This window comes from Pseudonocardia tropica, from assembly GCF_040105315.1.
Lineage (GTDB): Bacteria > Actinomycetota > Actinomycetes > Mycobacteriales > Pseudonocardiaceae > Pseudonocardia > Pseudonocardia alni.
Genome location: NZ_JBEDNP010000013.1, coordinates 1 through 115,343 on the forward strand (window position 1 = coordinate 1; position 115,343 = coordinate 115,343).

A 115,343-nucleotide genomic window follows, 5' to 3' on the forward strand; every position below is an offset into this window, starting at 1 on the left:
GGCGTTCGACGATGTTCGGTGTAGGAACCTTCATCATCAACTTCTCGGGGCCCGCCTCACCGCAGCGACACGACCCCACCCGCGCGGTCGATCACGCCCTCACCTGCACTCCATTTCCGGAAGAGCCGCTAATGTGGGCTACCGACACATCGTAGCCAGGCACCGAGTGGACTTCGAAAAGTTGGCGGCCGGGACATATATGAACTGGCGAGATGTCGCTGATCTTGCGATGGAGTCGATCGCGCGAGACCCTGATGTTGCTCGGCCGGCAGGAGATGGAAAGGGGTGCTTGAACCGAGTGATCTACCTCAAGAATCTTCGTACGAACCAAGTTGTCCGCCAGCAGAACTTTCGAATGTTCGTGGTCCTCTCCACTGGAGACGTCATTACTGCGTATCCTGATGTAAGGAACTGTCCTTGATGGTTGACGGGATCAGTGGGGTGGTAATTGCTGGACTGGAGTCCGATGGATTCGAGGTGGAGGCCGAGGGTGACGCTGGAGTCTTCAGCGTTATAGGGCGAGACGATCTCGCGTATCGTCGACCCGTGCAGCTCATTGTCCACGAGTCCGACATCTCGGAGTACTGCAGCTGCATGGTGCGGGATGGCTCGTATCCGTCCTCAGTGGAGGAGGCGGCGGGGTTGGCGGCACTGCACGTCCAGGAGATGTTGGGTGCGGGCCATGACAGAAACCGCAATACAGTGCGTCGCACGGGGTTCCGGCGGACTGGAGGCACCGTTGAATTGTTTGTCGATTCGGAGCCTGTGGAAATCGAATCGAATCAGTCTCTAGGTGTCAATACATGGGTGGCTGAACGCCCTGAGCGTACTTGAGTAGAAGCAGACTGAGCCTTTGCCAACCTGATCACGCGCTGGCGATCATGAGGGTCTGAACTGCGGCGATGAGCTTGTCCGCCGTGTTCGGGCTGGACCGGATCTTGCGTAGGACCCGCCAGTTCTTGAGCTCGGCGTTGGCCCGCTCACCAGGCCCGCGGCGGCGGGCGTGTGCCTCGTTCACGTCCTTCTGGAAGCGGGAGAGCTTGCGGAACTTCCCGGTTTCGGGGTCCTTGCGGCGGCGACGCTGCGGGACCGCGACGGTGGGCCCGGCGCCTTGGTAGGCGGTGTCGGCCGCGGCAGGGATCTCGTGGGCGGCGAGGGCATCGATGATGCCGTGGTCGCGGGCGGCGCCCATGTCGTGCCGGGCGCCGGGCAGCGGTGGGGAGATCCACACCAGGCGGCCGACGGGGTCGGCGATGACCTGCACGTTCAGGCCGTGGGTCTTGTGTTTCCCGGAGTAGAACGCCCGGTCGTACCCCGAGGCCATGCCGACCCGGTCGATGCGCAGCAGGGTGCCGTCGAGGATGACGAATGCCTTGCGCTTCGCGACCTCGATCGCCTGTTCCAGCGTCGGCGCCTTGGCCGAGAGCAGGTCGAGGGCCTCACGGATGTAGCGGTAGGCCGTCGAGGTGCTGACGCCGAACCCGCAGGCCAGCTCGGCGTAGGTGTCGTTCTTACGCAGGTGCGCCACTACGAGCAGGGCCTGGCGGCCGGCGGGGAGCTTGCGCCAGCGGGTACCGCGGTCGGTGCGGCGCCCACGCAGAAGGTCGGCGAGCAGGTTGAGCGCGCGATTGGACACGGTCATCCCGGACGGGTAGGACAGCACCTTGAAGCTCCTGGTTGGACGTTCTGGTCTCAGCAACCGCTCGTCTACCAGGAGCTTCACCCATCCGTGGCCACGCCACGCCGCACTGGCCCTGACCTGCCCGTCCACCAGGTTGGCAAAGGCTCACTGTCTCGCCACTGTGGGAGATCAGGATGAATGTCACGAGCCTGCACCGCTACCCGGTCAAGTCGATGCTGGGGGAGGACCTCGCCGCGCTCGACCTGGACACCCACGGCGTCGTCGGCGACCGGGCGCTCGCGCTCACCGACCCCGACTCCGGTCTGGTGGCCACTGCCAAGCAGCCCCGGCACTGGCGGGCCCTGCTGCGCTGCGCCTCGTCCGGCGTCGGCGACGACGTCCGGGTCACCCTCCCCGACGGCCGCACCGTGGCCGCCGGGGCCGCCGCCGGGCCGCTGGCCGAGCTGCTCGGCCGCCCGGTCGTCGTCGCGCAGCAGCGGGCCGACGGCGCCGTCGTCGAACGGCCGGACCCGGAGGACGTGCTCGCGCACGGCCTCGACGCCGAGGTCGACGCGCCGACCCTGGAGATCGCCCAGGGCACACCCGGCGGCCGGTTCGTCGACCACTCACCGGTGCACCTGATCACCACGGCGACGCTCGACGCGCTCGGCGTCGAGGCGCTGCGCTACCGGCCCAACGTCGTGGTCGCGACGCCGCCGGGCACCGAGCCGTTCGTGGAGAACACCTGGCTCGGGCGACGGCTGACCCTCGGCGACGTCGTGCTGGTCGCGACGCTGCCGACCCCGCGCTGCTCGGTGCCGACGCTGGAGCACGGCGACCTGCCGCGCGCCCCGCACGCCCTGCGCGGCCCGGCCGACCGCAACCGCGTCGAGGTCGAGGGCTTCGGTGTCCTGCCCTGCGCGGGGCTCTACGCCCGCGTCGAGCACACCGGCACCCTGCGCACCGGGGACCGGCTCGAGATCTCCTGACCGCCCGGCCCCGTCCCACCCGTTCGTGAGGAGGGACGGGGCCGTGAGGCGGGGGGTCAGGTCAGGCGGCCGTAGACGTCGGTGACCAGCAGGACCGCGAACAGGACCGACGAGATCCCCAGGATCGCGTTCGACAGCCACCGCGAGCGCGCCTCGGGCGCCACCATGCGGGTGTTGAGCAGCAGGAGCAGCGTGACCGCCAGGAACGGCATGAAGAACGAGCCCAGCACGCCGTAGACCAGGGTCAGCGCGAACGGCCGCCCGATGAGCAGCAGCGCCATCGGCGGGAACGTCAGCCACAGCAGGTACCCGCGGAAGGGCAGCGAGCGCTCGGCGCGGGCCGCCTCGTAGGCCCCGGGCCGCCCGGGCCCGTCGCCGCGCTCGGGTCCCTCTCCGTCGCCGCGCCCGGGCGTCGCGACGGCGGCGTCCTCCTCCCCGGTGACGACGGCGTTCGTCACCTCCGGCCCGATCGCGGCCTTCTTCCCGTGCGGCAGCCGGATCGCCCGCACCCAGTCGGTGAACAGCAGTGACACGCCGTTCCACACGCCGAGCAGCGAGGTGAAGGTGACCGAGAGGAAGCCGACCAGGAACAGGATCCGCACCGGCTCGCCGTAGAGGGCGCCGAGCCGGTCGGCGAGGGTGAGCAGCCCGCTGTCGGACTCGGTGAGGTTCTCCCCGAACAGGATCGTGGACCCGACGACGAGCATCGAGACCACGAAGATGCCGGTCATGATGTAGCCGGTCGCGTTGTCCAGGCGCATCATCGACAGCCACTTCGGGCCCTTCCAGCCCTTCGCGAACAGCCAGTAGCCGTAGGCGGCCATGGTGATCGTCCCGCCGACGCCGCCGATCAGGCCGAGCACGTAGACCGTGGACCCCTCGGGCAGCCGCGGGACGAGCCCGTTCGCCAGCGCGGGCAGGTCCGGGCCGACCAGGATCGCGACGAACACGACCGTCGCGAACTTGATCAGCACGAGCACGGTCATGAACTTCTCGAACGCGTGGTAGCGCTGCACCCACACCAGCGCGAGCCCGACGACGCCCGCGATCGCCGCCCACCCGCCGACCGGCAGCCCGCCGAACAGCGCGTTCAGCGGCAGCCCGACCGCCGACATCGCGGTGGCGCCGTAGACGAAGCCCCACACCACGATGTAGACGCCGAAGAAGCCGGTCGCCCAGTAGCCCAGCCGCCGCCAGCCGTCGAGCATGGTCGCGCCGGAGCCGAGGTGCCAGCGGCCGACGGCCTCGCCGAGCGCGAGCTTGACCAGCGTGCCGACGACGGCGGCCCACAGCAGCACCGTCCCGAACGACGCCCCCGCCACCATCGTCGCGACGAGGTCGCCCGCGCCGACGCCGGTGGCCGCCGCGAGCAGGCCCGGCCCGATCGAGCGGATCCGCGCCGCGCCGGTGGGGGGTTCCAGGAAGTCCGTCTGCGGTCCGGGGGAGGCCATCGTCACAGTCTCCGATCACGGCGTCGTGGGAGGGATCGCGCGGGTTCGCCGAGCACGCTAGGCGAGCGGGGCGGTGCATTCCAGCGCGGAAGGGTCACGAACGGACGTATCGGACCCCCCGATCGCGGCGACGGGCTACGACGCATGGCGCACCCGCCGTTGCAGGCGGTGCACCCCCGGCGCACCATGAACGGGTACCGGGACCGGCCGATAGATTGACCGCGGCGTCGGCCGGGTCACGGTCGCCGCACGCGCACGCACGGAGGGTGGGCATGGCGAACATCGACGAGATCCGGGCCGGGATCGGGCGGGCCAACCAGCAGGCCACCGAGAGCCTCGGCGCGCTGCGGCACGCCCGCCAGGCCATCGAGGAGGCCGGCGCCGCGTTCTCGCAGAACATCTACGGCACCGCCCAGAACGACGCCGACGACGCCCGCGCCCGCTTCGCCGCCGCGTCGGAGAAGATCGACGAGGTCGAGCAGGCCCTGCACATCGCCATGCAGTCCGCCGACGACGTCGCCTCGCGGCTCTGACCGCGCCCGCCCGCCCCTGATGGCACGTCGTCCGAACCGTCGCGAGCGGATCCGGTCCGCCTTCGACGGGTTCCACCGGGCGGCGTCGCGGGCCCTGGGTGCGGCGGAGGGCCGCCGCGACCGGGCTGCGGCCCGGCACGCCGAGGTCATGGCGGAGCTGTGGCTGCGCGAGACCGGGCACGACGCCGCGCGCCGCGACCCGGGGCTGGCCCGGGTGCTCGGCAACCCGCGGCTCGCGGGCGTCCTCGCCCGGGTCGCCGAGGACCGGGCGCACGTGTTCGACCGCTGGCAGGGCGACTCGCCGCAGACACTGTCGGAGATCGTCGCCGACGCCACCCCCGGCGCCGCCGGGGACGCCCCGGCGGACTGGAGGCCGGTCGCGGGCGCCGTCGAGCCGACCGGCCCGGTCCCGGAGATGTGGGTGCTGGGCACCGGCTCGGTGGAGGGCGGTGCCCCGTTCCGGGTCGCGGTCCCGCTGCTCGACGGCGCGCACCTGCAGGTGGTGTCGACGCCACGCTCCCGCGACCGGGCCGAGGCGATGGTCGAGCAGCTGGTCCTGCGCACCGTGCGGTACTTCCGGCCCGGCGCGGTGAACGTGCACGTCTGGGACGTCGGCCAGCTCGCAGGCGCCCTGCCGGGGCTGTACCCGCTGACCCGCACCGGGCTGCTGACCGTGCACGACCCGACCCGGCTGGGCCGGCTGCTGGACCAGCTCGCGGACCGGATCCGCCGGGTGCAGACCCGGGTGCTCGCCGACGGCGCCACCTCGCTGCGCGAGCTCGCCGACCGCACGGGGGAGCGGCCCGAGGCGTGGCTGGTGGCGGTGCTCGTCGGCAACGGCCGCGAGCTGCCCGAGGCCGAGCTGCGCCAGCTGCAGCGGGTGGCGCGCGGCGGTGTCGCGGCCGGGGTGCAGCTGGTGCTGCTCGACGTGCCGGCGGCCCTGCCGCGTCCGGTGGAGACCGTCGACTTCGGGGACCCGCCGGGCGTCGACCCGGCCGACGACTGGTCGCCGGTCCCGGTGCGGACCTCGGTGACCGGGCCGCACGTGCTCGTCGAGCCGGACCCGCCGGTACCGGCCGACGACGTCACCGCGGTGTGCGAGGCGATCGCCGCCGGGCACGAGCAGTGGCGCGGACGGCTGGGCGCGTTCAAGGACATGCTGCCCCGGCGGCGCGGCGAGGGCCGCTCGCACGACGGGCTGAAGGTCGTCGTCGGGCACGAGGACGGCATCCCCGCCGAGCTGAGCCTCGACGACCACTCCCCGCACGCGCTCGTCGGCGGGCCCAGCGGGTCGGGCAAGACGAACCTGCTGCTGGCCTGGATCGCCGGTCTCGCCGCGCACTACGGCCCGGACGAGGTCGAGCTGTACCTGCTCGACTTCAAGGAGGGGGTGTCGTTCACCCCGTTCGCCCCGGACCCGGAGGGCCACCGCGCCGACCGGCTCCCGCAGGCCCGGCTGATCGGCGTCAACATCAACACCGACCGGGAGTTCGGGCTGGCGCTGCTGCGCCACCTGTCCGAGGTCATGCGCAGCCGCGCCGAGGCCGCCCGCCGGCACGGCGCGACCAAGCTCGCCGAGCTCCGGGTGGAGCGCCCGGACCTGCGGCTCCCACGGATCGTCGCGGTCATCGACGAGTTCCAGTTCCTGTTCACCGGCCGCGACGCGGTCAGCGCCGAGGCGACCGCACTGCTGGAGGACGTCGCCCGGCGCGGCCGCTCGCAGGGTGTGCACCTGGTCCTGGCCAGCCAGGACGTCTCCGGCATCGACGCGCTGTGGGGCCGCTCGGCGATCTTCGAGCAGTTCGTCCTGCGGATCGCGCTGCCCCGCGCGCGGCGGATCCTCGCCCAGGACAACGAGGCGGCGCTGGCACTCCCGCGCTGGCACGCGATCGTCAACCACGACTCGGGCGTCGCGCACGGCAACCACGTGGTCCGGCTGCCCGAGGCGGGCGGCCCGGTGGTCCGCGACGTCCAGGTCACCGCGTTCACCGACTTCCCCGACACCCCGGAGCCGGTCGTCTTCGACGGCGCCCGCGCCCCCTCCCACGACGCGCTGGCCGCCCGGCTGCCCGCCGACGGCGTGCCCCGCGCGCTGGTCGGGCAGTTCGTCGACGTGCACGGCAGCCCCGCGGCCGCCGAGCTGTCCGACGGCCCCGGCCGCAACCTCGGGGTGATCGGGCCCGAGGCCCGCGTCGCGGTCCCGCTGCTGTGCTCGGCCGTCCGCTCGGTGGCGGCGTCGCTGCCCGACCCGGCCGGCGCGCAGGTCGTGCTCGTGCCGCTGGCCCCGGACGCGGCGGCCGCCGCGGGCGCGCTCGCCCCGGATCTGCCCGGCACGGTGGAGAAGGTGTCCGCCGACGGGTTCGCCGCCCGCGTCGCCGAGCTGGCGGCGACGGTCCGCGCCCGGTCCGCGTCGGGCGGCGGTGGGGGGCACGCGTCGCTGCTGGTGGTGGTGTTCGGCGCCGACGCGGCGGAGTCGATGCTGGACCGCACCGGGACCGAGGACCTTCGGGCGCTGCTGCGCCACGGGCCCGGGGTCGGGGTGCACGTGCTGGGCTGGTGGCAGGGCGCGCAGCGGCTGAAGACGCTGCTGGCCCCGCCGGGTGCGGCGATCGACGACCTGGGCGCCTGGGTGGCGACCGGCGTGCAGGGCACCGACCTGGTGGCGCTGCTGGGCGGACAGCCGCTGGACTGGACGCCGACGCCGGGGCGCGCGCTGTTCCTCGACCGCTCCCGGCACGGCCGCCCGCAGCTGGTCATCCTGACCGACGCGGGCGGCGGCGGGCCGGACACCGTCGCCGGAGGTGGGATGTGAGTGCCGTGGAGCGCTACCGCGCGGTCGTGGCCGAGCTGGCCGGCGCCGTCGTCGACCTGCGGGAACGCGACGCCCGGCGGGCCGAGGAGCTGCGCCGCGAGCTGCGCGGCACCGAGCGGGAGCTGCGCGCCGCCGCGGACCGGCTCACCCTGGCCCGTGGCATGTTCGAGCTGCGCTGGGAGGCGGCGTTGGGGCTGATGTGGTCGGCCGAGGAGCCGGGGCGTCCCCGGCCGCGACCCGACCTGCGGGCCGACCCCGACGAGCACGCCGCGCTGGAGGAGGCCGCCGACGAGGCCCTGCGCGAGCTGCGCTCCTCGGGCGACCGGCGGCTGTTCCGTCTGCGCCGCGACGACGACTGACCCCGCCCCGCCGGTGGCGCCGGGGGTCCGGGGCCGGCGGTCGCCGCCCGCCCCTCCCCGGCGTAGCGCGTGCGCGGCACCGATCGTGGGCGGGCGGTCAGCCCAGCGGGACGACGCCCAGCAGCAGCGCGACCCCGAGCATCACCAGCGAGCAGACCGCGGCCCGCCAGATCACCCTGCGGTGGTGGTCGGCCAGGTTGACCTTCGCGAGCGAGACGAGCAGCAGCAGCGCCGGGACCAGCGGGCTGGTCATGTGCACCGGCTGGCCGATGATCGAGGCGCGGGCCATCTCCACCGGCGCGATGCCGTAGTGGCCCGCGGCCTCGGTGAGGATCGGCAGGATGCCGAAGTAGAACGCGTCGTTGGTGAGGAAGAACGTCAGCGGCATGCTCAGCACACCGGTGATCACCGCGAACCAGGAGCCGACCGACGGCGGCACGGCCGAGACGATCCCGTTCGCCATCGCCGTCACCATGCCGGTACCCGACAGCACCCCGACCAGGACCGCGGCGGCGAACACCATGGACACGACGCCGACGATCGAGGTGGCGTGCGAGGTCACCGCCCGGAGCTGGTCCTCGGGCTTCGGGAAGTTCACGACCAGGGCGATCGCGGCGGCCGCGACGAACACCAGTGACAGCGGCAGGACGTCCATGCCCAGCAGCACCAGCAGCGCGACGGTGAGCGCGAGGTTGAACCAGATCAGCTTCGGCCGCAGCGTCGGACGGTTCGGGTCCAGCGTGCCCTGGAGAGCGTGGTCGCCCGCGTCGGCCGGGCCTCCGGCGGAGCCGGACGCCGGGCGGTCGGTGCCGTGCGTACCGTCGGTGCCCCCGCCGACCAGGGCGGGCTCGCGCACCGCCACCATCTCGTCGGCGACGACCGACAGCGTGCGGCCCGAGGCGAGCAGCCGCCTGCGCTCGGAACGGCCGAGCTGCCAGGCCAGCAGCAGCACGGTGGCGATGCCGGCCACCATGCCCGGGACCATCGGGTTGAACAGCTCCGAGGGCGACACGTTCAGCACCGTCGCGGCGCGGATCGTGGGGCCGCCCCAGGGCAGGATGTTGAGCACGCCGTTCGCGAGGTTGGCGACGACGGTCAGCACCACCGGGCTCAGCCCGAGCCGCAGGTAGATCGGCAGCAGCGCGGACACCGTGATGATGAAGGTGGTCGAGCCGTCGCCGTCGAGGGAGACGACACCGGCCAGCACCGCGGTCAGCACCACCAGGCGCACCGGGTCGTTGTCCACCGTGCGCAGCACGAAGCGGATCAGCGGGTCGAACAGCCCGACGTCGATCATCGTGCCGAAGAAGATGATCGCGAAGAACAGCAGCACGGCCGTCGGCGCGAAGTCGGAGAACGCGGACGAGATCGAGTCGACGACGCCGTCCTCACCCGGTTCGGACAGGCCGGTGCCGGTCGCCACGAGTGCGAAGGTCAGTGGGACGAGTACCAGCGCCAGCGTCGGCGCGAGCCGCTTCGACAGGATCAGGTACATGAAGACCGCGATCATCGCGGACCCGAGAACGATGAGCATCGGTGCTCCTCCTCGACGGATGTGTCGAGGAGCGACGCTAGGTCCGGACCCCGGCCCCGGTCCCGCTTGCGGACACAGCCCACGTAGTGGTCGCTGCGTGCCCTGTGGTCGTTGTGGTCACGGGGCTACTCGTCGTCGGCGTCGTCACGCGCGAGGAAGCTCGACAGCCGCTCGACGGCCGTCTCGAACTGCGGGTTCGCGTCGACGAAGGCGCGGAGCCGGTCGGCGAGCCACTCGACGCTGACCTGCTCGTCGCCGCGCCGGTCGACGAGCTCCTCGATGCCGCGGTCGGTGAAGTACATGCCGGCGAGGATACGGCGGCCGCCGCTTGACCCGGACGCGACGGCATCGTTTCCGATGGGTCTCCCCACCACCTCGTGAGGAGATCCCATGCCCACCGCGCCGCCCGCCGCGACCGTCGCCCCGACCCCGGTGAGCGACCGGGCGCTCGCCCCCGACCTCGCCCGGGGCGCGATGCTGCTGCTGATCGCACTGGCCCATGCGCCCTGGTTCGCCTACACCTCCGAGCTGGGGGCCACGCTGCTGCACGCCGCCGACGGCGGCCCCGCCGACCGGATCGCCCAGGTCGTGACGATCACCGCCGTCGACGGCCGCGCCTGGACGCTGTTCGGGTTCCTGTTCGCCTACGGCATCGGGCAGCTGTACGCCCGCCGGATCGCCGGCGGCGGCACCGACGCGCAGGCGCGGCGGCTGCTGTGCACCCGGCACCGGTGGCTGCTCGCCCTCGGCCTGCTGCACGCGGCCCTGCTGTGGCAGGGCGACATCCTCGGCACCTACGGCGTCCTGGGCCTGGTGCTGGTGCCGCTGTTCCTGCACCGCAGCGACCGCACCCTGCGGGTCGGGGCCGGAGTCCTGGTCGGTCTCGCCGTGGCCGTCCCCGCGGCGACGGGCGTGCTGGCACAGCTCACCGGTGGCACGACGCCGACGTCCGCCGCGCAGCAGCTCGCCCTCGCCACCCCGGACTGGCTCGCGACGCTGCCGCTGCGGCTCGCGCTGTGGGTGTCGGCGATCCCCGGGGCGTTCGTGACGCTGGTGATGCCCGCCGCGGTGCTGCTCGGGCTGCTCGCCGCGCGGCACCGCGTGCTGGAGGAGCCGGGCGCCCACCTGCCCCTGCTGCGCCGCACCGCCGTCGTCGGCGTCGCCGTCGGCTGGTCGGCCGGGCTGGCCCAGGCGCTCGTGCACGTCGGCGTCGTCGTGCTGGCGGACCCGGGTGCGTTCGCCGGCCTGCACATCGCCACCGGGATCTTCGCCGCGCTCGGCTACGCGGCGGTGTTCGGCCTCGTCGCGCACCGGCTCGGCACCCGTCCGACGACGCCGCTGCCGGTCCGGGCCCTGGTCGCGCTCGGCCGCCGCTCGCTGAGCGGCTACCTGGCGCAGTCGCTGCTGTTCGTGCCGCTGCTCACCGCCTGGGGGCTCGGGCTGGGCGCGCACCTGTCCGGCTGGTCCGCGTCGCTGGTCGCGGTCGGGGTGTGGCTGCTGACCGTCGTCGTCGCGTACCGGCTCGACCTGGCCGGGGTGCGGGGGCCCGCCGAGACGCTGCTGCGTCGCCTGACCTACGGGCCGTCGCCGCGGCGCGCTCGGTAGCGTCGACGGACCGCCGCGTCCGCGGCCCCGCCGTCCCCCCGATCCGGAGTTCTCATGGCACTCACCCCTCCCGTGGCCCGCACCCTGCACGACGTCGGCCTGGCCGCCTGGTTCGGCGGCTCGCTGATGGGCGTCACCGGCCTCAACGGCGCACTGGACGCGGTCGGCGACCCGGCCGAGCGCGAACGGCTCGCCGGCGCGGGCTGGGGCGGGTGGGGCCGGATCGGCACCGCCGCGACGGCGGCGCACCTGCTGGGCGGGGCGGGCCTGCTGGCGCGCGACGCGGTCCGCCGGCGCGAGCCGGGCGTCGCGGCCGCGGCGGCGACCCGGACCGCGTTGACCGGTGCCGCGCTCGCCGCGAGCGCCTGGGCCGGGGCGCTGGGCCGCCGCGCCGCGACGCCCGACGGCCCGGACGCCGCGCTGCGCCGCCGGATCCGGGTGGCGGAGTGGGCCGTGCCGGTCGCGACCGGTGCCGCGGTCGTCGCCGGGGCGCTGCGCCGCACCTGACCCGGACCTCCGCGCCGGGGTCCGCGTGCGGAGCCCGTTTCCGGGGTGGCGACGCGGGTAGCCGCGTCGTCGCCGCCGTACGGCGGTACCACGCGAACAGAGGGATCCCCATGGCACGTACCAACACCGTCGTCCGCACCCTGCACGACGCCGGTCTGGCCGCCTGGTTCGGCGGGACGCTGATGGGCGCGGTCGGGGTGAACGGCGCCGCCGACGACGTCCACGACTCGACCGAGCGGCTGCGCGTCGCCAACGCCGGCTGGGCCCGCTGGGCACCCGTGAACGCGGTCGCGATCGGGGCCCACCTCGTCGGCGGGATCGGGCTGCTGCGCGCGAACGCCGACCGGGCCCGCACCGAGCCGGGGGTGAAGGCGGCGAGCATCGTGAAGTCCGTGGTCACCGGCGCGGCCGTGGCCGCCACCGCCTACGCGGGCGTGCTCGGCACGCAGACCGCGAAGGGCGAGGGCCACCCGGCCCGCGGCGGGGTGACCCCGGCCGCGGGCACACCGTCGGCCGCGGCCGACGCGCAGCGCAAGCTGAAGGTCGTCCAGTGGGTCATCCCGGCGCTGACCGGTGTGCTGGTCGTGCTGTCCGCCCAGCAGGGTGAGCAGCAGCGGCCCGTCGGGCAGGTCGAGGCCTGGGTGAACCGGCTGGCGAACTGACCCCGGACGCGACGACGGCCGGGCGGGGAGTCCCCGCCCGGCCGTCGTCGTGTGGTCCTACCCGGCGAACGCCTTCTCGATCAGCTCGGCCTGCTCGACCTCGTGCACCTTCGACGAGCCGGCGGCCGGGGCCGCCATCCGCCGCCGGGACACCCGGGTCAAGCTGCCCTGCAGCTGGGGCAGCTTCTGCGGCAGCTCCAGGCCGTAGTACGGCCACGAGCCCTGGTTGGCGGGCTCCTCCTGGACCCAGCGGACGTCACCGGCGGCCTCGGGGTAGCGCTCGAGGACGGCGGCGATCTCCTCGGCCGGCATCGGGTAGAGCCGCTCGACGCGGACCAGCGCGGCCTCGTCCACACCTGTGTCGCCGTTCTTGCGGCGCTTGTCGCGGGCCGCGGCCAGCTCCCAGTAGATCTTGCCGGAGCAGAACAGCACCCGCTTCACACCGGAGACGGTGTCGCCCTTGCCGGCGTGCTCCGGGTCGTCGATGACCGGGCGGAACCGGCCCTCGGTGAAGTCGGACAGCGGGCTGACGACCTGCTTGGCACGCAGCATCCACTTCGGCGTGAACACCACCAGCGGCCGGCGCACCCCGTCGAGGGTGTGCTGGCGCAGCAGGTGGAAGTAGTTCGCCGGGTCCGACGGCAGCGCGACGGTCATCGAGCCCTCGGCGCACAGCTGCAGGAAGCGCTCGATGCGCCCGGAGCTGTGGTCGGGGCCCTGGCCCTCCAGGCCGTGCGGCAGCAGTAGCGCGACGTCGGAGAGCTGGCCCCATTTGGCCTCACCGGAGGAGATGAACTCGTCGATGATCGACTGGGCGCCGTTGACGAAGTCGCCGAACTGGCCCTCCCACATGACGAGCGCGTCGGAGTTGGCGACCGAGTAGCCGTACTCGAAGCCGACCGCGGCGAACTCCGAGAGCGCCGAGTCGTAGGGCAGGAACCGGCCCTGCCCCTCGGCCAGGTTGCGCAGCGGGAAGTACTCCGCACCGGTGTGCCGGTCGATCAGGACCGAGTGCCGCTGCACGAAGGTGCCGCGACGCGAGTCCTGACCGGAGAGCCGGACCAGCCGGCCGTCCATCGCCAACGAGCCGATGGCGAGCAGCTCGGCGAAGGCCCAGTCGACGTCGCCCTCGCGGGACATCTTCTCGCGCTTGCGCAGCACGGGCTCGACCCGCTTGTGCACGGCGAACCCCTCGGGGAGGTTGGCGTGCACGTCGCCGATCCGGTGGACGACCTCGAGCGGGACCGAGGTGTCGAGGTCGGACGGGACGAGCTGCTCGGACTCGATCGACGGCGAGATCACCGGCGGGGTCTTCTCGAGTTCGCGCACCTCGTTGAAGACGTGCTCGAGCTGGTTGGAGAAGTCCTTGAGCGCCTGCTCGGCCTCCTCCATGGTGATGTCACCACGGCCGATCAGCGACTCGGTGTAGATCTTCCGGACGCTGCGCTTGGCGTCGATGATGTCGTACATCGACGGCTGGGTCATCGAGGGGTCGTCGCCCTCGTTGTGGCCCCGGCGCCGGTAGCAGATCATGTCGATCACGACGTCGTTGTTCCAGCGCTGGCGGTACTCGACGGCCAGCTTGGCGACCCAGACGCAGGCCTCCGGGTCGTCGCCGTTCACGTGGAAGACGGGCGCGCCGATCATCTTCGCGACGTCGGTGCAGTACTGCGAGGAGCGCGAGTGCTCCGGCGCGGTGGTGAACCCGACCTGGTTGTTGACGACGACGTGCACGGTGCCGCCGGTGCGGTACCCGCGCAGCAGCGCGAGGTTCAGCGTCTCGGCGACGACACCCTGGCCGGCGAACGCCGCGTCGCCGTGCATGAGCACGGGCAGCACGGTGAAGCCGCCGTCGCCCTTGTCGAGCAGGTCCTGCTTGGCGCGGACGATGCCCTCGAGCACCGGGTCCACGGCCTCCAGGTGCGACGGGTTCGCGGTCAGCGAGACCGCGGTCTCGCCGTCGCCGAACATCCGGAAGTACTTGCCCTCGGCGCCGAGGTGGTACTTCACGTCGCCGGAGCCGTGCGCCTGGCCCGGGTCGAGGTTGCCCTCGAACTCGCGGAAGATCTGGCTGATCGGCTTGCCGACGATGTTGGCGAGCACGTTGAGCCGGCCACGGTGCGGCATGCCGATGACGACCTCGTCGAGCTCGCGCTCGGCGGCCTTGTCCAGCACGGCGTCGAGCAGCGGGATGACGGTCTCGCCGCCCTCCAGCGAGAACCGCTTCTGCCCGACGTACTTGGTCTGCAGGAAGGTCTCGAAGGCCTCGGCCGCGTTCAGCCGGGACAGGATGTACTTCTGCTCCGAGGAGTCCGGCTTGACGTGTGAGACCTCGATGCGCTCCTCGAGCCACTTGCGCTGCTCGGGGTCGGCGATGTGCATGTACTCCGTGCCGATGGTGCGACAGTAGGAGTTGCGCAGCAGGCCGAGCACGTCGCGCAGCTTCATGTGGCTCTGGCCGCCGAACCCGCCGACCGCGAAGTCGCGGTCGAGGTCCCACAGGGTCAGGCCGTGGCTGAGGACGTCGAGGTCCGGGTGCCGGCGCTGGCGGTAGTTCAGCGGGTCCGTGTCGGCCATCAGGTGGCCGCGGGTCCGGTAGGACTCGATCAGCTCCAGCACGCGGGCGGTCTTGTCGACCTCGCCCTCGGGGAAGTCCTGCACCCAGCGGACCGGCTCGTACGGCACCCGCAGCGAGGCGAAGACGTCGTCGTAGAAGCCGTCCTCGCCGAGGAGCAGCTGGTGGATCCGGCGCAGGAAGTCACCGGACTCGGCGCCCTGGATGATCCGGTGGTCGTAGGTCGAGGTCAGCGTGATGATCTTGGAGATGCCGAGTTCGACGAGGCGCTCCTCGGAGGCGCCCTGGAACGCGGCCGGGTACTCCATGGCGCCGACGCCGACGATCGCGCCCTGGCCCACGGTCAGCCGCGGCACCGAGTGGTTGGTGCCGAGCGTGCCCGGGTTGGTGAGGCTGATCGTGGTGCCGGAGAAGTCCTCGGCGGTCAGCTTGCCGTCGCGGGCCTTGCGGACCATGCCCTCGTAGGACTGCCAGAACTGGGCGAACGACAGGTTCTCGCAGCCCTTGATCGACACGACGATCAGCGTGCGGCTGCCGTCCTTGCCCGCCATGTCCATGGCCAGGCCGAGGTTCACGTGCGCCGGCGTCGCGACCGTGGCCTTGCCGTCGGTCTCGACGAAGTGCCGGTTCAGGTTCGGGAAGTCGGCCAGGGCCCGGACCAGCGCGTAGCCGATCAGGTGCGTGAACGACAGCTTTCCGCCGCGGGTCCGCTTGAGGTGGTTGTTGATGACGATGCGGTTGTCGCCCAGCAGCTTGGCCGGGACCGCACGTACGCTGGTCGCGGTCGGCAGTGTGAGGGACGACGTCATGTTCTTGGCGATGGCGTTCGCGGCACCGCGCAGCGGGACGGTGGTCACGCCACCCCCGTCCTGCGCAGGCTTCGCGGCCTTGGAGCCGCTGCCCGCGGCGGGCTTGGCCGGCGTCCCGTTCGACGACGACGCCGGGGCCGGGGCGCTCGCGGTGCGCAGGCGCTCCTCGGCGGGTGGCGGCTCGGCCCTCGGGGTGACCGGCGGCGGGACGTCGCGGGAGGTGGCGGTGCCCTTGCCCCCGGCCTTCCCCTCCTTCGTCACGGCCTTCTGGGCCGGGGCGTCGCCGGAGCCGGCCGCGCCGGTCCCCGTGCCGCTCCCGCTGCCCTGGTCGTCCTCGGTGCCCGCGCCGCGGGTGACCCCACCCGAGGAGGCCGCCGGGGCGGTCCCGTTGCCGGAGGTGTCGACCGACTCCTCGGTCCCGACGGACGACGAGGAGGCCTTCTCACCGTCCTTGCCGTAGTCGGCGAAGAACTCGTGCCAGGCCGGGTCCACGGCCGACGGGTCCTCCTGGAAGCGCTGGTACATCTCCTCGACGAGCCACTCGTTCGGACCGAAGTCGCTCGCCTGATGGGAGGTACTGCTCGATGACACTCTGCGTCAACCGCCTTGATAGCTGCTCGATTTGTCGCGACCGGGTATCAGGTTAGTCCCCCGGGCGCGAGACGGGGCAGTGTGCCGGGTCCCACTTCGTGATCGTTTCGTGATCGACCGTGCGCGGACGGCGAGCGACACGATTCAGAAGCCGGGTGGGGAACCGAGGACGTCGACCACCGCGGTCTGCGTCGTCGTCTCGGCGACGACCGTCCCGACCGGCGGGCCGACGCGGGCCGGGCGGCGGACGGTGTCGCGCTCGCCGGCGTACTGCCCGTCGACGGGGGAGATCAGCAGCTCGGTGCGGACCGGTCCGTCGTCGTGGACGAGGGCGGGGTGCCGCTCGCCGTCGAGGTTGTCGGTCTCGCCGAGGGAGACGGCCGGCATCCGGCGCAGCGCGGCGTAGAGCACCGCGCGCAGCTCGGCGGGGACCCGGCAGGTCCGCAGCGCGTCGACCGCGCTGGGGAACGGACCGGTGTAGCCGCGGCCGGGCGGGCTGTCGGCGATCAGCCGGTCCAGCATCGCGGCCGGGTCGCGCGGCAGACCCGCGAGGAACGCCCCGGTCGGGTGCGCCCACGAGCCGACCTTCGCGGCGGGCCGGTGGCCGTGGAGCGCGGCGTAGAAGTCGCCGTGCGGGGCGCGGAAGCGGCCGGTGGGCCACTGGTCGGCGATGTCGAAGCCGTCCTCGATCGCGGCTGCGCCGTCACCGCTGAGCCAGTGCACGCGGCCGGTCAGCTCGCGGTCGAGCAGCCAGTCCTGGGCCGGGTCGAGCGGGGTCCACTGCTGGAGCAGGTGCTCGCTGTAGTGGACGCAGAGCTCGTCGCGGGCGAAGCAGGTCCCCATCCACCAGGCGTGCGTCGCCGTGTGCCGGTACTGACCGGGGGAGATCGGCTCGTCGGAGGTCCGGATGGCGAGCTCCAGCAAGTCGGGCTCCTCGTCCTGTCGCGAGTCCTGTCGCGGGTGCCCCGGCGGGGGTTGCCCGGGGCGCCGTGAACCGTGGATGACGTCACACATTCTCTACACCCCGCCTACGAGCCGTGACGCGACCCCCCGGTACTGGGCCGAACGGTGCAATGTCACAGGTCCCCTCGTCGGGGGGTGGCATGGTGCTCACGCGGCCGCTCTGCGGCCGGACAGCCGGGACCCGCGGTAACCGTCGGCGGCGACGTCGGCGCAGGTCGCGGCGTGGCGGGCGAACCCGCCGGCGTGGGGCGCGAACGGTCGATCCACCTGTGGACCGTGGCCCGGGGACGCCGAGCTGCTCGGCGGGCCGGCCGGCCGGGAACCGTCGCACGATCAGGCGGGGGCGTTGACGGTGGTGCGGGCACGACGGTGTGCCGCCGAGGACCTCCGGTGTCTCGAGGTGAGTGCGTCGGACACACCCACGTCGCCCGGAGGTCCTCCCTCCGATCGACCCGACACGCCCCGTGCGTCGTCGACGGCGTCCCCGGTCACCACACCTAGGACATCCAGGTCTTGAGCTTCTCGAACGTGCCGTTCACGTCGTCGGTCATCGGGTTCACGTGCAGGTGGGTGATGCCGTTCTCCTGCAGCGCCGCGATCCGCTCGCGGACGTGGCCCTCGGAGCCGATCAGGGTGACCTTGTCGATGAAGTCGGCCGGGAGGGCGGCCATGGCCTCCTCCTTCTTCCCGTCCAGGTAGAGGTCCTGCACGGTCTTCGCCGCGTCGGCGTAGCCCTGTTTGGCGAAGACGGTGTTGTAGAAGTTCCTGCCGCGCGCGCCCATGCCGCCGATGTAGAGCGCGTAGAGGCCGCGGGCGGCCTGGCGGGCGGGCTCGAAGAACTCCTCCTCCAGCGCGACGATCCCGCCGCCGGTGATCTGCAGCGGGCCCAGCTCGGGGGCGCGCTTGGCGTAGCCGGCCTCCAGCGCGGGCCCGAAGACCTCCTGGATCTTCTCCGGCAGCACGACGTGCGGCAGCCAGCCGTTCGCGAGCTCGGCGGTCATCTGCAGGTTCTTCTCGCCCAGCGCGGCCACCCAGATCGGGATGTCGGCGCGCTTCGGGTGGTTGATGATCTTCAGCGGCTTGCCGAGGCCGGTGCCGCCGGGCAGCGGGATCGGGTAGAGCCCGTCGTTGGTGAGCTTCTCCTCCCGCTTCCAGACCGTGCGGCAGATCTCGATGATCTCCCGGGTGCGCCCGATCGGCTTGTCGTAGGCGACGCCGTGGAAGCCCTCGATGACCTGCGGACCGGACGCGCCGAGACCGAGGCTGAACCGACCGTCGGACAGGGCGTCGAGGCCGGCCGCGGTCATCGCGGTGAGGGTCGGGGTGCGCGAGTAGATCGGCAGGATCGCCGAGCCGATCTCGAGCCGCTCGGTGCGCGCGGCGAGGTAGCCGAGCAGGGAGACGGCGTCGAAGGAGTAGGCCTCGGCGGCCCAGACGACGTCGAGGCCGGCGCGTTCCATGTCGGTGACGGCGTCCGCGTTGCGGATCGGGTCGTCGCCGTAGGGGAGGACGGTGGAGAGCTTCACTCCCCGTTCAGTACTCACAAGTTACTCGCCGGTCAAGTCCGGGGCCGGAGCGGAACCCGAATCGCAACAGGGGGGTTAGCCGCACTGCCCGGTGGGTGGCGCCGCCGGGACAGTGGAGCCATGACGCTCGAGGCCGCACCACCCCGCAGCACCTCCGCGAAGCGGACCCCCGCGCCGATCGTGGACGGGCAGCGCCCGCCCGGTGCGATGTTCCTGGTCGGACTGTTCGTCGTCCTCCCGACGCTCGCGCTGTTCGCCGCCGTCCCGTTCGCGTGGGGCTGGGGCCTCGGGTGGGTCGACGTCGCGCTGTTCGTCGTGTTCTACCTGGTCAGCGGCCTGGGTGTGACGGTCGGTTTCCACCGCTACTTCACCCACGGCTCGTTCAAGGCGAACCGTCCGCTGCGGATCGCGCTGGCGGTCGCCGGCAGCATCTCGCTGCAGGGCAGTGTGCTCGACTGGGTCGGCGACCACCGCCGACACCACGCGTTCTCCGACAAGGAGGGCGACCCGCACTCGCCGTGGCTCTACGGCACCGGCGCGACGGCACTGGTCAAGGGCTTCTGGCACTCGCACATGGGCTGGATCTTCAACCGCGACCTCACGAACATGAAGCGGTTCGCCCCCGACCTGCTCACCGACCGCGACATGATGCGCGTGGAGAAGGCGTTCCCGCTGATCGTCGTGTTCAGCCTGGCGGGCCCGGCGCTCGTCGGCGGCCTGGTCACCATGTCCTGGTGGGGCGCGTTCACCGCGTTCTTCTGGGCCGGCCTGGTCCGCGTCGCGGTGCTGCACCACGTCACCTGGTCGATCAACTCGATCTGCCACATCTGGGGCGAGCGCCCCTTCGCCTCCCGTGACAAGTCCGCCAACGTCTGGTGGCTGGCGGTCCTGTCCTTCGGCGAGTCCTGGCACAACCTGCACCACGCCGACCCGACCTGCGCCCGGCACGGCGTGAAGAAGGGCCAGATCGACATCTCGGCCGTCGTCATCCGCGGCTTCGAGAAGCTCGGCTGGGCGACCGCGGTCCGCTGGCCCACCACGCGCCGCCTCGAGAAGCTCTCGAAGAAGCCGGCCGCCGCCGCGGCCTGACCCCTCCGCGTCATACGTCCGACGCCCCCGGTGCCCCGTGCACCGGGGGCGTCGTCGTGTCCGGGGTCCTAGCGGCGACGCCGGGCCGGTCGCCGCTTCCCCGCCGTCGACGGGGTGCGCGGTGCCGGCGCGGCCGGGGGCTCGCTGCGGCGGGTCCGGGTGCTGTGCGCCGAGCGGCCGCGCACGATCCCGATGAACTCCTCCATCAGGTCGCTGTTCTCCGCGTCCGGCCAGGTCAGTGCGACGCCGGAGCCCGGGGCGTCGACCAGCGGCCGGTAGGTGAGGTCCCGGCGGTGGTGCAGCCGGGCCAGCGACTGCGGGACGACCAGCACCCCGACCCCCGCGGCGACGATCTCGACCGCCTCGGCCGTCGTCGGCGGGGCGTACTCCGCGGCCCGGCCGGGCGGCCCGTCGGGCCAGTCGAGCGTGTCGTCGCCGGTGCGCAGGACGATCTCGTCGGCCAGGTCGGCGGCGGTCACCTCGTCGGCCGCGGTCACCACGTGCTCCTTCGGGACCACCACCACGGTCGTCTCGGTGTAGAGCGGGATCGCGTGCAGCCCGGTCCGGTCGATCGGCAGCCGGGCGACGGCGGCGTCCACCGTGCCCGCGCGGACCAGGTCCGCGGCCTCGGCGGCGGTCACCGTGTGCAGCTCCAGGGGGACCCCGGGGCGGCGCTCGGCCCACATCCGGGTCCACTTGCCGGGCGTGACGCCCGGGACGTAGCCGAGGTGGAAGGACGTGGCGGTCACCGGTCGAGGCTAGCCGCATAGCCTGGTGACATGACGCGCCAGAGGTCCGCCCAGACGATGAAGCCCGCGACCGCGGCGAAGAAGCTCGGCGTGCTCCTCGACGCCACCCCGGCCGACTTCCGCGAGGGGGTCGTCTCGCGCGACGAGCTCGACGCCCTGCAGGCCGACCCGCCGGAGTGGCTGCGCGAGCTGCGCACCACCGGGCCGCACCCGCGCCCGGTCGTCGCGGACCGGCTCGGGGTGTCGATCTCGGGCCTGGCCCGCGCCGGGATCACCGAGCCGCTGACCACCGCACAGATCGCCGCGATCAAGTCCGAGGAGCCCGAGTGGCTCGCGCGCGAGCGCGCCACCCGCGCCGAGAGCCAGCGCGAGGCCGCTCGGTTGAAGGCGGAGCAGCAGCAGAAGAAGTAGGACGAGGACCGGAACCGTCCTCGTCCGCCGCGAGGCTCGGGGTATGACGAGCTACCTCCTGGTCCCGGGGTTCTGGATCGACGCGACGGCGTGGGGTGCGGTCGCGGACCACCTGCGCGCCCGCGGACACGATGTGGCCGCGCTCGATCTCGGCCACGAGCCCGCCGCGACCGCGGAGACCCGCGTCGACGACGTGCTCGCCGCCCTCGGGGACGCGGGCGACCCGGTCGTCCTGGTCGCCCACAGCGGCGCGGGCCCGGTCTGCGCCGCGGTGGCCGAGCGCGCCCGGGGCCGGCTCGCGCACCTCGTGTTCGTCGACACCGGCCCGCTGCCCGACGGCGTCGCGCAGATCGACTTCACCCCGCCGGACGCGCAGGCCGCGACCCGGGCGACCCTCGCCGAGCACGGCGCGCTGCCGATGCCGACCCGCGCCGAGCTCGACGCCGCCGGCAGCAGCACCGCCGGCGTCCCCGACGCGGTGTTCGACGACGTCCGCGCACGCTCGGTGGCCGAGCCGCCCGGGGTGGTGCTCACCGGCGCGCGCCGCGGGACGCCCGACCCCTCGCTGCCCAAGACCGTCGTGGCCTGCAGCTTCGCGCCCGACGACGTCCGCGAGCCGATCGACGCGGGCGTCCCCGGCTTCGCGGAGCTGGGCGGTCCGGAGTGGACGATCGTCGGGCTCCCGACGGGGCACTGGCCGATGCTGTCCGAGCCCACGGGGCTCGCGGGGGTGCTCGACGGGCTGGGGTGACCCCGTCGCCTCCGCGTGTGCCGCCGGCGCTCTGCCGGGGGTGTCAGGCCGCGGGCCGATCGCCGAGATGCGGCTCAGCGGGAGTAGTGGATCTTCCCGGCCCGCTGAGCTGCATCTCGGCGTCCGGAATGCGTCGAGATGCCGATCGGGGTCGTGCGCGGGCGTGCGCCGCCCGGACACGACGACGCCCGGACCGGTGACCCGGCCCGGGCGTCGTGACGTGCTGCTACGCGACGATCAGACGTCGTAGCGGTCGGCCATCATGACCTTGTCCCACGCGGCGACGAAGTCGCGGACGAACTTCTCCTTCGCGTCGTCGGAGGCGTAGACCTCGGCGACGGCGCGCAGCTCGGAGTTCGACCCGAAGACCAGGTCGGCGCGGGTGCCGGTCCACTTGACGTTCCCGGAGGCGTCGACGGCCTCGAAGGAGTCGTCGTCGCCGGCGACCGAACGCCACCGGACGTCGGGGCCCAGCAGGGTGGTGAAGAAGTCGTTGGTCAGCGTGCCGACCTCGTCGGTGAACACGCCGGCCGTCGACCCGCCGGTGTTGGCGCCCAGCACGCGCAGGCCGCCGACCAGCACGGTCATCTCCGGTGCGGTGACGCCGAGCAGGTTCGCGCGGTCGACGAGCAGGAACTCGCCGGGCAGGGTGTGGCCCTTGCCGCGGTAGTTGCGGAAGCCGTCGGCGGTGGGCTCCAGGTAGGAGAACGACTCGACGTCGGTCTTCTCCTGGGTGGCGTCGGTCCGGCCCGGGACGAACGGGACGGTGACGGTGTGCCCGGCGTCGGAGGCGGCCTTCTCCACCGCGGCGGCACCGGCCAGCACGACCAGGTCGGCGAAGGAGATCTGCTTCCCGCCGGTGAGCGAGCCGTTGACGTCGGACCGGATCGACTCCAGCGTCGAGATCACGGTGCGCAGCGTGTCGGGGTCGTTGACCTCCCACTGCAGCTGCGGCTCGAGGCGGATGCGGCCGCCGTTGGCGCCACCGCGCTTGTCGGACTGGCGGAACGACGAGGCCGCGGCCCAGGCGGTCTTGACCAGGTCGCTGACCGACAGGCCGGACTCCAGCACCTTCGCCTTGATCGACGCGACGTCGTCGGCGGTGACGAGCTCGTGGTCCACGGCCGGGACCGGGTCCTGCCAGAGCAGCTCCTCGGTCGGGACCCAGGCGCCGAGGTAGCGCTCCTTCGGGCCCATGTCGCGGTGGGTCAGCTTGTACCAGGCGCGACGGTAGGTGTCCTCGAACTCGGACGGGTTGTCCAGCCAGCGGCGGGTGATCTCGCCGTAGACCGGGTCGACCCGCATCGAGACGTCGGTGACCAGCATCCGCGGCTTGCGGTTCGGGTAGCCCGGCTCCGGGTCCGGGATGATCTCCGGGCCGTCCTTGGCGACGAACTGGTTCGCCCCGGCCGGGGACTGCTCCAGCTCCCACTCGTAGGCGTAGAGGTGCTTGAGGTAGTCGTGGCTCCACCGGTTCGGGGTGCGGGTCCAGATCACCTCGAGGCCGGAGGTGATGGCGTCGCGGCCCTTGCCCGAGCGGAAGTTCTGCTTCCAGCCGAGGCCCTGCTCGGTGATGTCGGCGGCCTCCGGCTCGGGGCCGACGTTGCCGTTCTCGTCCGGGTTGGCGGCGCCGTGGGTCTTGCCCAGGGAGTGCCCGCCGACGATCAGCGCGGCGGTCTCCTCGTCGTTCATCGCCATCCGGCCGAAGGTCTCGCGGATGTCGCGGGCCGCGGCGATCGGGTCACCGCTGGCGTCCGGGCCCTCCGGGTTGACGTAGATCAGACCCATGTGCGACGCGCCGAGCGGCTTCTCCAGCTCGCGGTGCGCGATGTCCTTGTTGCCGCCGTAGCGCGCCTCGTTGCCCAGCCAGACGTTCTCCGAGCCCCAGTAGACGTCCTCGTCCGGCTCCCACACGTCGGCGCGGCCGCCGGCGAAGCCGAACATCGGGAAGCCCGAGATCTCGTGGGCGCGGTTGCCCGCGAAGACGATCAGGTCGGCCCAGGAGACCGTGCGGCCCCACTTCTGCTTGACCGGCCAGAGCAGCCGGCGGGCCTTGTCCAGGTTGCCGTTGTCCGGCCAGCTGTTCAGCGGGGCGAAGCGCTGCATGCCGGCGCCGGCGCCACCGCGGCCGTCGTAGGTCCGGTAGGTGCCGGCCGAGTGCCAGGCCATCCGGATGAAGAACCCGGCGTAGCTGCCGTGGTCGGCGGGCCACCAGTCCTGCGAGGTGGTGATGACGGCGTCGACGTCGCGGGCGAGTTCGTCGAGATCGACGGTCGCGAACGCCGCGGCGTAGTCGAAGCCGTCGTCCATCGGGTCCGACGCGGGGGCGTGCTTGCGCAGGATCTTCAGGTTGAGCTGGTTGGGCCACCAGCTCTGGTTGCCGCCACCCTCGGTGGGGTGCGCGATGCGGCCGGCGGCGACGGGGCAACCGCCGTCCTGCTCGCGGTTCATCTCGCTCTCGACGGTGGGGTGCTCGTCAGACACGGGACATCCTCTCGGGATCAGTGGATGAGCAGTCGGGGCACCGGCCCCAGTAGACGACCTCGGCCTCGTCGATCACGAAGCCGCTGTCGTCGGAGGCGGTGAGACAGGGTGCGGAGCCGACGGCGCAGTCGACGTCGGCGATGGCGCCACAGGACCGGCACACCACGTGGTGGTGGTTGTCGCCGACCCGCGCCTCGTACCGCGCGACGGAACCGGTGGGCTGGATCCTGCGGACCAGCCCGGAGGAGTGCAGCGCACGCAGGACGTCGTAGACGGCCTGGTGCGACACCTCCCCGAGGTCCTCCCGCACGACACGGATGATCGACTCCGTGTCCGCGTGCTGGTGGGAGTGCACCGCCTGCAACACGGCCAGGCGAGGACGCGTCACGCGCAGCGACGCCCCGCGCAACATGCCCTCGTAGTCCGATGCGTTCGACACGGCGGCGAGACTGCCCGCTTTTCTTGAATCGGTCAAGTTTCGGCGTGTCTCAGTATGAGACCGGCACCACGTCAGACGGTGCTGCGCTCCCGGCCCGCCCAGAACGGTGCCCGGAGGTCCTTCTTGAGGATCTTGCCGGTCGGGTTGCGGGGGAGCTCCGACAGGACGTCGACGGTCTTCGGACATTTGAACGACGCCAGGTGGGCGCGCGCGTGGACGAGCAGCTCCTCGGGGTCGACGGTGGCCCCCGGTGCGGCCACCACGCAGGCCTTCGGGACCTCGCCCCAGCGGTCGTCGGGCACCCCGATGACGGCGACGTCGCCGACGCTCGGGTGCTCGGCCAGCACCCGCTCGATCTCGGCCGGGTACACGTTCTCCCCACCCGAGACGATCATGTCCTTGATCCGGTCGGTGACGTAGACGTAGCCGTCGGCGTCGATGTGGCCGCCGTCGCCGGACCGCAGCCACCCGTCCGGGGTGATCGCCGCCGCCGTCGCCTCCGGCTTGTCCCAGTAGCCGCTCATCAGCTGGTCGGTCCGCACCCAGATCTCCCCGGGCTCGTCCGTGCCGAGCCGCTCGCCCGTCGCCGGGTCGCGCACCTCGATCGTGCAGCCGGTGATCGGTGTGCCCGCCGACACCAGCCGGTGCTCGACGGCCGGGTCCCCGTGGTCCTCCGGGCCCAGCGAGCTGACCACGCCGCAGGCCTCGGTCATCCCGTAGACCTGGTGCAGCTTCGGGCCGAACAGCGCCAGCGACGCCCGCATCACCGGCAGCGGCATCGGCGAGGCGCCGTAGGAGATCGCCCGCATCGACGAGTAGTCCCGCTCCGCGGCGCCGGGGACCTGAGTCATCGCGCCCATCAGCGCGGGGGCCCAGAACGTGTGCGTGATGCCCTCCGCGGCGACCATGTCGAGCAGGGCCGCGGGATCGGGCATCCGGGCCATCACGATCCGCGCGCCCTGGGCGAGCGCGAGGAAGGCGTAGCTGGTCCCGCCGACGTGGAACAGCGGCATCGCGACCTGCACGACGTCGGTCGGGGTCAGCTCGAAGTCCGCGGCGACGTGCGCGGCGTGCGCCAGCATCGCGCCGTGGGTGAGCATCGCGCCCTTCGGGAACCCGGTGGTGCCCGAGGTGTAGAGCTGCACGAAGCAGTCGCCGGGGCCGGCGTCGTAGGGGTCGGTGTCCGGCTCGTGCGCGGCGAGGAACGCCTCGTACTCGTCGGTGCCGATACCCGTTCCGCCTGCGCTCCTCCCGGCCTCCCCACCCACGTGCAGCACCCGCTCCACCGCGCCGAGCTCGTCCCGCATCTGCCCGACCGCCCCGGCGAACTCCGGGCCGACCAGCAGCAGCCGCGCCCGGGCGTCGCCGATCACGTAGACGATCTCCGGCGGGGCGAGCCGGAAGTTCACGACCGCGTTCGCCGCGCCGATCCACGCGCACGCCAGCGACAGCTCCAGGCACGACGGGTGGTTGAGGTCCAGCACCGCGACCCGGTCACCCGGGCCGATGCCCTCCGCGCGCAGGGCCGCCGCGAGCCTGCGCACCCGGACGTCCAGCTCGGACCAGGTGCGGCGGACGTCGCCGAAGCGCAGGGCCTCGTCGTCCGGGCGCTCGGTGGCGTGCGTGCGAAGCAGTGAGGACACGGTGCTGGTCGGGTCGATCACGGGGTGGCTCCTCGGGGCTCGTCGCTGAGCGTGTGACGCACGCCATTCAAGTCCGTTTCGTCGGGCTCGCGCCAGTGCCGACCGGATCGGTGCGGGGCCCGCCTCCCGTCGTGTCCCCGCGCTGGGCGAGGATTGCCGGGCAGGCGATGCCCCGGTGCGAACCCGGGGTGCGACGCGAGACGGACGGAGGCCGGAGTGCAGGAGACCGCGTCCACCGACCCGGCGACGGCGGCCGGGAGCGGGCGGATCGTCGTCGAGGGGCTCGGCAAGAGGTTCGGCCCGGTCGAGGCCGTGCACGACCTGTCGTTCACCGTCGAGCCCGGCTCGGTGACCGGGTTCCTCGGTCCCAACGGCTCGGGCAAGACGACGACGCTGCGGATGATCCTCGGCCTGGTCGTGCCCAGCACCGGGCGCGCCCTCGTCGACGGGGTCCCCTTCTCCGCGCTGGCCTCGCCCGGCCGCGTCGTCGGCGCGGTGCTGGAGGTGCAGGGCGTGCACCCGCGGCGCACCGCCCGCGCGCACCTGCGCGCCGCGGCCGCCGCGATCGGCGTCCCCGACTCCCGGGTCGACGAGGTGCTCACCCTGGTGGGCCTGGCCGCCGCCGCGGACCGCTCGGCGGGCGGGTTCTCGCTCGGCATGAACCAGCGCCTGGCGCTGGCCGTGGCGCTGCTCGGCGACCCGCGCATCCTCGTGCTCGACGAGCCGGGCAACGGCCTGGACCCCGACGGCATCGCCTGGCTGCGCTCGTTCCTGCAGGCCTTCGCCGCGTCCGGGCGCAGCGTGCTCGTCTCCTCCCACCAGCTGGCCGAGATGGAGCTGACCGCGCAGCGGCTGGTCGTCATCGACCGCGGTGCCTGCCGCTTCGACGGCACCGTCGCCGAGCTGCGCGCCGGCCACGGCTCGCGGGTGCTCGTGCGCGCCGCGGACCCGGCCCGGCTGGCCGAGGCGCTCGCCACGGACGGGATCACCGAGATCGACCGCGTCGACGACGGCGTGCTGGCCGTCGGCGGGGCCGACGCGGTCCGCGTCGGGGACCTGGCACTCGCCGCGGGCGTCGCCGTGTACGGGATGAGCGAGGAGCGGGCCGGGCTGGAACAGATGTTCCTGCGCCTGCTCGCCGGTGAGGAGCAGCGCTGATGGCGACCGTGAGCCTCGACCGCTTCCGCGCGGTCCTGACCGCCGAGGTCCGCAAGACCCTGTCCACCCGGGTGTGGTGGCTGCTGTTCCTGCCGGTGCTGCTGCTCGCGCTGGCCCAGAGCCTGCTCGGCAGCATCCTGCAGCTGCTCGTGCCGCAGGCCACCGACACGTCGTCGATCCTGATGCTCGCCGGGCTGGCGTCGGCGCTGACCATGACCGCGATCGTCGGCGCCGCCTTCGGGACGCTGCTGGGCACCGGCGACTTCCGGCACCGCACGGTCACGCTGGCCTACCTGACCGGGTCCCGCGGCCAGGTGCTCGCGGCCAAGGCGCTGATCGCGGCCGTCGTCGCCGGGATGTACGCGCTGTTCCTGGTCGTGGTCGGCCCGCTGCTCGGCGGCGCCGCGCTCGGCGGCCAGCAGCTGCCCGACGTGGGCCGGCTCGCCGGGCTGGGCGCGGTCGGTGTCCTGGTGTGCGCGCTGTGGGGGGTGCTCGGCGTCGCCGTCGGGACCCTGGTGACCAACCAGGCCGGGGCGATCGCGCTCACCGTCGGCTACCTGCTGATCGGGGAGAACCTGATCGCCGGGGCGCTGCGTGCGGGCGACGGGTCCTCGCTCGGCGACCCGTCGGTGTTCGCCCGGCTCACTCCGTTCCTGCCCGGCAACGCCGGTGACCTCGCGATCTGGGAGCCGGTGGTGAGCTCGGCCGGGCTGGGCGCGCAGGCGCAGTTCGTCCTGGAGTTCCTCGCCGGGGTCAGCGCCCCGCCGCCCGGCTGGGTCGGGCTGCTGGTCCTGGCGGTCTGGACGGCCGCGGGGATCGCGCTGGCCGCCGTCGTCGGGGCGCGGCGGGACATCACCTGAGACGAGCCGACGGGCCGCGGGTCCGACGCCCCTCGGTCCGACACCGCTCGGTCCGGCGCCGCACGCTCCGGAGCCGCCGTGCGTACGGGACGCCGGTCCTGCGCCCGCCTCCCGCGGGGAGCACCGCTGCAGGCGTCGTCGATCAGTACCTGAGCGTCGTCCACCCACGTCCTGGCAGTGCTCATGTACTGATCGACGGGTGGAGCGGCGGGTCCGGGGCGGCGGCCGGCAGCCCGGCCCACCTCGCACGGGTTCGCTCCACCTCGCAGCCTCCGCACGGTCTGCGACGTCGCCGGAACCCGTGCGAGGTGGGCGGTGCGGGGGAGGGGCCACCGTCGACGGCGGGTACCCGGCGGCCCGTGCCGGGCGGCGTCGCCGGGCCGGTTGTCGGGGGGCGGGCATAGCCTGGCGACGTGCCCTCTCCCCACCCCTCCGCACGCCCCGGCTGGATCCGCAGACTGGCCACGGCCTGCATGCGGCACCGCCGCGTCACGGTCGGCGCGCTCGTCGCGTCGATGCTCGGCGTCGGGCTGGAGGCGATCGGTCCGCTGCTGATCCGCGAGGGCGTGAACGGCGCGATCGGCGGGGACACCGGCGTGCTCGCGCCCGTCGTCGGCGGGCTCCTCGTGCTGGGCGTGCTGAAGTTCGTCGGGGCGTTCGTGCGCCGCTACCTCGGCGGCACGATGGCGCTGAACGTGCAGCACGACCTTCGGCGCGCGGTGTTCGCCGCGGTGCAGCGCATGGACGGCGTCCGCCAGGACCGGCTGCGCACCGGCCAGGTCGCCTCGCGGGCCATCTCCGACCTGCAGCTGGTGCAGGGCTTCCTGTCGATGGTGCCGCTGACGGCGGGCACCGTCGTGCTCGTGGTCGTCGCGATCGTCGCGATGCTCTACCTGTCGCCGCTGCTCACCGTGGTCGCGCTGGTCATGCTTCCGCTGGCGTTCCTGGCCACCAACAGCATCCGGCGCAGGCTGTTCCCGGCCACGTGGTCCGCGCAGCAGCGGGCCGCCGAGATCGCCCAGCAGGTCGAGGAGACCGTCACCGGCGTGCGCGTGGTGAAGGGCTTCGGACAGGAGACCCGCGAGACCGCGACGCTGGAGGGCCGGGCCCGCCGGCTCTACGGCGAGCGGCTGCGGGCCGCCGGGCTGACCGCGCGGCTCAACCCGATGCTGCTGGCGCTGCCCGGGCTGGGGCAGGTCGCGGTGATCGGCGTCGGTGGGTGGATGGCCGCCCGCGGCACGATCGACCTCGGCACGTTCCTGGCGTTCACCACCTACGTCGGGATGCTCGTCGGGCCCGCCCGGCTGATCGGCGCGCTCGTGGTCACCGCGCAGCTGACCCGGGCCGGGGCCGAGCGTGTCTTCGAGATCGTCGACGCCGCACCGGGGATCGTCGACCCGGAGCGTCCGGCCGTGCTGCCCGAGGGTCCGCTGACCGTCGAGCTGGACGACGTCCGGTTCGGCTACGAGCCCGCGGGCTCCGGCCCGGACGGCGACGCCGCCCCCGACCCGGTCCTGGACGGCCTCTCCCTGCGGGTCGAACCCGGCGAGACCCTCGCCCTGGTCGGCCCACCCGGCTCGGGCAAGTCGACGGTGGCGCTGCTGCTGCCCCGCTTCTACGACCCGCAGGCCGGGCGCCTCGCGATCGGCGGGGTGGACCTGCGCGACCTGCGGCTGCACGACCTGCGCGCCGAGCTGGGGGTGGTGTTCGAGGAGGCGTTCCTGTTCTCCGACACCATCCGCAACAACATCGCCTACGGCCGCCCCGACGCCGGCGAGGACGAGATCCGCGCCGCCGCCGAGGCCGCGCAGGTCGCGTCGTTCGTCGAGGACCTGCCCGACGGCTACGACACCGAGGTCGGCGAGCGCGGCCTGACCCTGTCCGGTGGCCAGCGGCAGCGGATCGCGCTGGCCCGGGCGATGCTGACCCGGCCGCGGGTGCTGGTGCTCGACGACGCGACCTCCGCGGTCGACACCGCCACCGAGGCCGCGATCCACGAGACCCTGCACGAGCTGACGGCCGAGCGGACCACGCTGCTGGTCGCGCACCGGCGTTCCACCCTGGCGCTGGCCGACCGGATCGCGGTGCTGGACAAGGGCCGGGTCGTCGACACCGGCACCGAGGACGAGCTGCGCGGCCGGTGCGCGCTGTTCCGGGAGCTGCTCGCCACCGGCCCCGCCGACGAGCTGGGCGGCGGTACACGCGGGCCCGCGGACGACGGCTCCGGCGGCCCCCGCGGGGCCGTACCCGCCGTCGGCGAGGGGCTTCCGGGTGTGGACACCCGCGGGTCGGTACCCGCACCCGGCGACGACCTGCCCGACCGCGCCGCGGCCGGGTCCGGCACCGGCACCGGCAACCGCACCGGCGTCCTCGTCGGTGCATCGGCGGGCACGGCGGTCACCCCGGAGCTCTGGCCGCGGGTCAGGATCGAGGAGGACCCGGACCGGGCCCTGACCCGCGACGGCGGAGGCGGCGCGGCCGGCTGGGCGGGCGGCGTCAGCGCGACCCCCGAGCTGCTCGAGTCCGTCGCGAAGCTGCCCCCGGCGACCGAGACCCCCCGGTTGCGCGGCGACGACGACCCCACCGCCCCCGATCCCGCGTTCCGGCTGTCCTCGCTGCTGCGCCCCGTGCGCCGGCTGCTGGTGCTCGGCGTCGCGCTGATGACCGCGGACGCGCTGGCGACCCTGGCCCTGCCCAGCATCGCCCGGATCGCCGTCGACGACGGCATCACCGACGGCGCCACGCGGGTCCTGCTGCTGGCGGCGCTGGCCGGGCTGCTGATCGTCGTGCTGGACGCGGTGGTCGTCGGGTTCCAGACGCTGGTCACCGCCCGGGCCGGGGAGAGCCTGCTCTACCTGCTGCGGCTGCGCAGCTACGCACATCTGCAGCGGCTCGGCCTCGACTTCTACGAGCGCGAGCTGTCCGGCCGGATCATGACCCGGATGACCACCGACGTGGACGCGCTGTCCACGTTCCTGCAGACCGGGCTGGCGCAGGCCGTCGTCAGCCTCCTGACGATCGGCGGGGTCGCGACCGCGCTGGTGCTCACCGACCCGCAGCTCGCGCTGTACGCGCTGGGCTGGCTGCTGCCGCTGCTCGCGGTCGGCACCGTGGTGTTCCGCCGGTTCTCCTCCCGCGCCTACGCCGAGGCCCGCGAGCGGGTCAGCGTGGTCAACTCCGACCTGCAGGAGAACGTGTCCGGGGTGCGCATCGCGCAGGCCTACGTCCGCGAGGAGCTGAGCTACGACCGCTTCGGCGAGCGCTCCGACGCCTACCGCCGGTCGCGGCTGCGCGCGCAGCGCTACATCGCCACCTACTTCCCGTTCGTGGCGTTCCTGTCCGACATCGCCACGGCGGTCGTGCTGTTCGTCGGCGGGACCCGCATCGTCGGCGGTGACATCACCCCGGGCGTACTCACGGCGTTCCTGCTGTACCTCACCCTGTTCTTCGGCCCGGTGCAGCAGCTGTCGCAGGTCTTCGACGGCTATCAGCAGGCCCGGGTCGGTCTGAACCGGATCTCGGAGCTGCTGCGTACGCCCACCTCGGTCCCCGACGAGCCCGAGCGGCCGGCGTCGGTGCCGTCGCGGCTGCGGGGTGAGGTCGAGCTGGACCACGTGACGTTCCGCTACCCGGGGGTGGACGCCCCCGCCCTCGACGACGTGTCACTGCGCGTCGGGGCGGGCGAGACCGTCGCGCTCGTGGGTGCGACCGGTGCCGGCAAGTCGACGCTGATCAAGCTGATCGCCCGGTTCTACGACACCGGCGACGGCCAGGTCCGCGTCGACGGCGTCGACGTGCGCCGCTTCCCGCTGGCCGGGTACCGCTCGCGGCTCGGGGTGGTCCCGCAGGAGGCGCACCTGTTCACCGGTGACGTCGCCTCCAACATCGCCTACGGCCGCCCGGACGCCCCGCCGGAGCGGATCGAGGCCGCGGCACGCGCGGTCGGGGCGCTGGGCCTGGTGCGGTCGCTCCCCCGGGGGTTCCGCACCCCGGTCGGCGAGCGCGGGCAGGGCCTGTCGGCGGGGCAGCGGCAGCTCGTCGCGCTGGCGAGGGCCGAGCTGGTCGACCCGGACGTGCTGATCTTCGACGAGGCGACCGCGGCGCTGGACCCGGCCACCGAGGCCACCGTGCTGGCGGCGGGGGAGCGGGTGGCGTCGCGGCGGACCGCGTTCGTCGTCGCCCACCGGCTGCAGACCGCGCGGCGGGCGGACCGGATCGTGGTGCTGTCCGGCGGCCGGATCGCCGAGGAGGGCACGCACGACGAGCTGGTCCGTGCGGGCGGTCGCTACGCGGCCCTGTGGCGCGCGGGGGAGCTGGAGCCGGAGCCGGACAGCCCGCTGGCCGCACAGACCTGAGTCCGACCCGCCGCGCGGATCAGCACCCGCGACGCGAGCCGGCCACGCCGGTCCGGCCCGGCGGTCAGTCCCGCAGGTGCTCGGCCCGTGCGGCGACGGCGGCGCGGCGCGGGTCGTCCCGGTCGAGCAGGTCCAGCAGCAGCTCGTGCGCCTCCAGGTCGTCGGTGCCCAGCGGGTGTACGACGAAGCGGTGCAGGAGCGCGACGTCGTCCGAGGCGAGCACGGCGTGGCGCAGCCCGACCACGAGCTCGTCGCGCAGCTCGCGCACGGCGGGCGCGTTGGAGCGGGGCAGCAGCTCGCCGTGGCAGGAGTCGAGCGCGTCGGACACCCGGCCGTCGCGCAGCGCCGCGCGGACCCGCAGGAAGTCGGCCTCGGGCCCGGCCGCCAGCCGGTAGGGGCGGGTGAGCAGCAGCTCCGCGCCCAGCGACGACCGCAGCCGGTGGATCTCGCCGCGGACGGTGGTCGGGTTGCCGTCCTCGCCGTAGAGCATCAGGGTCAGCTGCTCGCCGGAGAGCCCGTCGGGGTGTAGCGCCAGCGCGGTGAGGATCTCCGCCGGGCGCAGGGTGGCCGCGAACTCCTCGCCGTCGAGGGTGACGCGCGGACCGCCCCCGCCGGTGAAGCGCAGCTCCAGCGGGCGGGGCGCCGCGGTCGGCACCGTCGGGACGACGCGCCCGCGCCGTCGCGACGGCGGCACCAGCAGGTAGCCCTCGGCGAGCTTCTCGACGGCCATCTCCCGGCCGTCGCCGAGCTGCACCCGGTCGACGCCGTCGTCGAGCCGGATCCGCTCGGGGAACAGTCCGTAGGGCTCGCTGGCGATGACCCGGCCGCTCGCGGACAACAGGGCGCCCTCGGAGCCGCGCAGCGCCGCGAGGTGCGGCATGTTCCTGACCCGCAGCCGCTCGTCCGCGATCGCCAGCCGCACCCGCAGCTGGTTCTCCGCGAGGTGGGCGGTCGCCGTCACCAGCTGCACCAGCGCGGGGTGCACGGTGTGCAGCGGCCCGGAGATGTCGATCGCGCCGATGGTGTCGCCGGTGTCGGGGTCGTGCACGGGGGCCGCGACGCAGGTCCAGTCGTGGTAGGCCCGGACGAGGTGCTCGGCGGAGTGGATCCGGACCGGCTCGTCGACGGCCAGCGCCGTCCCCATCGCGTTGGTGCCGATCGTCTCCTCGGCCCAGCGGGTGCCCTCGACGAGCCCGACGTCGTCGGCGGAGTGCAGCAGGCCGTGGGCGCCGTCGCGCCACAGGACGGTGCCGTCGGCGTCGGTCACGAGCATCACGTGCATCGCCTCGTCGGCGATGCTCACCAGGGTGGAACGGAGCAGCGGCATCACCGTGTGCAGCGGGTGGCCGGTCCGGACCTCCTTCAGCTCGTCGGCGAGGTAGATGAGCGGGGGGAGCCTGCCCTCCGGGTCGACGTGCGCTGCCAGGCTGCGCTGCCACGAGTCCGAGACGACGGGGCGGGGGGCGCCCGCCGAACCACCGGCGCCGAGCCCGTCGTCGTAGATGCGCCGCAGGCGATGTGCGTCGGCGACGATCTCCTCGGAGGACGTCCCGCCCTCGGCTCTGCTCACGTCGCCTCCCGTCACGGCCGGGGGCACGATGTGCCCCGCTCCCACGTGATGTCCCGCGCCGGCGCGGGACCGCCCGGGATCGGTTGTCCGTCCCGGGGCCGCGAGCATACCGCTGCCCGAGGGGCTCGACCCCCCGCGACCGGGCCGGGATGCGACATCGCTCGATCGCGCGCAACGTACGGGCAACGTGGCGCTCGTTACGGTTTGCCGCATCGGGACGCCGGGTGGCGGACCAGCGATGACGCAACAGATCCACCGGAGGACAGCGATGACGCTCGAAGCCGTTCGTGAGGCCACCGATCTGCGTGCCGGCCGTGGGGCCGACGGCGCGGATGTGATCCGCCGCGCGGCCCGGGTACTCGTCGTCGACTCCGAGCCGGTCGTCCGGCACGGGCTGCGCGCCCTGCTGACCGCCGAGCCCGACCTGGCCCCGGCCGGCGAGGCCGCCTCCCCGCGCGACGCCCTGATGGCCGCGGAGCGGGCCCGCCCCGACGCGATCATCGTCGACATCGAGTTCGCCCGCGACGAGCGGCCCGGTCTCGACCTGGTGCGCGCGCTGCTGGAGCGCTGCCGCGGGGTGAAGATCCTCGTGCTGACGGGCTGCCGCGACCGCGACTCGATGATGCGCACCGTGCGCCTGGGTGTGCACGGCTACCTGCGCAAGGGCGCCGACACCACCGAGATCGTGCGGGCGCTGCGCACGGTCCTGCGCGGCGAGGGCGTCTTCGACCCGGGCACCGCGAGCGCCGGCCCGCTGCAGGTGCTGCGCGACACCGACCCGGCGCCGTCGCCCGCGCCGGACCTCTGCAAGACCTCGCTGCTGACCGGCCGCGAGAACCAGGTGCTGCGGCTGCTGGCCGTCGGCCTGTCCAACCGCGAGATCGGGACCCGGCTCCGGATCTCGGAGGCCACCGTGAAGTTCCACGTGCGGAACCTGCGCGACAAGCTCGAGGTGCGTCGCCGCACCGAGATCGTCTACACCGCCGCCCGCCAGGGCATCGTCTGATCCCGCCGGGCCGGGGCGAGGTACTCGCCCGCCCCGGTCCGTGCCCTTGCTCCACCGCACGACACGACCGGCGCGGTCACCCATCGGGTGACCGCGCCGGTCGCGTCGCGTGGTCGACACCACCCCTTCCGGGGATGCGTTCACCCGGCGGCCACCTTCTCCTCACCCCACGGGAGAACGGGGGTGTTGGGATGCGGAGGAAACGGACGGTTCCGAACGGACCGGACCGGACCGCGTCATCCCACCACGACTCCAGGAGGACGACCGTGGCCCACAGCTGCCCCGGCGACGCCCCCCAGGCCGGCCCCCGCCGTGCCCTCCCGCTCCTCGACCGCGTGCGGCACGGACGTCAGGGCCTCACCTGCCGCTACCGGTGCGGCGACGCCTGCTCCCGGCCCGAGCCCAACCCGTCGTCGAACGCCTACTTCGGTGACGTCATGCAGGCCGTGCTCGACCGGCGCGGGATGCTCCGCGCCGGCGCGGTGCTCGGCCTGGGCGCCGGGGCCGGTGTGGCCCTGGCCGGCACCGCAGGCGCGGCCGAGCCCGCCCCGGCCGCGCCGGCCCATCCGCTCGGTGCCGACGTGGCCGCGCCGGCGCAGGCCCGGCTCCCGCGCGGGCTGCAGTACGAGACGGTCGCGCCGAACCTCGACGACGCGATCCGCGTGCCGGTCGACTACGCGAGCAACGTCGTGATCCGCTGGGGCGACCCGATGTTCCCGGACGCGCCGGAGTTCGACTTCGAGAACCAGACCGCCGCGGCGCAGGCCCGTCAGTTCGGCTACAACAACGACTTCTGCGGGATCCTGCCGATCGACGGCCCCGGCCGCCGCTACGTCATGTTCTCCAACCACGAGTACACGCTCGAGCCGCTGATGTTCCGCGGCTACGACGAGGACGCCCCCACCCCCGAGCAGATCCGGATCGGCATGGCCGCGCACGGCGGCGGCGTCGTCGAGGTGACCCGCGACCTGCGCACCGGTGAGCTGCGCTACGACCGCGACGGGAAGCTCAACCGGCGGATCACCGCCGACACCGAGACGGTGCTCGACGGCCCGGCCGCCGGTGCCGAGGTGCTGCGCACGAAGGCCGACCCGACCGGGCGCAGCGTGAAGGGCATGATCGGCAACTGCGCCGGCGGTACCACCCCGTGGGGCACCTTCCTGTCCGGCGAGGAGAACTTCGACGGCTACTTCGCCTCCGGCCCGGTCACCGACGAGCGCGCGAAGCGCTACGGCCTCGGAGAGGGTGCCTCGGAGCGCAGGTGGGAGCGCGTCGACCCGCGGTGGGACCTCGCACAGGAGCCCAACGAGGCCAACCGGTTCGGCTACATCGTCGAGATCGACCCGCACGACCCGCGCTCGAAGCCGGTCAAGCACACCGCGCTCGGCCGCTTCAAGCACGAGGGCGCCACCGTCGCGCTCACCCGTGACGGGCGCCCCGTCGTCTACATGGGCGACGACGAGCGGTTCGACTACGTCTACAAGTTCGTGTCGGACAAGCGGATGCGCCGCGGCCACAGTCGGGCCGCCCGCGAGCACAACGCCACCCTGCTGTCGTCGGGCACGCTCTACGTCGCGACGTTCACCGGGGACAGCCCGGCCGCGGAGATCACCGGCACCGGGGCGCTGCCGCGCGACGGCCGCTTCGACGGCTCCGGGCGGTGGACGCCGCTGGCGTCGACCACGAAGTCCTACGTGGACGGCATGAGCGTCGCCGACGTCTTCGTCTTCACCCGGCTCGCCGCGGACAAGGTCGGCGCGACGAAGATGGACCGCCCGGAGGACGTGGAGCCCAACCCGCGCACCGGGAAGGTCTACATCGCCTGCACCAACAACTCCGACCGCGGCAAGGCGGGCGCCAAGGCCGGTCCGGACGAGGCGAACCCGCGCAACGCCAACCAGCACGGCCACGTCATCGAGCTGACCGAGACGCGCGACGACCCGGCGGCGACGACGTTCGCCTGGAACATCCTGCTGGTCTGCGGGAACCCCGACGACCCGTCGACCTACTTCGGCGGGTTCGACAAGTCCCAGGTCAGCCCGATCACCTCGCCGGACAACGTGGCGTTCGACCCCTACGGCAACCTGTGGGTCTCGACCGACTCCAGCCAGGCACTGGAGATCAACGACGGCCTCTACGGCGTCGTGCTGGAGGGGCCGCGGCGCGGCTCGACCCGGCTGTTCGCCAGCGTCCCGGTCGGCTCGGAGTGCTGCGGGCCGGTCGTCACCGAGAACTTCGTGCTGGTCTCGGTGCAGCACCCGGGCGACGTCGACGACGCCTCCCCGGAGAAGCCCGCGTCGCACTGGCCCGACGGCGGCGCAGCGCAGCCGCGGCCGGCCGTCGCCGCGATCCGGCACCTGGAGGACGGACGCCCGGCGAAGATCGGCGTCTGATCTGCGAGCGGCACTCATGGAGCTTTGGTCCGGTGGCGCCGGACCAAAGCTCCATGAGTGCGCAGACGGTGGGCCTGGAGCGGGTGCGGAATCCGATCAGGCGCAGCGGCCGAGGTCCGGGTCGCCGGACCCGGCGCGCTTGTCGAACGAGATGTGCACGTGGTCGTAGTGGTTCGCGGTGTCGCCGCCGCGGTCCTCCATCGTCGACCACCCGGAGCCGTCGTTCATGCGCTGCTCCCAGATCACGTACGTCACGCCGAGCTCGTCGGCGTTGGCCAGTGCGCAGTCGGCGATGCGGTCGCCCTTCTGCCCGCGCACCATGATGTCCAGGGCGTGCCCGGTCGGGTGGTCGGAGGCGTTCGCCCGGTTCGCGACGCCGATCAGGTCGGTCTCGCCGTAGGCGCAGCCGAGGAACTCCGCGGCGTCGGACACCCAGGCCTTCACCCGGCCCAGGTCGTCGAGGTCGAGTCCGCACGACGGGTCGTTCAGCCCGCGGGCGGCGAGCTCGGCGGCGGCCCTGGCCTGCTCGGCGGCCTCCTGCGCCAGGCCCTGGGCCTTGCGGGCCGCGGCGAGGCTCGCGTCCGCGGCGGGGTCGAGCAGGCCCGCGTCGCGGACGATCTCGGCGCCGAACACGGGCGCGGAGCGGGGAGCGTCCGCGGCGGCCGCGGCCTCGGCGAACGGGGTACCGAGGTCGCCCTCGGACACGTCCTGTGCGGCCAGGCGCAGGTCGGCCTCGGCCGGCCCGAAGCCGAGCCCGGTCACGGGCGTGACGAAGGCGAGCGTGCCGCTCGCGACGGCGGCCGCGGTGGCGACGTTGCGCAGGCCGGGCCGCGGCCCGGCCTGCGCCCGATGTCGGTGTCGGGGCACGACGGTCTCTCCTCCGGCACGCGGACCGGCCGGGCTGCGGGGGAGCGTCGGGATCGGGGGATCCCGGCCCGTCGGGGGGTACCGGACCGCGTGTTCAGTGACCGGACGGTAGCGAATGTCCCGCGATGTCCGATCTCGGCGGAGGGTTCGTGGCGACGACCGCACCCGGCCGTGCGACGAGTGGCGCGGACCGGCCACCCCGGACGTCTTTACCCGACCGGACGTTCGGTGCAAAGGTGGCGCGGTCCGGGACACCGCCGTCCCGGGTCAGGGAGGACGCATGACCGAGCAGCAGGCCGGGCCCGGCGCGGGCCCGACGAGTGCCGCCGACACGACCGGCTCCGCGCCCGCGCAGGTGCGCCGGGTCGCCGCGACGAGCGCGATCGGCACGACGATCGAGTGGTACGACTTCTTCATCTACGCCACGGCCGCGGCCCTGGTGTTCAACAGCCAGTTCTTCACCACGATGTCCGCGGCCTCGGGCACCCTGGCCGCGTTCGCGACCCTCGGGGTCGGCCTGGTGGCGCGTCCGCTCGGGGGCATCGTGTGGGGGCACTTCGGCGACCGCCTCGGCCGCAAGAAGATGCTGGTCCTCTCGCTGCTGCTCATGGGGGTGGCCACCGTCGGCGTCGGGCTGCTGCCCACCTACGGCCAGATCGGCGTCGCCGCGCCGGTGCTGCTCGTCGTGCTGCGCCTGCTGCAGGGCCTCTCGGCGGGTGGTGAGTGGGGCGGCGCCGCGCTGATGGCGGTCGAGCACGCCCCGCCCGGCAGGCGCGGGCGCTACGGCTCGTTCCCGCAGATCGGGGTGCCCGCCGGGCTGATCCTGGCCCAGCTGGTCTTCCTCGTCGTGTCCAACCTGACCACCCCCGAGCAGTTCGCCGCGTGGGGCTGGCGGATCCCGTTCCTGCTGTCGATCCTGCTGGTCGTCGTCGGGCTCGTGATCCGGCTGCGGGTCGAGGAGAGCCCGGTGTTCGCGATGCTGCGGCAGAGCCGCGGCCGCAGCCGCGCCCCGATCCTGGAGGTGTTCCGGCACCGCCCACGCGAGCTGGTGCTGGCTTCGGTCAGCTTCGTCGCGAACAACGCGATCGGCTACATCTTCCTGGCCTACCTGCTCTCCTACGGCACCCAGGTGCTCGAGGTCCCGCGGAACACCATGATCGTCGTCGTGATCGTCGGCTCGCTGAGCTGGTTGGTCAGCATCGTCGCCGGCGCGGTCTGGTCCGACCGGGTCGGCCGCAAGCGCGCCTACCTGGTGGGTTCGGTGCTGCTCGTGGTGTGGCCGGTGCCGTTCTTCCTGCTGCTCGACACCGCGGGGTTCGCCGCGATGGTGGCCGCGGTCGTGGTCCTCACGGTGGGGCTGGGCCTGTCCTACGGCCCGCAGTCCGCGCTGTTCGCGGAGATGTTCGAGTCCCGGTTCCGCTACAGCGGCGCCTCGTTCTCCTACGCCGTCGGGGCCGTGCTGGGCGGCGGGTTCGCTCCGCTGATCGCGGCCGCGCTCCAGCAGGGCTACGGCACGTCGATGGCGGTTGCGGCGTACATGGTGGTCGTCGCGGTGATCTCGCTGGTCGCGATCCTGTTCATCCGCGAGACGCACCGCCCGGACGCGCCCGCGCGGCTGTCCTGAGACGCACGGCGCCCCGGACCCGCGGGTCCGGGGCCGCCGGGAGAGGTCTACAGCGAGCGGTGCCGCCCGTTGCCGCCCGGGACCGAAAGGTCGCGGGCCCGGCGGCGCCCGGCGACGGTGCCCTCGCCGGCCCGCTCACCCGCCGTGCCGGGGTCCGACGACATCGAGCGGGCCTGCTCGGCCAGCTCCCGGGTCACGCAGGGCCAGGTGGCACTGACCCCCGTCGCGTCCCGGCACTCACGGCAGCAGCCCTGCGCATCGGGGGTGTGTTCCGCCAGGGTCCGCTCCAGCAGATCCGGCATCTCGGACAGGATGTTCGCGAGTGCCACGACTCACCTCCAGGTCGAATGCGGGCGACAGTAGTGGTCGGGTTCACCCGCCCCCGGCGGGGCGGGGGGCCCGCCGGGGGCGTCCGCCGGTCCACTGAGGACCCGGTGTTCCCGCTGCTCGCGAGGGGTGTCCGGGATCGCGCCGGGGCCCTCGGGGGGTTCGGCCGCCCGGTGTGACGCCGCCCCGTCGACACAGGGCGGGCCCGCCCGCTCGGTGAACCGTGTCGCCGATCGGCGACCGGTGCCGACGACACGACGACACGCACCACTGCTGCGCCGGACGTGTGATCGGATCACCCGTCGTCGCCGCCGTCCGGACCAGTGGGCCACCCCCGTCCGGACCCTGCGCACTGCGGCGTCCGCGCCCCGGTGCGGTCGGGACGCCGAGCGCGACCGGCTGAGCGCCCACCGGCCGAACCGCCCTCAGCCGGCCGGGACCTCCCGCTCGATCTCGTCCAGCCAGATCGTCGCCGACAGGTCCGAGGGTGCCCGCCAGTCCCCGCGGGGCGACAGCGCGCCGCCCGCGGACACCTTCGGCCCGTTCGGCAGTGCGGAGCGCTTGAACTGCGCGAACTGGAAGAACCGCCGCGCGAAGACCTGCAGCCAGCGCCGGATCTCGGCGGGGGAGTAGGCGGGCCGCTCGTCGTCGGGGAACCCGGGCGGCCACCGGCCCGCGGCGGACTCGGACCAGGCGTGCCCGGCCAGGAACGCGATCTTCGACGGCCGGAAGCCGTGCCGCAGCGTGTACCAGAGCGTGAAGTCCTGCAGCGCGTACGGACCGACGGTGGCCTGGCTGGACTGCACCTCGGTCGTCCCGTCCGAGGGCACCAGCTCCGGGGTGATCTCGGTGTCGAGCACCGAGCGCAGCACCGCCGACACCCCGGGCGGGAACTGCTCGGAGGAGACCACCCAGCGGATGAGGTGCTGCATCAGCGTCTTCGGGACGCCGCCGTTGACGTTGTAGTGCGACATCTGGTCGCCGACGCCGTAGGTGGACCAGCCGAGCGCGATCTCCGACAGGTCCCCGGTGCCGAGCACGATCCCGCCGCGCTGGTTCGCCAGCCGGAACAGGTAGTCGGTGCGCAGCCCGGCCTGGACGTTCTCGAAGGTGACGTCGTAGACGGGCTCGCCCCGGCCGAAGGGGTGGTCGATCTCCGCCAGCATCGTCCGCGCGGTGCCGGTGATGTCGATCGTGGCGAAGGTGACGCCGAGGGCTTCGGACAGCGCGACGGCGTTGTTGCGGGTGTGGTCGGAGGTGGCGAAGCCGGGCATGGTGAAGGCGAGGATGTCGGTGCGCGGGCGGCCGAGCCGGTCCATCGCCCGCGCCGCGACGATCAGGGCGTGGGTGGAGTCGAGCCCGCCGGACACGCCGATCACGACCTTCGGCTGGCCGATCGCCCGCAGTCGCTGCTCCAGCCCGGCGACCTGGATCGAGTAGGCCTCGAAGCAGTCCTGCTCCAGCCGCGCCGGGTCGGCGGGCACGAACGGGAAACGCTCCACGGTGCGGCGCAGGCCGATGTCGTGGCCGGGCGGGTCGAGCCGGAACGCCACCGTGCGGAAGGCGTCGGTGCGGGCGGCGTGGGTGCGGCGGTTGTCGTCGAAGGTGCCCTGGCGGCGGCGCTCGCCGGCGATCAGGTCCAGGTCGACGTCGGCGACCGCGTGCCGCGCGCCCTGCGGGAAGCGCTCGGACTCCGCGAGCAGCACACCGTTCTCGTAGATCATGGTCTGGCCGTCCCACGAGACGTCCGTGGTCGACTCGCCCTCACCCGCGGCGGCGTAGACGTAGGCGGCCAGGCAGCGCGCCGACGCCGAGCGCGACAGCAGGTGCCGGGTGTCGGCCCGGCCGACCGTGATCGGTGAGCCGGACAGGTTCGCCAGCACCGTCGCCCCGGCCAGCGCCGCCTCCGCCGACGGCGGGATCGGCACCCAGTAGTCCTCGCAGACCTCGGCGTGGAGCACGAAGCCGGGCAGGTCCTCGGCGGCGAAGAGCAGGTCCGTACCGAAGGGGACGTCGGTGGCGCCGAGCCGGATCGAGGCGCCGCGGACGTCGTCCCCGGGGGCGGTCTGGCGACGCTCGTAGAACTCGCGGTAGGTCGGCAGGTAGGACTTCGGGGCGACGCCCAGGATCCGGCCCCGGTGGATCACGATCGCGCAGTTGTAGAGGCGGTGGCGGTACCGCAGCGGTGCCCCGACCACGAGGACCGGCAGCAGGTCCGCGGTCGCCTCGACGAGGGAGAGCAGTCCGGTCTCGACGGTCTCCAGCAGCGTGTCCTGCATCAGGACGTCCTCGATGGAGTAGCCCGAGAGCGTCAGCTCGGGGAACACCACCAGCCCGACGCCGTCGTCGGCGCAGGTCCGGGCGGTCTCCAGCACGGCGGCGACGTTCGCGGCCGGGTCGGCCATCATGGTGTGCAGGGTCGCCGCGGCGGTGCGCAGGAAGTGGTGGCGGTAGACGGAGCGGAAGTCCACGCCGTCATTCTGACCGGTGGGTGCTCAGCTCCGCCGACCCGCCAGCATCCGCGCCGCCGCGCAGGCGACCCCGGTGGCGACGAGCAGCCCGAGCAGCACCGCCCAGCCCGCCCCGACCGACCCGCCGGCCAGCACGACCCCGAGCGAGCCCAGCCACGCCAGCGGCACCAGCAGCCACAGCGCCAGGCCGTGCAGCACCTTCGGGATCTCCCCGACGCCGGCCGCGATCACGATCCACACCACCCCGGCGAGCAGCCCGCCGACGAGCAGCAGGGTGCCGACTCCCTCCCAGACCACGTGTGTCTCCTTCCTAGGGGTCGGGCACCGGCAGCACGCGCTGCGGCACACCGGGCCCGTCGTCGATCGTGACACCCGCCGGCGTCGCGGGCGGGACCAGCGGCCCCAGCAGGTGCGCACCCAGCCAGTCCACCAGGTCCGGCAGCTGCGCGCGGACGGCGTTCTGGTTGTGTCCGCCACCCGGGTAGAGCCGGGTGTCGACGGTCACCGGTGGCGCGGCGGCCGCGCGGATCCGGTCCGCGGCGGCCCGCTCCTCGGGCTCGTCGGAGCCCGCGGTGACCAGCATCGCCAGGGGCGCGGGCCGCTCGCCCAGCAGCGCGACGACGTCGTTGGCCGCGGCGAGGTCGGGCCGCCCGGCGAACAGATCCCCAGTGACGACGTCGTCGGGGGTGCGGTCGTAGCCGCTCTGGCTGACCGCGAGCGCGTAGGTGCGCGGGTGGCGCAGCGCCAGGTTCATCGCGCAGTAGCCGCCCGAGGACCAGCCGGCCAGCGCCCAGGCGCCGCGGTCGGGCCGCACCCGCAGGTGCCGGGTCGTCCAGTCGACGAGGTCGGTGGTCAGGTAGGTGTCGTCGGCCGCGCCGTGCTGGGCGTCGACGCACTCCTGGTCGTGGCCGAACCGGGGTTCGCCGTTGATGTCGGGGACCACCAGCACGACCGGCGGGATGCGGTGCGCCGCGATCGCGGCGTCGAGCACGTCGGGCACCGTGAACAGCGCGGCCACCTCGCGGGGCTCTCCGGGGAACCCGGGCAGCCACTCGACGACCGGGAAGCGGGCCCGCGGGTGCTCGGTGTAGCCGGGCGGGAGGTAGACGTCGGCGTCGCGGTCGATGCCGGACACGGCCCCGTGCAGGGTCATGTGCAGCGTGGAGCCCAGCCCCTGCGCCGAGCGGGCGGCGACCAGCGGCATCGCCGCGTCGAGGCCCGCACCGTCCGGGCCGATGTCGGCGACCGAGCCCTCGCCGGGGTCGGGAGAGGACCCGATCAGCGAGCCGACGGTGGGGAAGAAGCCGCCGAGCAGGTTCGCCCCGGCCCCGGCGGCCGCGAGCACGGCCACGGCCGAGACGGCCACGAGCAGCGTCCGGGCCACCCGGCGCAGCCGGTGCCACACCCCACCGGTGAGGGCGAGCAGCAGCACCGCCGCCACCGTCGGCACGACCACCGCGGCGACGACGTCGAGGCGCAGCTCAGAGGCGTGGATCACGGCGCCGCCCCCGCGCGGACCCGGCTCACCGGCGCAGCAGCCGCAGCAGCGCCGGCGGGCGGCCGCCGAAGCCCTCGGCCTCGAGTACGACGAACAGCACCCGCGGCAGGTCGCGGACGGCGGGGAACAGCACGTAGCGCGGGTACCAGCTCGGGCGGAACTTCGCGTTGAACCGGTAGAGCGAGTCGATCTGCCACCAACGCGACGCGATCCGCAGTACCCGGGCCCAGCCGCGGGCGACCGGTCCGGCGCCGATCCGCTCGCCGCGCTCCAGGGCGGAGCGGAACATCGCGAAGTTCAGCGACACCCGCTTCACACCATGGTCCTTCGCGGCCGCCATCAGCTCGGCGATCATCAGCTCGTTGACGCCGTTGTCGGCGTCGGCGTCGCGGACCATGAGGTCCAGCGAGAGACCGTCGCGGCCCCAGGGGACCAGCTGCAGCATCCCGGACGGCTCGCCGTCCCGGAGCGCGGTGACGATCACCGCGTCCGGGTCGGAGGGGTCCGCGACCCGCGAGGACGCCATCGAGAATCCGCGCTCGTCCTCGGCGCCGCGCCAGCGGTGCGCGCGCTCGGCGACCCGCATCCGTGCGGTCTCGTCGAGGTCCCGCAGCCGCGTCACCTCGACGGTGTGCCCGCTGCGCTGCATCCGGTTGACGGTCTGGCGGACCCCGCGCATGGGGCGTCCGTCCAGGCTGAACGACGCCGTCTCCAGTACCGCCTCGTCGCCGAGCTCGAGGGCGTCGAGACCGGCCTTGGACCAGGCGGTCGCGCCGCGCTCGGAGCAGCCCAGCACCGCGGGCGACCAGCCGTAGCGGGTGCAGATGCCGAGGAAGGCCTCGATCGCGCCGGGCCAGGCGCCGACGTCGCCGACGGGGTCGCCCGAGGCCAGTGCGACCCCGGCGAGCACCCGGTAGGACACCGCGGACTTGCCGCCGTGGGCGAACACCGCGGCCTTGTCCCGGCGCAGGGCGAAGTAGCCCAGCGAGTCGCCGTCGCGCTGGTCGAGCAGGGCGCGCAGGCGCTGCTCGTCGTCGGGGTCGAGCGACGGGCGCGGCTCCGGCGAGCGCAGGAGGTGGTACCCGGCGACGACGAGCGCGACCACCCCGAAGGTCAGCCCGATCGCCGAGGTCAGGTCGTCGAGCCACACGGCGCGCTGCTGGAACTCGACCGGTCCGATCACCCCGATCAGCGACAGCGCCGCGTGCGCGGCCTGCGCGGCGATCGACGGGTCGCCGACGAGCCGGCGCGGGTTGAGCGCGAGCAGCACCCAGACGATGAGGAAGCCGGACAGCCCGAACTGCAGCAGCGACCGGACCGACCGGCCGAGCCCTCCCGGGTCCTGCCGGGCGACGAAGTAGCGGCGCGTCGCGATCAGCGCCGCCAGCAGCGCGACGACCAGCACCGCGGGCCCGATGCCGCGCCGCTGGTCCAGCACGTGCAGCAGGTTGACCACGACGAGGAACGTCGTCGTCGCTGTCGCCACCCACCAGGCGCGCTGCTTGCGCCGGCGCAGCCCGGTGGCCAGCAGCAGCAGACCGACCCCGGCGAGCGCGGTCACGACCAGCGACGCCAGCCCCAGCCCCGCGGGCAGGCCCAGGGTGCTGCGCAGCTCGCTGCCGATGACCCGGCGGGGCGCGGGCAGCACCGCCGCGACGACGGTCAGCGCACCGACGATCCGGGCCGCCCACACCACGGCGCGGACGACGGCGGCCTCGGACAACCGTCGTCTGCGGGCCTCCGGGTCCGGCGCCGGGGCCGCTCCGCGCGTGCGGACGTCCCCGTGCTCGTCCCGGTGCTCGTCCCCGGCGGTCCCGGGCGGGCCGGAGCCCTCAGAGCCCGTCACGCGTTCCTCCTGTCGATCCCGTCGCCGGTGGCGGACCACCGGCGACGCCCGAGCGGGCCACCGGACCCGGCAGCCGCGCGCCGAGCGCGTCCAGCTCCGCGGCGACGACGTCGGCCGCCGGTGTCCCGGGCGCCGCGGTCACCGACCCCGACGCTAGCGCCGGGCCCGGCGGTGGCGCGCCCGGCACCGGGTCATCCTGCGTCGCCGCGGTGCGCACGACGACCAGGTCCAACGGATCGGGCGAACCGGACGGAGGGGCGGGGCAGCCGTCGCCGCCGGGCGGCCCGGCCGCCGTCGCGACGTCGGCGCGCTCGGCGAGCGCCCGGCCCAGCGGGCACCCGGGGCCCTCGGGCGGACCGGCGAGGGCCCACGCGGCCCGGTCGGTCCGCAGCACCGGCGAGCCGGCCGCGACGGCGGCGACGCGCAGCCGGGACACCGGCACCCGGTCGGTCCACAGCACCACCACGGCCGGCATCCGGCCCGCGGTGACCGCGGCGTCGACCGCGGCCGATCCGTCCCCGGACCCGGTCCACACCAGGACGGGGTGGGCGAGGTGCTCGTCGTAGCCGGGCGGCAGGTGCGCGGGCACGTCGACGCCGTCGACGGTCAGCACGGTGTCCCTGCCGGGACCGGTGACCGGCGGGGCGGGTGGCGCGGGCAGCCCGCCGCGGTCCGGCCCGGCGGCCAGCGAGGCGGGCGTCGGGTAGAAGCCGAACCAGGCGTTCGTCCCCACCGCGAGGGCGAGCACGACGAGCGCGACCACGGCCGGCAGCGCGGCCGCCCGCACCGCGGGCCGCCGGCGGGACCAGCCGCGCACGAGCAGTACGAGGGTGAGCGCGGCCGTGCCCGCGACGGCGGTGACGGTGACGGCCGACCCGAGCGGGAGCAGTGCGGTCCCGGCGAGCACGTCACCACGATTCCACGCCGGTTCCGGGGACCCGGCGGCGGGATGATCCGTCCCCGTCGTCGGGAACGTCCGAGGTCAAGTCCAGAACAGACCGTCCCAAACATGCCGTCCGGGGTCGCCCGCGACGGGAACGCGCTACACCCAGCGTTGTCGCACAAGCGATCCCGTGGGGCGGGTGGATGACGACGGTCACACGGACGACGGGGAACGGGGCGTCCGCCGCATGCCGGGGCGGTTCCGGGTCGACCCCACCGGTGTTCGACAGCATTCGCACCGAGCCACGGAGGACAGCAGCATGATCACGGAGGACATGACCCGGGAGCTCATCGGTCGTCAGGTCGTCGACAACCACGGCGAGAAGGTCGGCAAGATCGGCCAGATCTACCTGGACGAGCGCAGCGGTGACCCGACCTGGGCCACGGTCAACACCGGGCTGTTCGGTACCAAGGAGAGCTTCGTGCCGCTGCAGAACGCCGACGTGCACGACCGCGACGTCGCGCTGGGGTGGAGAAGAAGGCAGTCAAGGACTGCCCGCACGTGGGCCGCTCCGACGAGCGCCTGACCGGGTCGGAGGAGGACGAGCTCTACCGCCACTACGGCATCGGGCACGGTAACGGCAACGGCCGCACCGACGCCCGCCACGCCACCGGTGAGCGCACCGACCGCGACCGCACCGACCGCACCGACCGCACCGGCGACGACGCGATGGTCCGCCACGAGGAGAACCTGCGCGTCGGCACCGAGACCGAGGAGACCGGCCGCGTCGCGCTGCGCAAGTACGTCGTGACCGAGGACCAGACCGTCACCGTCCCGGTGTCGCACGAGGAGGTCCGCCTCGAGCGCGAGCCGATCGACGGCACCGAGGCGACGGCCCGCCCGGGCGCCATGGGCGAGGCCGAGCACGAGGTGACCCTGCACCGCGAGCGCCCGGTCGTCGACAAGACCACCGAGGCCGTCGAGAAGGTGCGCCTCGGCACCCGCACCGTCACCGAGGACGAGAAGGTCTCCGACACCGTGCGCAAGGAGCGCATCGAGGTCGACGACCCGCAGCACGCCCTGCCCCGCGACGAGCGCCGCAGCTGAGCGACGCACCGCGCCACCGGCGCGTCACCGGCGCCCGTACCTCGGGCCCGGTGACGCGCCGGGCGCATGTGCGGGCCGGCTCAGGTCGCGCCGAGCAGCGCGAACGCGGTCCGCAGCGCGCCCGCCGCCTCGGCGACGGCCTGCCGGAGCCGCACCCCGATCCCGAGCGAGTCGCGACACCGTGCACGAGGTCGGGGTGGCGGCGCAGGGTCGCCGGGACGCCCGCCTCCCGCATGCCTGAGCGAGGTGACGGCCTACGGCACCGCGGTCACCGTCGGACTCCCCGACCCCCCGCACCACTGAGATCGTCGAGCGTCGCGAACCGGTGGTCGGCGCGCCCGTGTCGCGGCATCCGCTCGCGGTGCCGGCCGTTCCCCGGCGGGCACGTGCTCGTTCAGCCCAGTGGAGATCATCTGCGGAGGGGGACGGGCATGAGGACGAGACTGCGTGCGACGGTCGTGGCGGGGGTGGTGGCGGTGGTCGCAGCGGTGGTCGCTGTGCCGCAGGCACTGGCCTCGCCGGAAGGACCGGGGGCCGACGGTGCGCCGGGTGACGTCGTGTCCGCGGAGCGGGTCCTCACCCCGACGGTGCCCGCCGCGACGGCGACCCGCCTCCTCTACCGCAGCCTCGACACCGACGACCGCCCGGTCACGGTGAGCGGGATCGTCCTCACCCCGCTCGTCCCCGCGCCCGGGCCGACCCGGGTCGTCGGCTTCGCCGCGGGGACCCAGGGGCTCGCCGACCGCTGCGCGCCGTCGCGGCAGCTGCAGGCCGGCACCGAGTACGAGGCCCCGGCGATCGGCGCGCTGCTGACCAGCGGCTACACCGTGGCCGTCACCGACTACGAGGGCCTGGGCACGCCCGGCGAGCACACCTACGTCAACCGGGCCGCGCAGGCGCACGCCCTGCTCGACGTGGCGCGCGCCGCCCAGCGGGCCGGCGTCGGCGTGCCGGAGGACGCCCCGACCGCGCTCTACGGCTACTCCCAGGGCGGTGGCGCGTCGGCCGCGGCGGTCGAGCTGGCCCCGGAGTACGCCCCCGAGCTGAACCTCGTCGGCGCCTACGCGGGGGCGCCCCCCGCCGACCTGCGCGCCACCGGCCGCGCCCTCGACGGCGGCCCGTACGTCGCGCTGCTCGGCTACGCCGTCTCCGGGTTCGACGCCGCCTACCCCGACCTCGGGGTGCAGGACCTGCTCGACGACCGCGGCCGGCAGGTGGTCGCCGAGCTGCGCGAGCAGTGCACCCAGGACTCCGCGCTGCGCTACCCGGGGCTGCGCTCGGAGACGCTGTCCGTCGACGGACGCCCGATCTCGGCGTTCCTCGACGAGGAGCCCTTCGCGAGCCGGGTCGACGAGCAGCTGATCGGGCGTCGCACACCCGGGGCGCCGGTGCTGATCGTGCACAGCGTCGCCGACGACATCGTGCCGTTCGACCAGGGCAGGGAGCTCGCCGAGCGCTGGTGCGCCCACGGCGCCGACGTCGAGTTCCGGCCGTCGCCCGTCCCCGGTCACCTCGGCGGGTACCCCGACGGGCAGGCCCGCGCGCTGGCGTTCCTGCAGGCCCGCTTCGCCGACCTGCCGACGACGCCCACCTGCGACTGACGACGGGCGGGAGACCCTCCCGCCATGGTCAACATATAACGCACCGGGGGACTTGCGGCAAGACCCGGGGATCACGCCAGACTCTGCGCCCGGCGCCGTGACCTGCGGCGTCGTGGTGACTCGGGGGTGGGCGTGCACGGGGTGCTGTTGCAGTTGGGCGAGGTCGGTGGGGACCGGCTCGCCGTCGTCGGCGGGAAGGCCGCGCACCTGGGGGAGCTGACCCGGACGGCGGGGGTCGCGGTCCCGGGCGGCTGGTGCGTGACCACCGGCGCCTACCGGGCGGTCGTGGGGGCTGCGCCCGGGTTCGACGCGTTGCTGGACCGCCTGGCCGGTCTGCCCGACGACGACGCCGACGGGCTCGCCGCGGTCGCCGCCGAGGTCCGCGGGCTGGTGGCGTCCCGGCCGGTCCCCGACGACGTCGCGGCGGCGGTCACCGCGGCGGTCGGCCGGGCCCCGGCCGGGACGGCGTGGGCGGTGCGCTCCAGCGCGACCGCCGAGGACCTGCCGACGGCGTCGTTCGCCGGACAGCAGGACTCGTACCTGAACGTGGTGGGCGCCGACGCGGTGCTCGACCGGGTGCGGGACTGCTGGGCGTCGCTGTTCACCGACCGCGCCGTGGCCTACCGCCGGCGCCTCGGCCTGGACCACCGCGCCGTCGCGATGGCGGTGGTGGTGCAGGAGATGGTCGTCCCGGACGTGTCCGGGGTGCTGTTCACCGCCGACCCGGTGACCTCCGACCGGACCGTGACCGTCGTCGAGGCGGTGCCCGGACTGGGCGAGGCGCTGGTGTCCGGCCTGGTAGCGGCGGACGCGTGGACGGTCCGCGACACCGGCGGGACCGCCGCGGTCGCGGACGCGCGGACCGCGCCGCGCACGGTCGCGGTGCGGCCCGCCCCGGGCGGCGGGATCCGCACCGAACGGGTCGACCCCGACGGCGCGCCCCTGCTCACCGACGACCAGGTGCTGGAGCTGACCCGGCTCGGCCGGACGATCGAGGCCGGGCTGGGGAGCCCGCAGGACGTCGAGTGGTGCCTGTCCGACGGCCGGTTCCAGGTCGTCCAGAGCCGTCCGATCACCACGCTGTTCCCGGTCCCCGACACCGACGACGACCGCCTCCACGTCTACCTGTCGGTCGGCTACCAGCAGATGATGACCGACGCGATGCGCCCGCTCGGGCTGTCGTTCTGGCAGATGACGACGCCACGCCCGATGGCCGAGGCGGGCGGGCGGCTGTTCGTCGACGTCACCGCCGCGCTGGGCACCCCCTCCGGTCGCGACGGCCTGCTCGCGGTGATGGGCCGGTCGGACCCGCTGATGACCGACGCGCTGCGCACCGTGCTCGACCGCGGCGCGGTCCCGCTCGGCGAGGACCCGGCGACGCCCGCCCCGGTGCACGGTGCGCCGACCACCGAGCCGCTGGACCCGGACCCCGCGCTGGTCGCCGAGCTGGTCGCCGAGGTCCGGGCGTCGGTGGCGGACGCGGCCCGCAGGATCTCCGGCCGCGTCGGGCCGGAGCTGTTCGCCGCCGTCCGCGAGGACATCCCCGAGCTGCGGGCGCGGCTGAACAACCCGCGCAGCACCCGGGTGTTCATGACGGCGATGGACGCGGCGTACTGGATCGACGAGCACGTCGGCGAGTGGCTGGGGGAGCGGCCGTCGGACGTGCTGACCCGGTCGGTGCCCGACAACGTGACCTCGCAGATGGGGCTCGCGCTGCTCGACGTCGCCGACGCGGTCCGCCCGTACCCGGCGGCGGTGGCGCTGCTGCGCGACGCCGGGGACGACGTCCTCGACGCGCTGGGGTCGGTCGAGGGCGGCACGGTGGCCCGCGACGCGATCCTCGGCTGGCTCGACGCCTACGGGGCCCGCTGCGTCGGTGAGATCGACATCAGCCGGCCGCGGTGGCACGAGCGTCCGGCCGCGCTCGTGCCGCTGATCCTCGGTCACGTCGACGGCGAGGAGCCCGGTGCCGGTCGCCGCCGGTTCGAGCAGGGCCGCCGCGAGGCCGAGGCCACCCGCGACGACCTGCTGGCCCGGCTGCGGGCCGGGACCGACGGCGAGGCACGGGCCGCGCGGACGGCGCTGATGATCGACCGGCTGCGGACCTTCATCGGCTACCGCGAGTTCCCCAAGTTCGGCATGGTCTCCCGCTACGCGGTCTACCGGGCCGCGCTGCTCGCCGAGGCCGACCGGCTCGTCGCCGCCGGGGTGCTCGACGACCGCACCGACGCCTACTACCTGCGGTTCGACGAGCTGGAGCAGGTCTCGCGCACCGGGCGCGCCGATCTCGCCCTGGTGCGCGCCCGGCGGGCGGAGTTCGCCGCGTACGAGGCGCTGACCCCGCCGCGGGTGCTGACCTCGGACGGCGAGTGCCTGCAGGGCTCCTACCACCGCGACGACGTGCCGCCCGGAGCGCTCGCCGGGCTCGCCGTGTCGGCCGGGACGGTCGAGGGCCGCGCCCGCGTCGTCGCCGACCTGTCCGGCGCCGCACTCGAACCCGGGGACGTACTGGTCACCGCCTACACCGACCCCAGCTGGACGCCGGCGTTCGTCACGATCGCCGGGCTGGTCACCGAGGTCGGCGGACGGATGACCCACGGCGCCGTCGTCGCCCGCGAGTACGGCCTGCCCGCCGTGGTCGGGGTGGAGGACGCGACCCGGCTGATCCGGGACGGGCAGCTGGTCCGGGTGGACGGCGGGAGCGGGCTGGTCGAGATCCTCGGCTGAGACGTGTCGAGAACAGGGGACCGGCTCCGTCCCCGGAGCACGGACACCACGAACGGGAGGACAACCATGACGGTCCTGCGGATGGACAACGTCGGCGTCGTCGTCGACGACCTCGATGCTGCGGTCGCGTTCTTCGCGGCCCTCGGTCTGGAGACGGAGGGCCGGGCGAGGGTGGAGGGCCCGGACGTCGACCGGCTCGTCGGGCTCGACGGCGTGCGGTGCGACATGGCCGTCGTGCGGACGCCGGACGGGCACGGCCGGCTGGAGCTCATGCGGTTCGTGTCGCCGTCGTCGCCGGCGGGGGACCCGGGCGCCGCGGTGAACGTGCTCGGCATCCGGCGGATCATGTTCGCGGTCACCGACGTGGAGGGGACCCTGGCGCGGCTGCAGGAGCTCGGCGCCGACGCGGTCGGGGACGTGGTGCCCTTCGGCGGGCGGCACGTGCTCGCCTATGTCCGCGGGCCCGGCGGCGTCCTGGTCGCGCTGGCCCAGGAGGAGGGCTGACCCCGCTGTGGACACACGCCGAGGTTCGTCGTGACGGGTACCGCCGGAACGGTGCCGATGGCGACGTCGTCATGACCCCGTCCCGGCGTCCCCGGATGCCGGTGCCGTGTGCGTCGCGTCCTGCCGGCCGCCGTCCCGAGTGCAGCCGAGCACCGTGCATCGCGCCGGGAGACATCATCGAGCTGTGGTTCCTGTCGAACGGGTTCGCGGGCGATCGTCGGAGCGGGGCCGGCGGAGCAGGCGTCGTGCGAGCGGCAGGAGCAGGGTGATCCCGATGAGGGACAGGCTGACCACGGATGCGTACCGGTCGATCAGCAGTACCAGGTCGACCGCGTGCTGGCCGGCGGTGTAGCCGACACCGACGACGAGGACGGTCGTCAGCGTCGCGCCGAGGAGGTCGAGCAGGAGGAAGGTGGTCAGCTTCATGCCCGTCCAGCCGGCGAGCACGAAGACCGCGGCGGTCGGTACGCCGGGCAGCATCGCGAGCGCCACCGCGCCACCGATCAGCCGCGGGTTCGCATCCGACGCCCACGACGACCACCGGCGGGCCTGTGACGTGGTGGTGAGCATCCCCAGGATCCGCTCGCCCCAACGCCGGCCGATCCACCAGGTGAGCCAGTCGAACTTGATCATGCCGAACGCGCCGGCGGCCACGGCGAGCCAGAGCGGCACCTCGCCGATCCGGGCGAACGCGGCCGTGGCGCCGACAGCGACGAGGTCCCCGGTGAGAAACGCGAGAGCCACGGGGTGGGAGGCGATCAGGAACGGCTGGAGCGGCCTCACCACCATCCCCAGTGTGATCACGGCGACGATGGCGACCATCAGGCCGACGTCCACACGCGAGGGGCGGCCGTCCCACGGCACCCATCGATTCGCAGGTCGGGGCGCCTCGTGATGATCCGGCCCCGGGTCCGGAGCGGTGATCGGGCCCTTGCTCATCCCTGAGCCTCCCTCGGTCCGACAGCGTCAGGTGCGATCGTGCGGCGGTCACGTGCCCGAGGCGCGTGTCTCGCGCGGCTCGGCGACGAGCGCCAGGGCGGCGACGAGGGCGACGGCTGCGGCGAACCAGTAGCCGGCGGCGAAGGCCGCGAACGACGGGGTGAGCAGCGCCGTCGCCGCCGCGCTCGACACCGCGGAGACCCCGGCGGCCGCCCCGAACTCGTGGAAGGTGCTCAGTACGCCGGAGCCGACGCCGGCCTCCTGCGGCCGCACGGCGGAGAACAGGCTGCCGGCGGCGGCGACGAACACGGCCCCGACGCCGAAGCCGGCGAGGCTGGTGGCGATGATCAGCACGGTCATCGAGAAGATCGCGGCCGCTGCGGCGAGCCCGGCCGCGGCGATCAGGAGCCCCGTCGCCGACACGACGCGTACGCCCCGGCGTGGAACGACCCGCCCGGCGAGGGTCGAGCCGAGCACAGTGCCGAGGGCGACCGGCAGGAACGACAGCCCGGTCTCCAGGGCGGTGAACCTGTGCAGTTGCTGCATCGCGAAGGAGCCCAGGAAGAACACCGAGATCATCAGTGCGGTGGCGACGAAGATCAGACCCAGCCCGCGCAGCACGGGTCGTCGCCGGAGCAGTCCCGGATCGACCAGCGGGTTGCGGGCCCTCCGGATCCACCGACCGAACAGCAGGTAGCCGGCGATCCCCGCGCCGGCGGCGATCGCCGTGGGCAGGCCGAGCCAACCACGGTCGCCCGCGGCGACCAACCCGTACACCAGGGCCCCGGTGGAGACGGTCACCAGTGTCGCACCGACCGTGTCGACCCGGCCGCCGGAACCGGGAAGCGGCCGGACGGAGCGCAGCAGGCCGATGAGCAGCACGACCCCGACGGGGACGTTGACGAAGAAGACCCATGGCCAGCCGGGGCCGGCCGTGAGGACACCGCCGAGGAGGACGCCGAGCGCTGCGCCTGCTCCGCCCAGCGCCGACCACACGCCCAGCGCCCTGGTCAGCTCGGCGCCGGTGAACGTCCGCACGATGACCGAGAGCGCCGCCGGGGACATCACCGCCGCGCCGACACCCTGCAGGGCTCGGGCCGGCAACAGCACCTCGCCGGTGGACGAGAACCCGGCCCACAGCGATGCCGCGACGAACAGCGTCAGACCGGTGAGTACGACGCGACGCGGGCCGAACACGTCGGCGGCCTTGCCGCCGAGCAGTATCAGGCCGCCGAACAGCAGTGCGTAGATGCTCGCCACCCAGGCGACCGCGGCTCTGTCCAGTCCCAGGTCCACCTGGATGTCCGGAAGTGCGATCGCGACCACCGTGACGTCGACGATCAACATCGACTGCGCCACACCGAGCAGGCCCAGAGTTCGCCAGCGGCGCGGGTCGGGAGGCGCTGCCTCGTCGTGGCGGGTCGCGCCGGTTCTGCGTTCCCCCGCCGCGCCTTCCGGAGCTCGCATGGGACCTCCTCGATAAACTGAACGCTGATGTACGAGTACGCTAACTCGAACACGGGTGTCTGACAAGAGGGTGCGGCGCGTCACCACACGCACTGCGACGATCACGAACCGGGTGGCTCGTCGAGCAGGATTCCGGCGTCAGTGCGACCGGTGGGGGGACGCCGGTGCGGAGATGTCGACCCTGGCCGACGATGACTGTGGCGACCCGGGGCCGGACGATGTCGACGTCGCCGGTGCCGAGGGAGGAGGCAGCGAGGCGCGCGCTGCCGTGGATCCGTCGCATGCCCGGACTGCACCGGCTAACGTGAACAGGACTGTACGCACTAGGGGGGTCCGATGGCTGCGACCGGGACGAGCGCCGACCGCACGAAGCGCGCCGATGCCGTCCGCAACATCGAAGCGATCATCGATGCCGCCACCCGGACGCTCGCCGTCAACCCGGACGCGAGCGTCAACGAGATCGCCAGGGCGGCGGACGTCGGCAGGGTGACGCTCTACGGCCACTTCGACTCTCGGGCCACGCTCATCCGCGAGGTCGTCGACCGTGCCATCGCCCAGACCGACGAGGCGTTGGCGCGACTGGACTTCGACGGCGACCCGCGCGACGCGCTCGGCCGACTGCTCGAGGCCACCTGGCACCTCACCCACCGCTTCGGCGCGATCGTGGTCGCCGCCTCCCAGGTGCTGCCGGCCGAGCAGATGCGTCGTGCCCACGACGGGCCCGCGGCCCGCGTGCGTCGCCTTCTCGAACGTGGTCGCACGACAGGTCGGTTCCGGGACGACGTTCCGATCGACTGGCAGATCAGCCTGATCCAGGCGATCGTGCACGGTGCCTCGAGCGCTGCGCACCGAGGCGAGATCACTGCTGACGTGGCGCCGGTGCTGGTCCGAGATGCGGTGCTCGCGGCCATCTCGACGTAGCCTTCGAGTCGGCCTCCGGCCGGCCGCCGACGCGGCCGTCGACGACGCCGACACCGGCTCGTCGCGCACCGCCCTCGACCCGGCCTGCGTGCAGCATGTCCGAGTCGAGGGACCACCGCTGTACCCGATCGGGCGCTGATCGACGGGTGCATGAACCTCACGAACGAGGGTTGGTGCACCGCCTGGACCGGCCTGCCAGGTGATCATGAAGAATGCGCAGGTCCGCCCCCTCGGAAGGGTTCAGGTGGTGCCCCCGGCAGGATTCGAACCTGCGCTCCCGCCTCCGGAGGGCGGTGCTCTATCCCCTGAGCTACGGGGGCCGTGCGATGGGAGAACAGTAGCGCACCCTGCGCGACCCCCCGACACGGGGGCCCGCGCGTGATCAGTTCGGCGACAGCGGGGCCGCGCCGCGCTCGGCGAGCAGCCCACGCATCAGGTCCGCCTCGGAGTTCTGCGAGAAGAGCATCTGCCCGGCGAGATTGCGGACCTCGCCGGTGTCGGCGTGGTCGCGGGCGTACTCCAGCATCGACACGCCGCCCTGGTGGTGGCGCAGCATGAGCTGGAGGAACTCGACGTCCAGCGCGGTGCCGGGCGGGGTGGCCCGCAGCCGGGCGAGGTCGGCGGTGCTCGCCATGCCCGGCATGGTCCCGGCGCCGCCGGACATCCCGGACATGCCGGCGTGCGCGGGGTCGTCCATCCAGGCCATGTGGCCGCCGCTGGGCAGGCTCGGCGCGTCCCACAGGCCGAGCCAGCCCTGCATCCGGCCGACCTGCTGGTTCTGGGTGGTCTCGATGTCGAACGCCAGCTGCCGCACCCGAGGGTCGGTGGCGCGGTCGCGCTCCCAGGACGCCATCTCGACGGCCTGGCGGTGGTGCACGGTCATGTCCTGGGCGAACCCGACGTCGACCGAGCCCGGCTCCGGCACGAACGGGCCGAACGCGCCGCGTACCGCGAACCCGGCCACGAGCACCGCGACCAGCGCGATCACGCCGAGCGCGATCGTGATCGGGTTCCGCCGGAGCGGGGCCTCGTCGGCCGGGGTCGTCATCGGAACGTCACTGCCCGGGGGCCGGGGCGGGCGCCGGGGCCGGCTGCCCGGGGACGGCGGGATCGGGTGCGGGGGCACCGCCGGGGGTCGCGCCCTGGTTCTCGGGCAGGACGGTCTGCCCGTCGACGGCGGACTGCGGCGGGATCGGCTCGAACGGCGGCGGGTTGTCCTGGTCGAAGCCCTGCGCTCCGAGGGCGTCGCAGGAGGCACCGACCTCGGGGTGGGTGAAGCGGTTGAGCCGCAGCGCGCGGATGAACTGGTCGATCCGCTCGTCGTCGGCGGTCCGGACCTTCAGCTGGTTGCCCCAGGACTGCAGCGAGATCGGCGCGTCGAGACCCGGGTAGGGCGACATCACCGTGTACGGCTGGCCCTCGACCCGCTGGGCCAGCGCGGCCCGCCCGGCCTCGTCGAGGGTGTCGGGGTTGTAGGCGATCCACACCGCGCCGTGCTCCAGGGAGTGCACGAGGTTCTCCGAGCGGACCGGGTTCGGGTAGACCACGCCGTTGCAGGCGGCCCAGAAGCCGTCGTGCGCGCCGCCGAAGGGCGGGCTGTGGGTGTAGGCGACCCGCTGGAAGCCGAGCACGTGCTGCAGGCCCGGGTAGTCCTGGCTGACGATGCCGGGGATCGCGAGCGCCGGGTTGCGGTTGTCCTCGGTGGGCTCCCAGGCCCGGTTCTGGTTGCGCTGCACCAGCGGGTAGACGATGAACGCCCCCGCGAGCAGCACCAGCACGGTGATCGCGGCGACCATGCCCCAGGGGAACTGGCGCCGGCCGACCGCGCTCGGCATCGACGGTCGCTTCTTGCCGGACTTGCCGCTGGCCATGGGGGAGTCCTGTTCGTGGTCGGCGGGCGGGTTCACCCGAGTCTAGGAAGGCCCCGTCAGCGGCTCGCCCACCACCCGTAGGAGCGGTAGTCGGGGTAGGGCGCGAGCAGCGGCGCGACGGGACGGGTGGTCACCGTGACGCGGTCACCGGTCACGAGCGCCCCGGGCACCGTGAACGACGCCTGCGCCCACGGCTGCGCGTCCGGCAGCGTCCACTCCCCGGCGTACCGGCCGTCGACGTCGACGGCGACGACCCGGGTGCGCTCGCCGGGCAGCGCGGGACCGGCGCCGATCCGCCCGGTCAGGGTGACCGGCCGTCCGGGGACGGTGCCGCCGAGGGTGAAGGTCTCCCCGCCGACGACGTGCCGGCCGCTGTCGGCGACGAGCCGTCCCGGTGCGACGGCGGCCCGGTCCAGCACCGAGTCCGGCTGCACGCCGAGCACCGGCGGGTCGGTCGTCCAGCCGTGCGCGGCCTCGTCGGCGGTGTCCCCGACGTTCAGGTGGTCCACGATCCGGCCGGGCACGGGTGCGTCCGGTGCCCGCGCGGAGTCCGCGGCGGACCAGTCCGCACGCCAGACGCTCACCCGGTCGCAGCTGCGGTCGATCTGGCAGGTCTGCGGTGCGGACGCCGAGATCGGCCGGGCGGGCCCGGCGAGCCCGAAGGTGACGACCGGCTCGGAGCCGAGCAGCCCGGCGCGGCCGAGGTCGGCGACCGGGACCCCGCCCCACCGGTCGAACACCGCGAACCACCGCGGCCGCTCGTCCGCCGGCAGCGCGCGCAGCGCCTCGTAGAGCGTCCCCGGCCCGTTCAGCGACGGCGCGGCCATCCCGTTCGTCGTCAGGCCGACCAGGTCGACGGTGCGGTGACCGCCGAACCAGGCCGCGGCGCCGACGTCGTTGACGGCGACGGCGTCGCCCGGCGGCACGTTGCCGGCGATCCACTGCGCGACGCTCACCGGCCCCTCGCGCATCGCCGAGGCCTGCTGGCCCAGCCGTAGCGCCCAGGCGGGCGTCGCGGCGACGGTGAACAGCAGGACGACCGCGAGCAGCCCACCGCGCACCGCCCGGTGCGGCACGAGGCCGGCGCCCAGCACCACGAGCAGGAGCAGCAGCGGCAGGAACGGCTGCAGGTAGCGCAGGTCCTGCCACATCGCGGTGGTCAGGGTGGCGACGGCGAGCAGGACCAGCACCAGGCCGCCGCCGAGCGCGACCGCGAGGGTCCGCTCCCGCTGCGCGACCAGCGCCGCCAGCCCCAGCACCGCGACGACGAGCGCGAGCGGCGGCAGCACGTCCTGCCCGGACAGCCCCGCCAGCGACGCGAGCAGCGCCGCGACGTTGCGCTGCACGTGGTCGGCGATCTCCAGCGGCTGGCGCAGGAACCCGGTGTGCAGCCACGACTTGGCCAGCACCCCGTTCGCCTGGGAGGTCCCGGTGAGCACCCGGAACAGCAGCATCTGCCCGGCGAACACCACCACCGGCAGCACGACGGGTGCGCCCCGCCACCACGGCGCCGCGGCGGGGGAGGACCGGTGCCGGAACAGCGTCCACAGCATCGCGGCGACGAACGCGGCGGCGACCAGGAAGCCCTCGGGACGGGTGAGGGCCAGCAGCGCCGCGACCACCGGCGTCCACCGGAAGCGGGGACGTTCGCGCAGGTAGGACAGCAGGGTGCCGGTGAGCAGGGCCGCGAGCAGACCCACCTCCATGCCGCTGGCCCCGCCCCACAGCAGCGGCCCGCACAGCGCGGTGAGCAGCCCCGCCCACACCCCGGCGGCGCGCCCGCCCAGCCGGGTCGCGGCGGCCGAGGTGAACGCCGCGGCGAGGGCGACGCCGACGACCCCGCCCGCGACGGCGACGGCAAGCAGCCACCGGCCGTCGAACCCGACCGCGTGCGCGGCGCCGAGCAGGACCATCCAGAGCAGGCTCGACGCGCCCGTCGTGATCTCCGCACCCGGCTGGTAGCGCAGCGGCTCGCCGTCGCCGAACTGCCGGGCGTACTGCAGGTGGATGTAGACGTCGTCGAGCGGCGGGACCAGGCTCCCGCGGTTGTAGGCCAGCGACACCGCGACGAACCCCGCCCCGAGCAGCAGCGCCACCGCCCCGGAGACGACGGGCGCGCGGGTACTCCGGTCGGTGGAGGGGGGCGTCACGCCCCGCATCGTCGCCGGTCGGGGTGCGGATACCTGCATGAGGGTGCCGGGGGTCCCTCCGTAGAATCCGGGTGGTGAATCCCGACGTGCTCGCCGACCTGGTCCGTGACGTCGCGCGGGACGTGCTGCTCCGACGCGACCTGGACGTCTCCGCGCTGCCGGCCGATGCGGGTGTCGAGCGTCCCCGCAACCCCGACCACGGCGACTACGCGACCAACATCGCGCTGCGCACCGCCAAGAAGGCCGGCGTGAACCCGCGCGAGCTCGCGACCTGGCTGGCCGAGGAGCTCGCGACCCGTGACGGCGTCGCCAGCGCCGAGATCGCCGGGCCCGGCTTCATCAACCTGCGCCTGGCCGCCGACGCCCAGGGCGCGATCGTCGGGGAGGTCCTCGCCGCGGGCGCGGGCTACGGCACCGGCGACGAGCTGGCCGGGCGCAACGTGAACCTCGAGTTCGTCTCCGCCAACCCGACCGGCCCGCTGCACCTGGGCGGCACCCGGTGGGCCGCGGTCGGCGACGCGCTGGGCCGGGTGCTGTCCGCGCGTGGCGCGAAGGTCACCCGCGAGTACTACTTCAACGACGCCGGCGCCCAGATCGACCGGTTCGTCGGCTCCCTGGTCGCGGCCGCGCAGGGCGAGCCCGCCCCGGAGAACGGCTACGGCGGGGACTACATCGCCGAGATCGCCCAGCGGGTCGTCGCGGCCGAGCCCGGCGTGCTGGACCTGTCCGACGCCGAGCGGGACGAGGTGTTCCGCCGGGTCGGTGTCGGCTTCATGTTCACCGAGATCAAGCAGAAGCTGGGGGAGTTCCGCGTCGAGTTCGACGTGTGGTTCCACGAGCAGTCGCTGCACGACTCGGGTGCGGTGGAGACCGCCGTCGCCGCGCTCAAGGAGAAGGGCTCGCTCTACGAGTCCGACGGCGCCTGGTGGCTGCGCTCGACCGACCACGGCGACGACAAGGACCGCGTCGTCATCAAGTCCGACGGTCGCCCCGCCTACATCGCCGGCGACATCGCCTACCTGCGCGACAAGCGGGCCCGCGGCTTCGACCTGTGCATCTACATGCTCGGGGCCGACCACCACGGCTACGTCGCCCGGCTCAAGGCCGCGGCGGCCGCGTTCGGCGACGACCCGGCCGTGGTCGAGGTGCTGATCGGCCAGCTGGTCAACCTGGTCAAGGACGGCACCCCGGTCCGGATGAGCAAGCGCGCCGGCACCGTCGTGACGATGGACGACCTGGTCGGGGCCGTCGGCGTCGACGCCGCCCGGTACTCCCTCGTGCGGTCCTCGGTGGACTCGGGCCTGGACATCGACCTGGACCTGCTGGCCAGCCGGACCAGCGAGAACCCGGTGTTCTACGTCCAGTACGCGCACGCCCGGCTGTCCTCGCTGGCCCGCAACGCCGCCGACCTCGGCATCACCCCCGGCGAGGACTACGGCCTGCTGTCCCACCCGCGCGAGGGCGACCTGATCCGCACCCTCGGCGAGTTCGGCGACGTCGTGCGCACCGCCGCCGAGCTGCGCGAGCCGCACCGGGTCGCCCGCTACCTGGAGTCGCTCGCCGGCGCCTACCACAAGTTCTACGACTCCTGCCGCGTCCTGCCCCAGGGCGACGAGGAGGTCTCCGACCTGCACCGCGCGCGCCTCGCGCTCTGCGTCGCCGCCCGCACGGTGCTCGCCAACGGCCTGGCGCTGCTCGGCGTCGACGCCCCGGAACGGATGTGACATGAGGGCACACCCCGCAGGCCCGATGCACGCGGGCCTCACCCCCGCGCCCGAGTCGGCCGGGCCCCGCCCGGAGAGCGCCGCGGCGCTCGACGAGCTGGCACCCGCGGTCTGGCCGCGGCACGCCGCCCGCGGCGCCGACGGCGCGCTGCGCCTGGCCGGGGCCGACGTCCGCGACCTCGCCGCGGCCCACGGCACCCCGCTGTTCGTGCTCGACGAGGACGACTTCCGCGGGCGCTGCAGCGAGTTCGCCGCCGCGTTCGGGGCCGAGGCCGTGCACTACGCGGCGAAGGCGTTCCTGTGCACCGAGATCGCCCGCTGGGTCGCGCAGGAGGGCCTGTCGCTGGACGTGTGCTCCGGGGGCGAGCTGGCCGTGGCGCTGCGCGCGGAGTTCCCGCCCGAGCGGATCGCGCTGCACGGCAACAACAAGTCCCTCGCCGAGCTGGAGGCCGCGGTGGAGGCGGGGGTCGGCGGGATCGTCGTCGACTCCTTCGACGAGATCGCCCGGCTCGCCGACGTCGCCGCCGCGCGGGACACCGTCGCGCCGGTGCTGATCCGGCTCACCGTCGGCGTCGAGGCGCACACCCACGAGTACATCGCCACCGCGCACGAGGACCAGAAGTTCGGGTTCTCCATCGCCGGGTCCGACACGAAGGACTCCGCGGCGCTGGAGGCCGCCCGCCGTGTGCTCGCCGCGAGCCACCTGAGCCTGGTCGGGCTGCACAGCCACATCGGCTCGCAGATCTTCGAGACCGAGGGCTTCGAGGCGGCCGCCCGCCGCGTGGTGAAGGTGCTCGCCGACCTGCACGCCGAGCACGGCGGCGAGAACCTGACCGCGCTGCGCACCCTGGACCTCGGCGGCGGCATCGGCATCGCCTACCGGCCGGGGGACACCCCGCTGTCGATGCCGGCGCTGGCCGAGGAGCTGCGCGCGATCGTCAAGCGCGAGTGCGCCGCCTCCGGGCTGGACGTGCCGGCGATCGCCGTCGAGCCGGGCCGGGCCATCGCCGGGCCGGGCACCGTCACCGTCTACGAGGTCGGCACCGTCAAGGACGTCCCGCTCGGCGGGTACTCCCGGCGCTACGTCAGCGTCGACGGCGGGATGAGCGACAACATCCGCACGTCCCTCTACGACGCCGAGTACGACGTACGGCTGGTGTCCCGCGCCAGCGGGCACGACTCGGTCCCCGGCGGGGACGTCCCCGTGCTGTCCCGGGTGGTCGGCAAGCACTGCGAGTCGGGTGACATCGTGGTGCGCGACTGCTGGCTGCCGGCCGATCTCGCGCCGGGCGACCTGCTGGCCGTCGCGGCGACGGGGGCCTACTGCTATGCCATGGCGTCGGGGTACAACCGGCTGCCGCGCCCTGCTGTCGTCGCGGTCCGTGACGGGGTCGACCGGACCCTGTTGCGTCGCGAGACACTGGAGGACCAGTTCCGTTTCGAGGTGTGAGCGCACCCGGGTGAGAACCGCCACCCGGACCTGTCTGCACCCGCCCGACCAGGAATGATCGGCGCGCGCCCGAGGGGTGCGCGCACGCGAGGAGGACACGTGGCGAGCGAGACCGGCGCCGTCCGGGTGGCACTGCTGGGCTGCGGCACCGTCGGCACCGAGGTGGTCCGGCTCATCACCGAGCAGGCCGACGAGCTGGCCGCGCGGGTGGGAGCCCGCATCGAGCTGGCCGGGGTCGCCGTGCGGCGACCGCACCGGCACCCCTGGCTGACCGAGAACTTCCCGGACCTGGTGACCACCGATGCCGGCGAGCTCGTGACCCGCGACGACGTCGACGTCGTCGTCGAGGTCATCGGCGGGATCGAGCCGGTCCGCGGCTGGCTGCTGGAGGCGCTCAAGTCCGGCCGCTCGGTCGTGACGGCGAACAAGGCGCTGCTCGCCGAGGACGGCCCGACGCTGGCCGAGGCCGCCGACGCCTCCGGCGCCGACCTCTACTACGAGGCCGCCGTCGCCGGGGCGATTCCGCTGCTGCGCCCGCTGCGCGAGTCCCTGGCCGGGGACCGCATCACCCGGGTCGCCGGCATCGTCAACGGCACCTCGAACTTCATCCTCTCCGCCATGTCCTCGGGCGGGACGTCCTACGCCGACGCGCTGGAGGAGGCGACCCGGCTGGGCTACGCCGAGGCCGACCCGAGCGCCGACGTGGACGGCTACGACGCCGCCTCGAAGGCCGCGATCCTGGCCTCGCTGGCGTTCCACACCCGCTTCACCGCCTCCGACGTGCACCGCGAGGGCATGCGGGAGGTCAGCTCGGCCGACGTCGCCGCCGCCCGCAGGCTCGGCTGCACGATCAAGCTGCTCGCCATCTGCGAGCGCGTCGTGGCCGCGGACGGGACGGAGTCGGTCTCGGCGCGCGTCTACCCGGCGATGGTGCCCGACTCGCACCCGCTGGCGGGCGTCGACGGCGCGTTCAACGCGGTGTTCGTCGAGGCCGAGGCTGCCGGTCAGCTGATGTTCTACGGCCAGGGCGCCGGCGGCGCGCCGACCGCCTCCGCGGTGCTCGGCGACCTCGTCGCGGTGGCCCGCAACCGCGTCGGGGGCGGCCGCGGGCCGCGCGAGTCGGCCTACGCCAGCCTGCCGGTGCGCCCGATCGGCGAGGTGCCGACGCGCTACCACGTCGACCTCGAGGTGGCCGACCGCGAGGGCGTGCTCGCCGCGATCGCGAGCGAGTTCGCGCGCCACGGCGTGTCGATCGCCGCGGTCCGCCAGACCGGCGGCGTGAACGGCTCGGTGGACCGGGCCGACGGCTCGGACCGCAGCCAGGCCCGGCTGACCGTCGTCACGCACTCGGCACCGGAGGCCGCGCTGTCGGCCACGGTGTCGGCGCTGCTGGACCTCGACCACGTGCTCGGCGTCGCCGGGGTGCTGCGGGTCGAGGGTCTGGGCCGTGCGGTGAGCGCACTGGGTATGGGCGAATGACCACGGGTGGGGGATCAGGGAGTGGACCGGTCGTGACGGGCAGCGTGCGAGGAGTCCGGGGGCCGGCGTCCGGTCCCTTCGGTCCGGTGACCCAGGTCGCCGGCGCGGTCGCGCCGCCGCCGCCCGGCCAGTGGCCGGGTGTCATCGAGGCCTACCGCGACCGGATGCCGGTGCAGCCGGACTGGACCGTGGTGACGCTGGGGGAGGGCGGCACGCCGCTGCTCCCCGCGCCGCGGCTGTCCGAGCGGACCGGCTGCCAGGTCTACCTGAAGGTCGACGGCGCCAACCCGACCGGCTCGTTCAAGGACCGCGGCATGACGATGGCGGTCACCGCCGCGCTCGCCGACGGCAAGTCCAGCGTGCTGTGCGCCTCCACCGGAAACACCTCCGCGTCGGCGGCCGCCTACGCCACCCGTGCCGGGATGACCTGCGCGGTGCTCGTGCCGACCGGCAAGATCGCGCTCGGCAAGCTCGCCCAGGCCGTCGCGCACGGCGCCCGGATCCTGCAGATCGACGGCAACTTCGACGACTGCCTGGAGCTGGCCCGCAAGACCACCGCCGACTACCCGGCGATCGCGCTGGTCAACTCGGTGAACCCGACGCGCATCGCCGGGCAGGCCTCGGCCGCCTACGAGATCTGCGACCAGCTGGGCCGCGCCCCGGACGTGCACTGCCTGCCGGTCGGCAACGCCGGCAACATCACCGCCTACTGGCACGGCTACCGCGGCTACCACGCCGACGGCATCATCGACGCGCTGCCGCGGATGTTCGGGTTCCAGGCCGCCGGCGCCGCACCGCTGGTGCACGGCGCCCCGGTGAGCGATCCCGAGACGATCGCGACCGCCATCCGGATCGGCGCCCCCGCCTCGTGGAAGGGCGCGACCACCGCCCGCGACGAGTCGAACGGCAGGTTCGCCGCCGTCACCGACGACGAGATCCTCGCCGCCTACCGGATGCTCTCCGCGCAGGAGGGCGTGTTCGTCGAGCCCGCGTCGGCCTCCAGCGTCGCCGGGCTGCTGCAGAGCCACGCCGACGGGTCGCTGCCGACCGGCTCGCTCGTGGTGTGCACGGTGACCGGGCACGGCCTCAAGGACCCGGACACCGCCCTGCTCACCGCGCCGGATCCGGAGATCGTGCCGATCGACCCCGGCGCGGTCGCGGCGGCGCTCGAGCTGGCCTGATGGGCCGCCCGACGCGCGTGCTGGTGCGGGTGCCGGGGTCGACGGCCAACCTCGGGCCCGGCTTCGACTCCCTGGGCATGGCCCTGGCGCTGTACGACGAGATCGAGGTCGAGACCTTCGAGACGCCGGGGCTGTTCGTCGACGTCGCGGGGCAGGGGTGCCGGCACGTCCCCCGCGACGAGCGGCACCTGGTCCTGCGGGCGATGCGCCTGGCGTTCGAGACGTTCGGCGGGGCGCCCGCGGGGCTGCGGCTGCGCTGCCTCAACGCGGTGCCGCACTCGCGCGGTCTCGGCAGCTCCGCGGCGGCCGCCGTCGCCGGGGTGACCGCCGCGGCCGTGCTGGCCGGGCGGGACCCGGAGCTGGAGCGTGACGCGCTGCTGCAGCTCTCGGCCGGGATGGAGGGCCACGCCGACAACGCCGCGGCCAGCCTGCTCGGCGGGTTCGTGGTGGCCTGGGAGGCGACCGAGAGGAGCGCAGGCGGAACGAGCTTCGGCCCGTCGGCCCGGCGCTTCCACGCCGAGAAGCTGGACGTGCACCCCGACGTGCACCCGGTCGCCTGTGTCCCGGACGTCGAGTCGTCGACGAAGACCACCCGGGGGCTGCTCCCCGAGCAGGTCCCGCTGGCCGACGCCGCGTTCACCGGCAGCCGTTGCGCGCTGGCGGTGCTGGCGATGACCCGGCGGCCGGACCTGCTCATGACGGCCACCGAGGACCGGCTGCACCAGCCCTACCGGCGGCCGGCGTACCCGTCGTCGCTGCGGCTGGTCGAGGCGCTGCGCGAGCACGGCGTACCCGCCGCGATCTCGGGCGCCGGGCCGACGGTGCTGGCCCTGACCGGCGACGGCGCGCTGCCCGACGGCGTCGACACCGACGGTTTCGCGGTGCAGCGGCTGCCGGTCGACACCACCGGTGTGCACGTCGAGGTCCGCTGAGCACCGGTGCGTGCCGGGAACGTGAGGTACGCGACCCCGCGCGTCGGCGCGTCGCCCGAGGGGGTTGTTGCCGCCCCGGGGTGTACGGACTAGTCTCGCCCGTGCATGGCGATCCACGCGACATCGGCGTAGTCTTGCGGCCGGGCCCGCTCGCCCGATCTCCTTTCTGAACTGGACTCGGAATCCCGAACGGGCGGCCTGACTCCCGCGACGTCGTCGTGGGACTCCATCTGTGAATGCTGCCGATACGGGGTCTCCGTGTCGGCCGAGCGTGTGACATCCCCTGACCTGGACAGGTAACCGGGTCGGTCAGGAAGGAACTCTGTGAGCGAGACCGATCTCGCCGGTACCGGGACCGCGTCGGCCGAGGCGGCGCCCCGCCGACGCGGCGGCCTGTCCGGCATGGTGCTGGCCGAGCTGCGCCAGCTGGCCACCGAGCTGAACGTCCCGGACATCTCCGGCATGCGGAAGGGCGACCTGATCGCGGCCATCAAGGAGCGTCAGGGCGGAGCGGCGGCGGCCCCCGCGAAGAAGCCGAAGGCGAAGGCGGACTCCGCTGCCGCCACCGGCTCCGACGGTGCGGACGCGCCGCAGCTCGCCCTCGGCGACACCGCCGCGGCCCCCGCCGGCAACGGCTCCGCCGCGCCGGCCGCCCCCCAGGCACCCGTCGAGCAGGCCGGTGACCAGGGCGGACAGGCCGCCGAGCAGGCCGAGGCCCCCGCGCCGCGCACCCGTCGTCGCCGTGCCGCGACCCGTCCGGCCGGCGCCCCCGACGCCACCGTGACCGACGCCGCCTCCGGCGACGCCGGCACCTCCGCCGGCAACGGCGCGGCCCCGGCCGCCGCCGAGAGCGCCCCGGCCGCCGCGCCGGAGCAGGCCGCTCCCGCCGCGAGCGCGCCGGAGCAGGCCGACGGCACCCCGGCCCCGGCCGAGGAGCGTCGTGAGGACGCCGACGGCGCCGGCCGTCGTGGCCGGACCCGCCGCCGCGGGCAGGGCGACGACAACGGCCAGAAGGACACCGGCCCCCAGGGCGCCCCGAAGGACGCCGCCACCGACGCGGGCCAGCGGGACGCGGGCCAGAAGGACGCCCGTCGCGACGCCGACGGCGAGGACACCGGCACCGACGGTGACCGCCGTCGCGGCCGCGGGGCCGAGCGCGGCACCGACCGCAACGGTGGCGACCGCAACGGTGAGGGCCGCGACGACAACGGCCGCGGCAACGGCGGCAACGGCGACAGCGGCCGTGGCGGGCGCAACCGCGACGGCGACGACTCCGGCCGCGGCAACCGCGGGAACCGCGGCAACGACCGGACCGGCGACCGCGGTGACAACCGTGGTGAGCGCAACGGTGACCGGAACAACGACCGGAACACCGACCGCAACACCGACCGCGGTGCCGACCGGAACGACTTCCGCGACGACGACGGCGACGACGGTGACGGCCGCGGCCGCCGCGGCCGCCGGTTCCGCGACCGCCGTCGCGGCCGGGACCGTGAGCGCACCGGTGGCGGCGCCGCCGGCGGTGGCGTGGACACCGAGATCCGCGACGACGACGTCCTGCTGCCGGTCGCCGGCATCGTGGACATCCTCGACAACTACGCGTTCGTCCGGACCACCGGCTACCTGTCCGGCCCCACCGACGTCTACGTGTCGATGTCGATGGTCCGCAAGAACGGCCTGCGGCGCGGCGACGCCATCACCGGCGCCGTCCGCCAGCCCCGCGAGGGCGAGCAGCAGCGGCAGAAGTTCAACCCGCTGGTGCGCGTCGACTCGATCAACGGGCGGGACCCGGAGGCCGCGCGCAACCGGCCCGAGTTCACCAAGCTGACCCCGCTCTACCCCAACGAGCGGCTCCGCCTGGAGACCGACCCGAGCCAGCTGACCACCCGTGTGATCGACCTGATCATGCCGGTCGGCAAGGGGCAGCGTGCGCTGATCGTCTCCCCGCCCAAGGCGGGCAAGACGACGATCATGCAGAACATCGCGAACGCGATCACCACGAACAACCCCGAGTGCCACCTCATGGTCGTCCTCGTCGACGAGCGGCCGGAGGAGGTCACCGACATGCAGCGGTCGGTGAAGGGCGAGGTCATCGCCTCGACCTTCGACCGCCCGCCGGCAGACCACACCGCCGTCGCCGAGCTGTCCATCGAGCGGGCCAAGCGCCTGGTCGAGATGGGGCACGACGTCGTCGTCCTGCTGGACAACATCACCCGCCTCGGCCGCGCCTACAACCTGGCCGCGCCCGCGTCGGGCCGGATCCTGTCCGGTGGTGTCGACTCCACGGCGCTGTACCCGCCGAAGCGCTTCCTCGGCGCCGCGCGCAACATCGAGGACGGTGGCTCGCTCACCATCTTCGCGACCGCGCTGGTCGAGACCGGGTCCACGATGGACACGGTGATCTTCGAGGAGTTCAAGGGCACCGGCAACGCCGAGCTCAAGCTGGACCGGAAGATCGCCGACAAGCGGATCTTCCCGGCCATCGACGTCGGCGACTCGAGCACCCGCAAGGAGGAGCTCCTGATGTCGCCCGACGAGCACGCGGTGATGGTGAAGCTCCGCCGCGTCCTCGCCGCGCTCGACGACCAGCAGGCGCTCGACCTGGTGCTCAGCCGGCTCAAGAAGACCAAGACCAACATCGAGTTCCTGATGCAGGTCGCCAAGAACACCCCCGGCAAGGACGAGGACTAGTCCGAGCCGTGCCGTCCGGGCCCCGGTGGGAATTCCGCCGGGGCCCGGATGGTTGAATGGACCGTCAGCTTCCCGGCACCGGTTCACCCTGGTCGTACCAGGGACCCGGCGGCCAACGATGAGGAGAGAGCCATGCGCGAGGGAATCCACCCTCAGTACGTCGACACCCAGGTCACCTGCGGTTGCGGCAACCAGTTCACCACCCGCAGCACCAAGAACAGCGGCGCCATCAGCGTCGAGGTCTGCTCCGCCTGCCACCCGTTCTACACCGGCAAGCAGAAGATCCTGGACTCCGGTGGCCGCGTGGCCCGCTTCGAGGCCCGCTACGGGAAGCGCGAGCGCGCCGCCAAGTAGCTCCCGACACGGCGCCCGTCGCCTCGCCGCACGCGAGGAGGCGGGCGCCGTTTCGTGTTCCCGCCCCAGCGCCTCGAAGGAATCCGGATGAGCACGCAGTCGGTCGACGCCCTGCTCGACGAGCACGCCGAGCTGGAGCAGCGCCTCGCCGACCCCGACGTCCTCTCCGACCAGACGCAGGCCCGCAAGCTGGGCCGTCGCTACGCCGAGCTCGGCCCGGTCGTGCGCTGCGCCCGTGCGCTCGCCCAGGTCCGCGAGGACCGCGACGCCGCCCGTGAGCTCGCCGCCGAGGACGGCGCCTTCGCCGCCGAGGCCGACGCGCTGGACACCCGCATCGTGGAGCTCGAGACCGAGTTGACCGAGCTGCTGCGCCCGCGCGACCCGCACGACGGCGACGACGTCCTGATGGAGGTCAAGTCCGGCGAGGGCGGCGAGGAGTCCGCGCTGTTCGCCGGCGACCTCGTGCGCATGTACAGCCGTTACGCCGAGAGCCGCGGCTGGAAGGTCGAGGTCCTCGGCGCCACCCCGTCGGACCTGGGCGGCTACAAGGACATCACGCTGTCGCTGCGCAGCAAGGACCCGGTCGACGGGGTGTGGGCCGCGCTGAAGTTCGAGGGCGGCGTGCACCGCGTGCAGCGCGTCCCGGTGACCGAGTCGCAGGGCCGCATCCACACCTCCGCGGCCGGCGTGATGGTCTTCCCCGACACCGACGACGCCGGAGACGTCGAGATCCACGACGCCGACATCCGGGTCGACGTCTACCGGGCCTCGGGCCACGGCGGGCAGAGCGTCAACACCACCGACTCCGCCGTGCGGATCACGCACCTGCCGACCGGCATCGTCGTGACCTGCCAGAACGAGCGCTCGCAGCTGCAGAACAAGGCCCGCGCGATGGACGTGCTTCGGGTGCGGCTGCAGGCGAAGGCCGAGGCCGAGGCGGCCGAGGCGGCGTCGGAGCAGCGCCGCTCGCAGGTCCGCACCGTGGACCGCTCCGAGCGCATCCGCACCTACAACTACCCGGAGAACCGGATCTCCGACCACCGCGTCGGCTTCAAGGCCTACAACCTGTCCGCGGTGCTCGACGGCCACCTCGTCGACGTCCTCGCCGCACTGACCGCGGCCGAGCGCGCCGAGGCCATGGCGGGGGAGCAGGAGCAGGAGTGATCCCCCGCTCAGGTGATGCACCGGTCACCTGCGGTGTCCCCGAGCCCCGCAGCCGCGACACTGGTGGCGTGACCGAGACGACGACCCCGGCGGTCGGCAGCCGGCTGCCGCTGCGGGTGGCGATCGCGGAGGCCGAGCGCGCCCTGGCGGCCGCCGGCGTCGCGTCCCCGCGCGTCGACGCCGAGCTGCTCGCCGCGCACGTGCTCGGCTCGTCGCGGTCCACGCTGCTGATGACCCCGCTGGTGGACCCGCCGGTCGTCGAACGGCTGCAGGCCCTCGTGGCCCGCCGCGCCACCCGCGAACCGTTGCAGCACATCCTCGGCACCGCGGTGCTCGGCCCGGTCGAGGTCGCCGTCGGACCGGGGGTGTTCACCCCGCGCCCGGAGACCGAGCTGCTGCTGGAGTGGGGCCTCGCCGCGATCCGCGACGTGCCCCGCCCCCGCGTGCTCGACCTCTGCACCGGCTCCGGTGCGCTCGCGCTGGCCTTCGCGGTGTCCCGGCCCGACGCCGAGGTGCACGCCCTCGAGGCCGATCCGTCGGCGCTGTCCTGGACCCGGCGCAACCTCGACGCGCACGTCGCCGCGGGCGGGCGCCCGGTGACCCTGCACGTCGCCGACGTCCGGTGGACCGACCTGCTCATCGAGCTGGAGGGTGCGGTCGACCTGGTCGTCTGCAACCCGCCCTACGTCCCGGACGGGACGCCGGTGCCGCCCGAGGTGGAGCGCTGGGACCCGCCCGGCGCCGTGTTCGGCGGTCCCGACGGCACCCAGATCATCCAGGCCGTCGTACGCGGGGCCAGCGGATGGCTCCGGCACGGCGGACACCTCGTGATCGAGCACGACGACACCCACGGCGAGACGGTCCCGGCGCTGTTGCGCCGCCGTCGCACGCTGGGCGAGGTCACCGAGCACGACGACCTCACCGGCCGCCCGCGCTTCGTCACCGCCCGCCGCGTCCCCTGTCCCTGACGCCCGTCCCACCCACCGGGGAGCGGTCGTCCGGACGCCCCGCCGCCGCCGCGGATGTGAGCCGCCCCGCAGCCGCGCGCGGTGCGGTCGTATCCTCGCGGATCGTGAGTGCACCGCAGACCCAGCCGCTGTTCGACTGCAGCGTCCCCGCCGAGCGCACACGCGGCCTGACCGCCGCCGCGCGCGCCGTCCGGGCGGGGGAGCTGGTCGTCCTGCCCACCGACACCGTCTACGGCATCGGCTGCGACGCGTTCAACGGCACCGCCGTGCGCGCGCTGCTCGCCGCCAAGCGGCGCGGCCCGGACATGCCGGTCGGCGTGCTCGTCGGCTCCTGGACCACGATCGACGGCCTCGTCTCAGGAGTCCCGCAGTCCGCGCGGGCGCTGATCGAGGCGTTCTGGCCGGGCGAGGTGTCGCTGGTGCTGGAGCACGCGCCGTCGCTGGCCTGGGACCTGGGCAGCACCCGCGGCACGGTGATGCTGCGCATGCCGCTGCACCCGGTCGCGCTGGAGCTGCTGCGTGAGGTCGGGCCGATGGCGGTGTCGAGCGCGAACACCTCGGGCAACCCGCCGGCGTCGAACGTCACCGAGGCGATCACCCAGCTGGCCTCGAGCGTGCAGGTCTATCTCGACGGCGGCCCGTCGGGTGACCCGGTCGCCTCCACGATCGTCGACCTCACCGGTGCCCGGCCGCGCATGCTGCGCGAGGGCGGGGTGACCGCCGAGCAGGTCGAGGAGGTCGTCGGCCAGGAGATCGACCGGGTCTGAGCGGGCCACCCGCGGGTGTGATCACGCCTGCACGGCCGCGGCCTGCGGGGATGGCAGCGGGTAGCGTGTCCCGGCGTGAGCGAGCAGACCTTCTGGGGACCGGACTTCCACGCACTGCAGCAGCAGGATCCCGAGATCGCGGGCGTCGTGCTGGACGAGCTCGAGCGCCTGCGCGGCGGACTGCAGCTCATCGCGAGCGAGAACCTGACCAGCCCCGCCGTGCTGGCCGCGCTCGGGTCGACGCTGTCGAACAAGTACGCCGAGGGCTACCCCGGCCGCCGCTACTACGGCGGCTGCGGCGTCGTCGACGTCGCCGAGAACATCGGCAACGCGCGGACCAAGGAGCTCTTCGGCGCCGAGCACGTCAACCTCCAGCCGCACTCCGGCGCGAGCGCGAACCTCGCCGCCTACGCCGCGTTCGCCAAGCCCGGCGACACCGTGCTGGCCATGGACCTCAAGCAGGGCGGCCACCTCACGCACGGCAGCAAGGTCAACTTCTCGGGCCTGTGGTTCAACGCGGTGTCCTACACCGTCCGAGAGGACACCGAGGTCATCGACTACGACCAGGTCCGCGACCTGGCCAAGCAGCACCAGCCGAAGATCATCATCGCCGGTGCGACCGCGTACCCGCGCCTGATCGACTTCGCGGTGTTCCGCGAGATCGCCGACGAGGTCGGCGCCAAGCTCATGGTCGACGCCGCGCACTTCATCGGCCTGGTCGCCGGCAAGGCGATCCCGTCGCCGGTGCCCTACGCCGACGTCGTCACCGCCACCACGCACAAGGTCCTGCGCGGCCCGCGCGGCGGCATGGTCCTGTGCCGCGAGGAGCACGCGAAGGCCATCGACAAGGCCGTGTTCCCGTTCTCCCAGGGCGGCCCGCTGATGCACGCGGTCGCCGCGAAGGCCGTCGCGATGAAGGAGGCGGCGCAGCCGGAGTACCAGGCGTACGCCCGCCAGGTCATCGCGAACGCCCAGGCACTCGCGGCGAGCCTCGAGTCCGAGGGCATGCGCGCCGTCTCCGGCGGCACCGACAACCACCTCGCACTGCTGGACCTGCGGCCGATCGGCGTCACCGGCTCCGAGGCCGAGACCCGCTGCGACCGCGCCGGCATCACGTTGAACAAGAACGCGATCCCCTACGACCCGGCGCCGCCGATGAAGCCGTCCGGCATCCGGGTCGGCTCGCCCAGCGTCACCACGCAGGGGATGACCGAGGCCGACATGGCCGAGGTCGGCGCCCTGCTGGCCCGCGCGGTCAAGGCCGAGCACGACACCACGGCCGGCGACGCCGAGCTCGCCGACGTCGCGAAGGCGGTCACCGCGCTCGTCTCGAAGGCACCGGCCTACCCTCGGGGGTGACCTGAGACCCACGGCGGAGGCGGAGAGGCGCTCGCGACGTGCCCACTGACCAGTTCACGTACGGACTCCCCATCCGGGAGCTCGTGCTCGTCGGGCTGGTCGCCGCCGTCGCCACGCTGCTGCTGACCGGCCCGGTCCGGATGCTGGCGCTGAAGGTCGGCGCGGTCGCCTGGCCGCGGGGACGGGACGTGCACGTCACCCCGACCCCGCGGTGGGGCGGCCTCGCGATGTTCGGCGGGGTCCTGGCCGGGCTGCTGCTGTCGCTGCAGCTCCCGGCCCTGCGGTTGGCCTACTTCGAGCAGAGCACCGAGGTCGTCGGGGTCGTCGTCGCGACCGGGCTGCTGGTCGGCGTCGGGATGCTCGACGACCGCTACGACCTCGACGCCCTCACCAAGTTCGCCGCGCAGGTCACCGCGGCCGGGCTGCTCGTCCTCTACGGCGTGCAGTGGCTGACGATCTGGATCCCGATCGGCGGGGACGCCTTCCTGACCGGGTCGACGCTCTTCCTCGGGCAGAGCCAGTCGGTGCTGCTGACGGTCCTGGTCACCGTCGTCCTGGTGAACGCGATGAACTTCGTCGACGGCCTCGACGGGCTCGCGGCGGGCATCGGGCTGATCACGACGCTGGCGACCGCGGTGTTCTGCGTCGGGCTGATCAGCGAGAACGGCAACGACCCGACCGCGTTCGTCCCGGCGCTGCTCGCGGTCGTGCTCGCGGGGTCGTGTCTGGGGTTCCTGCCGCACAACTTCCACCCGGCCCGGATCTTCATGGGCGACACCGGCTCGATGATGGTCGGGGTGATGCTGGCCGCCGCGATCACCAGCGCGTCCGGCCGGGTGGTGCCCGACGAGACGACGTCGTCCACGGACATCCTCGCGCTCCTGTCGCCGGTGGTCGTACTCGTCGGCATCGTGTTCATCCCGTCGCTGGACCTGCTCATGGCGGTCGTGCGCCGTACCCGGGCCGGGACCAGCCCCTTCAGCCCGGACAAGATGCACCTGCACCACCGCCTGCTCCAGGTCGGGCACAGCCACCGGCGCGCGGTGCTGCTGGTCTACCTGTGGGTCGCGGTGATCGCCTTCGGCGCGGTCGCGCTCGCCCTGGTCCCGCGCACCGGGCTGGTGCTCACCGCGACCGGGATCGCGCTGGTCGTCGCGTTCGTGGCCTCGGCCGTGCCGCACCGGTCGCGGATGCGCACCGCCACTGCCGGTGCGCCCGCGCCCGCCGCCGTCGGTGACGCGGCGATCGCCTCGACCGACGACCTCCCGGATGCCGGGACCGAGCGCGGGTCGCCCCCTTCCCTGTCGTCCGCCGGCGGGCCGGCCGTGGACGGCCCCGGACCGCCGGGCCATGCCGCGGCGGCGTCCGTGCCGGGCCGGGTCGTGCCGGGCGGGAACGTGTCCGGTCGGGACCCGTCAGGACGGGACACATCGGGTCGGGACGCGCCCGGTGGGCCTGCGCCGTGGACGCGGGGCGCGCACCGGCCGAGCGGCGGGCGTGGCCCGTCGCCGACCGGGACGCGACGCGCGCCCGCCGGCTCGGGTGGCCCCGTGGTCGCCGGTGCTGCGGGACCTGCGCCCGGCGGACCCCGTCCCGCAGGATCCCGGCTCGCGGGCATCCCGACCGGGGGGCCGGAACACCCCGGTCCGCCGACGCCCGCCGATGCCGGGCCGCCCACACCGCCGCCCCCGGCCCGGCCCGTCGCCGCCCGTCCGCGGATGCCACGCGGCACGGCCGCCGGACCGCAGGCCCCGGACCCGACCGGCCCCGGGCCGATCCCACCCCGCCCGCAGCACCCGCACGGCACCGGTCACCGCACCCACCCCGCCCCGACGCCGGGGCCGGACCAGCCGACCGTACCGACTCCCGCGCACCACCCCGCCCGCGACCGCGACGCCTGACCTGCGCCGATCCTGGCCCTGGGGAGAGGTGTCCGCGCTCACGGATCGGGCCCCGCCCCGCCCCCGTACGCCGCCCGGTCCCAGGGCCCGCCGAGTGCGTCGAGAAGTGCCCGAGTGCTGCTCGACGGTGGTCCGACGGCACTCGGGCACGTCGACGCGGGCCGGGCCGGACGGGACACCGCGGGGACGGGCCGGTCGGGGTGCCGGATCCGCCGGTTACCGTGTGCGCGGAGCCGTACCCGCTGGTGGGACGGCCGGCGAGCGGGAGGCGGGCGCACCGTGTGGCGATGGGACCGCTGGGGGACCGTGGAGTACGACGGTCCCGCGCTCGGTCAGGCGCAGGTCGTGCGGCGGCTGTCGGGGTCGATGGCCCGGGGCGCCGCCCTGGTCGGCGTGGCCACCACGGTGGCCTGCGCCGTCGGCGGGGTCGTCGCGGCCGGGGTCCCGGGCCTGTCCGCCGCGGCCCTCGGTGGCCTGCTGGCCACCGGCTCGGCCCTGCTCACGCCGGTGCTGATGCTGCGCACGACCCATCTCGAGCCGGGTTCTGTGATGCTAGCCGCATTCGGCGGTCTCGCGATGAAGGCCATCATCCTCCTGCTCGCCCTGTTCACCCTCGGGGGTACGGCGGGGCTGCACCGCATGTCACTGGCCGTCACCATGCTCGTCGTCTTCATCACGACGACGGCGGCGGAGGCCTGGGCGGGGCAGAAGCTCCAGATCCTGATCGGCGCCGAACCGGAGTCCACCGATGTCTGACCTGGGGTTCGACGACCGTTTCGTCCGGTCCTGCGGTGCCCTCGCGGGCGTCCGCGGGGGCTGTCGAGGGCGTCGGACGGATGACCGGGCGGCGACCGCCGGGGGAGTTAACGGTGAGTCACCCGCCGCGACGCGCCGGACCCGACCAAGATCGTTTCGTCGGACGAACGCGCAGGTGAGGTGCGTACGAGCCCCCGACATCGTGTAGAAGTACGGCTGATAGCATCCGCCACGTAGGCGATGTGGGTGACTTCCGGTGTTTCGACCCGGCCGCCCGGAAACACATCGCGCCACGAGGCACCTTGCAGGCGATCCCCCGTTCCGCGTGGATGCGGAACGGGAGCACCGGAAGGACCCCCATTGGGCACGTTGGTACTGGCGGCCGAGGAGTTCACCCCTCCCGGCGCAGGTCTGTTCGAGTACCCGCCGATCTTCGGCGCCGTCACCAAGCCGATGGTGCTGGCGGTCCTGTCGCTGATCATCGTCGCGGCCGTCTTCACGCTGGGCACGCGCAAGCTGTCCATCGTGCCGAGTCGATTCCAGTTCGGCCTGGAGTCCTTCTACAACATCCCGCGCAACACGATGGCGCGTGACCAGATCGGCTCCGAGGACTTCAAGCGGTACATCCCGCTGATCCTCGGCCTCTTCAGCTTCATCCTGGTCAACAACATCTTCGCGATCATCCCGGTGATCCAGTTCCCGACGCTGTCGCGGATCGGGTTCCCCATCGCGCTGGCGTTGTTCGTCTACGTCTTCTACCACTACGCCGGGTTCAAGAAGCACGGGTTCTTCGGCTACATCAAGCACGCCGCGCTGCCGCCGGGCGTCCCGGTCTTCATCGCGCCGCTGATCATCGTGATCGAGCTGCTGCAGAAGTTCCTGGTGCAGCCGCTCTCGCTGGCACTGCGTGTGTTCGCCGCGATGTTCGCAGGCCACCTCATCCTCGCCCTGACCGCCGTGGGTGCGGCGTTCCTGGTGTCGGCGGGCTCCGCGCTCGTCATCGCGTCCCCGGTGGTGTTCGCCGCCGGGATCGCGTTCACGTTCCTGGAGGCGCTGGTCCAGGTCATCCAGGCCTACGTCTTCGCCCTGCTCGCCGCCGTCTTCATCGGCGCGGCGATCTCCGAGGACCACTGACAGCACCACCGAGACCCCGGTGCCGCCGGCACCGCGCTCGCACCACCTGCTTCATCCGCCGGCCCGTCCGGGCCGATACACCGAACGACCCGCATCCCGCGGACCCGACGGAAGGAAACCCGAAGTGAACGTCACCCAGGTTCTGGCCCAGGAAGCCGCCAACATCAACCCGGGCCTCGCGGCCATCGGGTTCGGCGCCTCGGCCATCGGCGCCGGTATCGGCGTCGGCCTGATCTGGTCGGCCGTCATCAGCGGCACCGCCCGCCAGCCGGAGGCCCGCGGCCAGCTGATGGGTATCGGCTGGACCACGTTCGTCCTCGCCGAGCTGGTCATGCTGATCGGCCTGGTGCTCTTCTTCATCGCGCAGTAAGAGCCGGCAGATCACTCTCATGCCGGTCCCGGTACCGGCGGCCATGTCAGGGAAGGACACACGGTGGAACTGATTCTCGCCGCCGAACAGCCGCTTCCGATTCTCCCGCACCTCGATGAGCTCGTGCTCGGTGTGGTCGCGTTCGCGATCCTGCTGTTCCTGCTCTGGAAGTTCGCGGTCCCGCGCTTCGAGTCGCTCTACGAGGAGCGGACCGACGCGATCGAGGGCGGCCTCAAGCGTGCTCAGGAGACCCAGGAGCAGGCGGACCGGCTGAAGAAGGAGTACGAGGAGCAGCTCGCCGGCCTCCGGGCCGAGGCGGCGCGCATCCGCGACGACGCCCGGGCCGAGGGCCAGCAGATCAAGGCCGAGCTCCGCGAGGAGGCCGAGGCCGAGGCCGCGCGCATCAAGGCCCGTGGCGAGGAGCAGGTGGCCGCGTCGCGCGACGCCGCCCAGCGTGCTCTGCGCAACGAGGTCGGGGGCCTGTCGGTCCAGCTGGCCGAGCGCCTGCTGCGCGAGCAGCTGGCCGACGACTCGCGTCGCTCCGCGACGATCGACTCGTTCCTCGGTGAGCTCGACCAGCAGGGCGTGGCCCAGCGGAGCGGGGCGAACTGATGGCGGCTGTCCTGCAGCCCGCCAGCCGTGAGTCCCTCGCGGCGCTGACCGAGCGGCTGGACTCCTGGACCGACTCCGCGTCGGCCCGGGACCTGGCCACGACCACGGACGAGCTGTTCGCGGTGGCCCGGTTCCTGGACTCCGAGCGCTCCGTCCGGCGCCTGCTGGCCGACGCGGCCTCCCCCGAGGACGCCCGCGCGGACCTGGTCCGCCGGCTGTTCGGGTCCCAGCTCTCGCAGCCGACCGTCGACCTCGTCTCCGAGCTGGCGCGCAAGCGCTGGTCGACCGCCCGCGACATCGTCACCGGCGCGGAGGGCCTGGCCCGTCGCACGGCCATCGCGATCGCGGACCGCAACGGCTCCCTCGACGAGGTCGAGGACCAGCTGTTCCGGTTCGGCCGGATCGTGGCCCGCGAGCCGCAGCTGGCGAGCCTGCTCGGCGACGCCGCCCGGCCCGTCGAGGGTCGCGTCCAGCTCCTGGACTCGGTGCTCGGCGAGAAGGTCTACCCGGTGACGGCGACGCTGCTCCGCGAAGCGGTCCGGCTGCCCCGCAGCCGGCACCTCGACGTCGTCGCCGAGGAGCTCGCCGAGCTCGCGGCGGCCCGCCGGGACCGTTCGGTGGCGAAGGTGCGCACACCCGTCGAGCTCTCCTCCGAGCAGGAGACCCAGCTCGCCGACACCCTGGGCCGTCTGTACGGCCGCACGATCTCCCTGCAGGTCGAGCTCGACCGGAGCCTCCTCGGAGGCCTGGTCGTGCAGGTCGGCGGCGAGGTCATCGACGGCAGTGTGGCGGGTCGACTCGCCGCAGCTCGCCGATCCCTGCCCAGCTGACCTGCTTCGGACGCGATCGCCGGACCCCGGCGGAACGACCCGAAGACCCCGTTCGAGAGAAGGAACGACGCAGCCATGACAGAGCTGACGATCTCCTCCGAGGAGATCCGGAGTGCGATCTCCAGCTACGTCTCGTCGCTGGAGAGCGGCACGTCCCGCCGTGAGGTCGGGATCGTCGCCGACACCGGTGACGGCATCGCCCACGTCGAGGGTCTGCCCTCGGCCATGACCAACGAGCTGCTCGAGTTCGAGGGCGGCGTCCGCGGCGTCGCGCTGAACCTCGAGCAGAACGAGATCGGTGCGGTCGTCCTGGGCGACTACACCGGCCTCGAGGAGGGCCAGCAGGTCACCCGCACCGGCGAGGTCCTCTCGGTGCCGGTCGGCGAGGGCTACCTGGGCCGGGTCGTCGACCCGCTCGGCAACCCGATCGACGGCCTCGGCGACGTCGAGAGCGACGCCCGCCGCGTGCTCGAGCTCCAGGCGGCCGGCGTGATGGACCGCCAGTCCGTCGGCGAGCCGCTGCAGACCGGGATCAAGGCCATCGACGCCATGACCCCGATCGGCCGCGGCCAGCGCCAGCTGGTGATCGGCGACCGCAAGACCGGCAAGACCGCGGTCTGCGTCGACACGATCATCAACCAGAAGGAGAACTGGGAGTCGGGCGACCCGGCGAAGCAGGTCCGCTGCATCTACGTCGCCATCGGCCAGAAGGGCTCCACGATCGCCGGTGTCCGGCAGTCCCTCGAGGACGCCGGTGCGCTGGAGTACACGACGATCGTCGCGGCCCCCGCGTCCGACCCGGCCGGCTTCAAGTGGCTCGCGCCCTACACCGGCTCGGCCATCGGCCAGCACTGGATGTACCAGGGCAAGCACGTCCTCATCGTGTTCGACGACCTGTCGAAGCAGGCCGAGGCCTACCGCGCGATCTCGCTGCTGCTGCGCCGCCCGCCGGGCCGTGAGGCCTACCCGGGCGACGTCTTCTACCTGCACTCGCGTCTGCTGGAGCGCTGCGCGAAGCTCTCCGACGAGCTGGGCGCGGGATCGATGACCGGTCTGCCGATCATCGAGACCAAGGCGAACGACGTGTCGGCCTACATCCCGACCAACGTCATCTCGATCACCGACGGCCAGGTCTTCCTCGAGTCCGACCTGTTCAACCAGGGTGTCCGGCCGGCGATCAACGTCGGTATCTCGGTCTCCCGGGTCGGTGGCTCGGCGCAGATCAAGGCCATGAAGACGGTCTCGGGCTCGCTGCGTCTGGACCTGTCGCAGTACCGCGAGCTGGAGGCGTTCGCCGCCTTCGGTTCCGACCTCGACGCCGCCTCGGCCGCCGCTCTGGGCCGGGGCGAGCGCCTGGTCGAGCTGCTCAAGCAGGCGCAGTACGCGCCGGTCTCGGTGCAGGACCAGGTCGTCTCGATCTGGCTCGGCACCTCCGGCAAGCTCGACTCGGTGCCCGTCGCCGACGTGCAGCGCTTCGAGTCGGAGTTCCGCGAGTACTCGCGTCGCCACGCCTCCGGCGCCCTGAACGAGATCACCGACACCGGGAAGCTCTCCGACGACGCCGTCGAGACGCTGACCAAGTCGGTCGACGAGTTCAAGCGCAACGAGTTCACCGCGTCCGACGGTTCCTCGGTCGTCCCCAAGGAGAAGGCCCAGAAGGCCCTCGACGAGGACGATGTCGAGCAGGAGACCGTCACGGTCAAGAAGAACTGAGGCTGATACCCGATGGCGGCACAGATCCGGGTGCTGCGCCGGCGTATCCGGTCGACGCAGTCCATCAAGAAGATCACCCGTTCCCAGGAGCTGATCGCGACCTCACGGATCGCGAAGGCCCGGGCGCGGGTGGACGAGGCACGTCCGTACGCCGAGCTGATGACGAGCACCCTGTCGGAGCTCGCGTCGAACTCGGCGCTGGACCACCCGCTGCTCGTCGAGCGGGAGCAGCCGAAGCGGGCCGCGGTGCTGGTCGTCACCAGTGACCGCGGTCAGTGCGGCGGCTACAACGCCAACGTCCTCAAGGAGGCCGAGCAGCTCCAGGCCCTGCTCCGCGAGCAGGGCAAGGAGCCGGTCCTCTACGTGATCGGCCGCAAGGGCGTCTCGTACTACCGGTTCCGCAACCGGGAGATCGAGCAGTCGTGGACCGGCTTCTCCGAGCAGCCGGGCTACGAGCACGCGGCCGAGGCCGCACGGACGCTGGTCGACTCGTTCATGGCGGGGGAGGACGACCACGACGGGAACACCGACGGTGTGACCGGCGTGGACGAGCTGCACCTCGTCTACACCAGCTTCAAGAACATGATCACCCAGGTGCCGCAGGCCCGGCGGATGGCTCCGCTCGAGGTCGAGTATGCGGCCGACAGTGCCTCGGCGAAGCCGGTCGACGAGATCGACCGCGACACCGACACGGCCGAGAGCCAGCGGGACCACCCGGAGAGCAAGGGGCTCCAGTCGCTCTACGAGTTCGAGCCGGACCCGGACACGCTCTTCGACGCGCTGCTGCCGAAGTACATCGGGGCCCGCCTCTACGCGGCCCTGCTGGAGTCGGCGGCGTCGGAGTCGGCGAACCGGCAGCGGGCCATGAAGGCCGCGACGGACAACGCCAACGAACTGATCCGTAGCCTGACCCTGGAGGCCAACCAGGCTCGCCAGGCACAGATCACCCAGGAGATCAGCGAGATCGTCGGTGGGGTCGACGCTCTCGCCAGCGCAGGAAGTGAGAGCTGATGACCACGACCGCCGAAACTTCGGCCGGCCCGATCACCGGGCGCGTCGTCCAGGTGACCGGCCCGGTCGTCGACGTCGAGTTCCCGCGTGACCAGGTCCCGAACCTGCTCAACGCCCTCACGCTGGAGGTGGACCTCTCCGGCGACAAGCGCAAGCTGACCCTGGAGATCGCCACGCACCTGGGTGACAACCTGGTCCGGGCCATCTCCATGCAGCCGACGGACGGCGTCGTGCGCGGCCAGGAGGTCACCGACCTCGGCCGCCCGATCTCCGTGCCGGTGGGCGACCAGGTCAAGGGGCACGTGTTCAACGCCCTCGGCGACTGCCTGGACGACCCGTCCCTCCAGTTCACCGGTGACCTCCGGTCGATCCACCAGAAGGCCCCGCGCTTCGACGAGCTCGAGGGCAAGACCGAGATGCTGGAGACCGGCATCAAGGTCCTGGACCTGATGACGCCCTACGTCGTCGGCGGCAAGATCGGTCTGTTCGGTGGTGCCGGTGTCGGCAAGACCGTGCTGATCCAGGAGATGATCCAGCGTGTCGCGCTGAACTTCGGTGGCACCTCGGTGTTCGCCGGCGTCGGTGAGCGCACCCGTGAGGGCAACGACCTCATCACGGAGATGACCGAGTCGGGCGTCATGAAGAACACCGCCCTGGTGTTCGGTCAGATGGACGAGCCGCCGGGCACCCGTATGCGCGTCGCGCTCTCCGCGCTGACCATGGCGGAGTACTTCCGTGACGTGCAGGAGCAGGACGTCCTCCTGTTCATCGACAACATCTTCCGGTTCACCCAGGCCGGCCAGGAGGTCTCGACCCTCCTCGGCCGCATGCCGTCCGCGGTGGGCTACCAGCCCACCCTGGCCGACGAGATGGGCGAGCTGCAGGAGCGGATCACCTCGACCCGCGGTCGTTCGATCACCTCGATGCAGGCGATCTACGTCCCCGCGGACGACTACACCGACCCGGCTCCGGCGACGACCTTCGCGCACCTCGACGCCACCACCGAGCTCTCCCGGCCGATCTCCCAGAAGGGGATCTACCCGGCGGTGGACCCGCTGACCTCGACCTCGCGGATCCTGGACCCGCAGTACGTCGGTGACGAGCACTTCCGCGTCGCCAACGAGGTCAAGCGGATCCTGCAGAAGTACAACGACCTGCAGGACATCATCGCCATCCTCGGTATCGACGAGCTGTCCGAGGAGGACAAGCAGCTCGTCGGCCGGGCGCGTCGCATCGAGCGCTTCCTGTCGCAGAACCTCCTGGTCGCCGAGCAGTTCACCGGCCAGCCGGGCTCGACGGTCCCGCTCAAGGAGACCATCGAGGCGTTCGACAAGATCGCCAAGGGCGAGTTCGACGACGTCCCCGAGCAGGCGTTCTTCCTCTGCGGCGGTCTCGACGACCTGGAGAAGAACCGCAAGAAGCTCGAGGGCTGATCACCGATGCCTGCTGAGATGACCGTGGAGCTGGTCTCCGTGGAGCGCCGGCTGTGGTCGGGCGACGCACGCTTCGTGCTCGCCCGGACCACGGTCGGCGAGGTCGGCATCCTGCCCGGCCACCAGCCGATGCTGGCCCAGCTGGAAGAGGCCGGGGTCGTCCGCATCGACTCCACCGACGGCTCGAAGCGCACCATCGCGGTGCACGGCGGGTTCCTGTCGGTGTCGGCGGAGCGGGTGTCCATCCTGGCCGAGTTCGCCGAGCAGGCGGACGAGATCGACGTCGAGCGGGCCCGGCGGGCACGCGACGGCGCCGACTCGTCCACCGACGAGGGCAAATCGGCGATCGCCCGGGCCGAGGCCCGCCTTCGGGCGGCCGAGGCGAACTAGCACGGGGACCGGGCACGGCAGTGGAACTCATCGCGGCGATCGTCGGAGTTCTGCTGCTGTGCCTGGTCGTCCCCCTGGTCTGGCTCGCCGTACGGCGGGTACGACTCATGCGCAACGGCGGTGTGGACCTGTGTCTGCGCCGCCGTTTCGCGGTCACGGACTGGCATTTCGGCGTCGGGCGCTACGAGGGCGAGCGGTTCGCCTGGTACCGCCTGACCAGCTTCCGGATCGGTGCGACCGTCGTGATGGACCGGGCCGACCTGGACATCGTCGACCGGCGGCCGCCGCACCGGTCGGAGGAGTTCGCGATCCCGATGGCGGTCGAGGTGCTGCGCTGCCGCGGCCGCGACGCCGCCGGCCGGGGCATCGACGTCGAGCTGGCGATGTCCGCGGGCGTCCGCACCGGCTTCATGGCCTGGCTGGAGTCCACACCCCCGGGTCAGGGGCACGGCTACCGCGAGGCGTCCTGACCTCGCCGGATCGGTAGCTCTACGGACCTGTCGTCCGTTCTGTCCGTTCTATGCTGCCGTCGTGGATCTGGTCTTCCTGGCGTTCGCGGGCATCCTGGGGTTCCTGGCGTGGACCTCGTTCCGCGAGGCCCGCGACGGGCACGCCCGCTGGACGCGCGGCCTGGCCGCGACCCCGGTGACGGTCGCGGAACTCGTCGCGATGGCCGGCTCCGTCCGCGACGAGCTCGACGCGCCGGCGTTCCGCCGGGTGGTGTCGCTGTCCGGCACCGTCGAGCCGTTCGACGACGAGGCCCGCCCGGCGCCGCTGACCGGGGTCGATTCGGTCTGGTTCCGGTTCGTCGAGGAGGCGCTCTCCCGTGGCCGGGACGACCGGGAGGAACGGCAGGTCGTCGCCGAGCAGCGGCGGGAGCGGCCGTTCCGGCTGACCGACGGTGGCGCGGAGATCGTGGTCGACCCCCGTGACGCGCACATCGAGATCCCGGTCGCCGAGCGCCGCCGGGTCACCGACGACGGCGAGGGCCGCGAGTTCGGCCTGTTCCGCCTCGTCGACCCGACGGTGGCCCGCGAGCGCACCGAGTGGCGGATCGAGCCGGGCTCCCGGCTCACCGTGGTGGGGGAGGCCCGGCTGTCCGCGGACCGGGTACGGCTGTCCGCCGTAGCCGACCACCCGCTCACGCTCACCGTCGCCGAGCGCGGCGACCACCTGGAGCGCACCCGGAGCCGCAGCGGCACCGCGATGCGACGGGCCGTGGCGTTCGGCTGCGGCGCCGTCGTCGCGCTGCTGGTGGCGGTGCTGACCTGAGCGGGCCGTCCGGAACGGGGTCCGGTCAGGCGTCCGTGGTCGGGGCGCCGTGCGGCCCGCCCGGCTGCCACAGGACGTCGCCGTCGGGGTTCGCCACCCGGCCGAGGATGAACAGCAGGTCCGACAGCCGGTTCAGGTACCGGGCGGTGAGCGGGTTGGTGCGCTCCGCGTCGTCCTCCAGCAGCGCCCACACCGACCGCTCGGCGCGCCGCGCGACCGTCCGGGCCACGTGCAGGTACGCGGCCCCGGGCGTCCCGCCGGGCAGGATGAACGAGTTCAGCTTCGGCAGCTCCGGGTTGAACTCGTCGCACCAGCCCTCGAGCCGGGTCACGTAGCCCTCGGTGACCCGCAGGGGCGGGTACTCCGGGTCCGGGACGATCGGCGCGCACAGGTCGGCGCCGACGTCGAACAGGTCGTTCTGGATCTGCCGCAGCGGGTCGACCACCCGGTCGGCGAGACCGCCGACGGTCACGGCGACGCCGATCGCCGCGTTGGCCTCGTCGGTGTCGGCGTAGGCCGCCAGCCGCGCGTCGGTCTTGCGGACCCGGCTGAAGTCGCCGAGCGCCGTCGTCCCGTCGTCGCCGGTCCTCGTGTAGATCCGCGTCAGGTGCACCGCCACCCCGACAGGCTATGCGGGCGGGCGGACGGCGACCAGCCGATGGGCTGCGCCGGACGGCGCAACCCGCCCGGACACGGCCGGGGTGCGGGTCCCGGCCGGTGACGGTCCCGTTACGGTCTCCGGCGTGGTGGAGCATTTCGCGGTCAACGGCGGGGCCCGGCTGAGCGGGGCCGTCGACGTCGTCGGGGCGAAGAACAGCGTGCTCAAGCTCATGGCGGCGGCGCTGCTGGCCGAGGGGCGGACGACGCTGGAGAACTGCCCGGAGATCCTGGACGTGCCCCTGATGGCCGACGTCCTGCGGAGCCTGGGGTGCGCGGTCGCGATCGAGGGGTCGACCGTGCACATCGACGTCCCCGCCGACCCGGGCGCCGAGGCCGACTACCGGTCGGTCTCCAAGCTGCGCGCGTCGGTGTGCGTCCTCGGCCCGCTGGTGGCGCGCTGCCGACGGGCGGTCGTCCCGCTCCCGGGTGGCGACGCGATCGGCTCGCGGCCGCTGGACATGCACCAGAACGGGCTGCGCAAGCTCGGCGCGACCACCGACATCGTGCACGGCAGCGTCACCGCGACGGCGGGCGACCTGCACGGCGCGCAGATCTGGCTGGACTTCCCGAGCGTCGGAGCGACCGAGAACATCCTGATGGCCGCGGTGCTCGCCGAGGGCACGACGGTCATCGACAACGCGGCCCGCGAACCGGAGATCGTCGACCTCTGCGTGATGCTGCAGCAGATGGGCGCGAAGCTCGAGGGCGTCGGCAGCTCCACACTGACCGTGCACGGCGTCGAGGGCCTGCAGCCCACCACGCACCGCGTCATCGGGGACCGGATCGTCGGTGCCACCTGGGCGTTCGCGGCCGCCATGACCCGTGGCGAGGTCACCGTGCGCGGCGTCGACCCGCACCACATCGACCTGGTCCTCGACAAGCTCCGCAGCGCGGGTGCCGAGATCACCACCGCCGAGCAGGAGTTCTCGGTCGCGATGACCGGGCGCCCGGAGGCGGTCGACTTCGTGACGCTGCCCTACCCGGGCTTCGCGACGGACCTGCAGCCGATGGCGATCGCGCTGTCCGCCGTCGCCGACGGCACGTCGATGATCACCGAGAACGTGTTCGAGGCACGCTTCCGGTTCGTCGACGAGATGGTGCGGCTCGGTGCGGACGCGCGCACCGACGGGCACCACGCCGTCGTACGGGGGCGGCCGGAGCTGTCCAGTGCGCCGGTGTGGGCCAGCGACATCAGGGCGGGCGCCGGGCTGGTGCTGGCCGGGCTGTGCGCGCGGGGCACCACCGAGGTCTGGGACGTCGCGCACATCGACCGCGGCTACCCGCGGTTCGTGGAGAACCTGTCCGCGCTGGGCGCAGACATCCGGCGGGTCGCGGGCGAGCCGGAGCGGTAGGCGCTCGGGCCCGTCTACTGCGCCGCCCCGCCGGGAACGGTGATCGGGGCCTGTTCGCACCCCGCCGCCCGGATTCGGGCCGCCGGCTCAGCCCCGGATCCGGAGCGGCGTCGTCGTTGCTCCGAACGGCCCATCAGTCCGGCGGACCGGCCCGCGCCGTGCCACCCTTCGCGTCGACTCGACGAGGAGGCCCGTCATGGTGAGCACCCCCGACGCCGCGGACGTCTCGCAGGCCGGCCGCAAGGCGGGCCGCGGGGCGCGGGACGCCGCGCACTCGACCCCGGTGCGCGTCGCCGCCCGGGTCGGCATCGCCGCGAACGGGGTGCTCCACCTGCTGATCGGGTGGCTCGCCGTCCAGGTCGCGCTCGGCTCGGGCGGACAGGCCGACCAGAACGGCGCCCTCGGGGCGATCGCCGCCGAGCCGGCGGGCCGGGTGTTCCTGTGGGTACTGGTGGTCGGGTTCGCCGCGGTCGTCCTGTGGCGGACCGTCTCGGCGGTGTGGGGCTTCCACTACATCGCCGACAGCACGAAGCGGACGGTGAAGCGGGTCGTCGCCGGTGGGCAGGCGGTCGTCTACGCGGTGCTCGCCGTCACCGCGGCGACCACCGCGATCAGCGGGCGCGCGTCGAGCGGCGGCGGTGGGCGGGCGACCGCCGGGCTGCTGGGCCTGCCGGGCGGGCAGATCCTCACCGCGCTGGTCGGGCTGGGTGTGCTGGTCGGCGGCGGGGTGATGGCCTGGAACGGCTACCAGAAGAAGTTCACCGAGGACCAGGACCTCGGCGGCGCCGACAGCCGGCTGCGGCGGATCAACGCCCGCACCGGGCAGGCCGGGTACATCGCCAAGGGGATCGCGATCGGGGTGCTCGGCATCCTGCTGGGCGTCGCCGCGCTGACCTTCGACCCGCAGCGCGCGAACGGGCTCGACTCGGCGCTCAAGACGCTGCGCGAGCAGCCCTACGGGGTGTTCCTGCTGGTCGCGGTGGGCATCGGGATCGCCTGCTACGGGGTGTTCTGCTTCCTCGACGCCCGTTACCACCGGGTGGACTGAGCGCTCAGTCCAGGGAGCGGCGGCTGAGCACCACGCGGGCGTCCTGCACGTCCTTCGGGAAGACGAGCAGCGCCCAGCCGCCGCCGTCGGCGCGGGAGGTCGTCGCGCGGATGCCCTCGGAGCGCAGCCGGTCGCGCAGCACCCGGGCCGCCTCCGGCCCGGGCACCCGGGAGACCTCGGTGAGCAGCCCGGTCGCCACCGGGTCGTCCGGGTCGTCGGTCGGGAGCGCATGGTGCTTCTGGTGGCCGTAGGTCCAGCGCAGCAGCAGCCCGAGCACCAGCAGTACCACCGCCAGGCCGATGACGGCGCCGAGCCGGGGGACCAGGTCGAGCTCCATCCGCCGATGGTCGCACCCGGACGGGCGACGCGCCCTGTCCGAGGGGGCGGGTGGTGAACCGATCCAGCGTTCGGTTTCCCGTGCGATTCGCGTACTTTGCCGAACATGCCGACTGTGACGAGTGACGACTCCGTGCCCGTCGCCGGCTACTGACGAGTACTCTCTGCCCGCATCACAGGTAGTGCCGACTGTGCTCCCGCGACGACACGGAGGTTCCGGTGCCGTACCCCACCGATCGTGAGCGCGACCGTCCGTGGGTGATCCGCACCTACGCCGGTCACTCCTCGGCGGAGAAGACCAACGAGCTCTACCGCCGCAACCTGGCCAAGGGCCAGACGGGTCTGTCGGTGGCCTTCGACCTCCCGACCCAGACCGGCTACGACCCGGACGACGAGCTCGCCAGGGGCGAGGTCGGCAAGGTCGGCGTGCCGGTCAGCCACATCGGTGACATGCGCACCCTGTTCGAGGGGATCCCGGTCGCCGAGGCCAACACCTCGATGACGATCAACGCCCCGGCGATGTGGCTGCTCGCGCTGTACGTGGCCGTCGCCGAGGAGCAGGCGGAGCAGTCCGGTCTGGACTACGCCGAGGTCCGCGCGAAGCTCGCCGGGACGACCCAGAACGACATCGTCAAGGAGTACCTGTCGCGGGGCACCTACGTGTTCCCGCCCGCGCCCAGCCTGCGCCTGATCACCGACATGGTGGCCTGGTCGGTCGGTGAGATCCCGAAGTGGAACCCGATCAACATCTGCAGCTACCACCTGCAGGAGGCCGGGGCGACGCCGACGCAGGAGCTGGCCTACGCGCTGTCCACCGCGATCGCCGTCCTCGACTCGGTGCGCGACTCCGGGCAGGTGCCGCCGGAGAAGTTCGGCGACGTCGTCGGACGCATCTCGTTCTTCGTCAACGCCGGCATCCGGTTCGTCGAGGAGATGTGCAAGCTCCGGGCGCTGGGCCGGCTCTGGGACGAGATCACCCTGGAGCGCTACGGCGTCGAGAACCCCAAGCAGCGACGCCTGCGCTACGGCGTGCAGGTCAACTCGCTCGGGCTGACCGAGGCGCAGCCGGAGAACAACGTCCAGCGCATCGTGCTGGAGATGCTCGCCGTCACCCTGTCCAAGGACGCCCGGGCCCGTGCGGTCCAGCTGCCCGCCTGGAACGAGGCGCTCGGCCTGCCGCGGCCGTGGGACCAGCAGTGGGCGCTGCGGATGCAGCAGGTGCTGGCCTACGAGACCGACCTGCTGGAGTACGAGGACATCTTCGACGGCTCCCGGGTCGTCGAGGCGAAGGTGGCCGAGCTCGTCGAGGGCGCCCGCGCCGAGATCGACCGGGTACAGGAGATGGGCGGCGCGGTCGCGGCCGTCGAGTCCGGCTACATGAAGGGCGAGCTGGTCAACTCCCTCGCCGCCCGTCGTCGCCGGCTGGAGTCCGGCGACGAGGTCGTGGTCGGGGTCAACAAGTTCGACACGACCGAGCCGAGCCCGCTGCAGGCCGAGGGCGCCGACGCGATCTTCACCGTCGACCCGGCGACCGAGCGGTCCGCGGTCGAGGCGATCCGCGAGTGGCGTGCCGCGCGGGACCAGGACGCCGTCGACGAGGCGCTGCGGGCGCTGCGCGACGCGGCCAAGACCGAGCAGAACCTCATGCAGGTCTCGATCGACTGCGCGAAGGCGGGCGTGACCACCGGCGAGTGGTCCGGAGCGCTGCGCGAGGTGTTCGGGGAATTCCGGGCCCCGACCGGGGTGGCGGGGGCGAGCATGTCCGGCGAGGGCGCCACCGAGATCTCCGAGGTCCGCGAGCGGGTCCGCGCCACCGGCGACGAGCTGGGGCAGCGGCTGCGGATGCTCGTCGGCAAGCCCGGCCTCGACGGCCACTCCAACGGCGCCGAGCAGGTCGCCGTGCGTGCCCGCGACGTCGGGTTCGAGGTCGTCTACCAGGGGATCCGGCTCACGCCGTCGCAGATCGTGGCGGCGGCGGTCCAGGAGGGCGTGCACGCCGTCGGGCTGTCGGTGCTGTCCGGGTCGCACCTGGAGGTCGTGCCCGCGGTCGTGCGGGGGCTGCGCGACGCCGGGGCCGGGGAGGTGCCGGTCGTCGTCGGCGGGATCATCCCGCCCGAGGACGAGAAGCGGCTGCGCGAGGGCGGGGTCGCGGCGGTGTTCACGCCGAAGAACTTCCGGCTGACCGGGATGATGGACGAGATCGTCACCCTGATCCGGCGGTCCCAGGGGCTGGACTGACCGGGGCGGGCACCGACGTGGGCCGGGCGGCGGGGGCCGTGTGCATACTGGCGCGGTGCCCGCAGGAAGTCCCGCTCCCGGCGTGAGCACCCGGCCGCCCCGGTCGCCCCGGTCGCCGGACCGAGTCCGTCCGTACCTCGTCGACGGGGCCGTCGCCGGAGCGGTCTTCCTCTACTCGTTGCCGCTGCTGCCCGCCGCCGTCCCGGAACGGCTGTCCCCGCTCGTGGCGGCGGTCCTGACAGCCGCCGTGTGCGGCTCGTACCTGCTCTCCCGGGAGCGGCCCGTCGTCGCCCACGGAACCGGCGCCCTCGCCGTCGGCGCCCAGCTCGTCCTGGGGATCGGGTTCGTCCCGGCGACCGTCGTCCCGCTCCTCACCCTGTACCGGGTGGCCGTGCGGTGCGGTCGTCGTGCGTCCGCGGTCCTCGCCGTCCTCACGGCTGTCGCGGTCGTGGCCGCCGCGGCGCGGTGGGACGACCCGTACTTCGGCGTCCCCGAGGTCGTGTCCGCGGTGCTGCTCGTGGCATCGGTCTGGGTATGGGGGACCACGATCGGCGTCCGCCGGGCGTACGTCGTCGCCGTCGAGGAACGCGCCGCGCAGCTGGAGCGGGAGCAGGAGAACCTCCGGCGCATCGTGTTGGCGACCGAACGGACCCGCATCGCGCGCGAGCTCCACGACGTCGTCTCGCACGGCCTGGGTGTGGTCGTGGTGCTGGCCGCCGGTGCCGCCGCCCAGGCACGTACGGACCCGGCCGCGGCGGAGCGGGCCATGCGGGCCGTGGAGCTGACTGGGCGCCGCTCGCTGTCGGAGATGCGGCGGATGCTCGACGTGCTCCGCGACGACGAGCCGGGGCCCACGGGCCCGCAGCCCGGACTCGCACAGCTCGACCGGCTGCTCGACGAGGTGCGGGCCGCCGGCCTGCCGGTCGAACTCGTCGTCTCCGGGGAGCGGACCGGGCTGGCGGCCGGAGTCGACCTCACCGCCTATCGCATCGTGCAGGAGGCGCTGACGAACGTCCGCCGACACGCGGGCCCGGAGGTGACCGGAGCCGCGGTGGAGCTGCGGTTCGGGCAGGAGGGGCTCGTCGTCCGGGTGGCCGACGACGGCGGCGGTCCCGCCGGCCCGGACCCGGCCGCGGGGACCGGACGCGGTCTCGTCGGGATGCGGGAACGGGTGGCCGGCTGCGGGGGCACGCTGCACACCGGGCCGGGTCGGACGGGTGGGTTCGAGGTCCTCGCGCACCTCCCGCCGGGAGGTGCGGTGTGACCGTCCGCGTCATCCTGGTCGACGACCAGGAACTGGTCCGGATCGGCTTCCGCATGGCGCTCGACGCGGTGGAGGGGATCACCGTCGTGGGGGAGGCCGACGACGGGGACACGGCCGTCGAGACCGTCCGCTCCGTCGAGGCCGACGTCGTCCTGATGGACGTGCGGATGCCGAGGATGGACGGTGTCGAGGCGACGCGCCGGATCGTCGAGGCCGGCGGGCCCCGCATCCTGGTGCTGACGACCTTCGACCTCGACGAGTACGCCTACGACGCCCTGCGGGCCGGCGCCGGGGGATTCCTGGTGAAGGACACGCCGCTGGCCGAACTGGTCGCCGCGATCCGCCACGTGCACGCCGGCGACGCCGTCGTCGCTCCCCGCACGACGCGGCGGCTGCTCGAGCACGTCCTCCACGGCCGGGTGCCCGGTCCGCGGCGCCGCCGTCGAGTCCCGGGGCTCGACGAGCTGACCACCCGAGAGCACGAGGTCCTCATCCTGGTGGCACGGGGTATGTCGAACTCCGAGATCGCCGGCGCGCTCACCCTCTCCGGGGGGACGGTCAAGGTCCACGTCAGCAGAATCCTGAGCAAGCTCGGACTGCGGGACCGGGTGCAGGCCGTCGTGCTCGCCTACGAGAGCGGGGTGGTGGGCGTGGGCGAGGAGGGGACGGGCTCCGTACCTCCCCGGACATAGCCGGGGTTATCTCCGCAGCCGGATGCGACGGGGCCGGTCGCCGCGCGAGCGTGTCGGTGTGACTCCGGCGATCCGCACCCAGAGACTGAGCAAGGTCTACGGCGACCGCACCGTCGTCGCCGATCTCGACCTGAACGTCCCCACCGGCTGCGTCTACGGCTTCCTGGGCCCCAACGGGTCCGGCAAGACGACAACCATGAAGATGATCCTCTCGCTGGTCCGCCCGAGCCGCGGCGCCATCGAGCTGATGGGCCGCCCGCTGGACCGCTCGACGCGACGGTCCCTGCTCCGCCGAGTCGGGTCCCTGATCGAGGCGCCCCCCGGTTACGGCCACCTCACCGGTGGGGAGAACATGCGGGTCGTCCAACGCCTGCTCGGCTTGAGCGACCGCCAGGTCACGCGCGCGGTCGAGACCGTGCGGCTGCGGGACCACCTCGGCAGGAAGGTCGGCACCTACTCGCTGGGGATGAAGCAGCGGCTCGGGATCGCGATGGCCCTCGCACGCGAGCCGGCACTGCTCCTGCTCGACGAACCCACCAACGGTCTCGACCCGGCCGGCATCGAGGAGATACGCGACCTGCTGTCGGCACTGGCGGCGGCCGGGACGACCGTCATGGTCTCCAGCCACCTGTTGGGGGAGATCGACCGGACCGCCACCGTGCTGGGCATCCTCGGCGGGGGACGTCTGCTGTTCGAGGGCCCCCGGGAGGACCTGCTCGCCCGCTCCGCCCCGGAGGTCCTGTTCGAGACCTCGGACCCGCGGCACGCCGCGTCGCTGGTCGCACCGCACCACCGGGTCCGGATCGACGGCGCGACCGTGCGGGTGCGCGGGGTGGACCACCGCGCCACGGCTCGCATCGTGGCGGCGCTCGTCCGCCACGGCGTCGACGTGCACGGCGTGTCCCGCGAACGCCGGTCCCTCGAGGACGTGTTCAGGGACCTGACCGGGGGGCGGGGGCTGTGACGGCCCGCGCCGCCGCCGGCGTCACGGCGACCCGTACGCCAACCGCCGCGGCGGTCCGCACCGAGTTCGCGAAGATGCGCGGGCTGCGCACGGCACCAGTGCTCACCGCGATGGTGGCCGGCGTCGTCGTGCTCACCTGCCGCGAGCTGGTCTCTCCGGGCTTCGCCGAGAGCGTGTCCGATCCGTCCGGAACCGCGTGGGACCGGCTCCTGGCGGCCTCCGCCCTTGCCGTGCGGCTGCTCAGCCCGGTCGGCGTCGCGGTGGTGGCCAGCAGGCTCGTCGATCCCGAACACCGGGGTCGCGGCTGGCTCCTCTCGCACACCGTCGGCCTGCCGGGGGGACGGCTCTGCCGCGCCAAGTGGCTCGCGGGCGGGGCGTTGCTCACCGGCGCGACGGTCGGACAGAGCCTGGCCGTTCTCGGAGTCGGGCGGCTGGCCGGTGTCACCGCCGACGTTCCCGGCACCCGGTGGCTCACCTGGACAGCGGCGGTCCTGACAGTCTCGCTCGTGCTGCTCGCCGCGCACCTCGTGCTCGGCGCGCTCGTCGAGAACCAGCTCGTCGGCATCGGGGTCGGCGTCGTCGGCGTCTTCGTGGCCGCGTCGGCCCCCGCGCTGCCGGGGTGGGCCGCCGTGCTGACCCCGTGGGGTCACTACGCACTGGTCACCCCGGTCCGGTACCGGGACGTGCACCTGGTGGCCACGGACCCGCCGCTGTTCGGCACCGTCGCGATGGCGGTCGTCGCCGCGGCGGTCGTCGTTCTCGTCACCCATCGGCTCGACCGACGGGAGGTCTGACCGTGGGCTCGGTCGTCGCGGAGCTGCTGAAGCTCCGGCGGTCCCACAGCTGGGCCGTCGTCGTCGCGCTGCCGCTGATGGCGGTGTTCACCGGGACGGCCACCACCCTGGCCTCTGGCCGGCCGCTCGACGACGGCTGGCAGACCCTGTGGCTGAGGGTCGTCGTGTTCCACGGGCTCGTCCCGCAGGCGGTGGGTCTCGCCGCGCTGGGGTCGCTGGTCTGGCGGGTGGAGCACCGGCCGGGGAACTGGGACGCGCTGACCGGGCGCGGTGTCGGCGGCCGGGAGATCGTGCTCGGCAAGCTCGCCGCCCTGTCGGTCCTGGCCGCCGTGATGCAGGTCTTCCTGCTGCTGGGCACCGCCGTGGCCGGGACGCTGGTGTTCGACCTGCCCGGGCTGCCGCCGCTCCGTCACGTCCTCGTCACCGCGGTGGTCGTGGTCGCGTGCATCCCGGTACTCGCGCTCCAGTCCGCCCTGTCGATGCGGATGCGGTCGTTCGCCGCGCCCGTGGCGATCGCCCTGGTCGGGGCGGTCGTGTCGGTCGGGGTCCTGCTGGCGGGGACCGGTGCGTTCCTCGTGGCGGTGCCGTACGCGCTGCTCGCACGGGCGACCCAACTGGGAACCGGGGTCGTCGCGGACGACGGCACGATCACGGCCGGGACCGTGCTGGGCATCGTGGCCGCGGCCGTGGTCACGACCGCGGTACTCGTCGAGACGACCGCGCGACTGCTCGAGCGCGGAGACCTCCACCAGGGCGTCCGCAGCGGATCCCGCGGTCCCGGATGACCACCTCGAGGCCCGCGGCGAGCGGACCGGTCAGCCCTCGTCCTTCTCACTGCCCCGGCGGCTCAGCAGCCGGAAGCCGGGGATCCCGATGATCGCCTGCCGGACCTCCTTGAGCACGTCCAGGAGCTCGTGCACGTCCGGTCCGACACGGTCCAGCGTCGTGAGGATCGGCATGATGTCGTCCTCCATGTGCTCGGTGAACCTGGGCAGCTGGTCCACCAGCCGGATCGCGGCGCGCACCTCCTCCTCGGAGAGCTCGTCGACGAAGCGCTGGGCCAGCGGAGCCGCCCGGCGGGCCAGCGGGCCGTAGAGGTCCAGCAGCTCACCGGCCTGCTCGCTGGCGCCCGCGGCCTGTTCGACGACCTCGCCCGCCCGGTCGGACACCGCCTTCGCCGCGGTGACGACACCGGTCGCGTCGGTGGTGACGGTCTCGACCTGCCCGATGAGGCCGCCGGCGCGCTCGCTGATCTCGCCGACGGTGCGGATGAGACCGCCCGCCTCGTCGGAGACGGTGGTGACCCGGCGGACCAGGCCGTCGGCCTGCTCGGACACGGTGGTGACCTTGCGGACCAGGGTGTCGGCCTCGTCGGCGACCCCGCCGACCCGCGCGACCAGGTCCTCGGCGTTCCCGGCGACGCCGGTGACCCGGGCGACGAGCGCCTCGGCCTGCTCGGCGACGGGGCGGACCCGGGACACGAGCTCGGTCGCCTCCCCGGCGACGGTGTCCACGGTCCCGATCAGCCCCTCGGCCCGGTCGACGACGCCGTCCACCCGGTCGAGCAGCTGCTCGGCGCGGGTCGCGATCGTGCCGATCCGGCCGACCAGCGAGCCGACCTCCTCCAGCAGCTCCCCGGCCCGGGCGGGCAGCCCGGCGACGGTCCCGGCGAGGTCGCCGGTCGCCTCGACCACGGAGGCCGCGCCGGAGAGCAGGTCGGACGGGCCGGGAACGTCGATACCCGCGATGCGCAGCGCCATGGCCCGGATCATTCCAGGCCGACGACCGCGCGGCTCAGGAGTCTGGGGTGCGGGTGCAGAGCTCGTCGACGGTGAGGTCGCGCGGCGGCAGGTTGGCCGCGGTGAACCCGAACGGCGCGGCGAGCTCCAGCCAGCGCCCGGACTCCTGCAGCGCGGTGAGCCCGCGGTCGAACTCGTCGCGGAAGGCGCCGTCGGCGGGTCGGAAGGCGAACGCCCCGGCCCCGAGGACCGTTCGTCCCGCGACCTCGGGGGCGAACGCGGCGGTCACCTCCAGGCCGATGCCCGCGTTGCGGCGGACCTCGTCGAGCAGCGAGATGCGGGTGAGCGCCCCGACCTGCGCGCCGCCGTTCGCGACCTCGCGCACCAGCGCGCCCTGCGAGTCGACGGTCACGATGTGCTCGGCCCGGATGCCCGCCGCCAGTGCGTACTCCTGCTCGGCGCTGCCGTCGAGCACCGCCAGCGTCGCCCCGGACCGGCGGACCCCGGCCAGCGTCGCGACGCCCAGCGGGTTCCCGACCGGAACCACCAGACCGGTGCCCGCCACGTAGTCGGGGCGGGAGAACGCGACCTGCTGGCAGCGTAGCGCGGTGATCGTCAGCCCGACCGCGATGACGTCGAAGCGGCCGTCGAGCAGGCCGGGTATGAGCTGGTCGAACTTCGTCTGGACCGCGGCCAGGCCGCTGCCGCCGAGACCGGTGACGACGGCGCGGGCCACCTCCGGACTCTCCCCGGTGGCCCGGCCGGAGCCGTCGGTGTAGCCGAACGGACGTTCCCCGGACAGCCCGACGACGACGTCACCGCCGGCCCGCAGCCGGGACAGCGGGTCCGACGGCCCCCCACAGCCGCCCAGCAGCGGCCCGGCCAGCGCGGTCCCGCCGAGGGCGGCGGCCGCCCCCAGCAGACGGCGCCGGCTCAGCCGGGTGGTGGTGGTGGTGCGGATCTGCATGGTCCCGCGAGCCTAGGTGCCGATCAGTCGGTCCACTCCGGGGCCCGCTTCTCCAGGAACGACGCCATGCCCTCGCGGGCGCCACCGGACTGCGACATCGACGCCATGACCTCGGCCGCGACGGCGTAGGCGTCGGCCTCGGGACGGTCGAGCTGGGCGTAGAGGGTCTGCTTGCCGACGGCCTTGGACAGCCTGCTGCCCCGGGTCGCGCGGGCGAGCAGCCCGTCCACGCGGGCGTCGAGGTCGTCGTCGGGGACGGCGTGGTTGATCAGGCCCCAGTCGGCGGCGGTGGCCGCGTCGATCGGGTCCCCGGTCAGGGCCAGCTCCATCAGCCGCTTGCGGCCGATGTTCCGCGCGACCGGGACGGCCGGGGTGTGGCAGAACCAGCCGCCCTTGCCACCGGGCAGCGCGAACGTCGCGGACTCCGCGGCGACGGCGAGGTCGCAGGACGCGACGAGCTGGCAGCCCGCGGCCCAGGCCGTCGCGTGCACCCGGGCGATCACGACCTGCGGCACCTCCTGCACGGTGCGCATGACCGTCGTGCACAGCCGCAGCAGGGAGCGGACCCCTGCGAGGTCGCGGGCGGCGACGTCGCCGAAGTCGTGGCCGGAGGAGAAGGCCTTGCCCTCCCCGGCCAGCACGATGCCGGTCGCGTCGCTGCGTCCGGCGCTCTCGAAGGCGTCCAGCAGCTCGCGCAGGTGGTCCTCGGTGAGCGAGTTGCGGCGCTGCGGGCGGTTCATCGTGATCCGGACCGTGTCGCCGTCCTGCTTCACCAGGAGGTGCTCGTAGTCGGTCATGGAACGACGGTAGCCCGGAATCCGCTCGCCGCCGAGGGGCGGACGCGCTACCGTGACGCTGTGACCGGATTCGTCGATCCGGTCACGGACGAGGAACCGGAGGAGCGGTGGCGGTACCGGACGGGGTCGCGGCGGAGGACACCGCGCGGATGGAGCGGGTGCTCGACGCGGCGGCCGAGCTGCTCGTGCGCCGCGGCTACCGGGGGGTGACCGTCGAGGACGTCGCGCGCCGGGCGGGGGTCGGCAAGGGCACCGTCTACCTGCACGTCCGCACCAAGGACGCGCTGTTCCTCACCGTGCTGCTGCGCTCGCAGCGGCGGCTGTTCGCCGACCTGGCCGACCGGATGCTCGTCGAGCCCGCCGTCGCGTTGCCCTGGAGGATGTCGCGCGAGCTGTACGAGCGGCTGCGTGCCGACGAGGTGGCGCGCGCGCTGTACCTGGGCGACGGCGAGGTCCTCGGCCGGCTCGCGCACGAGGCCGCCGGCACCCTCGGGGAGCTGGGCCGCCGCCGGGACGCCGTGGTGCGCGGACACTTCCGGCTGCTGCGGTCGGCCGGACTCGTCGACGACGCGCTGTCCGCCGACGAGCAGGTCCACGCCTGGGGCGCGCTGACCTGGGGCTACCTGTTCACCGAGAGTGCGGCGAGCCCGTTCGCCCCCACCGATCCGCGGCGCACCGCGGAGCTGATCCAGCACGGCGTGGCCCGCCTGCTGGCCGGGCCCGCCCCGGCCGCCCGGGCGTCGGAGGTCGCCGCGGCCGTCGCCGAGCTGTACCGGCCGCTCGTCGAGCACATCGACGCGGAGTGGAGACGTCGCGTCCGCTGACCCGGGCGCGCGAGGAGAGGAGTGGTGAGATGGCCGCACCGGACACCGGAGCCGTGGACCTGCTGGACCCGGCCCTGACCGCCGACCCGTACGACGGCTACGCGCGCCTGCGCGAGCAGGCCCCGACCACGACCGTGACGATGATGGGCAGCCCGCCGGCCGTCCTCGTCACCCGCTACGACGACGTGCGCGCCGTCCTGACCGACCCGCGGTTCGTCACCGACCCGGCGCTCGCGGGCGGGTCGGACACCCGCGAGAAGATCATGGCGCAGATGGGGGTGCCCGACGACGTCGCGGACTACCTGGTGCGCACCATCCTCACCGTCGACGGCGACGAGCACAGCCGGCTGCGCAAGCTCGTGTCGCGCGCGTTCACGGTGAAGCGGGTGGCGGCGCTGCGCCCGCGGGTGGAGGAGATCACCGCCGCCCTGCTCGACGACGTCGCCGCCGCCGGGGCCGGTGGCGCGCCGGTGGACCTGATGGAGGCGCTGGCCTACCCGCTGCCGATCACCGTGATCTGCGAGCTCGTCGGGGTGCCCGGGCCCGAGCGCGCGCAGTGGCACGAGTGGGGCGCGGTGATGACCACGATGGACCGCGAGCGGACCGGGCCCGCGCTGCGGGCGGCGATCGCCCACGTGCACGCCCTCGTCGACGCCCGCCGGGCCGACCCCGCCGACGACCTGATCAGCGCCCTGATCGCCGCCCAGGACGACGACGGCGACCGGCTCTCGGACCGCGAGATGGTCACGATGATCTTCGCGATCGTCATGGCCGGGCACGAGACGACGGCGCACCTGGTCACCAACGGCGTGCTGGCACTGCTGGGCGCCCCGGACCAGCTCGCCGCGCTGCGGGCCGACCCGGCCGGCTGGCCGGGCGCGGTGCACGAGCTGATGCGCGCCCGCGGCCCGGTGCAGTTCACCCAGTTCCGGTACCCGACCGTCGACGTCGAGCTGGGCGGCACCGTCGTGCCCGCCGGGACCCCGGTCATCGCCGGGCTGCTGCCGGCCAACCACGATCCGCGCGCCTACGACCGGCCCGACGTGCTCGACGTCGCCCGGGAGACCGGGCGGGGCGAGGGACACCTCGGGTTCGGGCAGGGCGCGCACTACTGCCTGGGCGCCGCGCTGGCCCGGCAGGAGGGCGAGGTGGCCTTCCGGATGCTGTTCGAACGGTTCCCGGACCTGCGGCTCGCCGTGCCGGCCGCGGAGGTCACCTGGCTGCCCCGCCCCGGGTTCAGCCGGGTGGCGGCGCTGCCGGTGCTCACCGGGTGATCGCCGGGAGTGGAGCGCCGGGTGCGGTGCACTGCGTCCCCCGCTCCACTCCCGCCGATCATGCGCGCGCGTCGTGCAGGGCCAGCAGCGCCCAGGCGGCGAGGGACTGCGCGTCGGTCAGGTCGCCGCGGCGGACCATCGCCTCGAACCCGTCCGCGGTGAACCAGGCGGCGCGCATGTCCTGCTCGGAGTGCTCGCGGCGCGGCGGGCCCGCGGTCAGCCCGGTCGCGAGGTAGACGTGCCCGCGCTGGCTGGACATGCCCGGCGCGCAGTCGAGCGTGCCGAGCAGGGTCATCCGTGCCGCGGCCAGCCCGGTCTCCTCGACGAGCTCGCGCACCGCGAGCTCCGCCGGGTCCACGTCGGCGCGGTCGGGCGCGGTGCCCGCCGGGAACTCCCAGCGGCGCCCGCCCACCGGGTAGCGGTACTGCTCGACCAGGTGCAGACGGCCGTCGTCGTCGCGGGGGATCACCAGTGCGTAGGTGGGCTTGTCGACGACGCCGTAGATCCCCCCGGTGCCGTCGGCACGCCGGATGCCGTCCTCCCGGACGGTCATCCAGTCGTTGGCGTACACCTGGCGGCTCGAGGTCTGCTCGATCACCCGCCCAGGATGATCCACCCACCCGGCCTTACAGTGAGCCGGGTGCGTCTCGTCATCGCCCGCTGCCAGGTGGACTACGTCGGACGGCTGACCGCCCACCTGCCCATGGCCCTCCGCCTGCTGCTGGTCAAGCGGGACGGCTCGGTGAGCATCCACGCCGACGACCGCGCCTACAAGCCGCTCAACTGGATGTCGCCGCCGTGCTGGCTCACCGAGGAGCCGGGTGTGTGGACGGTGCGGAACAAGGCCGACGAGTCGCTGGTCATCACCATCGACGAGGTGCTGCACGACTCCAGTCACGAACTCGGCGTCGACCCCGGCCTGGTCAAGGACGGCGTCGAGGCGCACCTGCAGGAGCTGCTCGCCGCGCATCCGGAGACCTTCGGGGAGGGCCACACGCTGGTCCGCCGCGAGTACATGACCGCCGTCGGCCCGGTCGACCTGCTGCTGCGCGACGGGAACGGCGCGCACGTCGCGGTCGAGGTGAAGCGCCGCGGCGAGATCGACGGCGTCGAGCAGCTCACCCGGTACCTGGAGCTGATGAACCGCGACCCGCTGCTCGCGCCGGTGCACGGGGTGTTCGCGGCCCAGCAGATCAAGCCGCAGGCCCGCACGCTGGCCGTCGACCGCGGGATCCGTTGCGTGACCGTCGACTACGACGCGCTGCGCGGGACGGCGCGCGACGACCTGCTCCTGTTCTGACCCGGACGGCCCGGCCGGGCCGGCGCGGGCCCGGCCGGGCCCTGTCACGGCGTCTAGCCTGACCACGTGAGTGCCACCGCCGCTGACTCCGTCCCCACGACCGCCGCCGTGCCGGCGGCGGGGGACTTCGCGTCCCTGTCGCCGCGTACCGGGGAGGAGCTCGCCCGCTACCCCGTCCACGACGGCGAGCACGTGCGCGCCGCCGTCCGCGCCGCCGGCGAGGCCGGGGTGTGGTGGGACGGGCTCGGGTTCGCCGAGCGCCGTCGCCGGCTCGCGGCCTGGAAGAAGGTGCTGGTCGCGCAGCTCGACCGGGTCGCCGGTGTCGTCGCCGCCGAGACCGGCAAGCCCCTCGACGACGCCCGCCTCGAGGTCGTGCTCGCCATCGACCACCTGGACTGGGCCTCGGCCAACGCCGCGAAGGTGCTCGGGAAGCGCTCGGTGTCCCCGGGCCTGCTGATGGCGAACCAGGCGGCGTCGGTGGCGTACCGGCCGCTGGGCGTCGTCGGCGTCATCGGGCCGTGGAACTACCCGATCTTCACGCCGATGGGCTCGATCGCCTACGCGCTGGCCGCCGGCAACACCGTGGTGTTCAAGCCCTCGGAGCTGACCCCGGGAGTCGGGCACGAGATCGCCCGCACGCTGGCCGAGGCCGTTCCCGAGGTGGGCCGCCACCCGCTGCTGACCGTCGTCACCGGGTTCGGGCCGACCGGCGCCGAGCTGTGCCGCGCCCCCGGCGTCGGCAAGATCGCGTTCACCGGGTCCGCCGCGACCGGCCGCCGGGTGATGGCCTCCTGCGCGGAGAACCTGGTGCCGGTGCTCATGGAGTGCGGTGGCAAGGACCCGCTGATCGTCGACGCCGACGCCGACCTCGACGCCGCCGCGGACGCCGCCGTCTGGGGCGGGATGTCCAACGCGGGGCAGACCTGCGTCGGGGTGGAGCGGGTCTACGTCGTCGAGTCCGTCGCGGGCCGGTTCCTGGAGAAGGTGCGCGCCGCGGCGTCGAGGCTGCAGGTCGGCACGGCCACGAGCGAGGGCGACCTCGGGCCGATGACGATGCCGTCGCAGACCGAGATCGTGCGCCGGCACGTCACCGACGCCCTGGAGCGCGGTGGCCGCGCGATCGTCGGCGGCGCCGACTCGGTGCCCGCGCACGGCGGGTCGATCTCCCCGGTCGTCATCGCCGACGTGCCCGAGGACTCCGTCGCGGTCACCGAGGAGACCTTCGGCCCGCTGGTGGTGGTCAACCGGGTGCCCGACGTCGACGAGGCGGTCCGCCGCGCCAACGCCACCGGCTACGGCCTCGGCGCGACCGTGTTCTCCGCGAAGCACGGCGAGCGGATCGCCGAGCGGCTGCGCTGCGGGATGGTCTCGGTCAACGGCGTGATCTCCTTCGCCGGGATCCCGTCGCTGCCCTTCGGCGGGGTGGGGGAGTCCGGCTTCGGCCGCATCCACGGCGCCGACGGGCTCCGCGAGTTCACCCGCACCCAGTCGATCGCCCGGCAGCGGTTCGGGATGCCGATCGTCGTCACCAGCTTCAAGCGGACCGCGCGGACGATGCAGGCGCTCGTCGGCATCGTGAAGGCCCGGCACGGGCGCTGAGCCGCATCCTCCCTCACCCGACGACCAGGGCCGTTCCTGCACCTAGGGGTGGTCCTCGTCGCATGTTACCCACTGGTAGCAGCTCGGGATGACAGGATCGGCGCCGACGCGGAAGACAGGGTTGTCCCGATCCAGGAGGTTGCAGCGTGGCACGTGAGTTCCGGACCGTCGGAGTGGTCGGCCTCGGCACGATGGGGGCGGGCATCGTCGAGGTCTTCGCCCGCAACGGTCTCGACGTGATCGCCGTCGAGGTGGACGAGGCGGCAGGGGAGCGCGGCCGGGCGCACCTGGCCGCCTCGACCGACCGCGCCATCGAGCGCGGCAAGCTCACCCGGGAGCAGGCCGACGAGCTCCTCGGCCGCATCACCGTCACCACCGTCCTGGCCGACCTGGCGGCGGCGCAGCTGGTCGTCGAGGCCATCCCGGAGAGCCTGGACGCCAAGACCGCGCTGCTGGCCGAGGTCGACAAGGTCGTCGCCGAGGACACCATCCTCGCCTCGAACACCTCGTCGCTGTCGGTCACCGAGCTGGCCGTGCGCACCACGCGGCCCGGCAAGGTCGTCGGGATGCACTTCTTCAACCCGGCACCGGTGCAGAAGCTGGTCGAGGTCGTGCGGACCGTCGTCACCGAGCCCGACGTCATCTCCGACGTCCAGGCGTTCGCCGACTCCCTCGGGAAGGTCCCGGTCGTCATCGGCGACCGCGCCGGCTTCATCGCCAACGCGCTGCTGTTCGGCTACCTGAACCACGCGGCGAAGATGTACGCCGAGCGCTACGCCAGCCGCGAGGACCTCGACGCCGGCATGCGCTACGGCTGCGGCTACCCGATGGGTCCGCTGGCCCTGCTCGACCTCATCGGCCTGGACACCGCCTACGAGATCCTCGAGACGATGTACGGCGAGTCGCGCAACCTGATGCACGCGCCGAACCCGGTGTTCAAGCAGATGATCACCGCCGGGCTGCTCGGCCGGAAGACCGGACGCGGCTTCTACACCTACTCCGCCCCGCACAGCTCCACCGTCGTCGCCGACGGCGAGACCCCGGCCTCGGCCGTGCCCGGCGACGTGACCCTGCGCGGCGTGCAGCGGGTCGGCGTGATCGGCACCGGCACCATGGCCTCGGGCATCGTCGAGGTCTTCGCCAAGGCCGGCTACGACGTCCTCGTCCGCGGCCGCAGCGACTCCAAGGTCGAGGGCTCGATCGCGCTGGTGCGCACGTCCCTGGACAAGGCGGTCGCCCGCGGCAAGCTGGACGAGGCGGGCCGCGACGCCGTCCTCGCCCGGATCAGCGGCACCACCGCGCTGGAGGACATGGCCGAGGTCGACCTCGTCGTCGAGGCCGTCGCCGAGGAGCTCGGCGTCAAGCGGGCGATGTTCGGCGCGCTCGACGAGATCTGCAAGCCGGGCGCGATCCTGGCGACGACGACGTCCTCGCTGCCCGTCGTCGAGTGCGCCGCGGTCACGAGTCGCCCCGGCGACGTGATCGGCATGCACTTCTTCAACCCCGCGCCGGTCATGAAGCTGGTCGAGGTCGTGTCCACGATCGGCACCTCGCGCGACGTGGCCGCCACCGTCCTCGACGTGTGCCAGAAGCTCAAGAAGGTGCCGGTGAGCTGCGGCGACCGGGCCGGGTTCATCGTCAACGCGCTGCTGTTCCCGTACCTGAACGACGCGGTGAAGATGCTCGAGGCCCACTACGCCACCGCCGACGACATCGACGCCGCCATGAAGACCGGCTGCGCGCTGCCGATGGGCCCGTTCGAGCTGCTCGACGTCGTCGGGCTCGACGTGTCGCTGGCGATCGAGAAGTCCCTGCACGCCGAGTTCCACCAGGCCGGGTTCGCCCCCGCGCCGCTGCTGGAGCACCTGGTCACCGCGGGGCGGCTCGGGCGCAAGACCGGACACGGGTTCCGGGACTACACCAAGCGCTGAGAGATCCCGATCTCCCTGGGAGACTGGGAGCATGGCAGGCAGGCGTGCGCGACGGCCCCGCCCCTCGGAACGGGGGCGGGGCCGTCCCGTCGCACCGCCGCTCGGTAGCGGCATGACGACCGACCTCGAGACCGGCCGCGACGGCGAGCACTACGTCCGCCGGGTGCCGGGTGGCACCACGGTGAAGCACTACCGGTGCCCCGGCTGCGACCAGCTGCTGCCCTCGGGGACGCCGCACGTGGTGACCTGGCCCGCCGAGGACGGCCGCGGGGTCGAGGAGCGGCGGCACTGGCACCTGCCGTGCTGGAACGCGCGCGACCGCCGTCGGGCGGGGTTCCGGCGGCACTGAGCCGCCCGGCTCCGGTCAGCGGGTGCGTGCGGCGCGCTTGCTGCCGCCGTAGCCGCTGCGGGCCCGCGGCGAGGGCCGGGGGCGGCCGGACCCGGAGGACCCGCTCCCCGCCGACGCGGTCGGGGGCTCCGGCTCGCTCTCCGCGGCCGCGGCGGACCGGCGCTCCTTCGCCGTGACCGCCTCCTCGACCGTGCGGGGCGTGCCCGCGGGGGTGTCGGCGGTGCCCGGCGCGGCGGGAGCCCCGGCGGCGTGCGGCTCGGCGGCCCGGGGCCCGCCCGGGGGCTGCTCGGTGGGGGCCTGCCCCGCGGGCGGCTCGCCGGCGGGCAGGTCGGCCAGGGCCGGGCCCGCGTCGAGGTCGTCGACGCCGGACTCGATGAGCGACCGGGCGCCACGCAGCTGCTCGGCGACCCGGGCGCGCAGCCCGGTGAGCTGCTCGACACGGCGCTGGGCGGCGGAGGTGGTCTCCTCGGCGTCCCGGCGGGCGTCGGACCGGATCTTCTCGCCGTCGGTGCGGGCCTGGTCCAGGTCACGGCGGATCCGGTCCGCGGCCTCGCGCTCACGGCGCGAGATGTCGGCCTCGAGCGCGTCGCGCTCGGCGAACAGCGAGGTCAGCGCCTCGGTACGGCGCTGGTCCATCGCGATCCGGAAGTCGTGCTCGATCTGCTCGCGGTTCTCCCGGGCCTCGGTGTCGGCGCGGGTGATCCGGGCGGTGACGGTGCGCTCGGCCTCGGTGAGCTCGCGCTCGGAGGTGCTGCGCTGCTCGGCGAGGTCGCGCTCGGTCGTCGTGCGCCGCTCGGCCAGCTCGGCCTCGGTGACGCGGCGCCGTTCGGCGAGCTCGGCCTCGGTGCGCTCGCGCAGCGCGGCCAGCTCCCGCTCGACGCGGGCCTGCTTCTCCTCGACGGCGCGCTCGCGCTCGGCGGACCGGTGCGCGGCCTCCGCGGCCGTGGCCTCGGCCTGCGCGACGGTCTGCCCGGCCCGGGCACGCGCGTCCTCGACGACGGTGCGGGCGTGCTCCTCGACCTGGCGGCGCTGCTCGGCGACCTCGCGGTTCGCCGCGGCGTGCATCGCGGCGACCTCGTCCTCGGCGAGGCGCAGCATCGACCGGAGCCGCTCGCTCATGCCCTGCACGCTCTGCGGCGGGCCGGCGAGCCGGTTGACCTGCTGCTGCATGGCCTCGGTGCGGCTGCGGGCGTCGTCGAGTTCGCGGCTCAGCCGGGTGTTCTGGGCGACCGCGGCGTCACGGTCGGCGGCCAACATGCGCACCTCGGCGTCGAGCCGACGCAGGTGGCTGTCGACCTGCGCCTGCTCGTAGCCGCGGCGCGCGATCGAGAAACCGGTCCGGGGTACGGGCACATCGTGGTCACCGGCCATGTCGTTCACCGTACCGTCGCCGACGTTCCACAGACATGAGTTCGGCACCGAGGGTCACGGGGTTCACCCCGCTATGGACAGAGGCCCCGTCCGTGTGACACGGACGGGGCCTCCGGGTGAGCGACGGGGGAGGTCAGACGCCCCGGAACCGGTTGATGCCGGAGAGGTGCTTCTCGCGCTTCTCCGGGTTCGTGACACCCAGTCCCTCCTCGGGGGCCAGCGCGAGCACGCCGACCTTGCCCTGGTGGAGGTTCTGCTTGACGTCGTTGGCGGCCTGGCCGGTCTCGGCCAGCGAGTACACCCGCGACAGGGTCGGGTGGATCATGCCCTTGGCGACGAGCCGGTTGGCCTCGTAGGCCTCCCGGTAGTTCGCGAAGTGCGAGCCGACGATCCGCTTGAGGTTCATCCACAGGTAGCGGTTGTCGAACTCGTGCATGTAGCCCGAGGTCGAGGCGCAGGTGACGATCTGGCCGCCCTTGCGGGTGACGTAGACCGACGCGCCGAAGGTCTCGCGGCCCGGGTGCTCGAAGACGATGTCGGGATCCTCACCTCCGGTGAGCTCGCGGATCTTCGCGCCGAGCCGCTTCCACTCCTTCGGGTCCTGGGTGGTCTCGTCCTTCCAGAACTTGTAGCCCTCGGCGTTGCGGTCGATGACCAGCTCCGCGCCCATGTCGCGGCAGATCTTGGCCTTCTCCTCCGAGGAGACGACGCAGATCGGGGTGGCGCCGCCGTTGAGGGCGAACTGGGTGGCGTAGGAGCCGAGGCCGCCGGAGGCGCCCCAGATCAGCACGACGTCGCCCTGCTTCATGTCGGCGCCGTTCTTCGACACCAGCTGGCGGTAGGCGGTGGAGTTGACCAGGCCCGGGGACGCGGCCTCCTCCCAGGTGAGGTGGTCCGGCTTCGGCATCAGCTGGTTGGACTTGACCAGCGCCAGCTCGGCGAGACCGCCGAAGTTGGTCTCGAAGCCCCAGATGCGCTGCTCCGGGTCCATCATCGTGTCGGAGTGCCCGTCGGGGCTCTCCAGCTCGACCGAGAGGCAGTGCGCGACGACCTGGTCGCCCGGCTTCCAGGTATTCACGCCCGGCCCGGTCCGCACGACGACGCCGGCGAGGTCGGAGCCGACCACGTGGTACGGCAGGTCGTGCCGCTTGGCCAGCGGCGAGAGCTTGCCGTAGCGCCTGAGGAAGCTGAACGTCGAGACGGGCTCGAAGATCGAGGTCCAGACGGTGTTGTAGTTGATCGCGCTGGCCATGACGGCCACGAGCGCCTCACCGGGGCCGAGCTCGGGGACCGGGACGTCCTCGACGCGCAGGCTCTTGCGCGGGTCCTTCTCCTTGGTGGTCAGCCCCTCGAACATGTCCGCGTCTTCGGCGCGGACGGTGACGCCCTGGTAGTGCTCGGGCACCTCCAGGCCTCCGACGTCGGTGAACTGTCCGGCGAGGATGGCGTCGCGGATGTCCTTCACTGCTGGCCTCCGATAGCGACGTTGTCAGGGGAGTCGGGTGGGCTCACCCGATGTTGCTTGGGATACCACACGCTACTGCGTAGTATCTTAATCGTAGGTCGCCGGTGAGGGAGATACCCGAGTGGCCTTCGTGATACACCCCACCGGCTGTCCGTACTGTCCTTCGGGACGGGGTCGTGCCGCGTCGGTCAGTGCGCGTCGGCGGCCGGCTCGACGAGCTCGACCAGTACCCCGCCGGCGTCCTTCGGGTGCACGAAGTTGACCTTCGAGTTCGACGTGCCGCGGCGCGGGGCGTCGTAGAGCAGGCGCAGGCCCTTCTCCCGCAGCGCGTCCGCCGCGGCGGCGACGTCGGTCACCCGGTAGGCGACCTGCTGCAGGCCCGGACCGTTGCGGCCGATGAACTTCGCGATCGTCGAGTCCTCGTTCAGCGGGGCGAGCAGCTGCACCTTCGTGGCGCCGGCCGCCTCGCCCGGGGCGCCCAGCATGGCCTCGCGCACACCCTGCTCGGTGTTGGTCTCGGTGTGCACCGCGACCAGGCCCAGGTTGTCCGCGTACCAGCGGATGGCCTCGTCCAGGTCGGGCACGGCGATGCCCACGTGGTCCACGGCCACGACCAGCGGCGACAGGGCGTCCTCGGTTGTCGTCATGGGGGCAGAAGCTACCGGTTCTACTCGTCGGTAGGAGCCTGTGCCGCTGCTCACCCCCACCGTTCGGTGCGTCCGGACGGGGCGCGGCGGTGGGTATGGTGGCGGCCCACCTGACAACGAAGCCTGATGGAGGACCCGTGTCCGGAACCGTGATCGTCTCTGGCGCCCGCACCCCGATGGGCCGTCTGCTCGGCTCCCTGAAGGGCTTCTCCGGGGCCCAGCTGGGTGGCGTCGCCATCAAGGCCGCGCTCGAGCGGGCCGGTGTGGCCCCCGACCAGGTCCAGTACACGATCATGGGCCAGGTCCTCACCGCCGGTGCGGGTCAGATCCCGGCGCGTCAGGCCGCCGTCGAGGCCGGCATCCCGATGGACGTCCCGGCGCTGACCATCAACAAGGTCTGCCTGTCCGGTGTCGACGCCATCGCGCTGGCCGACCAGCTCATCCGCGCGGGCGAGTTCGACATCGTCGTCGCCGGTGGCCAGGAGTCGATGACCCAGGCCCCGCACCTGCTCACCAAGTCCCGCGAGGGCACCAAGTTCGGCGACACCACCCTCACCGACCACATGGCCTACGACGGACTGTTCTGCGCGTTCGACCAGGTCGCGATGGGTGCCTCCACCGAGAAGTACAACGAGCGCTACGGCCTGACCCGCGAGGAGCAGGACGCCTTCTCCGCCCGCTCGCATCAGCGCGCCGCCCGCGCCGCGCAGGACGGCTCGTTCGACCAGGAGATCGCGCCGGTCGAGATCCCGCAGCGCAAGGGCGACCCGGTGATCTTCTCCACCGACGAGGGCGTCCGCGGGGAGACCACGGCGGAGAGCCTGGGCAAGCTCCGGCCCGCGTTCGCCGCCGACGGCACCATCACCGCGGGATCGGCCTCGCAGATCTCCGACGGCGCGGCCGCCGTGGTCGTGATGAGCAAGGCCAAGGCCGAGGAGCTGGGTCTGGACTGGCTCGCCGAGATCGGCGCGCACGGCGTCGTCGCGGGTCCGGACGCCTCGCTGCACGAGCAGCCCGCGAACGCGATCGCCAAGGCGTGCGAGAAGGAGGGTATCCAGCCCGCCGACCTCGACCTGGTCGAGCTCAACGAGGCGTTCGCCGCGGTCGGCATCGTCTCCGCCCGCAAGCTCGGCATCGACGAGGAGAAGGTGAACGTCGACGGCGGCGCGATCGCCCTCGGCCACCCGATCGGGGCGTCCGGCGCGCGGATCGCGCTGCACCTGGCGTTCGCGCTCAAGGCGCGCGGCGGCGGCGTCGGTGCGGCCGCGCTGTGCGGCGGCGGCGGCCAGGGCGACGCGCTGATCGTGCGCGTCCCCAAGGCCTGATCTCCGTCAGGCCACGTCGGCCCCCGCCTCGGCGGGGGCCGACGTGCATCCGCCCCCCGACAAGGAGGCCGACCGTGCCCGGACCGCCGGACCCCCTCGACCTGGTGGAACGCGCCCGCCGCGGCGAGCAGCTCGCCGTCGCCCGGCTCATCTCGATGGTGGAGAACGCCGGGCCGCAGCTGCGGGAGGTGTCGGCGGCACTGTCGCCGTACACCGGGCGGGCGCACGTCGTCGGGCTGACCGGGTCCCCGGGCGTGGGCAAGTCGACCTCGACGTCGGCGCTGGTCACCGAGCTGCGGGCGCGCGGGCGCCGGGTCGGGGTGCTGGCGGTGGACCCGTCCTCACCGTTCAGCGGCGGGGCGCTGCTGGGCGACCGGGTACGGATGGGCGACCACGCCGACGACGACGGCGTCTTCATCCGGTCGATGGCCACCCGCGGGCACCTGGGCGGGCTGTCCTGGGCGACGCCGCAGGCCCTGCGCGTACTCGACGCCGCGGGCTGCGACGTCGTGCTGATCGAGACCGTCGGCGTCGGGCAGTCCGAGGTGGAGATCGTCGGGCTCGCCGACAGCACCGTCGTGCTGCTCGCGCCCGGGATGGGCGACGGCGTCCAGGCGGCCAAGGCCGGGATCCTGGAGATCGGCGACGTCTTCGTGGTCAACAAGGCCGACCGCGAGGGGGCCCGCCGCACGGTGCGCGAGCTGCGGAACATGCTGCACCTGCGCATCCCGGACGACGCCGGGAGGAGCGCAGGCGGCACGAGCATCGGCACTGAGCCGTGGGAGCCGCCGGTGCTCTCGACGGTCGCGTCCCGCTCGGAGGGGATCGGGGCCGTCGCCGACGCCCTCGACGAGCACCTCGCCTGGGCCGGGAAGTCCGGTGAACGGGAACGGCGGCGCCGCGAGCGGGCGCGCCGTGAGATCGAGGGCATCGGGATGGAACAGGTCCGGGCCCGGATGGAACGGGTGCGCGGCGGCGATGCGCTCGACACCCTCACCGAGCGGGTGCTGGGCGGCGAGCTGGACCCGTGGGCCGCCGCCGACGAGCTGCTGGAGCAGTCGGGCTGAGCTGATACCCCTCGGTCAGGGGGGCGTGACCCCGGGCAGCGTCGCGAGCCGGTCGAGGACGCGCTGCGACCCGCTGCGCAGGGCGAGTGCACGGGCCCGGGCGTGGGCGGCCCGCGCGGCGGGGCCGTCGCCGTCACGCAGGGCGGCGAGCACCGCGTCCAGGGCGAGGTCGGTGCGCTCGCGGACCGGGCGCTGCGGCGGGCCGTCGGCGACGGTGAGCCACGCGGGGGCGGTGTGGACGTCGATGGTCGGGCACGGCCCGGGGGCGGCCCGTCCGGTCTCGCCGCCCTGCCCGGTCTCGCCGCTGTGTCCGGCCCCGTCCCCGGAGGCGGCCTCCCCGGGCCCCGTGGCGCCCGTCGACGTCGCCGCGCGCCGTCCGGCGGCGCCGCCGTGCGGTCCGGCCGGATCCGGAGCGCCGTCCTGCGCGTCGACGGCGGGCAGCTCGGCCAGCAGCCGCTCCCGCCGGTGCCGGGCCTCGTCCGCGGCGCCCGGGTCACCGGCCCGCAGGGCCGCGGACTCCGCCTCGACGTAGGCCGCCCACGCCCGGTCCGGGGCGGCACGGTCGCGTTCCTGGTCCCCGAGCCGCAGCGCGGCCCCGGCGAGCAGCCCGGTGAGTGCCCGCACCCGGCGCGGGTCCCGCGCGTGCGCGGCCGGCTCGCGCAGCTGGGCGACCACGGCGGCCACCGCGTCGTGGGCGGCGGCCGTGCCCAGCCGGTCGTCCAGTGCGGCGGTGGCGGCCCACTGGGCGCGCAGCAGGTCCAGCTCCTGCTCCCCGACGGCGGCGGCCCGCTCCAGCGCCGCCCGCAGCCGCGCCGCCCCGTCGAGGGGGTCCGGCCCGGTCGCGCCGGCGAGGCCGAGCCCGGCGGGGGTGCTGTCGTACAGCTCGGCCAGGAGTGCGCGGTGCGCGGCGTCCGGGACGGCGTGGCCGTTCTCCCAGCGCGACAGCTGGGTCTTCAGGCTCGCGGCCCGCGCGGTGCCGCCGCTCCCGGTGACGAGCGCGGCCAGCGCGCGGGCCGCCTCGGACTGGGACCAGCCCCGCCGGTCCCGCGCCGCCCGCAGCGCCGCGCCGGTGCCGGGCCGGTCGGGGGAGGGCCGGTCGGGGGAGGGCGGTGGAGCGTGCACGCGACCGATTCTGTCGGTGCCCCGTCGTAGGGTCAACACCGTTGACGCAACCCGCGTCACCACCACCCCGAACCCTCCGGAGCGTGCCCGTGGACCTCATCGACTACCTGGCGTGCGTGGGTCTGTCGGGCCTCAGCGGAGCGCTGGCCGGGCGGGCCGCGGTGCGGCGGATGCTGTGGCCCCGGCCGCCCCGCGGATCGGTGATGCGCAGCTGGCGCGGCCCGGGACACGGCGGTCCGCCACCGGGCGGGCCGCGACGGCGGAGACGGGCCGGCTGAGATGCGCGGGTCAGGCGAAGTCGCCGGCGGCGCGGCGCACCGAGCGCAGCAGTGCGGTCAGCTGCTCCTCCTCGGCCGGGTCCAGCCCGGTCAGGCCGAAGTCGATGCCGGTCACCGCGGCGGTGGCCTTCTCCAGCCGGGCGCGCCCCTCGGTGGTCAGCTCGACCAGGGTGGCGCGGCGGTCGGTGGGGTGCGGCATCCGCCGGACGAGGTCGTCGCCCTGCAGGCGGTCGACGATGTTGGTCACGCTCGTCGGGTGCAGCTGCAGGCGCTCGCCCATCACCCGCATCGGGAGGCTTCCGCGGCGCGCGAAGTCCAGCAGCACCAGGGCCTCGTAGCGGGCGAAGGTCAGCCCGTGCGGTCGCAGCGCCGCGTCGACGGCCGAGAGCAGGATCTGCTGCACCCGCATCACGCTGGTGACCGTCGCCATCGTGCGCGCGGGGCCGACCCGCTCCTCCCAGAGCTCGGCCGCACGCTGGATCGGGTCGAAGGGGAGCGACCCGCGGGATGCCATGGACCGACGCTAGCAAGTGCCGTGACCGGATCCGTTCCGTACGCCGGGCGTGGCACGGTGTCGGCATGCTCTTCGCCTTCAGCATCGCCCCGTCCGGATCGGACTCCGGGGACGGCAGCGTCGGCGCGGCCGTCGTCGAGGCCGTCCGGGTGGTCCGCGAGTCCGGCCTGCCGAACGAGACCACCTCGATGTTCACCACCATCGAGTCCGAGACCTGGGACGAGGGCATGGCGGTGGTCAAGCGCGCCGTCGAGGCCGTCACCGCCGTGTCGCCGCGGGTCAGCCTGGTCCTCAAGGCCGACATCCGGCCCGGGTACCAGGGGCAGCTGCAGGCCAAGGTGGAGCGGGTCGAGGAGCACCTGCGCGCGAGCGGCGCGTGAGGGCCCCGGCCGTACCGGGGCCCGGGGGACCCGGCCCGGCCCGGGTCGTGCTGGTCCACGGCGCCTGGCACCGCGGTGTGTCGTGGACGCCGGTGGTCGGGGCCCTGGCGGCCCGTGGTGTGGAGTCGGTCGCGCCGGACCTCCCGTCCGACGTCGTGGGGGTCGGCCACGCCGGGCTCGTCGACGCGGTCCTGGCCGGGGCCGGCGACGGTCCGGACGGGCCCGGCCCCCGGGGCGACGGTCCGCCGGTCGTGCTGGTCGGTCACTCGCTCGGCGGCCTCGTGGCCACCGCGGCCGCCGGCCGGATCGCCGACCGGGTCCGGGCGCTGGTCCTCGTCGCGGCGCTCGTCCCCGAGCCGGGTCGTCCCTACCGGGACCGGATGCGTGCCGAGCGCGACCTGATGGTCGCCGGCTACGACGCCGGGGTCCGTCGCGGCCCGGGGGTCAGCACGTACTGGCCGGACGCGCGGGCGGTCGCCGATGGGCTCTACCGGGGCGTCGCCGACGAGCTCGACGCGGCGGGACGTGACGGGCGGGCCGTGGTCGCGGACGCGGCGGCCGAGCTGCGCCCGCAGGACTGGTCGCTGCTCGCCGAGCCGTGCCCGCTGCCGTCGTGGCCCGCGGTGCCGACGGTGTCGGTGGTGTGCGCGGGGGACCGGGTCGTCAGCCCCGTCGCGGGACGGCGGGAGGCGGACCGGGTCGGGGCGCGGCTCGTGGAACTCGCGGGCGGGCACTTCCCGATGCTCACCCGGCCGGAGGAGACGGCGGAGCTGCTGGCCGGGCTCGCCGCGCCGGCCTGACCACGGGCCCTGTCGACCGACGCCCGCCGGGCGGGGTCACCGGAGCGCCGAGGGCCGGGACGACGACGGCCGGAGACGGGAGACCCGTCACCGGCCGTCGGGCGTCCGGGCCGGGTCCGGAGGCCGTGTCGTCGTCGCGGCGTACCGCGAGGAGCGCCGTCGTCAGCCCGCCATGATCGTCGAGAAGTAGTACACACCGGCGAGGATGCCGACGAAGCTGACGGTCATGCCGATCTGGGCGAGCGTGGCCATGCCCGGCTTGCGGTAGGCGAGGAAGCCGGTGACCAGGCCCGCGGCACCCAGGATCCAGGCGGCGATCGGGACGAGGAACGCGGCGATCGCGATGATGCCCAGCGCCAGCGACGCGTAGGCCAGGGTCGGCTTGTCGGTCGTCTGCATGTTGCTCATCGGGTTGGAGCCCTCCGTTGTGCGCCGGGGTGCCGGCGGTCGTTCTGTCGGGGAAGGGGACCGCGGGGTGGGGCAACCGGGGGAACACCCCGCCGCGAT

Annotated in this window: 99 protein-coding genes and 1 tRNA gene; 63 read left to right on the forward strand and 37 right to left on the reverse strand. The window is 73.7% G+C overall.

All coding sequences use genetic code 11. The annotated features are described in order from the left end of the window. Positions 1-865 precede the first annotated feature (865 nt). A complete protein-coding gene (locus tag WHI96_RS20360) occupies positions 866-1,663 on the reverse strand; it encodes a transposase family protein (RefSeq protein ID WP_345649927.1) in 798 nt (265 codons plus the stop codon). 152 nt (positions 1,664-1,815) lie between these two features. Here WHI96_RS20360 and WHI96_RS20365 point away from each other — a divergent pair, with 152 nt between their 5' ends. Then, the gene (locus WHI96_RS20365) at positions 1,816-2,610 is read left to right on the forward strand and encodes an MOSC domain-containing protein (RefSeq protein ID WP_345649930.1); all 795 of its coding nucleotides are present in this window, start codon (positions 1,816-1,818) and stop codon (positions 2,608-2,610) included. A 56-nt stretch (positions 2,611-2,666) separates the two neighbouring features. Here the strand turns inward: WHI96_RS20365 and WHI96_RS20370 are convergent, their stop codons facing one another. Continuing rightward, on the reverse strand, positions 2,667-4,061 hold the full coding sequence (locus WHI96_RS20370) for an Nramp family divalent metal transporter (protein WP_345649933.1): 1,395 nt from the start codon (positions 4,059-4,061) through the stop codon (positions 2,667-2,669). 272 nt (positions 4,062-4,333) lie between these two features. On the opposite strand from WHI96_RS20370, the gene WHI96_RS20375 reads away from it, so the two are divergent. Genes WHI96_RS20375 through WHI96_RS20385 form a run of 3 tightly spaced genes read left to right on the forward strand, consistent with a single transcriptional unit; the run spans position 4,334 to position 7,765 of the window. Beyond that, a complete protein-coding gene (locus tag WHI96_RS20375) occupies positions 4,334-4,594 on the forward strand; it encodes a hypothetical protein (protein ID WP_020623160.1) in 261 nt (86 codons plus the stop codon). A gap of 19 nt (positions 4,595-4,613) precedes the next feature. Beyond that, complete coding sequence (locus WHI96_RS20380; protein ID WP_345649937.1) at positions 4,614-7,406, forward strand: FtsK/SpoIIIE domain-containing protein; 2,793 nt, start codon at positions 4,614-4,616, stop codon at positions 7,404-7,406. Further along, positions 7,403-7,765 (forward strand): hypothetical protein, encoded by a 363-nt coding sequence (locus WHI96_RS20385; RefSeq protein ID WP_345649940.1) that lies wholly within the window; start codon positions 7,403-7,405, stop codon positions 7,763-7,765. The genes WHI96_RS20380 and WHI96_RS20385 overlap by 4 nt, the downstream gene beginning before the upstream one ends. A 97-nt stretch (positions 7,766-7,862) precedes the next feature. Here the strand turns inward: WHI96_RS20385 and WHI96_RS20390 are convergent, their stop codons facing one another. Both WHI96_RS20390 and WHI96_RS20395 read right to left on the reverse strand, forming a co-directional pair. Next, positions 7,863-9,299 (reverse strand): CitMHS family transporter, encoded by a 1,437-nt coding sequence (locus tag WHI96_RS20390; protein WP_345649943.1) that lies wholly within the window; start codon positions 9,297-9,299, stop codon positions 7,863-7,865. A 125-nt stretch (positions 9,300-9,424) separates the two neighbouring features. Next, the gene (locus tag WHI96_RS20395; protein ID WP_020623156.1) at positions 9,425-9,601 is read right to left on the reverse strand and encodes a DUF6104 family protein; all 177 of its coding nucleotides are present in this window, start codon (positions 9,599-9,601) and stop codon (positions 9,425-9,427) included. Between the two features lie 88 nt (positions 9,602-9,689). Here WHI96_RS20395 and WHI96_RS20400 point away from each other — a divergent pair, with 88 nt between their 5' ends. The 3 genes from WHI96_RS20400 to WHI96_RS20410 all read left to right on the forward strand — a co-directional run bounded on the left by WHI96_RS20400 (position 9,690) and on the right by WHI96_RS20410 (position 12,073). Continuing rightward, positions 9,690-10,904, forward strand: coding sequence for a DUF418 domain-containing protein (locus tag WHI96_RS20400; RefSeq protein ID WP_345649946.1), 1,215 nt, complete (start codon positions 9,690-9,692; stop codon positions 10,902-10,904). A 54-nt stretch (positions 10,905-10,958) separates the two neighbouring features. Next, positions 10,959-11,411: a hypothetical protein gene (locus WHI96_RS20405; RefSeq protein WP_349302432.1), complete on the forward strand. Its 453-nt coding sequence runs from the start codon at positions 10,959-10,961 to the stop codon at positions 11,409-11,411. 110 nt (positions 11,412-11,521) lie between these two features. Next, a complete protein-coding gene (locus tag WHI96_RS20410; RefSeq protein WP_345641957.1) occupies positions 11,522-12,073 on the forward strand; it encodes a hypothetical protein in 552 nt (183 codons plus the stop codon). A 57-nt stretch (positions 12,074-12,130) separates the two neighbouring features. Here WHI96_RS20410 and WHI96_RS20415 read toward each other — a convergent pair whose 3' ends face one another. From WHI96_RS20415 to WHI96_RS20425, 3 genes are all read right to left on the reverse strand, one after another. Then, positions 12,131-16,048: a multifunctional oxoglutarate decarboxylase/oxoglutarate dehydrogenase thiamine pyrophosphate-binding subunit/dihydrolipoyllysine-residue succinyltransferase subunit gene (locus WHI96_RS20415; protein WP_345641954.1), complete on the reverse strand. Its 3,918-nt coding sequence runs from the start codon at positions 16,046-16,048 to the stop codon at positions 12,131-12,133. A gap of 144 nt (positions 16,049-16,192) precedes the next feature. Continuing rightward, positions 16,193-16,972, reverse strand: coding sequence for a hypothetical protein (locus WHI96_RS20420; protein WP_345641951.1), 780 nt, complete (start codon positions 16,970-16,972; stop codon positions 16,193-16,195). A 536-nt stretch (positions 16,973-17,508) separates the two neighbouring features. Then, complete coding sequence (locus WHI96_RS20425; RefSeq protein WP_345641949.1) at positions 17,509-18,537, reverse strand: LLM class F420-dependent oxidoreductase; 1,029 nt, start codon at positions 18,535-18,537, stop codon at positions 17,509-17,511. A 120-nt stretch (positions 18,538-18,657) separates the two neighbouring features. Here WHI96_RS20425 and WHI96_RS20430 point away from each other — a divergent pair, with 120 nt between their 5' ends. Continuing rightward, positions 18,658-19,626: an acyl-CoA desaturase gene (locus tag WHI96_RS20430; RefSeq protein ID WP_345641946.1), complete on the forward strand. Its 969-nt coding sequence runs from the start codon at positions 18,658-18,660 to the stop codon at positions 19,624-19,626. A gap of 68 nt (positions 19,627-19,694) precedes the next feature. On the opposite strand, the gene WHI96_RS20435 is transcribed toward WHI96_RS20430, so the two are convergent. Then, positions 19,695-20,375, reverse strand: a complete 681-nt coding sequence (locus WHI96_RS20435) for a LysR substrate-binding domain-containing protein (protein ID WP_425571530.1) — start codon at positions 20,373-20,375, stop codon at positions 19,695-19,697. Between the two features lie 30 nt (positions 20,376-20,405). Here WHI96_RS20435 and WHI96_RS20440 point away from each other — a divergent pair, with 30 nt between their 5' ends. Continuing rightward, complete coding sequence (locus WHI96_RS20440) at positions 20,406-20,786, forward strand: DUF5997 family protein (RefSeq protein ID WP_345641943.1); 381 nt, start codon at positions 20,406-20,408, stop codon at positions 20,784-20,786. Between the two features lie 43 nt (positions 20,787-20,829). Continuing rightward, entirely contained in the window at positions 20,830-21,537 is a 708-nt protein-coding gene (locus tag WHI96_RS20445; protein WP_345641939.1) for an esterase/lipase family protein, read from the forward strand. Between the two features lie 237 nt (positions 21,538-21,774). On the opposite strand, the gene katG is transcribed toward WHI96_RS20445, so the two are convergent. The 3 genes from katG to WHI96_RS20460 form a co-directional block, all read right to left on the reverse strand. Next, the gene (katG, locus tag WHI96_RS20450; RefSeq protein ID WP_425571529.1) at positions 21,775-24,021 is read right to left on the reverse strand and encodes a catalase/peroxidase HPI; all 2,247 of its coding nucleotides are present in this window, start codon (positions 24,019-24,021) and stop codon (positions 21,775-21,777) included. Beyond that, positions 24,014-24,433 (reverse strand): Fur family transcriptional regulator, encoded by a 420-nt coding sequence (locus WHI96_RS20455; RefSeq protein ID WP_043278241.1) that lies wholly within the window; start codon positions 24,431-24,433, stop codon positions 24,014-24,016. The genes katG and WHI96_RS20455 overlap by 8 nt, the downstream gene beginning before the upstream one ends. A 98-nt stretch (positions 24,434-24,531) precedes the next feature. Then, positions 24,532-26,124 carry a long-chain-fatty-acid--CoA ligase gene (locus WHI96_RS20460; protein ID WP_345641934.1) on the reverse strand — a complete coding sequence of 531 codons (1,593 nt, stop codon included), beginning with the start codon at positions 26,122-26,124 and terminating at the stop codon, positions 24,532-24,534. A 195-nt stretch (positions 26,125-26,319) separates the two neighbouring features. On the opposite strand from WHI96_RS20460, the gene WHI96_RS20465 reads away from it, so the two are divergent. The 3 genes from WHI96_RS20465 (at position 26,320) to WHI96_RS20475 (ending at position 32,476) form a co-directional block, all read left to right on the forward strand. Further along, complete coding sequence (locus WHI96_RS20465) at positions 26,320-27,261, forward strand: ATP-binding cassette domain-containing protein (RefSeq protein WP_226367496.1); 942 nt, start codon at positions 26,320-26,322, stop codon at positions 27,259-27,261. Next, positions 27,261-28,121, forward strand: coding sequence for an ABC transporter permease (locus WHI96_RS20470; RefSeq protein ID WP_345641930.1), 861 nt, complete (start codon positions 27,261-27,263; stop codon positions 28,119-28,121). Before WHI96_RS20465 ends, WHI96_RS20470 begins: the two co-directional genes overlap by 1 nt. Positions 28,122-28,594: 473 nt before the next feature. Beyond that, positions 28,595-32,476, forward strand: a complete 3,882-nt coding sequence (locus WHI96_RS20475) for an ABC transporter ATP-binding protein (protein ID WP_345641978.1) — start codon at positions 28,595-28,597, stop codon at positions 32,474-32,476. Positions 32,477-32,540: 64 nt separating this feature from the next. Here the strand turns inward: WHI96_RS20475 and WHI96_RS20480 are convergent, their stop codons facing one another. After that, positions 32,541-34,046, reverse strand: coding sequence for a GAF domain-containing protein (locus WHI96_RS20480; RefSeq protein WP_345641927.1), 1,506 nt, complete (start codon positions 34,044-34,046; stop codon positions 32,541-32,543). Between the two features lie 268 nt (positions 34,047-34,314). Between WHI96_RS20480 and WHI96_RS20485 the strand changes: the two genes are divergently transcribed. Together WHI96_RS20485 and WHI96_RS20490 are read left to right on the forward strand one after the other, a co-directional pair. Continuing rightward, the gene (locus tag WHI96_RS20485) at positions 34,315-35,052 is read left to right on the forward strand and encodes a LuxR C-terminal-related transcriptional regulator (protein ID WP_345641924.1); all 738 of its coding nucleotides are present in this window, start codon (positions 34,315-34,317) and stop codon (positions 35,050-35,052) included. Positions 35,053-35,318: 266 nt separating this feature from the next. Then, the gene (locus tag WHI96_RS20490) at positions 35,319-37,445 is read left to right on the forward strand and encodes a PhoX family protein (RefSeq protein ID WP_345641921.1); all 2,127 of its coding nucleotides are present in this window, start codon (positions 35,319-35,321) and stop codon (positions 37,443-37,445) included. A 96-nt stretch (positions 37,446-37,541) separates the two neighbouring features. Here WHI96_RS20490 and WHI96_RS20495 read toward each other — a convergent pair whose 3' ends face one another. Further along, positions 37,542-38,312: a VldE C-terminal domain-containing protein gene (locus WHI96_RS20495; RefSeq protein WP_345641918.1), complete on the reverse strand. Its 771-nt coding sequence runs from the start codon at positions 38,310-38,312 to the stop codon at positions 37,542-37,544. 280 nt (positions 38,313-38,592) lie between these two features. On the opposite strand from WHI96_RS20495, the gene WHI96_RS20500 reads away from it, so the two are divergent. After that, entirely contained in the window at positions 38,593-39,936 is a 1,344-nt protein-coding gene (locus WHI96_RS20500) for an MFS transporter (RefSeq protein WP_345641914.1), read from the forward strand. 47 nt (positions 39,937-39,983) lie between these two features. Here WHI96_RS20500 and WHI96_RS20505 read toward each other — a convergent pair whose 3' ends face one another. The 6 genes from WHI96_RS20505 to WHI96_RS20530 form a co-directional block, all read right to left on the reverse strand. After that, the gene (locus tag WHI96_RS20505; protein WP_345641911.1) at positions 39,984-40,265 is read right to left on the reverse strand and encodes a hypothetical protein; all 282 of its coding nucleotides are present in this window, start codon (positions 40,263-40,265) and stop codon (positions 39,984-39,986) included. Positions 40,266-40,688: 423 nt separating this feature from the next. Further along, entirely contained in the window at positions 40,689-42,734 is a 2,046-nt protein-coding gene (locus WHI96_RS20510) for an NAD(+) synthase (RefSeq protein ID WP_345641908.1), read from the reverse strand. Between the two features lie 24 nt (positions 42,735-42,758). Further along, positions 42,759-43,031 carry a hypothetical protein gene (locus WHI96_RS20515; RefSeq protein WP_073578537.1) on the reverse strand — a complete coding sequence of 91 codons (273 nt, stop codon included), beginning with the start codon at positions 43,029-43,031 and terminating at the stop codon, positions 42,759-42,761. Positions 43,032-43,044: 13 nt separating this feature from the next. Further along, positions 43,045-44,232, reverse strand: coding sequence for an alpha/beta hydrolase (locus WHI96_RS20520; RefSeq protein WP_179761925.1), 1,188 nt, complete (start codon positions 44,230-44,232; stop codon positions 43,045-43,047). 25 nt (positions 44,233-44,257) lie between these two features. Further along, positions 44,258-45,955, reverse strand: a complete 1,698-nt coding sequence (locus WHI96_RS20525) for a phosphatidylglycerol lysyltransferase domain-containing protein (RefSeq protein ID WP_179763042.1) — start codon at positions 45,953-45,955, stop codon at positions 44,258-44,260. Between the two features lie 109 nt (positions 45,956-46,064). Further along, on the reverse strand, positions 46,065-46,985 hold the full coding sequence (locus tag WHI96_RS20530) for a hypothetical protein (RefSeq protein ID WP_345641903.1): 921 nt from the start codon (positions 46,983-46,985) through the stop codon (positions 46,065-46,067). A gap of 295 nt (positions 46,986-47,280) precedes the next feature. On the opposite strand from WHI96_RS20530, the gene WHI96_RS20535 reads away from it, so the two are divergent. The 5 genes from WHI96_RS20535 (at position 47,281) to WHI96_RS20555 (ending at position 52,900) form a co-directional block, all read left to right on the forward strand. After that, on the forward strand, positions 47,281-47,547 hold the full coding sequence (locus tag WHI96_RS20535) for a PRC-barrel domain-containing protein (RefSeq protein ID WP_345641900.1): 267 nt from the start codon (positions 47,281-47,283) through the stop codon (positions 47,545-47,547). Further along, positions 47,523-48,068: a YsnF/AvaK domain-containing protein gene (locus tag WHI96_RS20540; RefSeq protein WP_312888800.1), complete on the forward strand. Its 546-nt coding sequence runs from the start codon at positions 47,523-47,525 to the stop codon at positions 48,066-48,068. Before WHI96_RS20535 ends, WHI96_RS20540 begins: the two co-directional genes overlap by 25 nt. A gap of 431 nt (positions 48,069-48,499) precedes the next feature. After that, entirely contained in the window at positions 48,500-49,669 is a 1,170-nt protein-coding gene (locus WHI96_RS20545) for a lipase family protein (protein ID WP_345641897.1), read from the forward strand. A 141-nt stretch (positions 49,670-49,810) separates the two neighbouring features. Further along, positions 49,811-52,396, forward strand: coding sequence for a rifamycin-inactivating phosphotransferase (rph, locus tag WHI96_RS20550; protein ID WP_345641895.1), 2,586 nt, complete (start codon positions 49,811-49,813; stop codon positions 52,394-52,396). Positions 52,397-52,462: 66 nt separating this feature from the next. Beyond that, positions 52,463-52,900 carry a VOC family protein gene (locus WHI96_RS20555; protein ID WP_345641893.1) on the forward strand — a complete coding sequence of 146 codons (438 nt, stop codon included), beginning with the start codon at positions 52,463-52,465 and terminating at the stop codon, positions 52,898-52,900. 174 nt (positions 52,901-53,074) lie between these two features. On the opposite strand, the gene WHI96_RS20560 is transcribed toward WHI96_RS20555, so the two are convergent. After that, positions 53,075-53,722 carry a VTT domain-containing protein gene (locus WHI96_RS20560; protein ID WP_345641890.1) on the reverse strand — a complete coding sequence of 216 codons (648 nt, stop codon included), beginning with the start codon at positions 53,720-53,722 and terminating at the stop codon, positions 53,075-53,077. A gap of 165 nt (positions 53,723-53,887) precedes the next feature. Beyond that, a complete protein-coding gene (locus WHI96_RS20565) occupies positions 53,888-55,306 on the reverse strand; it encodes an MFS transporter (protein WP_345641887.1) in 1,419 nt (472 codons plus the stop codon). A gap of 336 nt (positions 55,307-55,642) precedes the next feature. Here WHI96_RS20565 and WHI96_RS20570 point away from each other — a divergent pair, with 336 nt between their 5' ends. Next, a complete protein-coding gene (locus WHI96_RS20570) occupies positions 55,643-56,227 on the forward strand; it encodes a TetR/AcrR family transcriptional regulator (RefSeq protein WP_345641884.1) in 585 nt (194 codons plus the stop codon). Between the two features lie 245 nt (positions 56,228-56,472). Here the strand turns inward: WHI96_RS20570 and WHI96_RS20575 are convergent. From WHI96_RS20575 to WHI96_RS20590, 4 genes are all read right to left on the reverse strand, one after another. Then, positions 56,473-56,547 (reverse strand) — tRNA-Arg (locus WHI96_RS20575). Between the two features lie 62 nt (positions 56,548-56,609). Further along, the gene (locus WHI96_RS20580; RefSeq protein ID WP_345641882.1) at positions 56,610-57,275 is read right to left on the reverse strand and encodes a DUF305 domain-containing protein; all 666 of its coding nucleotides are present in this window, start codon (positions 57,273-57,275) and stop codon (positions 56,610-56,612) included. A gap of 7 nt (positions 57,276-57,282) precedes the next feature. Further along, positions 57,283-58,098, reverse strand: a complete 816-nt coding sequence (locus WHI96_RS20585; RefSeq protein ID WP_345641879.1) for a thioredoxin-like domain-containing protein — start codon at positions 58,096-58,098, stop codon at positions 57,283-57,285. Between the two features lie 56 nt (positions 58,099-58,154). Then, positions 58,155-60,248 (reverse strand): DUF8728 domain-containing protein, encoded by a 2,094-nt coding sequence (locus tag WHI96_RS20590; protein WP_345641876.1) that lies wholly within the window; start codon positions 60,246-60,248, stop codon positions 58,155-58,157. Between the two features lie 74 nt (positions 60,249-60,322). On the opposite strand from WHI96_RS20590, the gene argS reads away from it, so the two are divergent. The 23 genes from argS (at position 60,323) to WHI96_RS20705 (ending at position 85,739) form a co-directional block, all read left to right on the forward strand. Then, positions 60,323-61,972 (forward strand): arginine--tRNA ligase, encoded by a 1,650-nt coding sequence (gene argS / locus WHI96_RS20595; protein ID WP_224401550.1) that lies wholly within the window; start codon positions 60,323-60,325, stop codon positions 61,970-61,972. A 1-nt stretch (position 61,973) separates the two neighbouring features. Then, entirely contained in the window at positions 61,974-63,422 is a 1,449-nt protein-coding gene (lysA, locus tag WHI96_RS20600) for a diaminopimelate decarboxylase (RefSeq protein WP_251784139.1), read from the forward strand. Between the two features lie 99 nt (positions 63,423-63,521). Then, the gene (locus tag WHI96_RS20605; RefSeq protein ID WP_226350065.1) at positions 63,522-64,901 is read left to right on the forward strand and encodes a homoserine dehydrogenase; all 1,380 of its coding nucleotides are present in this window, start codon (positions 63,522-63,524) and stop codon (positions 64,899-64,901) included. A 32-nt stretch (positions 64,902-64,933) separates the two neighbouring features. Further along, positions 64,934-66,082 carry a threonine synthase gene (thrC, locus tag WHI96_RS20610; protein WP_345641860.1) on the forward strand — a complete coding sequence of 383 codons (1,149 nt, stop codon included), beginning with the start codon at positions 64,934-64,936 and terminating at the stop codon, positions 66,080-66,082. Next, positions 66,082-67,014 (forward strand): homoserine kinase, encoded by a 933-nt coding sequence (gene thrB / locus WHI96_RS20615; protein ID WP_345641857.1) that lies wholly within the window; start codon positions 66,082-66,084, stop codon positions 67,012-67,014. Before thrC ends, thrB begins: the two co-directional genes overlap by 1 nt. A 402-nt stretch (positions 67,015-67,416) precedes the next feature. After that, positions 67,417-69,705, forward strand: coding sequence for a transcription termination factor Rho (gene rho, locus WHI96_RS20620; RefSeq protein ID WP_345641975.1), 2,289 nt, complete (start codon positions 67,417-67,419; stop codon positions 69,703-69,705). A gap of 132 nt (positions 69,706-69,837) precedes the next feature. After that, positions 69,838-70,059 carry a 50S ribosomal protein L31 gene (rpmE, locus tag WHI96_RS20625; protein WP_062397374.1) on the forward strand — a complete coding sequence of 74 codons (222 nt, stop codon included), beginning with the start codon at positions 69,838-69,840 and terminating at the stop codon, positions 70,057-70,059. Positions 70,060-70,146: 87 nt separating this feature from the next. Next, positions 70,147-71,223 (forward strand): peptide chain release factor 1, encoded by a 1,077-nt coding sequence (gene prfA, locus WHI96_RS20630; RefSeq protein WP_345641853.1) that lies wholly within the window; start codon positions 70,147-70,149, stop codon positions 71,221-71,223. Positions 71,224-71,291: 68 nt separating this feature from the next. Beyond that, on the forward strand, positions 71,292-72,191 hold the full coding sequence (prmC, locus tag WHI96_RS20635) for a peptide chain release factor N(5)-glutamine methyltransferase (protein ID WP_345641850.1): 900 nt from the start codon (positions 71,292-71,294) through the stop codon (positions 72,189-72,191). Positions 72,192-72,295: 104 nt separating this feature from the next. Next, entirely contained in the window at positions 72,296-72,958 is a 663-nt protein-coding gene (locus tag WHI96_RS20640) for an L-threonylcarbamoyladenylate synthase (protein ID WP_174525518.1), read from the forward strand. Positions 72,959-73,033: 75 nt separating this feature from the next. Then, positions 73,034-74,317: a serine hydroxymethyltransferase gene (gene glyA, locus WHI96_RS20645; protein WP_345641846.1), complete on the forward strand. Its 1,284-nt coding sequence runs from the start codon at positions 73,034-73,036 to the stop codon at positions 74,315-74,317. 38 nt (positions 74,318-74,355) lie between these two features. After that, positions 74,356-76,218, forward strand: coding sequence for a glycosyltransferase family 4 protein (locus tag WHI96_RS20650; protein ID WP_345641843.1), 1,863 nt, complete (start codon positions 74,356-74,358; stop codon positions 76,216-76,218). Positions 76,219-76,497: 279 nt separating this feature from the next. Beyond that, positions 76,498-76,974 (forward strand): Cg1360 family ATP-synthase-associated protein, encoded by a 477-nt coding sequence (locus tag WHI96_RS20655; RefSeq protein ID WP_345641840.1) that lies wholly within the window; start codon positions 76,498-76,500, stop codon positions 76,972-76,974. A gap of 360 nt (positions 76,975-77,334) precedes the next feature. Continuing rightward, a complete protein-coding gene (gene atpB / locus WHI96_RS20660; RefSeq protein ID WP_062397367.1) occupies positions 77,335-78,108 on the forward strand; it encodes a F0F1 ATP synthase subunit A in 774 nt (257 codons plus the stop codon). A gap of 124 nt (positions 78,109-78,232) precedes the next feature. Next, positions 78,233-78,478: an ATP synthase subunit C-like protein gene (locus WHI96_RS20665; RefSeq protein ID WP_020621511.1), complete on the forward strand. Its 246-nt coding sequence runs from the start codon at positions 78,233-78,235 to the stop codon at positions 78,476-78,478. A 63-nt stretch (positions 78,479-78,541) separates the two neighbouring features. After that, positions 78,542-79,090 carry a F0F1 ATP synthase subunit B gene (locus tag WHI96_RS20670; RefSeq protein ID WP_224389778.1) on the forward strand — a complete coding sequence of 183 codons (549 nt, stop codon included), beginning with the start codon at positions 78,542-78,544 and terminating at the stop codon, positions 79,088-79,090. Next, positions 79,090-79,920 (forward strand): F0F1 ATP synthase subunit delta, encoded by an 831-nt coding sequence (locus WHI96_RS20675; RefSeq protein WP_345641830.1) that lies wholly within the window; start codon positions 79,090-79,092, stop codon positions 79,918-79,920. The genes WHI96_RS20670 and WHI96_RS20675 overlap by 1 nt, the downstream gene beginning before the upstream one ends. A 75-nt stretch (positions 79,921-79,995) precedes the next feature. After that, positions 79,996-81,633 carry a F0F1 ATP synthase subunit alpha gene (gene atpA, locus WHI96_RS20680; RefSeq protein ID WP_345641827.1) on the forward strand — a complete coding sequence of 546 codons (1,638 nt, stop codon included), beginning with the start codon at positions 79,996-79,998 and terminating at the stop codon, positions 81,631-81,633. A gap of 12 nt (positions 81,634-81,645) precedes the next feature. After that, positions 81,646-82,644: a F0F1 ATP synthase subunit gamma gene (locus WHI96_RS20685; protein WP_345641825.1), complete on the forward strand. Its 999-nt coding sequence runs from the start codon at positions 81,646-81,648 to the stop codon at positions 82,642-82,644. After that, the gene (gene atpD / locus WHI96_RS20690; RefSeq protein ID WP_345641822.1) at positions 82,644-84,077 is read left to right on the forward strand and encodes a F0F1 ATP synthase subunit beta; all 1,434 of its coding nucleotides are present in this window, start codon (positions 82,644-82,646) and stop codon (positions 84,075-84,077) included. The genes WHI96_RS20685 and atpD overlap by 1 nt, the downstream gene beginning before the upstream one ends. An 18-nt stretch (positions 84,078-84,095) precedes the next feature. Beyond that, positions 84,096-84,467, forward strand: coding sequence for a F0F1 ATP synthase subunit epsilon (locus tag WHI96_RS20695; protein WP_020621465.1), 372 nt, complete (start codon positions 84,096-84,098; stop codon positions 84,465-84,467). A gap of 20 nt (positions 84,468-84,487) precedes the next feature. Continuing rightward, positions 84,488-84,937: a DUF2550 domain-containing protein gene (locus WHI96_RS20700; RefSeq protein WP_345641819.1), complete on the forward strand. Its 450-nt coding sequence runs from the start codon at positions 84,488-84,490 to the stop codon at positions 84,935-84,937. A gap of 61 nt (positions 84,938-84,998) precedes the next feature. After that, entirely contained in the window at positions 84,999-85,739 is a 741-nt protein-coding gene (locus WHI96_RS20705; RefSeq protein ID WP_345641816.1) for a GIDE domain-containing protein, read from the forward strand. 25 nt (positions 85,740-85,764) lie between these two features. Here WHI96_RS20705 and WHI96_RS20710 read toward each other — a convergent pair whose 3' ends face one another. Then, positions 85,765-86,358 (reverse strand): cob(I)yrinic acid a,c-diamide adenosyltransferase, encoded by a 594-nt coding sequence (locus WHI96_RS20710; protein WP_345641812.1) that lies wholly within the window; start codon positions 86,356-86,358, stop codon positions 85,765-85,767. Positions 86,359-86,482: 124 nt separating this feature from the next. On the opposite strand from WHI96_RS20710, the gene murA reads away from it, so the two are divergent. Continuing rightward, complete coding sequence (gene murA, locus WHI96_RS20715; RefSeq protein WP_345641809.1) at positions 86,483-87,751, forward strand: UDP-N-acetylglucosamine 1-carboxyvinyltransferase; 1,269 nt, start codon at positions 86,483-86,485, stop codon at positions 87,749-87,751. A 196-nt stretch (positions 87,752-87,947) separates the two neighbouring features. Beyond that, complete coding sequence (locus WHI96_RS20720) at positions 87,948-88,799, forward strand: DUF1206 domain-containing protein (protein WP_345641806.1); 852 nt, start codon at positions 87,948-87,950, stop codon at positions 88,797-88,799. 4 nt (positions 88,800-88,803) lie between these two features. On the opposite strand, the gene WHI96_RS20725 is transcribed toward WHI96_RS20720, so the two are convergent. Further along, entirely contained in the window at positions 88,804-89,136 is a 333-nt protein-coding gene (locus WHI96_RS20725) for a hypothetical protein (RefSeq protein ID WP_226350084.1), read from the reverse strand. A gap of 218 nt (positions 89,137-89,354) precedes the next feature. On the opposite strand from WHI96_RS20725, the gene WHI96_RS20730 reads away from it, so the two are divergent. The 6 genes from WHI96_RS20730 to WHI96_RS20755 all read left to right on the forward strand — a co-directional run bounded on the left by WHI96_RS20730 (position 89,355) and on the right by WHI96_RS20755 (position 95,872). Beyond that, positions 89,355-91,373 carry an ethylmalonyl-CoA mutase gene (locus WHI96_RS20730; protein ID WP_345641799.1) on the forward strand — a complete coding sequence of 673 codons (2,019 nt, stop codon included), beginning with the start codon at positions 89,355-89,357 and terminating at the stop codon, positions 91,371-91,373. Between the two features lie 82 nt (positions 91,374-91,455). Further along, positions 91,456-92,637 carry a sensor histidine kinase gene (locus WHI96_RS20735; protein WP_345641796.1) on the forward strand — a complete coding sequence of 394 codons (1,182 nt, stop codon included), beginning with the start codon at positions 91,456-91,458 and terminating at the stop codon, positions 92,635-92,637. Continuing rightward, positions 92,634-93,329 (forward strand): response regulator, encoded by a 696-nt coding sequence (locus WHI96_RS20740; RefSeq protein ID WP_345641793.1) that lies wholly within the window; start codon positions 92,634-92,636, stop codon positions 93,327-93,329. Before WHI96_RS20735 ends, WHI96_RS20740 begins: the two co-directional genes overlap by 4 nt. A 58-nt stretch (positions 93,330-93,387) precedes the next feature. Then, positions 93,388-94,293 (forward strand): ATP-binding cassette domain-containing protein, encoded by a 906-nt coding sequence (locus WHI96_RS20745; RefSeq protein WP_345641790.1) that lies wholly within the window; start codon positions 93,388-93,390, stop codon positions 94,291-94,293. Then, on the forward strand, positions 94,290-95,087 hold the full coding sequence (locus WHI96_RS20750; RefSeq protein WP_345641788.1) for an ABC-2 transporter permease family protein: 798 nt from the start codon (positions 94,290-94,292) through the stop codon (positions 95,085-95,087). Before WHI96_RS20745 ends, WHI96_RS20750 begins: the two co-directional genes overlap by 4 nt. Before the next feature lie 2 nt (positions 95,088-95,089). After that, positions 95,090-95,872 carry an ABC transporter permease gene (locus WHI96_RS20755; RefSeq protein WP_345641785.1) on the forward strand — a complete coding sequence of 261 codons (783 nt, stop codon included), beginning with the start codon at positions 95,090-95,092 and terminating at the stop codon, positions 95,870-95,872. Positions 95,873-95,902: 30 nt separating this feature from the next. Here the strand turns inward: WHI96_RS20755 and WHI96_RS20760 are convergent, their stop codons facing one another. Genes WHI96_RS20760 through WHI96_RS20770 form a run of 3 tightly spaced genes read right to left on the reverse strand, consistent with a single transcriptional unit; the run spans position 95,903 to position 98,590 of the window. Further along, positions 95,903-96,847 (reverse strand): hypothetical protein, encoded by a 945-nt coding sequence (locus WHI96_RS20760; protein ID WP_345641782.1) that lies wholly within the window; start codon positions 96,845-96,847, stop codon positions 95,903-95,905. A 34-nt stretch (positions 96,848-96,881) separates the two neighbouring features. Then, positions 96,882-97,793, reverse strand: coding sequence for a transporter substrate-binding domain-containing protein (locus WHI96_RS20765; protein WP_345641779.1), 912 nt, complete (start codon positions 97,791-97,793; stop codon positions 96,882-96,884). Positions 97,794-97,816: 23 nt separating this feature from the next. Then, on the reverse strand, positions 97,817-98,590 hold the full coding sequence (locus WHI96_RS20770) for an enoyl-CoA hydratase-related protein (protein WP_345641775.1): 774 nt from the start codon (positions 98,588-98,590) through the stop codon (positions 97,817-97,819). A 107-nt stretch (positions 98,591-98,697) separates the two neighbouring features. On the opposite strand from WHI96_RS20770, the gene WHI96_RS20775 reads away from it, so the two are divergent. Both WHI96_RS20775 and WHI96_RS20780 read left to right on the forward strand, forming a co-directional pair. Next, a complete protein-coding gene (locus WHI96_RS20775) occupies positions 98,698-99,414 on the forward strand; it encodes a TetR/AcrR family transcriptional regulator (protein WP_345641772.1) in 717 nt (238 codons plus the stop codon). A gap of 29 nt (positions 99,415-99,443) precedes the next feature. Next, a complete protein-coding gene (locus WHI96_RS20780; RefSeq protein WP_345641769.1) occupies positions 99,444-100,688 on the forward strand; it encodes a cytochrome P450 family protein in 1,245 nt (414 codons plus the stop codon). Between the two features lie 58 nt (positions 100,689-100,746). On the opposite strand, the gene WHI96_RS20785 is transcribed toward WHI96_RS20780, so the two are convergent. Beyond that, entirely contained in the window at positions 100,747-101,283 is a 537-nt protein-coding gene (locus WHI96_RS20785) for an NUDIX domain-containing protein (protein ID WP_425571531.1), read from the reverse strand. A 45-nt stretch (positions 101,284-101,328) separates the two neighbouring features. On the opposite strand from WHI96_RS20785, the gene nucS reads away from it, so the two are divergent. The 4 genes from nucS to WHI96_RS20805 all read left to right on the forward strand — a co-directional run bounded on the left by nucS (position 101,329) and on the right by WHI96_RS20805 (position 105,867). Further along, complete coding sequence (nucS, locus tag WHI96_RS20790; protein ID WP_345641767.1) at positions 101,329-101,988, forward strand: endonuclease NucS; 660 nt, start codon at positions 101,329-101,331, stop codon at positions 101,986-101,988. A 66-nt stretch (positions 101,989-102,054) separates the two neighbouring features. Further along, entirely contained in the window at positions 102,055-103,587 is a 1,533-nt protein-coding gene (locus WHI96_RS20795) for an aldehyde dehydrogenase family protein (RefSeq protein WP_425571526.1), read from the forward strand. A 146-nt stretch (positions 103,588-103,733) separates the two neighbouring features. After that, a complete protein-coding gene (locus WHI96_RS20800; protein WP_345641764.1) occupies positions 103,734-105,518 on the forward strand; it encodes a 3-hydroxyacyl-CoA dehydrogenase family protein in 1,785 nt (594 codons plus the stop codon). Positions 105,519-105,630: 112 nt separating this feature from the next. After that, positions 105,631-105,867: an Rv1322 family protein gene (locus tag WHI96_RS20805; RefSeq protein ID WP_345641761.1), complete on the forward strand. Its 237-nt coding sequence runs from the start codon at positions 105,631-105,633 to the stop codon at positions 105,865-105,867. Between the two features lie 15 nt (positions 105,868-105,882). Here WHI96_RS20805 and WHI96_RS20810 read toward each other — a convergent pair whose 3' ends face one another. The 3 genes from WHI96_RS20810 to mce all read right to left on the reverse strand — a co-directional run bounded on the left by WHI96_RS20810 (position 105,883) and on the right by mce (position 109,350). Continuing rightward, positions 105,883-107,238, reverse strand: a complete 1,356-nt coding sequence (locus tag WHI96_RS20810; protein WP_345641757.1) for a coiled-coil domain-containing protein — start codon at positions 107,236-107,238, stop codon at positions 105,883-105,885. A 133-nt stretch (positions 107,239-107,371) separates the two neighbouring features. Next, positions 107,372-108,703, reverse strand: a complete 1,332-nt coding sequence (ccrA, locus tag WHI96_RS20815) for a crotonyl-CoA carboxylase/reductase (protein ID WP_345641754.1) — start codon at positions 108,701-108,703, stop codon at positions 107,372-107,374. Positions 108,704-108,891: 188 nt separating this feature from the next. Then, complete coding sequence (gene mce / locus WHI96_RS20820; RefSeq protein WP_345641750.1) at positions 108,892-109,350, reverse strand: methylmalonyl-CoA epimerase; 459 nt, start codon at positions 109,348-109,350, stop codon at positions 108,892-108,894. A gap of 137 nt (positions 109,351-109,487) precedes the next feature. Here mce and WHI96_RS20825 point away from each other — a divergent pair, with 137 nt between their 5' ends. Then, positions 109,488-110,675, forward strand: coding sequence for an acetyl-CoA C-acetyltransferase (locus WHI96_RS20825; protein ID WP_345641747.1), 1,188 nt, complete (start codon positions 109,488-109,490; stop codon positions 110,673-110,675). Positions 110,676-110,749: 74 nt separating this feature from the next. Then, entirely contained in the window at positions 110,750-111,742 is a 993-nt protein-coding gene (gene meaB / locus WHI96_RS20830; protein ID WP_345641745.1) for a methylmalonyl Co-A mutase-associated GTPase MeaB, read from the forward strand. Positions 111,743-111,757: 15 nt separating this feature from the next. Here meaB and WHI96_RS20835 read toward each other — a convergent pair whose 3' ends face one another. Together WHI96_RS20835 and WHI96_RS20840 are read right to left on the reverse strand one after the other, a co-directional pair. After that, positions 111,758-112,864 (reverse strand): hypothetical protein, encoded by a 1,107-nt coding sequence (locus tag WHI96_RS20835; protein WP_345641742.1) that lies wholly within the window; start codon positions 112,862-112,864, stop codon positions 111,758-111,760. A 288-nt stretch (positions 112,865-113,152) separates the two neighbouring features. Then, entirely contained in the window at positions 113,153-113,656 is a 504-nt protein-coding gene (locus WHI96_RS20840; RefSeq protein WP_345641740.1) for a MarR family winged helix-turn-helix transcriptional regulator, read from the reverse strand. Between the two features lie 65 nt (positions 113,657-113,721). On the opposite strand from WHI96_RS20840, the gene WHI96_RS20845 reads away from it, so the two are divergent. Both WHI96_RS20845 and WHI96_RS20850 read left to right on the forward strand, forming a co-directional pair. Then, positions 113,722-114,036 carry a thiamine-binding protein gene (locus WHI96_RS20845; RefSeq protein WP_345641736.1) on the forward strand — a complete coding sequence of 105 codons (315 nt, stop codon included), beginning with the start codon at positions 113,722-113,724 and terminating at the stop codon, positions 114,034-114,036. Next, on the forward strand, positions 114,033-114,836 hold the full coding sequence (locus WHI96_RS20850; RefSeq protein ID WP_345641733.1) for an alpha/beta fold hydrolase: 804 nt from the start codon (positions 114,033-114,035) through the stop codon (positions 114,834-114,836). Before WHI96_RS20845 ends, WHI96_RS20850 begins: the two co-directional genes overlap by 4 nt. A 162-nt stretch (positions 114,837-114,998) precedes the next feature. Here WHI96_RS20850 and WHI96_RS20855 read toward each other — a convergent pair whose 3' ends face one another. After that, entirely contained in the window at positions 114,999-115,244 is a 246-nt protein-coding gene (locus WHI96_RS20855) for a hypothetical protein (RefSeq protein WP_345641730.1), read from the reverse strand. Between the last annotated feature and the right edge of the window lie 99 nt (positions 115,245-115,343).

Excerpts from the sequence above, each read along its gene's own strand:
- WHI96_RS20365 (WP_345649930.1), top strand. The coding sequence starts at position 1,816 with ATGAATGTCACGAGCCTGCACCGCTACCCGGTCAAGTCGATGCTGGGG.
- WHI96_RS20370 (WP_345649933.1), bottom strand. The coding sequence starts at position 4,061 with ATGGCCTCCCCCGGACCGCAGACGGACTTCCTGGAACCCCCCACCGGC.
- WHI96_RS20375 (WP_020623160.1), top strand. The coding sequence starts at position 4,334 with ATGGCGAACATCGACGAGATCCGGGCCGGGATCGGGCGGGCCAACCAG.
- WHI96_RS20380 (WP_345649937.1), top strand. The coding sequence starts at position 4,614 with ATGGCACGTCGTCCGAACCGTCGCGAGCGGATCCGGTCCGCCTTCGAC.
- WHI96_RS20390 (WP_345649943.1), bottom strand. The coding sequence starts at position 9,299 with ATGCTCATCGTTCTCGGGTCCGCGATGATCGCGGTCTTCATGTACCTG.
- WHI96_RS20395 (WP_020623156.1), bottom strand. The coding sequence starts at position 9,601 with ATGTACTTCACCGACCGCGGCATCGAGGAGCTCGTCGACCGGCGCGGC.
- WHI96_RS20400 (WP_345649946.1), top strand. The coding sequence starts at position 9,690 with ATGCCCACCGCGCCGCCCGCCGCGACCGTCGCCCCGACCCCGGTGAGC.
- WHI96_RS20405 (WP_349302432.1), top strand. The coding sequence starts at position 10,959 with ATGGCACTCACCCCTCCCGTGGCCCGCACCCTGCACGACGTCGGCCTG.
- WHI96_RS20410 (WP_345641957.1), top strand. The coding sequence starts at position 11,522 with ATGGCACGTACCAACACCGTCGTCCGCACCCTGCACGACGCCGGTCTG.
- WHI96_RS20430 (WP_345641946.1), top strand. The coding sequence starts at position 18,658 with ATGACGCTCGAGGCCGCACCACCCCGCAGCACCTCCGCGAAGCGGACC.
- WHI96_RS20440 (WP_345641943.1), top strand. The coding sequence starts at position 20,406 with ATGACGCGCCAGAGGTCCGCCCAGACGATGAAGCCCGCGACCGCGGCG.
- WHI96_RS20445 (WP_345641939.1), top strand. The coding sequence starts at position 20,830 with ATGACGAGCTACCTCCTGGTCCCGGGGTTCTGGATCGACGCGACGGCG.
- WHI96_RS20455 (WP_043278241.1), bottom strand. The coding sequence starts at position 24,433 with ATGTTGCGCGGGGCGTCGCTGCGCGTGACGCGTCCTCGCCTGGCCGTG.
- WHI96_RS20470 (WP_345641930.1), top strand. The coding sequence starts at position 27,261 with ATGGCGACCGTGAGCCTCGACCGCTTCCGCGCGGTCCTGACCGCCGAG.
- WHI96_RS20475 (WP_345641978.1), top strand. The coding sequence starts at position 28,595 with ATGCGGCACCGCCGCGTCACGGTCGGCGCGCTCGTCGCGTCGATGCTC.
- WHI96_RS20485 (WP_345641924.1), top strand. The coding sequence starts at position 34,315 with ATGACGCTCGAAGCCGTTCGTGAGGCCACCGATCTGCGTGCCGGCCGT.
- WHI96_RS20500 (WP_345641914.1), top strand. The coding sequence starts at position 38,593 with ATGACCGAGCAGCAGGCCGGGCCCGGCGCGGGCCCGACGAGTGCCGCC.
- WHI96_RS20535 (WP_345641900.1), top strand. The coding sequence starts at position 47,281 with ATGATCACGGAGGACATGACCCGGGAGCTCATCGGTCGTCAGGTCGTC.
- WHI96_RS20545 (WP_345641897.1), top strand. The coding sequence starts at position 48,500 with ATGAGGACGAGACTGCGTGCGACGGTCGTGGCGGGGGTGGTGGCGGTG.
- WHI96_RS20555 (WP_345641893.1), top strand. The coding sequence starts at position 52,463 with ATGACGGTCCTGCGGATGGACAACGTCGGCGTCGTCGTCGACGACCTC.
- WHI96_RS20560 (WP_345641890.1), bottom strand. The coding sequence starts at position 53,722 with ATGGTCGCCATCGTCGCCGTGATCACACTGGGGATGGTGGTGAGGCCG.
- WHI96_RS20565 (WP_345641887.1), bottom strand. The coding sequence starts at position 55,306 with ATGCGAGCTCCGGAAGGCGCGGCGGGGGAACGCAGAACCGGCGCGACC.
- WHI96_RS20570 (WP_345641884.1), top strand. The coding sequence starts at position 55,643 with ATGGCTGCGACCGGGACGAGCGCCGACCGCACGAAGCGCGCCGATGCC.
- WHI96_RS20580 (WP_345641882.1), bottom strand. The coding sequence starts at position 57,275 with ATGACGACCCCGGCCGACGAGGCCCCGCTCCGGCGGAACCCGATCACG.
- WHI96_RS20585 (WP_345641879.1), bottom strand. The coding sequence starts at position 58,098 with ATGGCCAGCGGCAAGTCCGGCAAGAAGCGACCGTCGATGCCGAGCGCG.
- lysA (WP_251784139.1), top strand. The coding sequence starts at position 61,974 with ATGAGGGCACACCCCGCAGGCCCGATGCACGCGGGCCTCACCCCCGCG.
- thrB (WP_345641857.1), top strand. The coding sequence starts at position 66,082 with ATGGGCCGCCCGACGCGCGTGCTGGTGCGGGTGCCGGGGTCGACGGCC.
- rho (WP_345641975.1), top strand. The coding sequence starts at position 67,417 with ATGGTGCTGGCCGAGCTGCGCCAGCTGGCCACCGAGCTGAACGTCCCG.
- rpmE (WP_062397374.1), top strand. The coding sequence starts at position 69,838 with ATGCGCGAGGGAATCCACCCTCAGTACGTCGACACCCAGGTCACCTGC.
- prfA (WP_345641853.1), top strand. The coding sequence starts at position 70,147 with ATGAGCACGCAGTCGGTCGACGCCCTGCTCGACGAGCACGCCGAGCTG.
- WHI96_RS20675 (WP_345641830.1), top strand. The coding sequence starts at position 79,090 with ATGGCGGCTGTCCTGCAGCCCGCCAGCCGTGAGTCCCTCGCGGCGCTG.
- atpA (WP_345641827.1), top strand. The coding sequence starts at position 79,996 with ATGACAGAGCTGACGATCTCCTCCGAGGAGATCCGGAGTGCGATCTCC.
- WHI96_RS20685 (WP_345641825.1), top strand. The coding sequence starts at position 81,646 with ATGGCGGCACAGATCCGGGTGCTGCGCCGGCGTATCCGGTCGACGCAG.
- atpD (WP_345641822.1), top strand. The coding sequence starts at position 82,644 with ATGACCACGACCGCCGAAACTTCGGCCGGCCCGATCACCGGGCGCGTC.
- WHI96_RS20695 (WP_020621465.1), top strand. The coding sequence starts at position 84,096 with ATGACCGTGGAGCTGGTCTCCGTGGAGCGCCGGCTGTGGTCGGGCGAC.
- WHI96_RS20720 (WP_345641806.1), top strand. The coding sequence starts at position 87,948 with ATGGTGAGCACCCCCGACGCCGCGGACGTCTCGCAGGCCGGCCGCAAG.
- WHI96_RS20725 (WP_226350084.1), bottom strand. The coding sequence starts at position 89,136 with ATGGAGCTCGACCTGGTCCCCCGGCTCGGCGCCGTCATCGGCCTGGCG.
- WHI96_RS20760 (WP_345641782.1), bottom strand. The coding sequence starts at position 96,847 with ATGGCGCTGCGCATCGCGGGTATCGACGTTCCCGGCCCGTCCGACCTG.
- WHI96_RS20765 (WP_345641779.1), bottom strand. The coding sequence starts at position 97,793 with ATGCAGATCCGCACCACCACCACCACCCGGCTGAGCCGGCGCCGTCTG.
- WHI96_RS20770 (WP_345641775.1), bottom strand. The coding sequence starts at position 98,590 with ATGACCGACTACGAGCACCTCCTGGTGAAGCAGGACGGCGACACGGTC.
- WHI96_RS20780 (WP_345641769.1), top strand. The coding sequence starts at position 99,444 with ATGGCCGCACCGGACACCGGAGCCGTGGACCTGCTGGACCCGGCCCTG.
- WHI96_RS20805 (WP_345641761.1), top strand. The coding sequence starts at position 105,631 with ATGACGACCGACCTCGAGACCGGCCGCGACGGCGAGCACTACGTCCGC.
- WHI96_RS20810 (WP_345641757.1), bottom strand. The coding sequence starts at position 107,238 with ATGGCCGGTGACCACGATGTGCCCGTACCCCGGACCGGTTTCTCGATC.
- mce (WP_345641750.1), bottom strand. The coding sequence starts at position 109,350 with ATGACGACAACCGAGGACGCCCTGTCGCCGCTGGTCGTGGCCGTGGAC.
- WHI96_RS20840 (WP_345641740.1), bottom strand. The coding sequence starts at position 113,656 with ATGGCATCCCGCGGGTCGCTCCCCTTCGACCCGATCCAGCGTGCGGCC.
- WHI96_RS20845 (WP_345641736.1), top strand. The coding sequence starts at position 113,722 with ATGCTCTTCGCCTTCAGCATCGCCCCGTCCGGATCGGACTCCGGGGAC.
- WHI96_RS20855 (WP_345641730.1), bottom strand. The coding sequence starts at position 115,244 with ATGAGCAACATGCAGACGACCGACAAGCCGACCCTGGCCTACGCGTCG.